This window comes from Pseudovibrio sp. JE062 (assembly GCF_000156235.1).
In the GTDB taxonomy this organism is placed as follows: Bacteria; Pseudomonadota; Alphaproteobacteria; order Rhizobiales; family Stappiaceae; genus Pseudovibrio.
On the sequence record NZ_DS996815.1, the window covers coordinates 71,631 to 161,743 of the forward strand.

84 protein-coding genes, 2 tRNA genes and 1 riboswitch are annotated in these 90,113 nt (G+C 52.2%); of the genes, 43 read left to right on the forward strand and 43 right to left on the reverse strand.

Annotated elements, in window-relative coordinates; all coding sequences use genetic code 11:
• Positions 1-437 precede the first annotated feature (437 nt).
• From yihA to rpmH, 4 genes are all read right to left on the reverse strand, one after another.
• Positions 438-1,088: a ribosome biogenesis GTP-binding protein YihA/YsxC gene (yihA, locus tag PJE062_RS22875; protein WP_008552284.1), complete on the reverse strand. Its 651-nt coding sequence runs from the start codon at positions 1,086-1,088 to the stop codon at positions 438-440.
• A 161-nt stretch (positions 1,089-1,249) separates the two neighbouring features.
• Positions 1,250-3,061, reverse strand: a complete 1,812-nt coding sequence (gene yidC, locus PJE062_RS22880) for a membrane protein insertase YidC (protein ID WP_008552446.1) — start codon at positions 3,059-3,061, stop codon at positions 1,250-1,252.
• Positions 3,062-3,110: 49 nt separating this feature from the next.
• Positions 3,111-3,515: a ribonuclease P protein component gene (gene rnpA / locus PJE062_RS22885; protein WP_208609119.1), complete on the reverse strand. Its 405-nt coding sequence runs from the start codon at positions 3,513-3,515 to the stop codon at positions 3,111-3,113.
• Between the two features lie 62 nt (positions 3,516-3,577).
• Entirely contained in the window at positions 3,578-3,712 is a 135-nt protein-coding gene (gene rpmH, locus PJE062_RS26200) for a 50S ribosomal protein L34 (protein WP_014283918.1), read from the reverse strand.
• A 443-nt stretch (positions 3,713-4,155) separates the two neighbouring features.
• Here rpmH and PJE062_RS22890 point away from each other — a divergent pair, with 443 nt between their 5' ends.
• From PJE062_RS22890 to PJE062_RS22910, 5 genes are all read left to right on the forward strand, one after another.
• Positions 4,156-4,932: a TVP38/TMEM64 family protein gene (locus PJE062_RS22890; protein WP_008552392.1), complete on the forward strand. Its 777-nt coding sequence runs from the start codon at positions 4,156-4,158 to the stop codon at positions 4,930-4,932.
• A 40-nt stretch (positions 4,933-4,972) separates the two neighbouring features.
• Entirely contained in the window at positions 4,973-6,418 is a 1,446-nt protein-coding gene (locus PJE062_RS22895) for an NAD(P)/FAD-dependent oxidoreductase (RefSeq protein WP_008552438.1), read from the forward strand.
• 151 nt (positions 6,419-6,569) lie between these two features.
• Entirely contained in the window at positions 6,570-8,096 is a 1,527-nt protein-coding gene (locus PJE062_RS22900; protein ID WP_008552367.1) for a HAMP domain-containing sensor histidine kinase, read from the forward strand.
• A gap of 191 nt (positions 8,097-8,287) precedes the next feature.
• Positions 8,288-8,364, forward strand: a tRNA-Arg gene (locus tag PJE062_RS22905).
• A 74-nt stretch (positions 8,365-8,438) separates the two neighbouring features.
• Positions 8,439-8,515 (forward strand) — tRNA-Arg (locus PJE062_RS22910).
• 72 nt (positions 8,516-8,587) lie between these two features.
• Here the strand turns inward: PJE062_RS22910 and PJE062_RS22915 are convergent.
• Positions 8,588-9,808 carry a dipeptidase gene (locus PJE062_RS22915; protein ID WP_008552490.1) on the reverse strand — a complete coding sequence of 407 codons (1,221 nt, stop codon included), beginning with the start codon at positions 9,806-9,808 and terminating at the stop codon, positions 8,588-8,590.
• Positions 9,809-10,019: 211 nt separating this feature from the next.
• Here PJE062_RS22915 and PJE062_RS22920 point away from each other — a divergent pair, with 211 nt between their 5' ends.
• Complete coding sequence (locus tag PJE062_RS22920; protein WP_008552290.1) at positions 10,020-10,604, forward strand: nitroreductase; 585 nt, start codon at positions 10,020-10,022, stop codon at positions 10,602-10,604.
• Positions 10,605-10,609: 5 nt separating this feature from the next.
• Here the strand turns inward: PJE062_RS22920 and mog are convergent, their stop codons facing one another.
• Positions 10,610-11,134: a molybdopterin adenylyltransferase gene (gene mog, locus PJE062_RS22925; RefSeq protein WP_008552317.1), complete on the reverse strand. Its 525-nt coding sequence runs from the start codon at positions 11,132-11,134 to the stop codon at positions 10,610-10,612.
• Positions 11,135-11,659: 525 nt separating this feature from the next.
• Between mog and PJE062_RS22930 the strand changes: the two genes are divergently transcribed.
• The 6 genes from PJE062_RS22930 to PJE062_RS22950 all read left to right on the forward strand — a co-directional run bounded on the left by PJE062_RS22930 (position 11,660) and on the right by PJE062_RS22950 (position 16,469).
• The gene (locus PJE062_RS22930; RefSeq protein ID WP_008552424.1) at positions 11,660-13,276 is read left to right on the forward strand and encodes a glutamate synthase-related protein; all 1,617 of its coding nucleotides are present in this window, start codon (positions 11,660-11,662) and stop codon (positions 13,274-13,276) included.
• 41 nt (positions 13,277-13,317) lie between these two features.
• Positions 13,318-13,587 (forward strand): hypothetical protein, encoded by a 270-nt coding sequence (locus PJE062_RS22935; RefSeq protein WP_008552383.1) that lies wholly within the window; start codon positions 13,318-13,320, stop codon positions 13,585-13,587.
• Positions 13,587-13,754, forward strand: coding sequence for a hypothetical protein (locus PJE062_RS26430; RefSeq protein ID WP_157039310.1), 168 nt, complete (start codon positions 13,587-13,589; stop codon positions 13,752-13,754). The genes PJE062_RS22935 and PJE062_RS26430 overlap by 1 nt, the downstream gene beginning before the upstream one ends.
• Complete coding sequence (locus tag PJE062_RS22940; RefSeq protein ID WP_008552475.1) at positions 13,751-14,818, forward strand: Rieske 2Fe-2S domain-containing protein; 1,068 nt, start codon at positions 13,751-13,753, stop codon at positions 14,816-14,818. Before PJE062_RS26430 ends, PJE062_RS22940 begins: the two co-directional genes overlap by 4 nt.
• On the forward strand, positions 14,818-15,588 hold the full coding sequence (locus tag PJE062_RS22945) for a hypothetical protein (RefSeq protein WP_037038080.1): 771 nt from the start codon (positions 14,818-14,820) through the stop codon (positions 15,586-15,588). Before PJE062_RS22940 ends, PJE062_RS22945 begins: the two co-directional genes overlap by 1 nt.
• A gap of 221 nt (positions 15,589-15,809) precedes the next feature.
• Positions 15,810-16,469, forward strand: coding sequence for a glutathione S-transferase family protein (locus PJE062_RS22950; RefSeq protein WP_008552400.1), 660 nt, complete (start codon positions 15,810-15,812; stop codon positions 16,467-16,469).
• A 67-nt stretch (positions 16,470-16,536) separates the two neighbouring features.
• On the opposite strand, the gene PJE062_RS22955 is transcribed toward PJE062_RS22950, so the two are convergent.
• Entirely contained in the window at positions 16,537-17,370 is an 834-nt protein-coding gene (locus tag PJE062_RS22955; RefSeq protein WP_208982448.1) for a transporter substrate-binding domain-containing protein, read from the reverse strand.
• A 193-nt stretch (positions 17,371-17,563) separates the two neighbouring features.
• Here PJE062_RS22955 and PJE062_RS22960 point away from each other — a divergent pair, with 193 nt between their 5' ends.
• Positions 17,564-18,319: an amino acid ABC transporter permease gene (locus PJE062_RS22960; protein WP_198136900.1), complete on the forward strand. Its 756-nt coding sequence runs from the start codon at positions 17,564-17,566 to the stop codon at positions 18,317-18,319.
• A gap of 15 nt (positions 18,320-18,334) precedes the next feature.
• On the opposite strand, the gene PJE062_RS22965 is transcribed toward PJE062_RS22960, so the two are convergent.
• On the reverse strand, positions 18,335-18,793 hold the full coding sequence (locus PJE062_RS22965; protein ID WP_008552431.1) for an NUDIX hydrolase: 459 nt from the start codon (positions 18,791-18,793) through the stop codon (positions 18,335-18,337).
• A 376-nt stretch (positions 18,794-19,169) separates the two neighbouring features.
• Here PJE062_RS22965 and kynU point away from each other — a divergent pair, with 376 nt between their 5' ends.
• The 7 genes from kynU (at position 19,170) to PJE062_RS23000 (ending at position 26,273) form a co-directional block, all read left to right on the forward strand.
• A complete protein-coding gene (kynU, locus tag PJE062_RS22970; protein ID WP_008552442.1) occupies positions 19,170-20,402 on the forward strand; it encodes a kynureninase in 1,233 nt (410 codons plus the stop codon).
• A gap of 2 nt (positions 20,403-20,404) precedes the next feature.
• Positions 20,405-21,247 (forward strand): tryptophan 2,3-dioxygenase, encoded by an 843-nt coding sequence (kynA, locus tag PJE062_RS22975; RefSeq protein ID WP_008552450.1) that lies wholly within the window; start codon positions 20,405-20,407, stop codon positions 21,245-21,247.
• A gap of 318 nt (positions 21,248-21,565) precedes the next feature.
• Positions 21,566-22,339, forward strand: coding sequence for an ABC transporter ATP-binding protein (locus PJE062_RS22980; RefSeq protein ID WP_008552365.1), 774 nt, complete (start codon positions 21,566-21,568; stop codon positions 22,337-22,339).
• Positions 22,339-23,109 carry an ABC transporter ATP-binding protein gene (locus tag PJE062_RS22985; RefSeq protein ID WP_008552293.1) on the forward strand — a complete coding sequence of 257 codons (771 nt, stop codon included), beginning with the start codon at positions 22,339-22,341 and terminating at the stop codon, positions 23,107-23,109. The genes PJE062_RS22980 and PJE062_RS22985 overlap by 1 nt, the downstream gene beginning before the upstream one ends.
• Before the next feature lie 14 nt (positions 23,110-23,123).
• Positions 23,124-23,996 (forward strand): branched-chain amino acid ABC transporter permease, encoded by an 873-nt coding sequence (locus tag PJE062_RS22990; RefSeq protein WP_008552312.1) that lies wholly within the window; start codon positions 23,124-23,126, stop codon positions 23,994-23,996.
• Between the two features lie 14 nt (positions 23,997-24,010).
• Positions 24,011-24,991 (forward strand): branched-chain amino acid ABC transporter permease, encoded by a 981-nt coding sequence (locus PJE062_RS22995; RefSeq protein ID WP_008552374.1) that lies wholly within the window; start codon positions 24,011-24,013, stop codon positions 24,989-24,991.
• 82 nt (positions 24,992-25,073) lie between these two features.
• A complete protein-coding gene (locus PJE062_RS23000) occupies positions 25,074-26,273 on the forward strand; it encodes an ABC transporter substrate-binding protein (RefSeq protein ID WP_008552403.1) in 1,200 nt (399 codons plus the stop codon).
• Positions 26,274-26,339: 66 nt separating this feature from the next.
• Here the strand turns inward: PJE062_RS23000 and hemP are convergent, their stop codons facing one another.
• Positions 26,340-26,507 carry a hemin uptake protein HemP gene (gene hemP / locus PJE062_RS26990; protein ID WP_014283935.1) on the reverse strand — a complete coding sequence of 56 codons (168 nt, stop codon included), beginning with the start codon at positions 26,505-26,507 and terminating at the stop codon, positions 26,340-26,342.
• A 299-nt stretch (positions 26,508-26,806) separates the two neighbouring features.
• Between hemP and PJE062_RS23005 the strand changes: the two genes are divergently transcribed.
• From PJE062_RS23005 to PJE062_RS25875, 5 genes are read left to right on the forward strand one after another with little or no spacing between them, the layout of a single operon-like run.
• Positions 26,807-27,250: a hypothetical protein gene (locus tag PJE062_RS23005; RefSeq protein WP_008552288.1), complete on the forward strand. Its 444-nt coding sequence runs from the start codon at positions 26,807-26,809 to the stop codon at positions 27,248-27,250.
• Between the two features lie 51 nt (positions 27,251-27,301).
• Positions 27,302-28,027 (forward strand): MotA/TolQ/ExbB proton channel family protein, encoded by a 726-nt coding sequence (locus tag PJE062_RS23010; protein ID WP_208982449.1) that lies wholly within the window; start codon positions 27,302-27,304, stop codon positions 28,025-28,027.
• A complete protein-coding gene (locus PJE062_RS23015; protein ID WP_008552420.1) occupies positions 28,017-28,400 on the forward strand; it encodes a biopolymer transporter ExbD in 384 nt (127 codons plus the stop codon). The genes PJE062_RS23010 and PJE062_RS23015 overlap by 11 nt, the downstream gene beginning before the upstream one ends.
• A gap of 33 nt (positions 28,401-28,433) precedes the next feature.
• Positions 28,434-28,820 carry a biopolymer transporter ExbD gene (locus tag PJE062_RS23020; protein WP_008552463.1) on the forward strand — a complete coding sequence of 129 codons (387 nt, stop codon included), beginning with the start codon at positions 28,434-28,436 and terminating at the stop codon, positions 28,818-28,820.
• The gene (locus PJE062_RS25875) at positions 28,817-30,103 is read left to right on the forward strand and encodes a TonB family protein (protein ID WP_008552417.1); all 1,287 of its coding nucleotides are present in this window, start codon (positions 28,817-28,819) and stop codon (positions 30,101-30,103) included. Before PJE062_RS23020 ends, PJE062_RS25875 begins: the two co-directional genes overlap by 4 nt.
• A 53-nt stretch (positions 30,104-30,156) precedes the next feature.
• Here the strand turns inward: PJE062_RS25875 and rirA are convergent, their stop codons facing one another.
• Positions 30,157-30,627, reverse strand: a complete 471-nt coding sequence (gene rirA / locus PJE062_RS23030; protein WP_037038081.1) for an iron-responsive transcriptional regulator RirA — start codon at positions 30,625-30,627, stop codon at positions 30,157-30,159.
• Positions 30,628-30,913: 286 nt separating this feature from the next.
• Between rirA and PJE062_RS23035 the strand changes: the two genes are divergently transcribed.
• Positions 30,914-31,588 (forward strand): GntR family transcriptional regulator, encoded by a 675-nt coding sequence (locus PJE062_RS23035; protein WP_008552300.1) that lies wholly within the window; start codon positions 30,914-30,916, stop codon positions 31,586-31,588.
• Positions 31,589-31,667: 79 nt separating this feature from the next.
• Here PJE062_RS23035 and PJE062_RS23040 read toward each other — a convergent pair whose 3' ends face one another.
• The 7 genes from PJE062_RS23040 to PJE062_RS23070 form a co-directional block, all read right to left on the reverse strand.
• A complete protein-coding gene (locus tag PJE062_RS23040) occupies positions 31,668-33,248 on the reverse strand; it encodes a BCCT family transporter (RefSeq protein WP_008552453.1) in 1,581 nt (526 codons plus the stop codon).
• A gap of 17 nt (positions 33,249-33,265) precedes the next feature.
• Positions 33,266-34,408: a mandelate racemase/muconate lactonizing enzyme family protein gene (locus tag PJE062_RS23045; protein ID WP_037038110.1), complete on the reverse strand. Its 1,143-nt coding sequence runs from the start codon at positions 34,406-34,408 to the stop codon at positions 33,266-33,268.
• A gap of 54 nt (positions 34,409-34,462) precedes the next feature.
• The gene (locus PJE062_RS23050) at positions 34,463-35,638 is read right to left on the reverse strand and encodes a UxaA family hydrolase (RefSeq protein WP_008552422.1); all 1,176 of its coding nucleotides are present in this window, start codon (positions 35,636-35,638) and stop codon (positions 34,463-34,465) included.
• Positions 35,638-35,973 (reverse strand): SAF domain-containing protein, encoded by a 336-nt coding sequence (locus PJE062_RS23055; protein WP_008552299.1) that lies wholly within the window; start codon positions 35,971-35,973, stop codon positions 35,638-35,640. The genes PJE062_RS23050 and PJE062_RS23055 overlap by 1 nt, the downstream gene beginning before the upstream one ends.
• 305 nt (positions 35,974-36,278) lie before the next feature.
• Positions 36,279-36,656 carry a nuclear transport factor 2 family protein gene (locus PJE062_RS23060; RefSeq protein ID WP_008552339.1) on the reverse strand — a complete coding sequence of 126 codons (378 nt, stop codon included), beginning with the start codon at positions 36,654-36,656 and terminating at the stop codon, positions 36,279-36,281.
• A 39-nt stretch (positions 36,657-36,695) separates the two neighbouring features.
• Positions 36,696-37,637 (reverse strand): DMT family transporter, encoded by a 942-nt coding sequence (locus PJE062_RS23065; RefSeq protein WP_008552328.1) that lies wholly within the window; start codon positions 37,635-37,637, stop codon positions 36,696-36,698.
• The gene (locus PJE062_RS23070) at positions 37,637-38,614 is read right to left on the reverse strand and encodes a glutathione S-transferase family protein (RefSeq protein ID WP_208982450.1); all 978 of its coding nucleotides are present in this window, start codon (positions 38,612-38,614) and stop codon (positions 37,637-37,639) included. The genes PJE062_RS23065 and PJE062_RS23070 overlap by 1 nt, the downstream gene beginning before the upstream one ends.
• Positions 38,615-38,723: 109 nt before the next feature.
• On the opposite strand from PJE062_RS23070, the gene PJE062_RS23075 reads away from it, so the two are divergent.
• Positions 38,724-39,644 carry a LysR family transcriptional regulator gene (locus PJE062_RS23075; RefSeq protein WP_008552476.1) on the forward strand — a complete coding sequence of 307 codons (921 nt, stop codon included), beginning with the start codon at positions 38,724-38,726 and terminating at the stop codon, positions 39,642-39,644.
• Positions 39,645-39,763: 119 nt separating this feature from the next.
• Here PJE062_RS23075 and PJE062_RS23080 read toward each other — a convergent pair whose 3' ends face one another.
• From PJE062_RS23080 to PJE062_RS23090, 3 genes are all read right to left on the reverse strand, one after another.
• Entirely contained in the window at positions 39,764-40,075 is a 312-nt protein-coding gene (locus PJE062_RS23080; protein ID WP_008552349.1) for a hypothetical protein, read from the reverse strand.
• A gap of 248 nt (positions 40,076-40,323) precedes the next feature.
• Positions 40,324-41,538, reverse strand: a complete 1,215-nt coding sequence (locus tag PJE062_RS23085; protein ID WP_008552385.1) for an HlyD family secretion protein — start codon at positions 41,536-41,538, stop codon at positions 40,324-40,326.
• Positions 41,535-41,915, reverse strand: a complete 381-nt coding sequence (locus PJE062_RS23090) for a hypothetical protein (protein ID WP_157039311.1) — start codon at positions 41,913-41,915, stop codon at positions 41,535-41,537. Before PJE062_RS23090 ends, PJE062_RS23085 begins: the two co-directional genes overlap by 4 nt.
• A gap of 192 nt (positions 41,916-42,107) precedes the next feature.
• Here PJE062_RS23090 and PJE062_RS23095 point away from each other — a divergent pair, with 192 nt between their 5' ends.
• A complete protein-coding gene (locus tag PJE062_RS23095; RefSeq protein ID WP_208982451.1) occupies positions 42,108-43,115 on the forward strand; it encodes an AraC family transcriptional regulator in 1,008 nt (335 codons plus the stop codon).
• A gap of 14 nt (positions 43,116-43,129) precedes the next feature.
• Here the strand turns inward: PJE062_RS23095 and PJE062_RS23100 are convergent, their stop codons facing one another.
• The 4 genes from PJE062_RS23100 to thiB all read right to left on the reverse strand — a co-directional run bounded on the left by PJE062_RS23100 (position 43,130) and on the right by thiB (position 47,464).
• Positions 43,130-44,110, reverse strand: a complete 981-nt coding sequence (locus PJE062_RS23100; RefSeq protein ID WP_008552303.1) for a glutathione S-transferase family protein — start codon at positions 44,108-44,110, stop codon at positions 43,130-43,132.
• Positions 44,111-44,269: 159 nt separating this feature from the next.
• Positions 44,270-44,962 carry an ATP-binding cassette domain-containing protein gene (locus tag PJE062_RS23105; protein WP_008552494.1) on the reverse strand — a complete coding sequence of 231 codons (693 nt, stop codon included), beginning with the start codon at positions 44,960-44,962 and terminating at the stop codon, positions 44,270-44,272.
• On the reverse strand, positions 44,949-46,496 hold the full coding sequence (locus PJE062_RS23110; protein ID WP_198136901.1) for a thiamine/thiamine pyrophosphate ABC transporter permease ThiP: 1,548 nt from the start codon (positions 46,494-46,496) through the stop codon (positions 44,949-44,951). Before PJE062_RS23110 ends, PJE062_RS23105 begins: the two co-directional genes overlap by 14 nt.
• Positions 46,472-47,464, reverse strand: coding sequence for a thiamine ABC transporter substrate binding subunit (gene thiB, locus PJE062_RS23115; RefSeq protein ID WP_208982452.1), 993 nt, complete (start codon positions 47,462-47,464; stop codon positions 46,472-46,474). The genes PJE062_RS23110 and thiB overlap by 25 nt, the downstream gene beginning before the upstream one ends.
• 21 nt (positions 47,465-47,485) lie before the next feature.
• Positions 47,486-47,592: riboswitch (TPP riboswitch) on the reverse strand.
• A gap of 252 nt (positions 47,593-47,844) precedes the next feature.
• On the opposite strand from thiB, the gene PJE062_RS23125 reads away from it, so the two are divergent.
• The 4 genes from PJE062_RS23125 (at position 47,845) to cueR (ending at position 55,560) form a co-directional block, all read left to right on the forward strand.
• Positions 47,845-49,353 (forward strand): efflux RND transporter periplasmic adaptor subunit, encoded by a 1,509-nt coding sequence (locus PJE062_RS23125; RefSeq protein ID WP_008552387.1) that lies wholly within the window; start codon positions 47,845-47,847, stop codon positions 49,351-49,353.
• A complete protein-coding gene (locus tag PJE062_RS23130) occupies positions 49,350-52,532 on the forward strand; it encodes an efflux RND transporter permease subunit (protein ID WP_008552331.1) in 3,183 nt (1,060 codons plus the stop codon). The genes PJE062_RS23125 and PJE062_RS23130 overlap by 4 nt, the downstream gene beginning before the upstream one ends.
• A gap of 155 nt (positions 52,533-52,687) precedes the next feature.
• Positions 52,688-55,147 carry a heavy metal translocating P-type ATPase gene (locus tag PJE062_RS23135; RefSeq protein ID WP_198136902.1) on the forward strand — a complete coding sequence of 820 codons (2,460 nt, stop codon included), beginning with the start codon at positions 52,688-52,690 and terminating at the stop codon, positions 55,145-55,147.
• Positions 55,148-55,164: 17 nt separating this feature from the next.
• Complete coding sequence (gene cueR, locus PJE062_RS23140) at positions 55,165-55,560, forward strand: Cu(I)-responsive transcriptional regulator (protein ID WP_008552458.1); 396 nt, start codon at positions 55,165-55,167, stop codon at positions 55,558-55,560.
• A 173-nt stretch (positions 55,561-55,733) separates the two neighbouring features.
• Here the strand turns inward: cueR and PJE062_RS23145 are convergent, their stop codons facing one another.
• The 14 genes from PJE062_RS23145 to PJE062_RS23210 all read right to left on the reverse strand — a co-directional run bounded on the left by PJE062_RS23145 (position 55,734) and on the right by PJE062_RS23210 (position 72,352).
• Positions 55,734-57,179, reverse strand: coding sequence for a carbon starvation protein A (locus PJE062_RS23145; RefSeq protein ID WP_008552384.1), 1,446 nt, complete (start codon positions 57,177-57,179; stop codon positions 55,734-55,736).
• A 181-nt stretch (positions 57,180-57,360) separates the two neighbouring features.
• On the reverse strand, positions 57,361-58,071 hold the full coding sequence (btsR, locus tag PJE062_RS23150; protein WP_008552302.1) for a two-component system response regulator BtsR: 711 nt from the start codon (positions 58,069-58,071) through the stop codon (positions 57,361-57,363).
• Positions 58,068-59,750 carry a sensor histidine kinase gene (locus PJE062_RS23155; protein ID WP_008552482.1) on the reverse strand — a complete coding sequence of 561 codons (1,683 nt, stop codon included), beginning with the start codon at positions 59,748-59,750 and terminating at the stop codon, positions 58,068-58,070. The genes btsR and PJE062_RS23155 overlap by 4 nt, the downstream gene beginning before the upstream one ends.
• 234 nt (positions 59,751-59,984) lie before the next feature.
• Positions 59,985-61,163 carry an NAD(P)/FAD-dependent oxidoreductase gene (locus tag PJE062_RS23160; protein WP_008552498.1) on the reverse strand — a complete coding sequence of 393 codons (1,179 nt, stop codon included), beginning with the start codon at positions 61,161-61,163 and terminating at the stop codon, positions 59,985-59,987.
• Between the two features lie 101 nt (positions 61,164-61,264).
• Positions 61,265-63,310, reverse strand: coding sequence for a methyl-accepting chemotaxis protein (locus tag PJE062_RS23165; protein ID WP_008552398.1), 2,046 nt, complete (start codon positions 63,308-63,310; stop codon positions 61,265-61,267).
• A 362-nt stretch (positions 63,311-63,672) separates the two neighbouring features.
• Entirely contained in the window at positions 63,673-64,761 is a 1,089-nt protein-coding gene (locus tag PJE062_RS23170; RefSeq protein WP_008552315.1) for a TRAP transporter substrate-binding protein, read from the reverse strand.
• A gap of 191 nt (positions 64,762-64,952) precedes the next feature.
• Complete coding sequence (locus tag PJE062_RS23175; protein WP_008552283.1) at positions 64,953-65,504, reverse strand: TetR/AcrR family transcriptional regulator; 552 nt, start codon at positions 65,502-65,504, stop codon at positions 64,953-64,955.
• A gap of 401 nt (positions 65,505-65,905) precedes the next feature.
• Entirely contained in the window at positions 65,906-66,118 is a 213-nt protein-coding gene (locus PJE062_RS23180; protein ID WP_008552358.1) for a cold-shock protein, read from the reverse strand.
• A gap of 335 nt (positions 66,119-66,453) precedes the next feature.
• Positions 66,454-67,509, reverse strand: a complete 1,056-nt coding sequence (locus PJE062_RS23185) for a branched-chain amino acid ABC transporter permease (protein WP_008552333.1) — start codon at positions 67,507-67,509, stop codon at positions 66,454-66,456.
• Between the two features lie 12 nt (positions 67,510-67,521).
• The gene (locus PJE062_RS23190; protein WP_008552308.1) at positions 67,522-68,550 is read right to left on the reverse strand and encodes a branched-chain amino acid ABC transporter permease; all 1,029 of its coding nucleotides are present in this window, start codon (positions 68,548-68,550) and stop codon (positions 67,522-67,524) included.
• The gene (locus PJE062_RS23195; protein ID WP_008552405.1) at positions 68,547-69,272 is read right to left on the reverse strand and encodes an ABC transporter ATP-binding protein; all 726 of its coding nucleotides are present in this window, start codon (positions 69,270-69,272) and stop codon (positions 68,547-68,549) included. The genes PJE062_RS23190 and PJE062_RS23195 overlap by 4 nt, the downstream gene beginning before the upstream one ends.
• Entirely contained in the window at positions 69,265-70,056 is a 792-nt protein-coding gene (locus PJE062_RS23200) for an ABC transporter ATP-binding protein (protein ID WP_008552406.1), read from the reverse strand. The genes PJE062_RS23195 and PJE062_RS23200 overlap by 8 nt, the downstream gene beginning before the upstream one ends.
• A gap of 2 nt (positions 70,057-70,058) precedes the next feature.
• A complete protein-coding gene (locus PJE062_RS23205; protein ID WP_008552370.1) occupies positions 70,059-70,973 on the reverse strand; it encodes a bile acid:sodium symporter family protein in 915 nt (304 codons plus the stop codon).
• 176 nt (positions 70,974-71,149) lie between these two features.
• A complete protein-coding gene (locus PJE062_RS23210) occupies positions 71,150-72,352 on the reverse strand; it encodes a substrate-binding domain-containing protein (RefSeq protein ID WP_008552495.1) in 1,203 nt (400 codons plus the stop codon).
• Positions 72,353-73,237: 885 nt separating this feature from the next.
• Here PJE062_RS23210 and PJE062_RS23215 point away from each other — a divergent pair.
• Positions 73,238-73,627, forward strand: a complete 390-nt coding sequence (locus PJE062_RS23215) for a hypothetical protein (protein ID WP_157039312.1) — start codon at positions 73,238-73,240, stop codon at positions 73,625-73,627.
• A 52-nt stretch (positions 73,628-73,679) separates the two neighbouring features.
• Here the strand turns inward: PJE062_RS23215 and PJE062_RS23220 are convergent, their stop codons facing one another.
• Positions 73,680-74,093, reverse strand: coding sequence for a rhodanese-like domain-containing protein (locus PJE062_RS23220; protein ID WP_008552421.1), 414 nt, complete (start codon positions 74,091-74,093; stop codon positions 73,680-73,682).
• A gap of 223 nt (positions 74,094-74,316) precedes the next feature.
• Here PJE062_RS23220 and ftrA point away from each other — a divergent pair, with 223 nt between their 5' ends.
• Positions 74,317-75,306: a transcriptional regulator FtrA gene (gene ftrA, locus PJE062_RS23225; protein ID WP_008552404.1), complete on the forward strand. Its 990-nt coding sequence runs from the start codon at positions 74,317-74,319 to the stop codon at positions 75,304-75,306.
• On the opposite strand, the gene PJE062_RS23230 is transcribed toward ftrA, so the two are convergent.
• On the reverse strand, positions 75,297-76,514 hold the full coding sequence (locus tag PJE062_RS23230; protein ID WP_008552357.1) for a TIGR03862 family flavoprotein: 1,218 nt from the start codon (positions 76,512-76,514) through the stop codon (positions 75,297-75,299). The genes ftrA and PJE062_RS23230 overlap by 10 nt on opposite strands.
• 233 nt (positions 76,515-76,747) lie before the next feature.
• Here PJE062_RS23230 and PJE062_RS23235 point away from each other — a divergent pair, with 233 nt between their 5' ends.
• Positions 76,748-77,875: a glycosyltransferase family 4 protein gene (locus PJE062_RS23235; protein ID WP_208982454.1), complete on the forward strand. Its 1,128-nt coding sequence runs from the start codon at positions 76,748-76,750 to the stop codon at positions 77,873-77,875.
• A 35-nt stretch (positions 77,876-77,910) separates the two neighbouring features.
• The gene (locus PJE062_RS23240) at positions 77,911-78,348 is read left to right on the forward strand and encodes a VOC family protein (RefSeq protein ID WP_037038084.1); all 438 of its coding nucleotides are present in this window, start codon (positions 77,911-77,913) and stop codon (positions 78,346-78,348) included.
• Between the two features lie 127 nt (positions 78,349-78,475).
• Here the strand turns inward: PJE062_RS23240 and PJE062_RS23245 are convergent, their stop codons facing one another.
• Together PJE062_RS23245 and PJE062_RS23250 are read right to left on the reverse strand one after the other, a co-directional pair.
• On the reverse strand, positions 78,476-79,438 hold the full coding sequence (locus PJE062_RS23245; protein WP_008552413.1) for a glycosyltransferase: 963 nt from the start codon (positions 79,436-79,438) through the stop codon (positions 78,476-78,478).
• 19 nt (positions 79,439-79,457) lie between these two features.
• Complete coding sequence (locus PJE062_RS23250; RefSeq protein ID WP_008552391.1) at positions 79,458-80,375, reverse strand: glycosyltransferase family 2 protein; 918 nt, start codon at positions 80,373-80,375, stop codon at positions 79,458-79,460.
• Positions 80,376-80,749: 374 nt separating this feature from the next.
• Here PJE062_RS23250 and PJE062_RS23255 point away from each other — a divergent pair, with 374 nt between their 5' ends.
• The 3 genes from PJE062_RS23255 to PJE062_RS23265 all read left to right on the forward strand — a co-directional run bounded on the left by PJE062_RS23255 (position 80,750) and on the right by PJE062_RS23265 (position 84,917).
• Positions 80,750-81,913 (forward strand): acetyl-CoA acetyltransferase, encoded by a 1,164-nt coding sequence (locus tag PJE062_RS23255; RefSeq protein WP_008552337.1) that lies wholly within the window; start codon positions 80,750-80,752, stop codon positions 81,911-81,913.
• A gap of 172 nt (positions 81,914-82,085) precedes the next feature.
• A complete protein-coding gene (locus PJE062_RS23260; protein WP_008552319.1) occupies positions 82,086-84,338 on the forward strand; it encodes a hypothetical protein in 2,253 nt (750 codons plus the stop codon).
• A 180-nt stretch (positions 84,339-84,518) separates the two neighbouring features.
• Positions 84,519-84,917, forward strand: a complete 399-nt coding sequence (locus PJE062_RS23265; RefSeq protein ID WP_008552330.1) for a RidA family protein — start codon at positions 84,519-84,521, stop codon at positions 84,915-84,917.
• A gap of 38 nt (positions 84,918-84,955) precedes the next feature.
• Here the strand turns inward: PJE062_RS23265 and PJE062_RS23270 are convergent, their stop codons facing one another.
• A complete protein-coding gene (locus tag PJE062_RS23270; RefSeq protein WP_008552386.1) occupies positions 84,956-85,882 on the reverse strand; it encodes a hypothetical protein in 927 nt (308 codons plus the stop codon).
• Between the two features lie 368 nt (positions 85,883-86,250).
• On the opposite strand from PJE062_RS23270, the gene cysG reads away from it, so the two are divergent.
• The 4 genes from cysG to PJE062_RS23290 all read left to right on the forward strand — a co-directional run.
• Entirely contained in the window at positions 86,251-87,720 is a 1,470-nt protein-coding gene (gene cysG / locus PJE062_RS23275) for a siroheme synthase CysG (RefSeq protein WP_208982455.1), read from the forward strand.
• Positions 87,721-87,731: 11 nt separating this feature from the next.
• Positions 87,732-88,037 carry a DUF2849 domain-containing protein gene (locus PJE062_RS23280; RefSeq protein ID WP_008552324.1) on the forward strand — a complete coding sequence of 102 codons (306 nt, stop codon included), beginning with the start codon at positions 87,732-87,734 and terminating at the stop codon, positions 88,035-88,037.
• Positions 88,038-88,063: 26 nt separating this feature from the next.
• A complete protein-coding gene (locus PJE062_RS23285; protein WP_008552287.1) occupies positions 88,064-89,719 on the forward strand; it encodes a nitrite/sulfite reductase in 1,656 nt (551 codons plus the stop codon).
• Positions 89,709-90,113: phosphoadenosine phosphosulfate reductase family protein (locus tag PJE062_RS23290; protein WP_037038086.1), on the forward strand; the 405-nt coding region annotated here is incomplete at its 3' end. The genes PJE062_RS23285 and PJE062_RS23290, both read left to right, overlap by 11 nt.

Here is a 90,113-nt window from a genome sequence, read left to right on the forward strand (position 1 = left end):
CTGCCGGGCCTTGTACCATTTCTTGAAGTTCAGACCTGCCAGCAACAATGTCGGCAGAGTATGAATGAAACGCCACGTATAAGTCAGTGCATTGGTAATCGCGTGCTCAGGTACGAGCGCCCAATGATGACGGAGGGATGGAGTTGCGCACATACCTCATCCCCTTTTCTTCGCAGCAGCACTGTGATTGTGATCTTGTTTGTCTTTTCCAGACATTCGACGACCTCCCCTTCGACGACGGTCTGTCTATATTCGGGGGGTAAATTGACCCAAGGTCAAGAAGAGGTTAAGGGCGCTTGGGGAAAAGGCAGCAAAACGTGAGAACAAGGGATTTTCAACAAATTGCAGGATGGACAAGGGCAGTCGGATATGTTTGCAGGACCACCGTCCAAAATAGAAAAGGCGCAGAGAATTATGAGCCCTGCACCTTGAAATCGTTAGCCGTAGCTGACCAGCTGAGCGATCTCAGCGCGTAGATCATCCATGCCAAGGCCTTTTTCCGAAGAGGTGGCAATGACTTCCGGATGTGCAGCAGGACGTTTCGCGAGCACTTTCAGCGTCTCTTCTTTCATGCGCTGAAGCTGTCCCGGTTTCAGTTTATCGGCTTTGGTAAGCACGACCTGATAAGGAACCGCAGCTTTGTCCAGAATCGCCATAGCATCAAGATCGTTCTTCTTGATGCCGTGGCGTGAGTCGATCAGTGAAAAAACACGACGCAAGGTGCTTCGGCCACGCAGGTAATCAAAAATGAGTGAGGTCCACGCATCCACCATACCCTTTGGCGCTTCCGCGTAACCGTAGCCAGGCATGTCGACAATCTTGAGCATGGAGTGCTCAGCACCAAAGAAGTTCAGCATCTGCGTACGGCCCGGCGTGTTGGACGTACGAGCCAACGCCTTCTTGCCGGTGAGCTTGTTGATCAGGCTGGACTTACCAACGTTGGAACGACCAGCAAAAGCGATCTCAATGCCATCAAGCACAGGAAGCTGATGCATCTCTTTCACACTGGTAATGAATTCCCAAGGACGCGCAAACAGAAGGCGTCCCGCCTCCAGTTGTTCTGCTGAATATTCTTTTTCTGAGCTCATGCCCTGCCTTTTAACCTGCAATCTCGATTTGGTCGAGTGGTGTTTTGCAATGCTCTGCCTTTATGTCCGGCACACCAGAACTCTGCCAATAACAACGGTTCATTCAACGAAAAAAACGCGGCCCTAAGACCGCGTTTTCAATCTCTGTCATCTGAGAAAGCTTACTTGCTCTCTTCCTTAGGCTTGCGCTTGAAAGTCGCTTTCAAGTTGTCAAACAACTCAAGCTTTACGCCCTGACGACGCATGATAACACCTTGCTGCAAAACAGAGAGGGTGTTGTTCCATGCCCAGTAGATCACAAGACCAGCTGGGAAGGTCGCCAACATGAAGGTAAAGATCACTGGCATCCAGTTGAAGATCATCTGCTGTGCAGGCTCAGCTGGTGCCGGGTTCATCTTCATCTGCAGGAACATGGTGATACCCATGATCAGAGGCCAAACACCAATCATCAGGAATGTTGGAGGATCCCAAGGGATCAGACCAAACAGGTTGAAGATGGTGGTTGGGTCTGGAGCAGAAAGATCCTGAATCCATCCGAAGAACGGTGCATGGCGCATCTCGATGGTGACGAACAGAACCTTATAGAGCGAGAAGAAGACCGGGATCTGGATCAGCATTGGCAAACAACCTGCCAACGGATTGATCTTCTCAGTCTTATACAGCTCCATCATGGCCTGCTGCTGCTTCTGCTTGTCGTCCTTATACTTCTCGCGGATTTCAGTCATCTTCGGCTGAACAAGCTTCATACGGCTCATGGAGACGTAGGATTTGTTAGCCAGCGGGAAGAAGATTGCTTTCACAATCACGGTTACGAGCAGGATCGCAATACCGAAGTTACCAACCAGAGAGTAGAGCCAGTCAATGGTCCAGAACATCGGCTTGGTCAGGAAGTAGAACCAACCCCAGTCGATCATCAGGTCGAAGTTCAGAATATCGTAGGAATTCTGATAGCCATCGATCAGACTGGTAATCTTCGCACCAGCATAGAGCAGGGAAGAGTTGGTGATCTTCGCGCCGTCAACTACTTGTGTTGCGCTGCCGAGATAGTCACTCTGGAAGTTCTGAGTACGTGCATTGTAAGAGAAGTTCGGCTGGAATTCTGTACCCGGAGTTGGGATCAGAGTTGCCGCCCAGTACTTATCGGTAAAGCCGAGCCAGCCCATGTTGGCACGACCTGGGCGAATGCTGCCGTCATCAATCAGATCAGAGTAGTTGATTTCCTGCAGGCCTTCGTCGCCAATCACGCCAATAAGACCTTCGTGCAGAACGAAGAAACCAGCGGTCTCAGGCTCACCGTTACGTGCGATCAGGCCATATGGGTACAGCTGAACGTTCTGACCAGAGTTGTTCTGAACTTCCTGATCGACAGTGAACATGTAGTTCTCGTCAACAGAGAAGGTACGCTTGAACACCAGACCTTCACCATTGTCCCAGTTCAGGACGATTGGAGAAGATGGGGTCAGATTGCCGGAAGTCTCTGCAGTCCAGACGGTTTCAGCGTTTGGAAGCTTGATCTGTACACCCGGGTCTGCAACCCAGCCATGTTCTGCATAGTAAGGAGCAGGGCTGCCTTTTGGTGAGAACAGAACAACGGTTTCGCTGTCCTTGGCGATGGTCTGACGGTAGCCCTTCAGGCGAAGGTCATCCAGCTTCGCACCCTTCAGGTTTACGGAGCCGGAGAGGCTAGGGGTATCAATGGTCAGACGAGGAGATGCAGCCAGTGCCTGTTCGCGACTGACGAATGATTGCGCAGCGGTTCCGCTTTCGGTTCCTGGGGCAGTCACCTGGCCGGATGCACCTTCAGGCAGTGCAACGGGGGAGCTGGAACCGGCTTGTTGTGCATCGTTTGCCAGCTGCGCCTGTTGCGCTTCCTGCTGAGCTTCTAACTGTGGTCCGGCAATAAAATATTGCCAGCCCAATAGCACAACCAGCGACAGGACGATCGCTACGATCATATTGCGATTATCGTTCATCGACTGGATCACTCATTTTCAAAAGGGTGGAATAAACATTCATCACTGGTCAGTCCGCCTGCACTTTATCATGTGGAGGTTTAGAATTTGCCAGCGAATTCGGTTTTGATCGGATAGGGCGAGATTTGCGAGGCTTGAACGCATTCTTCACACTGCCTTTGAGATCTTTTAGAAGATCCTCGAAGGGCTGGGAAAGTGCTGCTCTCCGGCCAACCAGAACATAGTCGGCGCCAGTCTGGGCAATATCCAAATCGAGAGATGCGACAGCGGCTCGTAGTCGGCGCTTAATACGACTGCGCTCAACTGAGTTCCCGGTTTTCTTGGTGACCGTGTAACCCATCCGAGGGGCGCCATCACTGCGGGTTTTAGCCGCTTGAAGCACAAAAGCACGCCGAGCTGTCCTTCCGCCTTTTGCAACGGTAAGAAACTCGGAGCGCTTTTTGAGTGTTTTCATGTTTTTGCGGCGGAACTTGTGTTCAATGTTTATGAAGTGAATGCCGCCGCGCAACGTCGCGATTAAGCGCTAAGACGCTTACGACCCTTAGCACGACGACGTGCCAGAACCTGGCGGCCATTTTTGGTTGCCATACGTGCCCGGAAGCCGTGGCGACGCTTGCGAACAAGGTTGCTCGGTTGGAAAGTACGCTTCATTTTATTACCCTAGCAGAGCCATTGGCTCCAACTTAAACGTTAATTTGGATTGTGCGTCTTGTCCCCGAAGTCACCGCGACTTTATTCAAGTTACAGGACCTTGCGCATGGGACACGCACTCCTATTCGTCGGCGCTTATATTAGTGTGAGCCCTTCAAGTCAATAATTGCTGTGCTGGAATCTGCGATATCCTGACTCTTTATTCCCTCACGCGAGCGTGTACAGGTGTTACCCCCCATTCAAAACCCAGTGAAACTACGGGCAATGCACGAACCTGTGATAACACCGGAGGTCTTTCTGATTGTATGAAAATTCTAACGCATCAATTCGTTAGGCAGTTGGCCTGCAAAAAACATAGTAACCTATTCGGTTTAGATTGGCTAAGAACACAGAGGTTTCGGTTCTTATCGGTCTGAACTCTGAAACCACCTAAGGAAAAGCCCATGGGAATCACGGAACACAACGATAACAAGTCATCAGCTGACGGAGCCCTTGGCTTCATCAAACGCTGGGGACTGCTATTTGTTATCCTTGCCGTGTCCGCCTATGGCATCTCTCAGGGTTGGCATCAGCAGATTACGATCAGCAACCTGATCAAAAATCAGCAGTTGCTGGCAAATTATCTGGCTGAGTATCCGGTCCTGACCCCACTCATCTATTTCGTAGTCTACACGCTCGCAGTTGCGCTGTCCTTCCCAGGCGCATCTCTGCTGACGATTGCCGGTGGTTTCCTGTTTGGTTGGTTCTTTGGTGGATTGCTCACTGTTGTCGCAGCAACCATTGGTGCCGCACTGCTCTTCATCGCAGCAAAAACCTCTGTTGGTGCGACACTTAAAGAAAGAGCAGGGCCATTCCTTGATAAAATGTCTGAAGGGTTCCGCAAGAACGCGTTCAGCTACCTTCTCTTCCTGCGTCTGACACCAGTCTTCCCATTTTGGCTGGTCAACATCGCTCCAGCGCTGTTCCACGTTCCGCTGACTACATACCTCATCGCAACATTTGTGGGCATTATCCCAGGCACCTTCGCATATGCCTTCGTTGGTGCAGGTCTGGACAGTGTGATCCTCGCGCAGGAACAGGCAAATCCGGGTTGTTCTGCAGCGGGTACATGCGAAGTGGAGATCTCCGCACTGATCACACCTGAATTGATCTGGGCATTTGCAGCTCTTGGCTTGGTTGCGCTCATCCCACCAATCATTCAGCGCTTCCGCGGCAAATAATTCTCAGACAAGATCAATTTCGAAATTACGGACTTTCTCGATGACCAATAACAATAATGCAAAAACTTTGACCCCAGACATCTGCGTGATTGGCGCTGGTTCAGGCGGCCTTTCCGTCGCTGCTGCCGCAGCAGCCTTCGGCGTGGATGTTGTTCTGATCGAAAAAGGTAAAATGGGTGGTGACTGCCTCAACTACGGCTGCGTTCCATCCAAAGCAATCATCGCAGCAGGCAAAGCGGCGGCGACTTTCCGTTCCTCCGAAAAGTTCGGCGTAGGCGCACACGAGCCTGAGATCGATTTCTCTAAAGTGAATGACCATGTCCACGATGTCATCGCGACCATTGCCCCTCATGACTCTGTAGAGCGCTTTGAAGGGCTGGGTGTGAACGTTATTCAAGGAGCGGGCGAGTTTATCTCTGCCGATACCGTAAAAGTCGGTGAACAACTCATAAAAGCGCGTCGCTATGTGGTTGCCACTGGGTCCAGCGCAGCAGTTCCACCAATCCCTGGCATCGAAAACACGCCATACCTGACCAACGAAAACCTTTTTGAACTGACAGAACGCCCTGAGCACCTCATTATTATTGGTGCAGGTCCAATCGGCATGGAAATGGCTCAGGCACATCGCCGCCTCGGAAGTCGCGTAACTGTTATCGAAGCTCTGCGCCCGTTGGCGGTGACAGATCCGGATCACGCTGCTCAAGTCATTCGCAAGATGGAAGCTGAGGGCGTTGAGATCCTTGCTAACACCAAGGTCAATGCTGTTGAACGAACTGATAGTGGCGTCAAAGTCTCCATCAAAGTGGATGATGAGGCCGAAGGCACTGTTGAAGGCACGCATCTTCTGATCGCAGCTGGTCGTGCTCCAAATGTCTCTTCCTTAGGCCTGGAAGCTGCTGGCATTGAGTACACCCGCAAGGGTATCAAGACAGACGATGGCCTACGCACAACCAACCGCAAGGTTTATGCGATTGGTGATGTCGCGGGTGGTGCGCAGTTCACCCACGCCGCAGGAGCGCACGCATCTCTGGTCATCCGTTCCATCCTGTTCCGTATGCCAATCAACCACAACAGCATCACCATGCCTGCTGTGACTTATACTGAACCCGAGATTGGTCAGGTTGGTCTCTCTGAGCAGCAAGCGCGTGAGCAGTATGGTGACAAATTGAAAGTCCTCACAGCCGAATTCTCCGGAAACGACAGAGCGCTGGCAGAAGGTAAGGGCGAAGGTCAGGTCAAGCTACTGACAAACGGCAAAGGCCAGCTCGTGGGTGCATCCATTGTTGGTCCAGGTGCTGGTGAGCAGATCGGTCTACTGGCTCTTATGATCTCGCAGAAGCTGAAAGTCGGCGCGCTCCTCGGTGTTGTCTTCCCGTACCCAACACTAAATGAAGCAATTCGCAGGGCTGCACTTACGTATTATGCGGATGCCCCTAAAAATCCTTGGGTTCGCAGAATTCTGGCGCTTCTGAGAAAATTTGGATGACGCACTTGTGATCGGCTGTGAGAGAAGTGTGTTGCTTGGCACACGTCATCTGCTAAAAATGAGTAAGGCATAGCGCGTAACAACAATCTGCGCTGCACGATCATTGTGTACCAACTCATCAGGTAGGTGGATGGCTCAAAGTAATGGGAGAGTGACCTCTGAAACAGAGGTCACGCCGAAAAAGCTGAACTCGGATGAATCTCCGAAAGGCAAACGCCGCAAGTTATTCCGCGGTGGCATGGGCCTCTCTGGCAAACTTCTTGTGCTGACGATCCTGTTCGTCATGCTCAGCGAAGTTCTTATTTTTGTCCCTTCAATTGCAAATTATCGAAACACCTGGCTTCGTGACCGTCTGGCGGTTGGTGGTGTAGCGGCAACCTTGCTGTCCGAAAGTGAGACTCTGTCTCCTCAGGTTCAGCATGAGCTGCTAGAAGCAACCGGCGCGCAGGCCATTTCTCTGGCAGTTGGTGAACGCCGCAATTTGATCGCGATGGACAGTTCTCAAATGAACATCACCAAGACGATCGATATGACACGGGACTCGCCTTGGGACGCTATTGGATGTAGCCTTCAGTTCCTGACTGGAACCCGCACAGGCCAGATCCGTGTGATTGGCGACATTGATATGCGCTCCGGTGGACGCGTGGATATGGTCTTCCCGGCGTCCTTGCTGCGTGACGACTTGCAGAAATACGCTCTGAACATTCTGCAGCTGTCTCTCATCATCTCCTGTTTGACGGCTGCGCTTGTTTACCTGTCCATCCGCTCCTTGCTGTTGCGCCCTTTGCAGCGCCTGACCGGTTCCATGATGCGCTTTGCTGAATCTCCGGAAAACGCACGTGAGATCATCAAGCCAAGCGGACGTTCTGATGAGTTGGGTGAAGCTGAGATCCAGCTGCAGTCCATGCAGAAGTCTTTGAACCAGACACTGAACCAGCAGCGCCGTATGGCTGCATTGGGTCTGGCAGTCTCCAAGATCAACCACGACATGCGCAATTTGCTGGCATCTGCACAGTTGTTCCTGGAGCGTCTGGAAATGCTCCCTGACCCAACTGTGCAACGTGTAGCTCCGAAAATTCTAGCTACCCTTGATCGGGCGGCCAGCTACACCAGCGCAGTGTTGTCCTACGGCAAGGTTCAGGAGGCTGCGCCAGAGCTACGTGTTATCCGTCTTGCATCTGTCCTGCGCGATGTGGAGGAGGTTCTTGGCCTCTCCAGTTATTCCAAAGGCATTGAGATGCATGTGAATGTGCCGGAGACGCAGGAGCTGGAAGCTGACCCGGAACAGATCTTCCGCGTCCTCCTCAACCTCTGCCGAAACTCGGTGCAAGCGATGGAAGCATCCAAAGGTGCATCTGAGGTCGTGTGTCGGATCGAGATCCACTCTGAAGTAGAAGAGGATATGCTCTCAATATATGTGTCAGATACAGGACCGGGCATACCTGCCAAGGCACAGGAGGGCCTGTTTAAAGCCTTCCAGACTTCGGGCAAGGTTGGCGGCACTGGATTGGGTCTGGCGATCGCAGCAGAGATCGTTGTGGCCCATGGCGGAAAGATCACATTGGAAAAAGATGTGACCACTGGGGCCTGCTTTAAAATACAGCTTCCATACAAACATGGTGTACAAGCTGCTGAAAAAGTTACGAGACTATTCCCGGCTGACAGCAGTAAGGGCTAATTTCTGGAAAAGCTGCACCCTGCAAGTGCAGCTTTTCTCACGTTTAGGGTGCAATGCCCTACGTCTTTGTTCTGATAGTCAGAAATTGTTATCCCCAAAACGCAAATTCCCTTCAAAAAACTTCGCTAAAGCGCTTGCCAAGGTCGGGGAAGGCGGCTACATAGACCCCCGTTCCGCAGGGAACACGGCCTGCACCGGTAGCTCAGCTGGATAGAGCACCAGACTACGAATCTGGGGGTCGGGGGTTCGAATCCTCCCCGGTGCGCCATTTACTCTCTTCTAAAGAGTAGATGGTTTAGATAGCACTAGGCCAACATATAATTCTTGTTCGCAAGAAACCGCGCACCGGTAGCTCAGCTGGATAGAGCACCAGACTACGAATCTGGGGGTCGGGGGTTCGAATCCTCCCCGGTGCGCCATTTTTCTTTCTCCCGAAAAATTAGATCGCTTTATCTAACAGGTGAACTGTGCGCACTAAAATGCTTTTGCGTTCAATCGCTTGAGGCAAGTGTTTCTTCACCGCGTTCTCCTTGTGGAAGATTTTCCAAAAAGAATCTGATGGCATTCTCACCCATCACGGCTGCAATCTGGTCTTCAGAGAAGCCGAGGTTCAAAAGTTCCTGCGTTACCACTGCAAATTCTGAAGCATCAAAAGCCGTCGTAACAGAGCCATCGAAGTCAGAACCTAGGGCGACGTGATCGATACCAGCGATAGAAACAGCGTATGCGATAGACTTAGCGACGCCCTTGGGGCTGATGTCGCAGGCTGCTGCTGCCCAAAAACCGATGCCGATCAATCCATTCTTAGCCGCGACAGCTCTCACCTGATCATCAGTAAGGTTCCTCGGAGTGTTACAAGCACCTTTCACACCGGTATGTGAGACAATGACAGGACGTGTACTCATCGCCAACACATCCGCAATCACTGCCGGAGAAGAATGGGCGAGATCAACGATCATCTTCTTTTCTTCCATAAGGCGCACCACGTCTTGACCGAAGTCCGTCAGTCCTCCCTTGGAGAGACCATGCAGTGAGCCTCCTAGCTTGTTATCAAAGAAGTGATGTAGGCCCATGAGGCGCAGCCCACCACCATAGAGCAGGTTTACATTGTTGATGTCGCCATCCAGCGCGTGACCACCTTCAGTGCCTAAGATGCCCGCCATCACTTTGGAGCCATTGTCACGGGCTTCCAGAACCGCTTCCAGTTCTTCTCTGTTGTGAATGACTTTGACTTTATCTGGATGGCTTTTCTCTAAAGCGTAAAGGCGTGCGGCTTGGAGGAGGGCCCGTCGGGAGAGGTCATTCAAAGCATCTGTTGGCCAGCCTTGTACAAGGCCTAGAAGCGTAATGTTGTCAAAGGCGTCAGAGCTGTTGTTCTTATAGTTTTGTCCCCGAGGTGACTTGGTCACGCTCGTGAACACCTGCACACCAACATTACCTCTGTCGAACCGGGGGAGATCAGAATGCCCGGTTTCAGAGGCTTTGGTGATGTCTCTGCCCCACAAAAGAACATCATTGTGCAGATCAGCAACCCGAAGTTTGGAATGCAAAACCTGAGCGTCTTCATCTATGGAATAAGGCTGGTGAGCAGTGACGATGTTTCGTGAGTTGTCGACGTACTCAGCAACATAGCCAGATCGAATGATGCCGTAGCCCGCAGCGGCAATAAAAACAATAGCTCCTAAACCAACCTTTAAATAAGAGACACCCATAATACGCACCCAATATGTTTGCAGTCACTGACTGGGAAATGTCAGTTTACCTTAAGGTAAATTGCGTATTTGTCCAGCCAGGCTAACTCAGATCTGCGGTGCTGAAAGTGCAGGCGGTATGCTTATCTTCTTGTAGGCTGACAGTTCATCTGCGTAGTATGAATGCAAATTTCATCGATTCTATAAATAGTTAAAGGCGAGAGGCGTCATCATGAACGCTCAACAACTAGTCGAGATTATCCGCTCACGCACATCGGCCTCACTGAAGCAGATGAAAGCTCCAGGGCCGAGCAGAGAAGAGATGAAGCTGATAGTTGAAGCCGCCGCAGCAGCGCCGGACCACGGCCATCTGCATCCCTTCCGAATTTTGGAAATCCCGACAGACGCTCGCAATGATCTGGGTGAGCTTTTTGTAAAAGCCGTCGAAGAAACGCAGGCAACACCAACCGAAGAAGCGCTAACCCGCGCAAGGGAAAAAGCGCATAAAGGACCAGTGCTTCTCGTTTTGGTAGGGTGTTTTCACGGTTCCGATGAGACCCGCATTCCCAAATATGAGCAAATGCTCTCAGCTGGTACAGCTTTGCAGAATATGGTGCTGGTCGCGCATGCTATGGGTTATGCATCGCGGATCACCAGTGGTGACAGCGCGCGTTCTCCTGCATTCCATAAAGGATTGGGCCTCTCGGAAAATGAAGAGTTCCTCTGCTTTATCTCGCTCGGCAAGGTCGATGAGACACGACCAGCCAAGGGAAGACAAGAACCTCAGGAACTCCATTCAACCTGGATGCCGATGTAAGGCTCTTACTTCGCCTTCGGGCGGAAGGCTACGATCACGTCTGGATCTGTTTCAATGCGGCCTGCGCCAATCAGGTCCAGACAATAAGGAACAGCCTGAAAAACCGCATCAAGACAGGTTTTGATGCTGGCTGGCTTGCCTGGCAAGTTGATGATCAGGCTCTTACCGCGAATACCAGCAGTCTGGCGGGAAAGAATTGCAGTTGGAACCTCTTTCAGAGACAACTGACGCATCAGTTCACCAAAGCCACGCAGCTCTTTCTCCATAACCAGTTCCATGGCCTCAGGCGTGAGGTCGCGGGGAGAGGGGCCAGTGCCGCCGGTGGTGAGGATCAGGTCAACACCATCTTCGTCAGCCAGCTGCTTCAAAGTCGTACTGACGCTTTCGATTCCATCTGGAATGATCTTATGGATCGGCTCCCATGGGCTGGTAACAGCATTCTCAAGGTAAGCCAGAATAGCTGGGCCACTTTTATCTTCATAGGTGCCGTCACTGGCGCGATCAGAGATGGTAACAGCTGCAATCTTCATGGATATCTCTCATAAACACAGGTGATTTCCTGAGAGAGTAAGGGGGGAAATGCTTGCATTCAAACATTTATTAGCCTCCGATTTCCTTGTCCTCTTATTCTTTGTCTCGCGTAGAAAACACAGCTGTTATCTGAAAGGTTCTACGAGTGCTCCCGTGTTTCTCACTGTGTATTTTGATAGACTGACGCTTCTTTGTTTAAACGTTACTATCCCGTCATTACTGAAGTTTTTAGGATGTAATCTACGTAATCCGGGGGGAGAAGCTGCAACAGATTGAGATGCATTTTACCCGTAACAGTAATGGTCTCTTGCAGGTCAGGCACTAACTTTGGGTAAAGTCAGGTGCAGTTATTCTTGAACACTCTCAGCTTACAACATCAATGCACCGGGATGTTTCAGACATGTATTTTGCAACTGTGCTAAATAGAACAGTTAAGGATAAGTACGTAGAATAGCTTGGTGATCTGACTTTTTGAAATGCACTCAAACAGCTGCAAGGCTGTAAAAGCGTAAGGATGCCGCTGAATGCGTAAGGTGCAAGTTGCTGCATTAAATGAACTGGAAGATCGTAAGCCTACTCATGCACTTGTTGGTGAGGTTGACCTCGTCATTGTTAGGTTTGATGAGGATATCTCCGTCCTGTATGGCCGCTGTTTGCACCGTGGCGCTTTGCTCTCAGATGGGTATGTCAGAGGACGAAATCTGATCTGTGGTCTTCATAACTGGGATTACCGATTGAACTCCGGTGTCAGTGCCTACGACAACAAAGAGTGCCTGCAAAAGTTCACCCATTTCGTGGAAGAGGGTGCTGTCTACGTCGATGAAGACGAAGTCAAAGCCTGGGCAAAAGACAACCCTCAGCCGTACTTCCGTAAATCGTATCTTGGTGAGTATGCCGACTTTCATGGCACCGAAGAAGAACCTCACAACAAGCTGATCCAGAACTACGCACGCGCCGGATTGAAACAGACGGGCCACCATGGTGCAATCGAAGCCATGGGAGTGCCAACCACTGAGCTGCCTCAATGGGAAGACATCCAGATCCTGACAGCTCAGCTGCACAGACCTCCGCGTCTGGATGAGGAACCTGTTGGCACAGATGTGGTTATCGGCCCCAAAGCGCAAAAGCCGCTGCGCCTGCAAATTCCACTCTTCGTTTCGGATATGAGCTTTGGTGCGCTTTCTGAACCAGCAAAAATTGCCCTCGCGCGCGGTGCTGAGAGTGTCGGCACTGGCATATGCTCCGGTGAAGGCGGAATGTTGCCGGAAGAACAGGCTGAAAACTCTCGTTATTTCTATGAGCTAGCTTCGGCGCGCTTCGGCTTCTCATGGGAGCAGCTCGAAAGAGTACAGGCTTTCCACTTCAAAGGCGGACAGGCTGCCAAAACCGGAACAGGCGGACACCTGCCAGCTGCAAAGGTAACCGAAAAAATCGCTGCGGTGAGGGGACTGAACCCTGGAGAAGGTGCGATCTCTCCAGCTCGCTTTCCTGAATGGATGAAGCCCTCGGACTTCCGCAATTTTGCCGATGAGGTTCGCGACAGAACGGGCGGTATCCCAATCGGGTTCAAGCTCTCTGCGCAGCATATCGAAAAAGACATCGATGCCGCGCTAGAGGTGGGCGTGGACTACATCATCCTCGATGGCCGAGGTGGCGGTACGGGCGCGTCTCCATTGGTGTTCCGTGATAACATCTCGGTTCCAACTATCCCGGCTCTCGCGAGAGCACGTCGACATTTGGACCGAAGTGGTCAGCGGGATGTAACACTCGTCATCACAGGCGGCCTGCGTAAGCCCGAAGATTTTGTAAAAGCAATGGCTTTGGGAGCAGACGCAGTGGCTTTGGCAAATGCCCCAATGCAAGCCATTGGCTGTATTGCCATGCGCGCATGCCATACCAACAACTGCCCGGTTGGCATCGCGACCCAGAAAGACCATCTCGTCGCCCGTCTGGAAGTCGAAAAATCCGCTAAGCGCCTGGAGAAGTTCTTCTCAGCCTCAGTGGAGCTGATGAAAGTCCTTGCCCGTGCATGCGGACACGCACACATCTCGGATTTCTCAGTCAACGACATCACCAGCTGGAAGAAAGAAATGTCAGAACTCGCTGGCATCAGTTGGGCAGGGCATGGTCCGAATGAGTGAGAGAGACGTTAATCACAGAACAAGATCAGTAGGTTGCAGATATGGTTGTTGCTGAAAGTATTATTCTGATTGCACAAATTTACTGCGTGATTGGTCTGATCGTGGCCCTCGCTTTCATAACCATCGGGCTAGGGCGTATTGAGCTGGCGGCTCGTGGAGCTTTTCTGTTCCGTCTGCAAATTATCCCAGGTCTTATTCTGCTCTGGCCAATCGTTATTGCTCGCTGGGTAGCACTGGAGCGCTCAGGTGAGAAGATCCTGCTGGATAAAGAAGAAGCCGAACTGCACAAAGAGCAGGAGGGCAAAAAGTAATGCAACGCGCCTACCGCAAAGCCCACCGCACCATATGGTTCGTTCTGGCCTTTCTCATTCCAATCATTCTTGGGCTCGCACTTTTGATGCGCCCCACCGGAACGCACGAAGAACCACCCGTTCCCCTTGATGATGCTGCTAAATCGGTTCTGGAGGCAAACCAGTGAGTGTTAAATATGTGCCAGTGATCTGGAACCGAACGAAGTTTGTCTACGATGCTGTCGTACTGGCAACCGTTGGGGCTTATCTGGGAATCTACATTTACGTGGCGCCCATGTTCCAAACGGTGACGAGACCGATTGATTGGGACATCTACAAAGCGCAGGCCTTCGGAACCTGTGTCTTTTTCCTACTTACGTTCATCCTATGCATCGGCCCAATGGCTCGCCTGGATAAGCGATTCCTGCCGTTGCTCTATAACCGCAGACATCTGGGTGTGATCACCTGTGTTCTGGCCTACTTCCATGTCGACAATATCCTTGGTTGGTACAATGCATTCTCACCAATCAACCGCTATGTTTCAGTCTTCATGGTCAACACAAGCTTTGACCGTTTCCTCGGATTTCCTTTTGAAATACTCGGCGTATTTGCTCTTCTGATCCTGACAATCCTCGCCGTTACCAGTCATGATTTCTGGCTCCACTTTCTAAAGCCAACCCTATGGAAGTTCCTCCATATGGGCATCTATCTGGCATATGCGTTGATCGTGGCTCACGTTGCTCTTGGTGCACTTCAAAGCGCTGCTGGTCCATTCATGACCACTGCAGTCGGTGCATCTGTTGCCTTGGTCGTCACGCTTCATCTGCTCGCGGCTCGCAAAGAGCATCTTATAGACACGCAGCAAAATGACGTCGATGACACGGGTAAATGGATGGATGCCGGTGATCCAAAGGATGTGCCGGACAAACGGGCACGGATTATCTCAATCACAGATGATGAGCGTGTGGCCATTTTCAGAAACGGTAAGAAGCTCTCAGCAATCTCCAATGTCTGTGCCCACCAGAATGGACCTCTTGGAGAAGGTAAGATCGTGTATGGCTGTGTGACATGCCCATGGCATGGCTATCAGTATCGTCTGGAAGATGGAAAATCACCTCCGCCATTCACGGAGAAGATCTCCACCTATCGGCTCAAGCTGGAAAATGGACGCCTCTGGCTGAACATTGAGGCACTGCCTCCGGGCACGTATGTCGAACCTGTCGTATCCCCGATGGTTGCGGAGGGAAGCTAATGGCCAAGAAGAAACCTGATCCCTTCTTTATCGGTTGGGCGAAAAAGCCACCCAAGAGCCTTCAGGGTTTCCTGTTTCTGATTTCAGCCGTATTGGTCGGCGCTGCTGCAGGTGTCGCGCTGGGTATTGGCTCGTCTGTGCCTGATCCCGGCGATGCCCGTTTTGCTTGGGGTGCGGGCTATCAAACCTTCACGGGGTATGTAGATGCCAAACCCTATCCGCTTCTGCGCCTTCCAGCAGGCGAGGATGGCCGCGATAAACCGCATGCCATGCTGATTTCAGGCATTGGCAAGCGGGGAATGCAGCAGCTTGCGGGGCCGCTGAATGGTCAGCCTGTCGATGCTGGCGGCATTCTGCTCAAACGTGGTGATCTGGATATGCTGCAGGTTGGTGGCAAGGTCTCCTTGCGTGCTGCTGAAAATCCGGTGCCGAACTTCACTCCGGCACCTGCTGAGCATCTTGGTAAATGGCGCCTCACCGGTGAGATCTGTGATGGCAAGTGCTACAACGGTGCAATGCGCCCGGGTGTGGGCTTAGCTCATAAAGCTTGTGCTAATCTCTGCATTATTGGTGGCATTCCTCCCGTCTTCGTCACCACCACACCTCTACTGGGCAGTGAATTTTTCCTTCTGGCAGATGAAAACGGTGAGCCTCTGAGTTCTGAGGTTGAAGACTGGGTTGCTCTGCTGATCTCTCTGGAAGGTGAGGTCGAGCGCCGCGATGATCTCATGATCTTCAAGGTGAACTTAGATAGCGCCAAGCAGCTCTGACCCATGCGATAAAGGCTGATGGCGGCAATGCATAATGCCGCCCAAAATACAGCGTACCCAAAGGTTGAAGTGGCGCAACAATTCATAGACTGCTAGAAACACCAAGTTTGCAGTGCAACACAAGTTGTATTGCGTCCTCCTCCCGAGGTGCTCTTGTCTACCGCGTGTTCCCAAGCATGTGCGTGAAGCAGCACCGTTGCTAAGCACAATCTGGTGATCCAATGATACAGTTTTTTGCCTATCCAGAATCCGTCTTCTGCGCGAAAGTTCGCATTGCGCTGGACATGAAGGAACTGGATTACGCCGAAGTGCCGCCGCCTGATGGGTATGGATCAACAGCATATAAAAAGATTGTTCCGGCAGGCTCTATTCCAGGCCTGAAGGATGAAAGCGCAGCGCTGTCAGATTCAAATGCGATCCTTGAATACTTAGAAGAAACCGCACCTTCTCCAGCCTTGCTACCAGAACACCCTGTTGAACGCGCGCAGGTGCGTGCTCTCATGGGGTTACACGACACTCGTATTGAGCCTTCCGTCCGAGCCTTCTACGCACCGATCAAGGCTGGAAAGTCGCCGGGCGATGAGATCTACAAGCAACTGATTGAAGACATGAGCGCCGCGTTCGAGCGTCTGGAAGATATGATCGAGGCAGCGCCATACGCAGTTGGCCATCATGTCACTTTGGCTGAATGCGCTTTTGCAACCACCTTCTCTCAGGCACAGCAGCTCGCGTCTCTGTTTGGTGGTGAGCTGAAATTGAAGCCCAAGTGCCAGCGTTGGTGGCAGGCGATGCAGTCACTGTCTCATGCGGCGACCTCCATTGATATCAATCGCAAAGCCATGCAAGACTGGGTGGCGAAGTTCATTCAGGTAGATGCATAGGGAATGCTGAAACCAAAAGAAAAGGCGCCGCAAATGCAGCGCCTTTTTTGCTTTTATGAGCAGCTTCTTACTGCGCCAGTCCCCATTTCTGGGCTGTCGTATCTAGGAAGCCATTCATCTTCTTAATCTTGATCCAGTTGTTGATGTAGTTGATCCAGACTTGATCATCCTGCGGCATCAACATCGCGATTGGTGTTGGGTTTCTGCTCTCAGCAACCGGCACGTTGGTGATCTGTTTGAACTTGGCTTTCAACGTTGCGCCTTCAATGTTGGAAGTGATGAACACATCAGCGCGGCCAGAGAGCACTTCCTGATATCCACGAGCAGGGGCCTCAACAACCTTGATAGTCGCATTCGGGAACCATTCTTTGCTCAGCTTCTCAAAGGTGGTGCCAAGAGTAGTCGCGACAGTCACGTCTTTCTGGTTGATGCTGTCCCAGCTGTTGAACTGTTCAACTTTGTTGCTGGTCGTAAACGGCAGAATCTCAACGGAGATGTAGCTCTCGGAGTAACCAGCCACCTTCATGCGGCTCGGAGAGATGGAGGCGGAACCGGTCAAGTTGTACTTGCCAGCTACGATGCCGTTCACCAGTGTTTTCCAATCAGTAGGAACAAAGGTGAGCTTCACGCCAAGATCAGTGGCCAACTCATTCATGATATCAATGTCATAACCCTTATACCCATTGCTGGCAGGATCACGGACAGACATTGGGTTCCAGTCGCCGGTTGTTCCAACCTTCAGCTCACCAGAGTCGAGAATTTCATTGAGCGCGGATTGCGCAAATGCGGAGCCGGAGAACAACGTGCCCACGGCAAAAAGTAAAGTAAGAAATGAGCGTAGCATCTTCATGAGAGTTCCTTGAAACGCAGTTGGAATCTGGCCCACTGCAAAACTAGTCATTTTAGCGCCAACTACAATGCCGTTTTGGTAAGAAAAATGACTTCAACTAATTGTGTGCGGTAAGTCCCTATAAGATTTGTATAAGAGCGCACGACACTCTAGGTTTTGTGTCCGGCAATTTATCTGTGTTGAGGCAGATACATGAGCTGCTTGCATCTTTGGCTTCTGGCGGCAGCTCTTTATACATTGGAAGGTGGATACCTTGAAATTCCGAAATGCAGCAGTGCTCGCCGCATTGGCAGTTGTTTTGGCGGGCTGTTCTGGAGATCAATGGGGCTGGTATGTGGTCTCACCGGAAACGGAGACGGGCAGAGTTAATCTCGGTTTCATGATTGCAGGGCTGCAAGAAACAATCAGTGTTTCACTTACCGCAATCGCCATTTCTATGCTCGTTGGTCTCTTTGTCGCGCTGCCGGGTCTCTCAGATAACAAGTTTGGCCTTGCCTTCAACAGAACCTACGTTGAAGTGGTACGCTCAGTGCCAAGCCTTGTGCTGATCTTCTGGGTCTATTATGGCCTGCCAGTTGTGGCGAATATCTCGATCAATGTCTTCTGGGCAGGCGTGCTAGCGCTCGCTTTGTCGGACAGTGCATTTCAGGCGGAGATTTTCAGAGCGGGCATTCAGTCCGTAGATAAAGGGCAGATCGAAGCCGGTCACTCGCTCGGCCTCAGTTACTTCCAGCGCCTACGCTTCATCATCCTTCCCCAAGCCATCCGTCGCATGCTGCCTCCACTGGGCAATCAGCTGGTGTATATGCTGAAGATGTCCAGCCTCGTGTCCGTTATTGGCCTTCAAGATCTGACAAGACGCGCAAACGAGCTCGTGGTCACAGAGTACAGACCACTAGAGATCTACACAGTCCTGGTGCTGGAGTATCTGGTGCTGATCCTGATTGTCTCTCAGGGAGTACGTTGGCTGGAGCGACGCTTTAAAGCTGAGCGGGCCTGACAAACAAACCGAAAATCAGTCTTCCTCTGGAGACCAGTTTGCCAGCAATGCCTTCAGTTCTGGCTCATCAACAGCATGAACAGCATCGCGCACGGAGAACCATTTCCGTGTGCGTTCATCCTTCTCAGGCCAATCGTCAAGCATCTCTGTGACTTCCAATGGAAACACCTTTACGCGGCATGGAATTGGTTCTTTGGTCACGCGCAGCTTAGGATAATGATAGATACCTGCAGCTTGTTCGGTAAGCTCACCCCGAATACCTGCTTCTTCAAAGGCTTCCTGCTCAGCAGCTTCCCCACCATTTAAGTCCTTCATAGGCCAGCCTTTAGGGAGAACCCAGCGCTTGGTCTCGCGGGAAGTAATCAGAAGAATTTGCAGTTTACCTTTTTTATTCTTTTTGAAAGGCAGCGCAGCAAACTGGCGTTTTGGTTCTGGCCAGGTTTGCGCCTCTGTCTTTCTTAGGGCGCTCTTCATGGGTATCTTCCTTACAGTGATCCGGCCTTTTCCATTCTTGTTTGACACAGGTCTTTGGCCGTGAGCGGATCTTTCCTTTGTTACGCTAAGAAGTTGGATCTGCCCCTGATGATCAATTGTACTGCTTATTAAAATTCAGCGCTATTGCAAGATATAGCTGTCAAATCGGCTCAGCCGAGCCAGATTTATTTCCTTTTTTGCATATTTAGAATATTTGTTCCGATTTTTCCAGATAATACTTTTTACCTAGACTTCGTGGTGAAACTGTTGCTAAAAATACTTTAAACTTGAAATATTAAAAAAATGGAATCGCTGCTCGGTTTCTATTTGATGCCAATCCGAGCACGATCACAAAAAGATAATAGGGGGCCTGACAGTGGAACTGGATGCAGTAAGCATTGAGCAAAGAGACACAGCTGATCCACTTGCTCATTTGCAGCAGCTATTCTCAATTCCGGATGGGATTATCTATCTGGATGGCAATTCTCTGGGCGCTCTACCCAAAAATGTGTCTTCAGTTCTCACCAACGCGGTTGAAGAGCAATGGGGCAAGAGCCTCATCAAGGGCTGGAACTGTCATAACTGGATTGATCTGCCAAGCAGAGTAGGCAACCGGATTGCAAAACTGGTTGGCGCTGAAGAAGGCACTCTGATTTGTGCTGACAGCACATCTTTGAATGTCTTCAAAGTCCTCGCAACAGCAATGAAGCTGCGTCCGGGAAGAAAAGTCATTCTCTCAGACACAGGCAACTTCCCGACAGACCTTTATATGGCGCAGGGTCTCAAAGAGCTGACTGGCGGCGATATCGAGCTTCGTCTGGTCGCACCGGAAGAAGTTGAAGCTGCATTGGATGAAACCGTTGCCGTTATGATGCTGACGGAAGTTGACTACAGAACTGGCCGCAAGCACGACATGTCAGCGCTCACCGAAAAGGCGCATTCAGTTGGTGCGCTGGCGATGTGGGACCTGTGCCACTCTGCAGGTGCATTTCCCGTTCATCTCAAGGAAGCCAATGTCGATTTCGCTGTTGGGTGTTCCTACAAGTATTTGAATGGCGGTCCTGGCGCTCCAGCATTTGTGTATGTCGCGCCAAAACATCAGGCTACTTCGGGTAATCCGCTAACAGGCTGGATGGGCCATGACGCCCCCTTCGCGTTTGATCTGGGCTACACGCCCTCTGCAAAAACAGATCAGATGCGGGTTGGTACACCGCAAGTGCTTGCCATGACTGCATTAAATGCCTCTCTGGATGTATTTGATCATACCAATTTGGAAGCATTGCAGGCCAAGTCCATTGAGCTGAGTGAGCTGTTTATCTCAGAGGTCAAACGTCGTTGTCCTAACCTGGAGCTGGCTTCACCGACTGATCCAATGAAGCGCGGTTCACAGGTCTCTTTCCGACACGAGCAAGGTTATGCAGTAATGCAAGCGCTTATTGATCGTGGCGTGATCGGAGACTTCCGTGCACCAAACATCATTCGCTTTGGGTTCGCACCGCTGTACCTCTCATTCGCAGACGTCTTTAAAGCAGCTGAAATTCTGGAAGAAATTATTGCAGGTGATCTCTGGGACAAGCCGGAGTACCACCAGAAAAGCAAGGTTACATAAGCATGGTTGAGAGCATTAATCGCGAAATGGAGCATCACGGGGCTGAGCTCTCTTTCAAAGAAAACATGTCCTACGGTGACTACCTACGCCTGTCAGATGTTTTGGGAGCGCAAGCACCTTTGACAGATGCACACGATGAGCTGCTGTTCATTATTCAGCACCAGACAGCCGAACTCTGGATGAAACTGGCAATTCGGGAAATGTCAGAGGCGTGCAATTGTCTGGCTCAGGATGAGTTTGCTCAGGTCTCTAAGCTTATGGCTCGCGTAAACAAAATCTTCTCTCAACTGAATGGTGCCTGGGATATCCTGCGTACCATGACGCCGAGCGACTACACCACTTTCCGCGACAGTCTTGGCAAATCATCTGGCTTCCAGAGCTATCAGTATCGGGCGATCGAGTTTGTGGTTGGAAACAAGAACCCGGCGCTGATGAAACCGCATGAGCATATGCCTGAAGTTTCAAAGTGGCTTCATCAGATTTATGAGGCTCCCGGCATCTATGATCAGATGGTGCGCGCTCTGGCACGTGCTGGCTTCGAAATCTCGAATGAAGTGCTCAAAAGAGACGTTACGAAACCTTATACAACCGATGCGTCTGTTCAGAAGGCTTGGGAAATAATATATCGCAATCCGCGCGATAATTGGCATTTCTACGATCTAGCAGAGAAGCTAATCGACTTTGAAGACTTTTTTCGGCGGTGGCGATTCAATCACCTCACAACCGTAGAGCGCATTATTGGAAGCAAAATGGGCACCGGAGGCACCTCTGGAGCGCCATACCTGAAAAAAATGTTGGATACTGTGTTGTTTCCAGAACTTTGGCAGGTGCGCAGCGATCTGTAAGATTGCTGCGAAAATTACCTAATTTGTGAAATTATTTTGTTCTAAAAACCATTGAAACTGCGCATATAAGTGGAATTATCTATATGTTTCAGGCAATATATGCGCAGTCGAAGCTGTTTTCTTGCAACTTATGGGAAGGTTGTAAGGGAATGGAATCTGGAAAGTTTCACTCAACTTGTCCAGACAGAACCACAATAATCGAGTGTTATGGCTGCAAAAGGCGCGGACTTCTGCCTTGAAATAATATGCTACTGAGGGCATTAGGTAGGAGCTTGACAACAATAAAACGCCAGTCCTTTGCAGTCTGGGGGGATAATAATGCTGGAAATCGAACAGCTGTCGAAGCAATTCGGCGGTTTTAGAGCCGTAAATAATTGCTCGTTTTCGGTTCAAAAAGGCACAATCACAGGTTTAGTTGGCCCGAATGGCGCTGGCAAAACCACAATGTTCAATCTCATTGCCGGTGCCTTTCAGCCAACTGCTGGAAAAATTCGTTTTTTGGGAGAAGATGTAACCAGCCTCAGCTCTGATCAGCTGTTTCACAAAGGCTTGGTACGCACCTTCCAGATTCCGCACGAGTTTCATCGTCTGTCTGCATTGGAAAATCTCATGCTGGTTCCACCTTCACAGAAGGGGGAAAGCCTGTTCCAGAACTGGCTCAGCTATGGCAGCGTAAAAAAGCAAGAAGAAGAAGTACGCCAGAAAGCTCTGGAGACCCTTGAGTTTCTGGAGTTGTCCCACGTTGCAAATGAGCGTGCTGGCAATCTGTCGGGGGGACAGAAGAAGCTTCTTGAACTTGGCCGCACCATGATGACTGACGCAAAGCTTGTTCTGCTGGATGAGCCAGCTGCAGGCGTCAACCGTACTTTGCTGCGCCGTTTGGAAGACAAAATCCTAATCCTGAACAAAGAACGCGGTTACACCTTCATTCTGATTGAGCACGACATGGAGATGATCGAGAAGCTTTGCGATCCGGTCATCTGTATGGCCGAAGGTTCTGTTCTCATCGAAGGTGATTTCCAGACCGTTCGTTCAGATGCGCGTGTGCTGGAAGCCTACCTGGGAGAAACGGTTGGGGAGGCTGCACTCTAATGACTTCTCAAGCAATTGCAGAGCAACCAATGTCCAAAAACTCCGCGCAACAAAAATACTCCGGCAAACCAATCCTCACCATGACAGGCGTTCGTGGTGGTTACGGTGATGCAGACATCCTGCAGGGTGTCGATATGCAGGTGACCGAGCAGGAAATCGTTGTGATTGTTGGCCCGAACGGTGCTGGCAAGTCGACTGCGATGAAAGCGATCTTCGGTCTGCTGAAAGTTCGTGGTGGTTCTATCGTTGTCAACGGAACCGACATTGCAGGCTGGAAGCCAAACCGCATCGTTCAACACGGTGTCTGCTACGTTCCTCAGGTCAACAACATCTTTCGTGAGATGACCATTCACGAAAACCTCGAAATGGGTGCCTTCCTTCGGAAAGGCGACATTTCTGAAAGCTTGGAAAGGGTCTACACCCTGTTCCCTGATCTCAAAGAGCGTCGCAACGCATTGGCTGGCAACTTGTCTGGCGGTCAGCGCCAGATGGTTGCGATGGGCCGCGCGCTGATGCTCGACCCGTCTTTGCTTCTTTTGGATGAGCCAACTGCTGGCCTTTCTCCAAAGTACATGGAGCAGATTTTTGAGATCACCCGCAACCTGCGTGATGCAGGTCTTTCGATCTTGCTTGTAGAGCAGCATGCCAAGCAGGCGCTTGCATTTGCTGACAAAGGCTATGTTCTCGCCGCTGGTAGCAACCGGCACGAGGGCACCGGTCAGGAGCTGCTCGCAGATCGTGAAGTCGCTGAAATGTTCCTCGGTGGGTAATAAGGGAAAATCCAATGCCATTCATGGAATTCGTCAATTTTTACCTCATGCCGGGGATCGTGCTGGGTTCTATCTACGCTCTGGGCGCGGTCGGCATCACGCTTGTGTTCGGCATCTTGAGATTTGCGCACCTCGCGCACGGTGACCTTGCAACTCTTGGCGCTTTCGCAGCTTTGGGTGTGGTGACCATCTTTGGTGTGAGCCCTTGGGTTGCTCTACCAGTTGCGATGATCGTTTGTGCCATCATGGCCATCGGTATCGATAAAGTGTTTTATGATTACCTCTCCGAGCGCCCGAAGATCATCGTCGTGATGTCGTCACTCGGCATCGCATTGATGCTGCGTGCTGTTGTTCAGGTGATCTGGGGTGTTGATACTGAAACCTACACCCGCGGTATCGTTCGTCCGGAAGATTACTGGGGCATTCGCATCCGTGATCGTGAGATCTACACCATCATCGCGATGTTTGTGATTGTTGGCGTGCTCTGGGCATTCCTGCAGAAGACTAAGTGGGGCAAGGCCATGCGCGCCATGTCCGACAATCCGGATCTCGCTTTGCTTTCCGGTGTCGATAACCGCAAGATCACGATGCTGACTTGGGGCATTGTCGGCATCCTTTGTGCAGCCTCCGGGTTCTTTCTCGGCATCAATACAGAGCTGAAACCTCTCATGGGCTGGACAATGCTCCTGCCAATGTTCGCCGCTGCAATTCTTGGCGGTGTCGGACGCGTAGAAGGCGCTGTTATTGGCGGCCTCATCGTGGGTATCGCCGAAGAAACATCCGTTCTGTTTATCCCGGGAGAGTACAAGGCCGCCATGGCATTTGCGATCCTCCTGCTCATCCTTCTTGTGCGGCCAACCGGTCTGCTCAAGGGTAAAGTTCTGTAGGAGGGAGACGAACCATGGAACTCATCGGTCTGCTTAACTACGCGGTGTTCATGGCGATCTTTATCGGCATTTACTCCCTTCTCGCTCTTGGTCTTAACATTCAGTGGGGCTTTTCAGGTCTCTTCAACGCCGGTATCGCTGGTTTCTTTGCGGTTGGTGCTTACACATCAGCACTGCTGACAGCACCAGAATCCTCCGTACACCTAGGTGGCTTCCAGTTACCTGTTGTAATCGGTTGGATCGGGGCGATGATCGCTGCTGGTGCGATCGCTTGGCCAATTGGCAAGGTGTGTTTGCGCTTCCGCTCCGACTATCTGGCAATCGCGACCATTGGTGTGGCTGAGATCATCCGTCTCGTCGTCAAGTCCGAAGGTTGGATGACCGGCGGTGCGCGTGGCGTCAACAAGATCCCACGTCCATTCGGTGATCTGTCTTATCTGTACTCGCAGCTGGCCTATCTCGCGCTGGTTCTGGCAATTGTTGCAGTTGTGTACTGGGCGATTGAACGCCAGATCTCTGCCCCTTGGGGCCGTATGATGCGCGGTATTCGCGACAATGAAGATGCCGCAACGGCGATGGGTAAGGATATCAAAGCCCGCCGTCTGGAAGCATTCATCTTCGGGGCTGCTGTGATGGGCCTTGGTGGTGCGCTCTTTGCTCACTTTAACCGTTCCATAACCCCAGAAGCCATCGATCCGATGATCGCCACATTCCTGATCTGGATTATGTTGATCCTCGGTGGCTCAGGAAACAACCGCGGTGCACTTCTCGGTGTTGCCGTTGTCTGGATCATCTGGTCTGCCTCTGAGTTTGTAACGGACCAGCTGCCAACCGAATACGCCATCAAGGCAAAGTATATGCGCGTATTCATCATTGGCTTGCTTCTGCAGTTGGTCCTTCGGTTCAGACCGGAAGGTATCTTGCCGGAACCTCAGGGAACTGCAGACAGACCAGAAGTCAAAACCTTTCAAAAACAAGAAAGTGCAGCGAAGTAACGCCAGCACTCATAGAAAATCAATTTTAACGCCCTGATCAATCCGGAAACCGTTTAAAACAGGGCTCTTTGGAGGTGAACTGATGCTTAAGAAAATCGCATTGGCAGCAGGCTTGTTCAGCGCTACTGCACTTGCATCCAACGCTGTTCAGGCTGATGTGAAAGTCGGTCTTCTGGGAGGTATTTCTGGCCCGATCGCAGCAATGGCTCCACCAATGCTGGACTCTGCGAAACTGGCTATTCAGCAGGTAAACGAGCAGGGCGGCATTCTGGGTGGCCAGAAGCTGGAAGCTGTTGTTGGTGATAGTGCATGTAACCCACAGAACGGTGTTGATGCAGCAACCAAACTCGTAAACATCGAGCAGGTAGCTGGCCTGATCGGCCCACACTGCTCCGGTTCTGTTCTGGCAGTTGCAAACTCCGTAACCGTTCCAGCTGGCATCACTCTGATCACACCATCCGGTACTTCCCCTGAAATCACAGGTCTGGAAGACAAAGGTCAGGTATTCCGTACTGTGCCGTCTGATGACTTCCAGGGGCGTTCTCTTGCACGTACTCTGCTGAACCTCGGCACCAAGAAAGTTGCTGTTGCATACCTGAACAACGACTACGGCAGCGGTCTGGCAAACGCATTCAAGGTTGAGTTTGAAGCAAACGGCGGCGAAATCGCTGGCTACGCAGCCCACGAAGAAGGTAAGGCGTCTTACCGTTCCAACCTTGCTGAGCTTTCCCGCGGTGGTGCTGATACACTCGTTATCTTCGACTACGGTGATGGCACTGGCCTGACCATTCTGCGTCAGGCGCTGGAAAACGGCTTCTTCACCAACTTCGTTGGCGGCGACGGCATGAAGTCCGACGCAATCATTCGCGAGCTAGGCGCTGAAAACCTGACAACCTTCATCGCGTCTTCTCCAGTCGGCGAGAAGTCCCACAGCCTTGAAATCTTCAACGAAGCTTACAAGTCCGTTGGTGGCAACCCAGATGCAATCTTCGTATCCAACTCATACGATGCTGCATTCCTGATGGCGTTGGCTCTGGAGAAAGCTGGTGGTGACGCTGCTAAGGTTTCCGAAGCGATGTCTGCAGTATCTAATGGTCAGGGCGAAGCAGTTCTTCCAGGCGAATGGAAGAAAGCAGTTGAGCTGATCGCTGCTGGTAAAGACATCGACTACAAAGGCGCATCTGGCGACCTGAACTTCGATAATGCTGGCGACGTTCCTGGCTCCTACGGCCTGTTCAAGGTCGAAGGCGACGCGTTCGCTCTGCAGCAGGCTCTGAACTAAGCCTCAGCACAGTCTAAAGGAAAGAGCCGGCCTCATCTCAGGCCGGCTTTTTTCATGGCCAATTGCTCACTTAGTGAGAATCAATTTGCCAAGTTTTGTGATCGACAATCGGTAGAGATCCTCGCGGTGGGAGATTGTGATCTCACGCTCATCTCCAAAGAGTGCCTTGCTATCTACAGTGCGCTCATGTGGCTGATTTTGAGAGCTTTCCTGAGTTTTTTCCATGTCAGTCATTCGCCTCAGCCTTTCCCCAATTTTGGCTAGAGTGGACAGTCGCGATACCCTCAAGAGCTAGGGGGGCTCTATCGCGTTTAATTCTTGACTTTCTTATTCATGTTTTATTACAAGTGCAATGCCTGCTCGTTAAATCCTGGAGATCGCGTCCTTCAGTATTCCGTCCTGGGGCAGGTTTAGTATCGATGCGCAAGCCAGCTGTTTCTCTCTCCCTCAACAGCCAGCCAGCCCACGATATCCTTGATATCTGCGACTGATTTGCATTTGCAACTAGGTTTGAATTTTTGGGTTGGGGTCCTATGAATAAGTTGGTTAAGCTGTTTTCTCTCGCTCTTGCTCCCTTGTGGATAACGCAGATAACTGCGGTTGAGGCAGCAAACACGACAAGCAATCCGGTGATCGCTCTCCAGTTGAACAAAGCTGAGACTACACAAAGCGGATGCCGTGTAAGCCTTCTTGTACGCAATCACCTGCAAGATGAGATCAAGCAACTGGCTCTGGATCTGGTAGTGTTTGATAGTACTGGCGGAATCTCCGATTTCCTCAGCATGAAAACAGGTCGCCTACCTTCCGGAAAAACACGCGTTCAGCAGTATGATCTTCCATCCAGCAGTTGTGCAGACATCTCTTCGCTGCTTATCAATGACGTCAGCCAGTGTGAGGGAGCTGAAAATGTCTCTCCAGCTAGATGCTTAGACTCATTGAATGTATCTTCTCGCGCTGCGATAGAACTAACACTCTGAACCGCTGCAGAACCGAACTAGAAAAACTACGAGAATTCCAGAATGAATGCCATGATTGAAAACCTAGGCCTGACCGCAGCAGTAAGTCCGTTTATGGATCTGCTCGCAAAAGGTGGCGTCGTCGTTGGATTGCTGCTGGTTATCAGTGTGCTTGCTCTGACAATTGTTTTCGCAAAGCTCTGGCAGTTCTGGGTGGCTGGTGTTGGTCGCCACCGCAAGGCAGAACAGGCCGTTGCTTTCTGGCGCGTTGGCAAGCGGGATCAAGCCTATAAGATCGTGGTGACAGATCGCTCTCCAGTATCAGATGTCCTGGCCCACGCTATGCGCGGTCTTATGAAGCCTCAGGTGCCTGAAGAGAAAGTGCGCGAAGACGTAGAGCGCGTCTGCTTTACGCATTTGGGAGATCTTCGCAGCTATTTACGCGCTTTGGACATGATCGCCCAAATCGCACCGCTACTCGGCTTGTTCGGTACTGTGCTGGGTATGATTGGTGCGTTCCAAGCTATGGCAGATGCTGGTTCTCAGGTTGATCCATCCACTTTGGCTGGTGGTATTTGGGTAGCGCTTCTGACGACTGCTGTCGGCCTTGCCGTTGCGATCCCGGCCTCTGTGATGTTGTCTCTCTTTGAAGGCCGCATTGAACGAGAGCAGGGTGCTATGGAGAAAATCGTCACTGAGCTCTTCACTGGGGCTGTGACATCAATTGCGACACAGACAGAAGAAGTAGAGCGTGTCGGCAAAGAGCCACGTTTTGAGGTGGTTCACGATGCGCCTTAGTGAGGCCCCGAAACGTAGCCGTGCTCCAGGTCTCACATCTCTTATTGATGTGATCTTCCTGCTCCTGATGTTCTTTATGCTCGCATCCACATTCTCGATTTATCAGAAGCTGGATGTGACATCTGGTGCCGAAGGCGTAGGCCAGATGGAACAGTCTCCTATCCTTCTGCAGGTTTTCGCAGAAGGACAGCTGTCGGTGAATGGTGATCGAGTAAAGGTTGAAGTGTTGATTGCAACACTTGAAGAAGCCGGCATTGAAAAGAACCGCCCTGTTGCGATTATTCCAGCCAAAGAATCCACTGTGCAGGATGTTGTGAGTGCGCTCGAGATGCTCAAAACAGCAGGCTGGTCTGCCACGATTGTCGGCAATTGAATTCAGAATATTGCGAAACAAGAAGTTTAAAGAATGCGTCTGAAGACAAAACCACAAAAGAGGACATTGGAGAACACGATCCCTTTGATCAATATCGTGTTTCTGATGCTCATTTTCTTCCTCTTTGCAGGTTCTATCGATAGGGACGATGCAAAAAACGTAAGCCCTGCAGAAACGCAGGAGCAATCCAGTCGTGAACTCATCGCCGGAGCGCTGATCATCGCGCCCGATGGAACGATGACCCAAAATGAGCAGCCAATTCAGGTTGAGGATCTGACCCCGCTTGAAGGCAGTGAAGAACCTCTGATGGTTGTCGCCGATAAAGCACTCTCCGGCCAAACGCTGGCAAGAACTCTCGCAGCACTTAAGAAGCAAGGCTTTTCTGATGTCACACTTGTCACTGTGAGGGCATCACAATGAAGCGTGGGATTAGGAGAAAAATTGGTGGTTCTGCTTTAACCACGGCCTTGCTGGTTTCAGTGAGCGTTCACGCAGCTGGCTTTGCATGGTTTTATGCGCGAGCTCCTGAAGTTCAGGTTGCTTCTACGCGATCAACGTCGCTTTCGGTTGTTGGTTCAATTGAGGATCTGATTGCTGGCACTAAAGAGGTCGTTGAACCGATCGAGCCAGATCAACCAGATGAGATCGAACCACGTGAGATCGAAACTGAAACACCCGTTGAGCAAGTCAACGAAGTTGAGCCTGTAGAGCCAATTGAGGTTGCTAAGGCAGAAATCACACCAGTCCAACCCGTGGAGCCGATTGTTCCTCAAGCTGTAAAGCCTGTGGTCGCGCCAGTTACAGAAGGCGTTACGATTAAGGCTGATGTTGAGCCACTCAAACCCAAGGAAGAGCTGGAACCTCTTGAGCGTCAGATTCAACCAGAGCAAATCCAGCCAGCTGAAGTTCAGGAAGTAAAGCCTCTCGAAGTCGCCAAGATCCAACCTCTTGAACAGCCAAAGCCAGTAGAGCAGGTAAAGGAAGTTGAGCCTGTAAAGCTGGAAGAGCTTGAAAAAGTTGTTCAGCCGGATGAGGTAAAACCATCCGAGCCAGAGAAGTTGGAAGAAGCTAAGCAGGAAGAGCTTGAAGAGCTAAAGCCAGTTGAAAAGAAACCTGCAGAACCAGTTGAAGACAAGAAAGAGCTTGAGGCAAAGCCTGTCGAAACCGAGGTTGCAGCAGTAACAGTTCCGGTTCCACGCGCGGCACCGCCACGCCCAAAGCAGCTGCAGAAAGCCAAACCCAAGAAAACTGCGAAAAAGGCTCCAACAAAAGCTAAGAAAGAGCCTGCCAAGAAAGCTGGTAATGCGGATGTCAACTCAGTTCGGGGTTCCAAAGTTGCCCGCAAAGGTTCCAACTCTGCAAAGAAGGGTAACAACATTGCCGGCTCCGGTGATAGTGCTGGTAATGCGGCGACAAGCAACTACTGGGGCAAGGTTCAGAAGAAGATCCAACGTGCAGCTGACCGAAGGTATCCACGTCGTGAGAAAAACCGGAAAAAGTCAGGTGTCGTGCGTGTGAGTTTTGTTGTTCATCGTGATGGTGCTGTGACAGGGATCAAGTTAACTCGTTCGAGCGGAAATAAGCGTTTTGATCAGGCTGCATTGAAAGCTGTGAAAGCAGCAGCTCCCTTCCCATCATTTCCATCTTCGATGAGAAACGGGACGGTATCCAGAACAGCTCCAATTGTGTTCAGAGCGCAATAACAAAAAAGGCAGCGAATTATCGCTGCCTGATCATCTCGTCTATGGGGTCGCGCTTACTCAGCTGCGGCCATATTTTTTGGCAGAAGTGGATCTTCAATCTGCAGCAGATGGCGAATGCTCGCGCGGTTATCTGCAAGGTCCGCAATCGTGCACTTGTCGAGCACACCAAGGAATGCTTCCAGCGCTTCATGCAGAACAGAGTTGAAGCCACAGTGGTTGACGAGCGGGCAGTCCTGACGGCCACTGTCAAAGCACTCAGCAAGAAGGAATGACTCTTCAGTTGCACGCACCACCTGTCCAACGCTGATCTGTTCAGCAGGACGTGGCAACACGATACCACCGTTGCGTCCCCGGATGGTTTTCATCAGGTCAGCATCAACGAGCACCTTCATGATTTTGAAAAGGTGGGTTTCCGACATAGAAAACGAAGCCGCGATCTCAGCAACTTTGCTTGGCTTGTCAGGATTTGCCGCACAATACATCAGGGCACGTACAGCATAGTTGGTTTGTTGAGTGAGTCTCATAGTATTAGCTATGCGTCTTCCGGCGTCTGTCGTCAATCAAAATATGCATCTCTAACTCAAGAATAAACCATTCCTAGTTTAGAGTCATTAAAAACTTTGCCGGAGCAGAAAAGAAACCCGACGCTGCCTTTTCGCAAATGCACGAGCAAAATATACCTAAATCGCGCAGCTCCTTCAATAATCACAAAGCAAATATCTGGAGTGCCAAACTCGTCATTTATTCAGCAAGCTAATGGTGATACAGCTCAATGCAGAGAGTGAACACGACGGACGTGATTGAGTTCCAATGAAGATTTCAAAACAAAGCCTTGAGGAGCAGGCCGCAGATTTTCTGAGGCAGCAGATTTTGGCAGGTCATTATGTCTCAGGCGATAAGCTTACGGAAAGTACGCTTGCCAAGGATTTGGAGCTTTCACGCACGACTGTTCGCATGGCGTTGAACACTCTCGCAAGTGAAGGCCTTGTCTCACAGAAGCCATACGCAGGTTGGAGCGTTACCACGCTCACCGATCATGATATCTGGGAAATCTACCATCTGCGTGTCGCTCTGGAGAGCCAGGCAGCGCAAATGGCAGCAGAAACGATCACGCCTGAAAAAGCTATCCGACTTCGTAAAGAACTGGATGTCTTTAAGGAGATCTGCCAGCAGGATGGCGTGTCCATCACCGAAGTCACATTCTACGATTTCGAGCTTCACAAGCTGATCATCGAACTCAGTGAAAGTGCGCGGCTCGCGCATATGTATAAGAGCGTGATCAACCAGCTCTCAATTTACATCCGCATCACGCACTTCGATTTCGATATCGAAGACAGCGCGAACACTCACATCGGTTTGGTAGAAGCGATCTGTGCGGGTGAACCGGATAAAGCCCGCAAGCTTGCGATTGAGAACATCAGCACCTTCACAGAAATGGGTCACAAGCTGAAACATGAACATACCAAGCAAATGGACGAAGACTGAACTCGTCTATTGGAATGTTTAGAGCAATAAAAAAAGGGCGGCCCGGAGGTCGCCCTTTTGCTTTGCCTGAGGAGGAAGCTTATTCCGCTGGAACAGCATCTGCTGTTTGGCGGGACTGCCGGAGAATATCTTCGCCACTTGTTAAAGCGAAGTCCTCGCGCATCCACTTGATAAATCCGTAAACCATATAGCCGATGATAAACATCAGTGGGATAGAGGTTACGATGGCACATGTTTTGATGGTGTTCAGTGGGGCATCAATGAACATCATCGCAAGTGGAACAGCAGCCAGCATCACACACCAGAACAGGCGCAGCATTGGAGATGGCTCTTCGTTTTCTTTCAGACCCTTTGTGGAAGTTGCAGCCATGGTGAATGCAGCAGAGTCCAGAGTGGTTGCCAGGAAGAGAACGGAAACCAATGCGAACAGAACGATGAAAATCGCGCTGAATGGCAGGGAGTTCATTACCTGAACGATCGCCTGGTTGCCTTCGCCGGAAGCCACGAGACCAGCAACATCAACAAGACCGTTCACGTTTGCAGACTGAGACAGACCGCCAAGGATACCAAAGAAGAAGAAGCAACCAGCACTACCGCTCAGCAGCATGTTCGTGATGACACCACGGATGCTACGTCCCTTGGAGATCTTGGTCACGAAGATAGATACGAATGGAGTGTAGGTAATCCAGTAGAGCCAGTAGAAGATGGTCCAACCTTCTGGGAAACCACCATTTTCAACCGGGTCGGTGTAAAGGCTCATACGCACGAAGTCCTGCAGCATGATGCCAAGCCCGTTCACGGTAGACTTCGCGATGAACATGGTTGGGCCGATCAGGAACACAGCAATACAGAAGCCAATTGCCAGGTACGTGTTCATGGAGCTGATACGCGCCATGCCCTTCTGAATACCCACGTAAGAGCTCAGAGAGAAGAACGCAGAGATTATCAGGATCAGAACCAGGTTCACGTTGAAGGTTGGCTCAATGCCGATCAGAGAAGACAGGATCTCGGAAACCATCGGCACGGACACACCAAGGGTGATGGAAAGTGCACCGAAGATGGTGAAGATGAAGATCACGTCAATCACGCGGCTGATTGCACGCCACAGTGGAGTGATCGGCTTGTTGCCACGGATAGCAGTACAAACAGCGGAAAGGCTGAGGCCGGGGTTCTTACGAACGTGGAAGTGGTAAGCCACTGGCAGGGATACGATGCAATACGCTGCCCAGGCACTGAAGCCCCAGTGGAACAGGTTGTATGCAGTACCCAGCTCATAAGCTGCTGTTGTACCTGTCTGAACACCCAGAGGAGGGGCGTTGAAGTAGTATGCCCATTCTGTGAATGCCCAGTAGACGGTCGCGGAACCCAAACCCGCACAGATCATCATGGAGACCCAGGCGAACGTGCTGTATTCTGGTTTGCCTTCGCCTAGACGGATGTTGCCGTACTTGCTCAGGCCAAGCGCAGCAAGAAAGATGACAGATCCAAACACAAGCACCAGCACTGGTGTGCCAAAGATCGTGTTGAATGTGCTGAATAGATAGTTGGCGATTTCGTTGCCCTTGTCAGGGAAGACGGTTAGGCCTGCAACAATTGCAACGACAAAGCTCAGACTTATCGAAAGTAGAAAGGTGTCTAATCTTTTCCCAGTGTTAGACATTTGTTTTTCCTCCATCTTCAAGCGTAGGCCGGTTGGGCGTTCACTTGATATTTTTTGATTAGGTCTTCGTTCAGCTCGATCCCAAGGCCTGGGCGATCAGGAACAACAAGCTGCCCCTCAGCGAAGACCACTGGCTCTTTGGCCAGCCCGTTACCCGCCACCAGCGGGCTATTGCTCTGGGAGTATTCCATCAGGTTTCCATGCTCACAGGAGGCAAGGAAATGCACAGAAGCGGCGAGCAAAATGTCTGTGCTGAACCCATGAGGAATGAGTTGGACACCGCGCATCTGCGCCATGTCATAAATCTTGCGCATCTCGGTGATGCCACCGCAGCGCGTGATGTCTGGTTGGATGATGTCTGGTTCACAGCGCTCTAGCATGTCGTGGAACTCACGGCATGTGGTCAGTGCTTCACCGCCTGCGATCTTTTGAGAAGCTTGACGTCCGAGCTTTACGTAACCACGCTCGTCATCCGCCATGACTGGTTCTTCAATCCAATGCAGGTTGAATGGTTCCAGGCGTTTGCACATCTGCAAAGCGTGAGAAGCTGTGCGCCATTTGGTAGCAAGGTCGATCTGCAACTCAATGTCCGGGCCAATAGCTTCGCGGACAACACGAACGATTTCGTAATCGACATCTGGATCATCGCCCAGAACACCGCCGCCAAACTTCAGGCTCTTGAAGCCCTTGGCCACCAGATCCTGCGCGATCTTGCGGTTGTCTTCTGGGTTATCTGCCGGGATGAAAGTGCCGTAAGCCGGAATACGGTCACGATACTTCGCTCCCAGCAGAATATGCAGTGGCACACCATAATGCTTGGCGGCGATGTCCCACAGTGCAATATCGATAGCGCTCATGGCATGAATGCCAGCACCGCGACGGCCAACATAGTTGCTGGACCAGTACATCTTGTTCCACAAACGGCTGATTTCTAGCGGATTTTCGCCAATCAGCAGGGATTTGAGACCTGTGCAGTACAAGTTGGACTGTGGTGCTTCAATGAGTGCTGCAATCACGGATGGCGAGCTGTCTGACTCCCCAAGCCCCACAAGACCCGTGTCTGTGTGGATGCGTACGATCAGTGCATCTTCGCCCCACTCGCAGTTTTGTGCGAGCAAAGGAATACGAAGATGGATGACCTCAACATCAGTGATCTTCATTTTGTTCTCCCTGATGCGCTGGCTCATTTTGCAAAGGCCTGCGCGTTGTTTTGATTATTCTGCGGGGATTGAAAGCAGCCGCTCGACGCGCTGATCTTTCTGAATGAGCGAGCAGTAGGCGTAGCCAAAGTCTTCAATGGCTGTCTTTTCGCCGTTGATCACGCCAGCAAGTATTTTCAGGATTTCTTCTGAGACATTCTCGAGGCTGTCTTCACCGCGCATGATGCCGGTTGCATCAATGTCGATGTCTTCATTGATCAGCTGACTATTACCACTCACGCGGATGACAGGAACGATTGGATTGTTAAAGCCAGCCCCACCTGTGGTCCAAAGGATCACCTGACAGCCAAGTGCTGCAAAGTGCATTGCTGAACCACCACAAAGCATTGTAGTTTCAGACAGGTACATGCCTGGCACCTCAGGCTTTTCCAGCTTCTTGGCATTGATGCGCAAGATGTCCTGAATTGGCTTGGAACCAGTTTTAGCAAGAGCGCCGAGGGATTTCTCTTCGATGGTTGTCAAACCGCCGATGCTGTTGCCAACACTCATGGTTTCAACCTGAGTGCCTTCCACATGCCAGCGCTTCTCTTCATCACTGATCAGCTGCTCAATCTTCTCAAAAACTTCTGGTGTCACTGCACGCTCTTTGAGAATGTGCTCACAACCCAGCAGTTCCAGAAGTTCACCGGCAACAGCAGAAGCACCCATGTCAATCAACTTGTCTGCAGCAAGACCAACGCTTGGGTTAGAAGCAATGCCAGAGCTCGTGTCTGAGCCACCGCACTTGATGCCGACGAACAACTTGCTGATCGGGGCATCCACCATCTCGGTTGCATTTGCGTGATCAACAATCGCAGCAATGCGCTTCACCCCTTCGCGAATGGTTGAAACGGTGCCGCTCTCTTTAATGCAAGTCAGGGTCTCCACTGGACGCCCGGTAGCGCGGATTGGCCCAGCCACCAGATCAGGAGCGATGCTGCCGCAACCCATGTTAATCACCAGCGCCCCGGCGATGTTTGGGTTGGTTGCTGCGTTGATCATGGTGCCAATCATCTCTTCGTTGCCACCATACATGCAGGTATTATAGTTGGTAACGACGACACTACCGGGCGTCTTCTCGGAGATTGCGCGGGCGATGCCCTCAGCGCATTCATCTGCTGCGATAATCATGATGAGGTTGCGGATGCCGACAGACCCATCTGCTCGCTGATAGCCTCTGAACGTCTGCATCAGTCCACCTCAATTCCCATTTGAGTGATGATTTCGTTGATCATCACCTCTGGAATATCCAGATTTAAGCTTCGAATATTTTGAACGTGAGCAAGTTGTCCTTGTGGGACAGGCTTGATTGCCTTGCCGACCGCGACGCCACCTTTAATCAGGTGATCCTCTGGTTTCATGGGGCGCAGCGCGACTTTATTGCCAAAGGGAATAGCTTGTAGAAGTTCCAGCTCTCCCAGGCTTTCGTTCTGTTCGGAGATCACCAGAACTGTCTCGCCCTTGCCGGCATCTTCCAGCAGGGTTGCAACATTGTCTGCAGCATTAAGGCGTAGTGCCTTTATCATAATGTACTCCGTCGATTGTCCTACAATCGACTATTGCATAAAATGCACTTTAAGTCTTGAGAAAAATCAATATTGTCTGACAATCTTGTCGCAGGTAGAGTGATTCCTATTAGATTCAATAGGTTAAAGCCCACAAGATTTCTCTGTTATCTTCGATTTTGAAGTCGTTTTGGTTTTGCTAGGTAAAAGAAAACACCCGCAGTTACGCAAAACCACGAGTGCCTCAAAGCAAAAAGCACGATGCAATAAGGCAAACCTTGCATCGTGCTTGCTACTGAAACTCAAAGGGGAGTGTGTAGATTCTCCTATAAAGGAGAGACATCCACATAGACTTGATAGTCAAAGATCAGAGCATCTTTCAGCTTCAAAACTGCTGAGAAGGGGATTTGAAGCGTGCTTTTGTCGTGCCGGATGTAATGCACCTCACCGGTGCATATGACTGTATCTTCAAAAGCCCAGCTGTCTTTAAGTGTATGAGACATCGCCGAGATCGACTTGAAGAACGCTGCATTCGCATCAACGACGGCTGCATACCCAACAATCTCATCGAAGTTGCCAAGCTGGAAGCGCACATCTGGTGATAGAAACGTTCCAACAGCGTCTGCATTCAATGAGTCGACAGCTTTATAGAGTTGCTCTGCAAAGTCTCGAGCGTTCAGGGGAGTTTCGCTAACAATAGTCATGGGGCGTCCTTTCCTTATATCTCAGGGAAGCGGGAGTTATCAGTTGTTTTGGGAGTTTGATCTGCGGAGCGATGGCAGTTGAAGATGCCCATTTGTTAAGGCAAGTCCGACAAACAGAACCGCAATGGCGACGAAGATGACTGGGCTGATTGGCTCTGCGAACACCAGAGCAGCAACAAGAACGCCGGATATGGTTGCGAAGTAACCGACCTGGCTGAAGCCGACACTGTCTGTCCTATCTTGAATGAAGAAAGTCAGCGCATAGCTGCCAGCAGTGAGTAAACCGATGCCAAACACAATCCACCAAACAGCGGCCATAGGTCCGGCAGCCGCGGCAGGATCATCAATCAAAAGCAAAGGTGGCAACAGCAACAGCACTTGGGAGAACATGGTGCCACTGGCAACACCAATAGATGTGGTATCTCGCGGATAGGCCCTGTTGCGATAGATGTTTGCAATCGCCAGGGACAAAGGCATTGCAGCGCCAAACAGGATCCATATCGGATCGAACTGTCCTTCCTGTATGCTGCTAAAAGTCACGAGGCTAATACCAGCAAGCCCAATAGTGATGCCTAACAGACGTTGGGGGGCGATCAGTTTTCGCTCTACCAGAGATGTCAGACCGGCAGTGATCAAAGGTGACAAAGTAACCAGAACAGTCAGCAACCAGGCAGGAATGTACTTCAACACCCAATAAGCTATCAGCGTTGGCACTGTGATCCCGAGGAAGCCATTTAGGATGTAGTACTTAATGTGATCGCCCCTAAACGACAGCTGCTCTCGCTTCAGTCTGAGAAGAAGATATAGAAACAAGCCTGCCAACAGAAGTTGCGCCAATGTTGCGCTCAAGGCAGTTACGCCCGCCTGGGTGACAAGCTTCGCACTGGCATAGTTCACGCCTACCAACGCACCGATCAGGATGATGTAACCAGTTGGATTTTTATGTTTATCAGACCGTGAGGTAATCGCTCTACTGCTCATCAAGCCGCTCCTTTCTGATAGACACCGACATGTTCACGACCATGAGGTTTACTTAGGTCGACTTGTGGGCCTATCGAAATGATGCCGTTGGGATTCAAATGAAGGTGGCTGCGGAAGTAGTGCTCTCGCATGCGTTGGAAGTTCACCGTCCCTGCAATGCCTGGGATCTGGTAAAGCTCTCGCAGATAGGGACTGAGATTGGCGAAATCTGAAAGGCGCTTCAGGTCAGTTTTGAAATGAGTGACATACACTGCATCAAAGCGAATGAGCGTGACAAACAGCTTCCAGTCGACCTCGGTCAAACTGCCGCCGAGCAAGTATCTCTGTCGTTCCAAGCGCTGATCAAGAACATCAAGCGCATCAAACAGATCACGAACGGCTTCGTCATAAACTGCTTGAGTAGAGGCAAAGCCCGCCTTGTAAACTCCTGAATTCACATGCTCTTGGATGTAATCGGCAAGCTGATCAATTTGGCCTGCCAGCTCAGAAGGATAAAAGTCAACAGATGAGCCTGCGAAAGCACCAAAGGATCTGTTCAACATCCGCATGATGTCAGCAGAGTTATTGCTGACAATCTGGCCCGTTTTTTTGTCAATCAGAAGCGGAACGCTGATGGGACCAGTGTAGTTTGGGTTAGCCCGTAAATAGGCTTCATAAAGAAATGTCTCCTTTGGAACTCCGGTGGTTTCATCAAACAAAGCCGGTTCAATCCGCCAGCCTTCATCACCCCGGAACGGATGCATCTCGCTGACAGATATAACATTTTCCAGTCCCATCAGAGCACGTATCACCATCACACGATGACACCAAGGGCACGCGTGAGAGGTGTAAAGATGATAGCGGTTTGCCTCTGCGGGAAATGGCGCTGTGCTTTCAGCTTCAATCCAATTGCGGATATCGCTGCTGAGCTGATGGTGTTGTCCATCACTGCTCTTGGGTTTCTCCTGCAACTGCCCATCAATGAGCATCATAGTCATAACTGTGTCCTCTGCTTCTTTAGAGAACCTAGTCCGTTTCCTGATTTGTGATAATCTGCTATTCGAGAAACTATTTGGTGAGAAAAAGAGAACGCTGAGGCTCAAGCGAATGGATCAGATAAGCGCTTTACCTGTCTTCGTGATGGTCGTGGAACATCAAGGCTTTGCAGCCGCCGCACGCGAGCTGGGTGTCTCAAAATCTGCTGTCAGTAAGAGAATTACTCTTTTAGAAGAGCATCTTGGCGCACGTCTTTTAAACCGTTCAACCCGCAACATCAGCCTGACGGAAGCGGGAGAACTCTACTACGCCCGTGCTGTCGATGCTCTGGAAGCCGCGAAAGAGGCTGAGAGTGCTGTCGCTCAAATGCAGGGCAAGCCAAAGGGGCGGCTTAAAATCAATGTCCCCATGACCTTTGGCCGACTCCACATCGCGCCATTGATACCTAAGTTTCTGAAATTAAATCCAGAAATCAGTATAGATATGATTATGGATGACCGGACAATTGATCTGGTCGACGGTGGCTTCGATCTCGCAATCAGGGGAGGGCGCTTAAAGGATTCATCCCTCATCGCTAGAAAAATAACTCCATGCTTCAATGTGTTAGCCGCATCTCCTCAGTACCTTGAGGAACATGGCACACCAGCAACGCCGCAAGACCTACAGAACCATAACTGCCTTCACTACGCCTACTTCAGTGACCAACATGAATGGACACTGGAGGACCCCCAAGGCCAAGTAAGAGTAGAAACTTCAGGTAATTACCAGGTCAACAACGGAGACGCTCTCACAACAGCAGTCCTCGGTGGCTGCGGTATCGGTCGCCTGACAACCTTCGCAGCAGGAGAGTATCTAAGATCCGGAGCCCTGACCCAAGTCCTGCCCAACTACACTCTCCCAACCCAAACCATGTACGCCGTCTACCCCAACCGCAAATACCTCCCCACCAAAACCCGGGTCTTCATAAACTTCATCTCCGAACAAATCGGCAGCGACCGGCCTTACTGGGATGAGGGGCTGTTTGAAAAATAGCTAATGTACAAAAGCAAATCTCAAACACGAAAAAAGGCCTCTCGTGGTGAGAGGCCTTTTGTGGTTGGGCTTCCATGATGTCAGGACGGTGGGACATCTGGGAGGGACGGTAATCTCCCTTATGGATTTACAACCACATAAACTGTTTTGCCGTCTTCGGTGATGGCCTGATAATACGTGCCGGCGCAGTTGTAGTAGCCGTTGTATGGGATACAACCTGCGATGTTGTGGCGGCGGTTAACCCTGCGGGATGTGCGGCGTGCAGTCCGGCGAGCGGCGTTTTGTGAGGCCGTCTGGGCATTGGCTTCGCTCACCTTAAAGGAGATTGGTGAGATGGACTTGGTGCCCGGTTGAGACGGTCTTGGGTTATAGTCAACTGTGTAACCAACGGAGAGAGCGACTGCTGCGATTGTCAGGGCTTTAACGTTCATTTTTCTTCTTCTTTTTTGCTTGGGTGGTCCCGAGAGGCTCTCTGCGCTTTGGGGTTCTCTGCAAAGAACCTCTCGTATGGGACCGTGGGTTTTGATGAAGAGAACGGGTTACTCAGATTGCCAGTTAGGGCTGCTCTCTTCTGTGATACTCCCGAGCGGAACCAGTCCGGATCCATGTCTGCTTGATCGGTTTGCTTTCCGTCTTCGGGAGAAACTTGATTGTTTTGAGTTTGTTAGCTTGTTTGCTCTTAGTGAGCAGATCCTGCCAGACCAATTCCCATCGCCAGGCCGAGCCATGCTTTGACACGCAGACCGACTGCTTTGATAACGCCGAGGGCTGAGATCACGTGGGATGTAAAACCGCCTGCCATGTCACCTTTCAGGTCTGTTGTGTAGGCTTGCACAATGCATCCGCTGCCAGGAACCAGATACTTCTGGTGTTCGGGGTAAACCAGATCGAGGTGAGCGACGACCTGACCACGTTTTGCGCGTTCTCCCGGTTCCATCAGTCTTCCGGAAGGAGCCATCTGACCGGCGGAGATTGACTTCTGGATCCGTGTGATCCGGGCTGGCAGAACAGTGTGGTACATTGCGATGTTGAAGTTGCTCTCACAAGCGATCTCAGCTGCCATGCCTTCGTAAAGTTCGGTGCGAGACACCTGGGAGAAACCTGCAACCACTCGGGAGCCTTCCTTCTGGGTCCGGTCCGGGATGATCACCATCGCCGGGGCCATTGCGGCCTGAGCTGCTCGTGCTCCGACATGCAGGGTAACTTGCTCAACCACACCATCTACCAGACTGTAAACTCGTGTCTTTTTCAGTTCGATCTCGGCCTGCTCAAGAGTAGCCTTTGCGCTGGCCAGTTGAGATGGCAGTGTGGAGTACGCCTGCACTTTTGCCGCTTCCAGTTTTGCCTTTGCTGCTTTCACATCAGCAACGCTGGTGTCTCGCTGAGAGATGGCACGTTCCAATCGGGCACGCTGGAAGGCTGCGGAGTTTTTCATCTTAAGCTCTTCATGGTCAGCCAGTGTCATTTCAGCCTGATTGAGGCCAGTTTTGGCGGCGTCCAAGGCTGCATCTGCTGTTTCCACTTCCAGATGCGCTGCTTTGATAGCGCTTTTGATTTCGTCAATCTTGCGGTTTGCATGATCAACCTTGGCCTGTTCCATCGCACTTTCCGTGCTGAACAGAGGGTCGCCAACTTTGACGCGGTCACCACCTGTCACGAAGACTTCAGTGACTGTTCCGCCGTTTTCAGCAACAACCGGAACCGTTTTGAAGGGCACGATGCCTGTGAACGACTTTGGGTAGTAGTAGAACACCGCAAAGAAGACGGCGAGAGCCATGAACACCCACAAAACCAAAGCATAGTGCACGTTGTACAAGGTGACCGGGATCCCCTTCCAGCGCAGGTACCAGACCCGCAGGACGAAGGGAAAAGAAGTAACAAGAAGCTCAATCATTTTTCCGCCTCCTGCATCTTCGGGTTCCACCACAGCATGAAATCACGTGCGATTGCTGTGAGGATCAGCGCAGTTGGAAGCAGAATGCTGAAGTGAGACAAGGCTGGCATCACTTCATAAGCAAGGGCCACGGTCAGCATCACCGGCACTGTGGTGCGAAGCGGTGTTCCCTTTGCTTTGTGTTCCGCATAGCGGTCAAAGCGGGAGTAAAGATGCACGACCAAAAGAAAGGCCAGAAAGAAAACGACAATGCTGACAATGGAGTAACTGTCAGATTCTCCTGGTGGAACCCACCAGCGTGGTTCACCGCCTGCCGCTGAGGCTTGCGTAGTGAATGCGCCCATTACCATGACGCTTGAAAGGATGATCGACTTCACGGTGAATGTCCTTTGCTTCGTTTAGAAAGCTACCGTCCTAGGCAGCACCGTTTGTTGATGTTCGTAAATTAACGTATGAGCAAAGGACGTTCTTTAGAGTTCTGGTCATCGGTTTTTGATTTCTGGACATTTGAGAGGCTAATCGACGCAAAGAACGTTGAAACGCCCCTCTCAAACAGAGTGGAAGTCGCCATGACACGCATCAGCGCCTATCGATTGCGCCATGCAGCTCAGGTTTATGGGCAAGAACCCGCCGCCGCTTTGGGCTTTGATAAAATCCTTGAAGCTGTCGGCGTCGCACCCGACGTTTTGGCGGACGCCAATGGACGGGTCGATCTGCAGCGCGAAGCTGCGGCATTGGAAACAGCCTGCGATGCCTTGCAAGATCCAACCTTCGCCGCACGCGCCGGTTTAGCCTCTCCGGGGGCAAAGACATTGCTGGCATACTTGGCGCAGGCCAGTGACAATGTGGGGCAAGTGTTTCGGTTCGCGCAGCGCTTTTATGCGCTGGAAGATCCTGACCTGAGTTTTGAGCTGGATGGCGATGAACATCACCCAACCATATGCCTGAAGAGCGATATCATCGGCGCTCACCAGTTTCCAAGGCACCGGGAGTTTCTGGTGTTTGGCCTGCTCAAACGTACGGAACAGATTGCTGGTCCCGGTTTCGGGCAGATGTCTGTGCTTCTGGAGTGTGATGACACCGATCACTGCGCAACACTGGCAGAACTGGCCGGATGTGAAGTCTCTTCAGCACAAAAGGCCAGCGGTATACAGCTGCCAGAGGGTGGTTTCGATTTTCCGATAGCCACTTCAGATGCCGCTTTGCGCGATCACCTTCTCAAACATGGCGAGGAACGGCTCAGCCAGATGCCGAAGAGCCGAACCGGTATGTCTGCCAAAGTGATCGAGCTCGTCCGCTCCCGTTTGCCTGGCAACTTACCAAGTGGGGATGAAGTGGCCGAAGAACTGTGCGTGACCCGCAGAACACTAACACGCAAGCTTTCTGAGGAAGGCACCAACTTCAAGTCACTGGTTGAAACAGCGCGCTGTGATCTGGCCAAGCGCCTGTTACTTGGAACCGACAGCATCGCTCAAGTCGCCTTCCTCCTCGACTTCGCCGATCAGGCCGCCTTCTCCGTCGCCTTCAAACGCTGGACCGGCGCAACCCCCGCGGTGTTCAGGAAGTCAAAGTTGTAGCTTTCGCTTGCTCCCTACTCCAGTTTTGCCCTGTCATGAGGACGACTGTAATCAACCTCTGGTCCAACTGGTACTATGCCTGTTGGGTTTATTGTTGCGTGACTGGTGTAGTAGTGGGCTTTGATGTGGTGGAGGTTGACGGTTTCGGCGATACCCGGTTGTTGGTAGAGATCCCGCAGGTAACCGGATAAGTTGGGGTAGTCTTGTATCCGCCGCAGATTGCATTTGAAGTGTCCCACATAGACAGGATCAAAACGTACCAGCGTTGTAAACAGTCGCCAGTCAACCTCGGTTATAGTTACACCAGTCAGATACCGATGTTTCGTAAGCTTGCTTTCGAGCCAGTCCAGCGTCTCGAACAAAGGATACAAAGCTTCTTCATAGGCGGCTTGTGTTGTTGCAAACCCGGCTTTGTAAACGCCATTGTTGATTGTGGTGTAGATGCGGTCATTCAATGCATCGATTTCGGCTCTCAAAGCTTTAGGGTAGTAATCGCCTGATTTCGCTCCGACACCATCAAAAGCTGAGTTGAACATCCGAATAATCTCGGAGGATTCGTTGGAGACAATCGTATTGTTCTCTTTGTCCCAAAGGACAGGGACTGTCACACGGCCTGAGTAGTCCGATTGAGCAGCGGTATAGACCTGATGCATGAACTCAGCATGGTTGATGATATCCGGCTGAACGCCTTCCCCCTCTTCGAAGGTCCATCCATTTTCAGCCATATGCCAATGGACGACGGACAATGAAATCATATCCTCAAGGCCTTTGAGGCTTCGAAAGATTAGAGTTCTGTGAGCCCATGGGCATGCGAGTGAAACGTAAAGGTGATAACGACCCGCTTCGGCTCGAAAGCCACCGGTCCCACTGGGGCCAGGTTGACCATCTGAGGTGACCCAGTTTCGAAACTGAGACTCTTTGCGCTCAAATCGTCCGCCCGCTTTAGAGGTGTCATACCAACGATCAACCCAGCGTCCATCCTGAAGCAAACCCATGATTTAAACCTCTTTCCAGTTGAAAAACCAAAGCGTAGCGCACGCAAAACCGGAACTCAGTCCGGACCGTACACGTACTGCTTGAGAGATAAAATCAGAAATACCAAAAGGACGCCAATCACGCTTTCGCGTGTGGCTGATGAGTTCTAGAACGAAGAGCTATCCCAAATACTCCTTCAAGGCCGGTGGCGGATTGTCCAGGAGTTGTGTGGTTTTGGCAGGGGGATGGACGGTGCCGCCTGCAACCAACATGGCTTGGTTAGTTATGCGGCGGGCGTCTTGTGGATCGTGGCTGACCATCAAGAGCGTAGTGCCTGTCTCTGCTGCTAGCTCTGCGACCAGATCCAGCATTTCGGCTTTCAAGGCCGGGCCGAGCGCTGCGAAGGGCTCATCAAGCAGAAGCAGATCACGGTGTTGTACAAGCACACGGGCGAGCGCAACGCGACTTTGTTGACCACCAGACAATTCAGCTGGCTTGCGCGTTCCCATTCCAGCAAGACCAACCCGCTCCAGTGCGGCTTCGACTTGAGCCTGCTCTGCTTTTGAGAGTTTACCACTTGGACGCAAACCAAGTGCTGCGTTCTGCTCAGCTGTGAGGTGCGGAAAGAGGTTACCATCCTGAAACAACATCGCGATTGGGCGCTTGCCCGGTGCCAGTTCTGTCAGGTTCTGCCCCTTCCATGAGACGTGCCCCTTTGAGAGCTGGCGGAAACCGGCAATCGCTTCCAGCAGGGTTGATTTGCCTGCACCGGAGGGGCCAATCACGGCAACACTGCTGCCAGCTTCTATGCTGACATCTGCGTGCAGCTGAAAAGCACCATTGGCGATAATGCAAGACTCAAGCTTCAGCATGCCAGCGTCCTCCTCGGTCTAAGAGCCAGAATAAAGACATGGAAAGCACCAGCAACAACAGTGCGCCACCTGCCGCCGCTCCCATCTTGTAAGCACCCATGAGGCGATAGATCTGCAAAGGCAGTGTTGCAATCTCAGGATCAGCAAAAAGAGCAATCACACCCAGATCGCCCATGGAAAGCGCAGCAGCGAGGCCTGCAGCAAAGCCAATCTGAGGCCTCATGCGCGGAATGAAGACATGCGTGAAGAACACCCAGCCTTCCATGTTCAAAGACAGTGCCAGACGTCCATGACGGGAAACAGTATCCTTTGCAGCTGGAACCAGAATGCGCAGGGCGAACGGCAGGGCCATGGCTGCGTTAACCAGCGCAGTGACAGGTAACGCGAGATCTGTTGGGTTTGCCCAGGGGCGGATGATGATGAACAGCCCTGTGCCGATCACCAATGGAGAAGCAGCAAGGCCAAGGATGCCCGCAAGTTCTACAGGGCTGTGCCTTCTAACAGCAATGGCTGCAGCCATCGGCAACGCAAGCAACAACAGAATGATTGTGCTGGCTGAAGCAACGCCTACCGAGATCAATGCGGATTTGATCACTATGAACGGCAGAGAAAAAAGACCTGCGACACCAGAAAGCGCAACAGCGCTGAGTGGCAGAAGCAGGAAGACAGCGGCGAGTATGATCCAGAAACTATCGATGATAGGCGCACCACCATCCCAGCGCTGGATGGCTCTGTCTAATCCCGCACCAAAGCCTTCACCTTGGGAAAGCTTCAGAGCTGCAAAGGCTGCTGCGGCTGTCAGCGCCAATTGCAGGGCAGAGAGAAGTGCTGCACGTCCAAGGTCAAAATCATAGGTAAAGGCCTGATAAATCGCCAATTCAATCGTCGTAGCGCGGGGACCTCCACCAAGGGTGAGTGCAACGGCAAAACTAGTGAGACAAATAGCAAAAATCACGGCAAGTGCGCCGGGAAGAATGCGCTTGAGCATGGGAAGCTCGATCAGGCAGAACAAAGACCAGCCGTCACACCCCAACTGAGCCGCAAGGCGAAAACGCTCCGATGGCACCTCTTGCCATCCCTGCAATATGAGGCGCGTTGCCAATGGCAGGTTGAAGAACACATGAGCCAGCACAACACCGTGCAGGCCATAGATACGGATGGGAGATGCACCGAAATAAACCAGTACTTCTGATATCCAACCGGAACGTCCAAACACCTGTAACAGGCCAAGAATGGCGACAATAACCGGAAGGATAAACGGGGCGCCAAGCAAGGCGATCAACAGGCTGCGGCCCTTAAACCGGCGGCGTGCCAGCGCGCGTGCAACAGGCACCGCCAACCCTACGCTGATCACGGCTGAAAGCACGGCTTGTGTGAGCGTAAACTTAAGTGCCGCCCAGTCTGACAAAGAAAAACCATGCCCGGCTTCGGCACGCAGCGCAACAGCAGCCAGCGTGCCAAGAATGAGTGCCGCGACGAGCAATGCCGCGGCAACTCCGGGAAGCGAGCTTACTGGCTGAGCGCTTCGAGCCATTCCGGCAGAGCCTCACGTCGTGCAGCAACTGCATCTTTAGGTGCAAGCAGCAAAGCCTTTTCAGGTGTTTGCAAGGTTTCGAAACCTGCTGGAAGACCGCTTGCAGGTGTAACTGCCGGGTACATCCAGTTGGTTGTTGGAATGATGCTCTGGAAAGCGTCAGAAACCATGAAGTTCAGGAACTTGTCTGCCAGCTCCGGCTGATCGGTACCTGCAAGTTTCGCTGCCACTTCCACCTGCATGTAATGGCCTTCATCAAATGCAGCGGTGGTTTTGCTGTCATCTTCTTCGGCAATCAGATGATAAGCCGGAGACGTGGTGTAGCTGAGCACCATGTCCGCTTCCCCATCAAGGAAGAGACCATAGGCTTCAGACCAGCCTTTGGTAACAGTCACGATATTGTCGGAAAGCCCTGCCCAGATATCTGCAGCTTCGTCACCATAAGCAGATTTCACCCAAAGCAGCAAGCCAAGGCCCGGAGTGGAGGAGCGTGGATCCTGAATGAGGATTTTGGTGTCGCTCTCAGCCAACTCACGGAAATTGGAAGGAACCGTTGCGCCCTTCTTATGCACAAAAGCGAAATAGCCCCAGTCGTAAGGCACAAAGGTCTCATCTGCCCAGTCCACCGGCAGAGTGTACTTCGCTTCAACGGCATGCGGTGCAAACAGACCGGTCTTTTTGGCTGTCTCAATCAGATTGGTATCCAGCCCCAGAACAACATCTGCATCGGTGTTGTTGCCTTCAAGACGAAGGCGGGAAAGCAGCGCTGCGCCATCTTCAACACCAACTAGGTTCAGATCACATTCGCAGATCGCTTCAAATGCTTCTTCCACTTTAGGGCCTGGGCCCCAGTCGGAAACGAAGCTGTCATAGGTGTAAACGGTGAGTTCTGGTTTTTCGGCAGCCATTGCCGATGTTGCAGTGAGTAATCCCGCAGCAATTAACAGATGTTTCAAGTCATCCTCCATTGCGGCGAGAGGGCAAGGATGGATGAAACCGGTACCCTTCCCTCCGCCGGTTCTAGCCGGTTCAGGTTCAACGGGTTCGCCAATCTGGCATCTCAGCACGACAAAAGCGCGCACCCCGAGGTCAAGCGGTTCTTAACTGGAAAAGAAGAGCAGCGCAACTGTAAGCAGCAAGTTGAAGAGCTAACAAAATTGAGATTAACAAGAACACTTGACCTTCCAGTAACTGGAACGATTATCATGTTCGGCTCTAAGCTGTTTTGTGCTGCGTTATGTCAGCAAAAAGCGGCGTAATGGTGAGGGCTTGGAGTGGTGTTGGTGTTTTCGGATGCTGGCGGGTTGCTTCAGGTTGGACCCGTGATTGGTAGAGCAGGACAGGACCGATGCGTAGTAAGTACGCTGTTGTGGTTGGGTTTGCGGTTGTTGCGAGTGTCTCGGCTGGGCTTGGAATTTTTCTTGGCAGTTCAGTAGATTGGACTTCGGGAAGTTCTGGTGGCACTGACAAAGAGATACTGTATTGGGTTGCGCCTATGGATCCGAACTTCCGGCGCGATGAACCCGGTAAGTCTCCCATGGGTATGGATCTCATCCCTGTTTATGCTGGCGAGGAAACGCAGCCAAATGGGACTGGTGTGACGCTTTCACCGAGTGTCATCAATACGATTGGTGTCCGTACAGCGATTGCCAGTGTGGAGCCGATTTCTCAGAAAATCGAAAGCGTTGGCTTTGTTGGCTATGATGAGCACCGTTCCAGTCAGGTTCATCTGCGGACCGAAGGATGGATCCAGAAACTCAACATTCGCGCGGTCGGTGATCCCGTTGAAAAGGGAGACCTGCTTTTTACTGTCTACGCACCGGAAGTGACGGTTGCCAGTGCTGATCTGATCAGAGCGGTGCGAGGAGGTGATAGAGCCGCTGAGCAAAACATCCGTATCCAGCTTCAGAACTACGGTATCGATACCGCTCAGATTGATCAGATGGCCCGGGCTAGCAAGCCTGCGGATGTCTTCAAGGTTTTTGCGCCGCAATCGGGTGTGGTGACCACACTGGAAGCAGCGGATGGCATGTACCTACAGCCAGATTCCATTGCCTTGACGCTTGCAGACCTGTCTTCTGTCTGGCTGATGGTGGATGTGTTTGAGCAGGATATTGCCCGGTTAAGCCCGAACAGCGAAGTGCTGGCCAGCTTTGAGCATTTGCCCGGAAAAGTGCTGGATGGACGGATTGACTACATCTATCCGGAGCTGGACTCTGTCACCCGTACACTGCCTGTTCGGCTGCATTTCGATAACTCCAAGGGCTTCTTACGTCCCAACATGTTTGGCCGCGTCACGATCATTCCTTCTGAAACGCGAAATGCAATCACCATTCCCACCAGCGCATTGATCCGCACAGGTATGTCTGAACGGGTAATCCTGCAAACGGAGGAAGGCACCTTTCAGCCCCGTATCGTGACCCCCGGTTTGACCGGTAGTTTTGGTGAAGGCAGCCGGACAGAGATCCTGCAAGGTCTGCAGGCTGGCGATGAAGTTGTTACTTCAGCGCAGTTCCTGATCGACAGTGAAAGCTCACTTTCTGCGGGAATGGAACGGATGTCACCGGCGCAAGGTGCTCCCATCTGGTCTGAAGGGACAGTGACCCGCGTTGATCCGGAGGCCAACGCTATCACCATCCGTCACGCGGTGATCAAAGAGCTGGACTGGCCAGAGATGGAAACCACTTTTGCGGTTCGTGGCAATCTGGACGAGTTTGATGTGTCTGCGAGTAAACAAGTTGAGTTTGCTATCACGCGAGACTCAGACAAACGCTTCAGCCTTGTCGAGATGCACGAGAGTGGAGAAAAGCTCTCCAAATCAGCACCAGCTGAACCGGTGGGGGCCGATGACAAATGATTGGCTCCATAATCCGCGCTTCCATCAAGAACCGTGTGATCGTTCTGATGGCAGCAGTGATGCTGACACTTGGTGGCATCTGGGCACTGAAGGAAACACCCGTTGATGCGATTCCGGACCTTTCCGATGTTCAGGTGATCATCAAGACCCCTTATGACGGTCAGGCTCCTCAGGTTATTGAAGATCAAGTAACCTATCCAATCGCTACAGCCATGTTGTCTGTGCCGGATGTGATCGATGTGCGCGGGTTTTCGTTTTATGGCGATTCCTACGTTTACGTAGTGTTCAAAGACAGCACTGATCTTTACTGGGCGCGCAGCCGGGTGCTGGAGTATCTGGCTCAGGTGGGCGCCAAACTGCCGGATGGAGTAACGCCTGAACTTGGACCGGATGCGACGGGTGTGGGCTGGATCTATCAGTATGCGTTGATCGACCGAACCGGTAATCATGATCTAGCGCAGCTCCGCTCCTTGCAGGATTGGTGGCTGAAGTTTGAGCTTCAAACCGTGAGCGGTGTCTCTGAAGTGGCAACCATTGGCGGCATGGTCAAGCAGTATCAGGTTGTTGTTGATCCCAATAAACTGCGTGCCTATGGCGTGACACTGCCGGAGCTGATGAGCACGATTGAGAACGCAAACCGTGAGACCAGCGGTAGCGTTATCGAGATGGCAGAGGCGGAGTATATGGTCCGCGCCACTGGTTACATCCAGTCCATTGAAGACCTGAAGGAAATTCCGATCAAAGTGAATGAACGGGGCGCGGCTCTTACGCTTGAGGATGTGGCCGAAATTCGCCTTGGTCCGCAAATGCGTCGAGGCGTGGCAGACCTGAATGGTGAGGGTGACTCCGTTGGTGCCGTCGTGATTATGCGCTGGGGCGAGAATCCGCTGCGCACCATTGAGGGTGTGACGGCAAAGCTGAATGAGCTGAAGCCCAACTTGCCGGAAGGTGTTGAGATCGTCACCACTTATGATCGCTCCGGTGTGATTGAACGGGCCATTGATAACCTGACCCAAAAGCTTACCGAAGAGTTCCTGGTGGTGGTTCTGGTCTGTGCGATCTTCCTGCTGCATCTCAGATCGTCATTGGTGATCCTGATCTCATTACCACTGGGCATCCTGACAGCATTGCTCGTGATGCGATTGCAGGGTGTGAATGCAAACATCATGTCTCTAGGCGGGATCGCCATTGCGATTGGGGCCATGGTGGATGCGGCGATTGTGATGATCGAAGCGATGCACCGGCGACTTGAGAAGGAACCAGACCCCGACAAGAACCGCTGGAAAGTGGTTGCGGAGTGCTGCTCGGAGGTTGGGCCAGCCTTGTTCTACTCGCTTGCGATTATCACCATCAGCTTCCTGCCGGTATTTGTGCTGGAAGCGCAGGAGGGACGTTTATTCAAACCGCTGGCCTTCACCAAGACCTATGCCATGGCAGCGGCAACGATTTTGAGTATCACTCTGGTGCCGGTGCTGATGGGTTACTTTGTACGAGGACGCATTCACCCAGAGGCCAAAAACCCGGTGAACCGTTTCTGCATCGCACTGTATCGGCCAGCCCTTTCGCTGGTCATCACGTGGCCAAAGACAACAATCGTGTTTGCGCTGGTTCTGGTGGCATCCATTCTTGTGCCGCTAAACAGGATTGGAACGGAGTTCATGCCGGAGCTGAAGGAAGGAGACTTCCTTTACATGCCCTCGCTTTACACTGGTGTTTCCATCGGCAAGGCGCGGGAAGTACTTCAGCAAACTGACCGCATGATCATGCAGGTGCCTGAAGTGCAAACGGTCCATGGCAAGCTGGGGCGAGCTGAAACCGCAACGGACCCAGCGCCTTTGACCATGTTTGAAACCACTATCCAGCTGAAACCGCAGGACCAGTGGCGAGAAGGTATGACACTTGAAAAGATACGGCAAGAACTGGACAAGTCCGTGCAGGTGCCTGGCCTGACCAACGTTTGGATTCAGCCCATCAAGAACCGTATCGACATGCTGGCGACGGGCATGAAAACACCGGTAGGCGTGAAGGTGTCTGGGCCTGACTTGCAGGTCATTCAGGACATCTCAGTAGAGATTGAAGGTCTTGTCAAAGGTGTAGAGGGAACGCTGTCGGCTTATGCGGAACGCCCCAAAGGCGCGCGGTTTATCGAGATTGATATCAACCGAAATGCAGCAGCCCGTTACATGCTGAATATCAAGGACGTTCAGGATGTGGTGCAAACCGCAATTGGCGGTATGGATATTTCTGAGAGTGTTGAAGGGCTGGAGCGTTACCCCATCAACTTGCGCTATCCGCAGGATTGGCGGAGCACGCCAGAACAACTGGAGAAGCTGCCGGTTGTGACGCCGTCTGGCGCACACATTCCACTTGGTGCTGTATCTGACGTGAAGATCGTCGACGGCCCGGGTATGATCCGCTCGGAAAATGCACGGCCAACGGGGTTTGTGTTCATTGATATCGAAGGCCGTGATCTGGGTGGCTACGTAAGTGAAGCCCAGCAACTGGTCGCCTCGAATGTGCAGATCCCGGCTGGCTATTCAATCACTTGGTCAGGGCAGTATGAGTATATCGAGCGGGTGCAGGAACGTTTGCAGCTGGTTGCACCAGTTACACTTCTGATTATTACTTTGATGTTGTTCCTTGCCTTCAACCGAGTGGGAGAAGTTGCAATCATTCTCACTTCGCTGCCAGTCGCGCTTACCGGAGGCATCTGGTTTGTCTACGCTTTGGGCTTTGATCTGTCAATTGCGGTGTTGGTGGGCTTTATTGCGCTTGCAGGTGTGGCCGTGGAAACAGCCATTGTGATGCTGCTTTATCTCAACCTCTCCTGGGACAAGCGCATCGAGACGGCTCAGGCAACACATCAACAGCTGACCACTAAAGACATATTGGAGTCTGTTGTCGAAGGAGCTTTGTTGCGGTTACGCCCCAAAGTGATGACGGTCGCAGCCATCTTCGCAGGCCTGGTTCCCATCATGCTTGGCAGTGCTACGGGTTCAGAGATCATGAAGCGGATCGCAGCTCCAATGGTGGGCGGGATGATCACCGCAACGCTGCTTACGCTTTTTGTTATCCCGGCAATCTATGTGCTTTGGAAGAAGGCACGATTGGCTACCTTGAATAAGAGAATAGAAGCAGCGCCCATCTCTGATGAGCCAATAAAAACAAAGGGTAAGTGAGAGAGTTCCACCTCCCTCACTGAATACTGCTGCCAGGAAAAGGTCGACCTTCAAAGGTGATCAAACTCTTTCCATCTAATTGTAGTTTTCTTGCTTGACCTTCCAGTGACTGGAAGCCTTAGAGTGCGCTCAAGAGACAATGAAATGGTGAAGTTATGTCCCACAGTTCAACACTGAAAATGCAAATTGAAGGCATGAATTGCGCCTCTTGCGTCGGTCGTGTCGAGAAAGCACTCAAGAGCATCTCGGGTGTCATCAACGCTTCCGTCAATCTGGCGACGGAGAGCGTGCAGGTAAACTATGATGACAGCCTCACACCCAAGGATGTGGCGAATGCGCTGCAAGAGGCTGGCTACCCAGCCGTTTCAGAAAGCATCACATTTGGTGTCTCCAATCTGAACTGTGCCTCCTGTGTTGGCCGTGCAGAAAAAGCACTGAGAGCCGGTGATGGCGTTCTGGAAGCGAATGTCAATTTAGCCACCGAAAGTGCAACCGTTCGTTATGCCGTGGGTGCGACAACACCAGCCACTATTGCTGAGCTCGTCACAGCCGCAGGCTATCCAGCCACACTGGAAAAGACTGAGCCGACTGAGACTGCTCACCGTAAAACCGATGAAATCCGTCAGCTCAAAAACAAGACGCTTCTGGCCGCTGTTCTGGCTCTTCCGGTCTTCCTCATTGAGATGGGTAGCCACTTCATTCCAGGCGTTCATATGCTTGTTGCGGATACGCTTGGCATGCAGAACAGCTACTATCTGCAGTTTATCCTGACCACGATTGTGTTGTTCGGTCCGGGCCGTCAGTTTTACACCAAGGGCTTTCCATATCTCTTCAAAGGTGCACCAGATATGAACTCTCTGGTGGCTCTGGGAACAGCTGCGGCCTATGTATTCTCTCTGGTTTCAACCTTCACGCCTCAGGTGCTTCCGGCTGGAACGGTCAACGTTTACTATGAAGCCGCGGCTGTGATCGTCGTCCTCATTCTTCTGGGCCGTTTTCTGGAAGCCCGTGCCAAAGGGCGAACAGGGGAAGCCATTCAAAAACTCATCGGCATGCAGGCTAAAACTGCACGCGTTGAACGCAATGGCGTGGTAAGCGAAGTTCCTATTGAAGAGATCATTGTTGGTGACGTCATTCAGGTGCGTCCCGGCGAGAAAATTGCTGTCGATGGTACTGTTGTCTCCGGTTCCTCGTTCGTCGATGAGAGCATGATCACCGGTGAACCGATCCCGGTAGAGAAGGCATCTGGTGATGAAGTAGTCGGTGCGACGATCAACGGCACAGGTGCGCTCAGCGTGCAGGCCAGTAAAGTGGGTAATGACACGGTTCTTTCCCAGATCATTCAGATGGTGGAACAGGCGCAGGGCGCAAAGCTGCCAATTCAGGGATTGGTTGACAAAATCACGTCTTGGTTCGTTCCTGCAGTTATCACCATCGCAATTCTAACTGTTGGTGTCTGGTTCCTGTTTGGTCCTGACCCAGCCCTCAGTCTGGCACTGGTGGCTGGTGTTGCCGTGCTGATCATCGCATGTCCTTGTGCCATGGGCCTTGCAACGCCAACCTCCATTATGGTCGGCACCGGCAGAGCTGCAGAACTCGGAGTTCTGTTCCGCAAAGGCGACGCCTTGCAAATGCTTCAGGAAACCGGCGTGGTTGCATTGGACAAGACCGGTACCCTGACCGCTGGTCATCCGGAACTGACTGACATCATCCTGCGTGATGGCCTTGAAGAGAACGATGTCTTGCGACTGGTTGCTGCCGTGGAGCAGAACTCAGAACATCCAATCGCAAAAGCAATTGTTCAGGCCGCTGAGGAGCGTGATATCTCCCTGCCAAAACCAGAGAGCTTCAACTCCCTAACAGGCTTCGGTGTAAGTGCAGTGGTTCAGGGCCGTGATGTTCTTGTTGGTGCAGATCGCCTGATGGAACGTGAAAACATCTCGCTGGAACAGCTCTCTGTTGAAGGCACCGTTTTGGCAACTCGCGGAAAAACCCCGCTTTACGTTGCACTCGATGGCGAGATTGCTGCAGTGATTGCTGTGGCAGACCCCATCAAACAAACAACGCCAGATGCAATCAAAGCCCTGCATGCTTTAGGCCTCAAGGTGGTGATGATCACGGGTGATAACCAGAAAACCGCCAATGCCATTGCTAATGAACTGGGTATCGACAGCGTGGTTGCTGAGGTTCTGCCTGATGGCAAAGTGCGCGCGCTGGAAGATCTGCGCAAGAACGCCGCTGGCAAGCTGGCCTTTGTCGGAGATGGCATCAATGATGCCCCAGCCCTGGCTGCTGCCGATGTAGGCATCGCAATTGGCACAGGCACCGACGTCGCGATTGAGGCAGCTGATGTTGTGCTCATGGCTGGTGATCTGAACGGTGTAGTCAATGCCTTCCACATCAGCCAGCAGACCATGCGTAACATCCGGCAGAACCTATTCTGGGCCTTCAGCTATAACACCCTGCTGATCCCGGTGGCTGCAGGTGTGCTATACCCATTTGGTGGACCACTGCTGTCTCCGGTTCTGGCCGCCGGTGCCATGGCTCTGTCCAGCGTGTTTGTCTTGACCAACGCTTTGCGGTTACGCTGGATCAAAGCGGCTACGACGCACTAACAAGGGATGATACTAGCATGAACATTGGCGAAGTAGCAGAACGCTCCGGCATCCCAACCAAGACTATTCGTTATTATGAAGACATTGGCTTCCTTCATCCCAAACGGAATGAAAACGGGTACCGCATCTTTGAAGATACTGAGCTTCACAAGCTGACATTCATTGGCCGCGCCCGCTCCCTGGGCTTCAACATCGAAGAGTGCCGGGCCTTACTGGCACTCTATGAAGACAAAGACCGCGGCAGTGCAGATGTGAAAAAAATCGCGCAGCAACACGTACAGGAAATCGAAGACAAAATCGCCGACCTCATCGCCATGCGCGACACCCTAACCCACCTCATCAACGCCTGCGCCGGCGACCACCGGCCCGACTGCCCGATCCTGGATAACCTGAGTGATGGGAAGGGGGAGTAGCGGAGGTAAAATAGAGCTGAACATTTTCAGTAATTTACCTTTTTCGAAGTACTAAATTATGCTTGTCTAACTTAGTTATAAGCTCGCCGAAATTAAGTTGATGAAACACAACAAAAACAGCGCAAAGACTGGGATCTTTGCGCTGTTTTGTGGCTTGGGCGAGAGGAGGGGAGTTACTCGCCAGGCTCAAGCATGTCTTCGTGATCGACGACTTTACCTTTCACCTTCATCCAGACTGCAGAGGCAACCAGCAGGGCGGTGATGATGCCGCCGATGGTGGAGACAGTCATTGGTAGACCGAAACCAAGCTTACTGGAGTTCAGAATGAACGTCACAACTACGGTGGTCATGAAGGTTGCCGGAATGGTGCAGATCCAGTGCAGCTTGTTATGGCGCAGCAGGTAAGCAGCTGCGGTCCACAGCATCAGAGCAGCGGTCGCCTGGTTGGCAACGCCGAAGTAACGCCAGATCACACCGAAATCGACCTGAGTGAGAATAGCGCCGCCAACGAACAATGGCAGAGCCAGCATCAGGCGCTTAGGCAGCTTTGTCTGAGGCATGTTGAACAGCTCTGCAAGGATCAGACGGGCTGAGCGGAAGGCGGTATCACCGGAAGTGATCGGCAGGACAATCACACCAAGTACGGCAAGGAAACCACCAAACGCACCCAGAAGTCCGTTAGAAGCCTCATACACGAGGTTTGCAGGGTTACCACCCATGCCTTCGGCAAGGCCTTCAACACCGCCGAAGAAGGACAGTGCAATTGCACACCAGATGATTGCAATAACACCTTCACCAATCATCGCACCGTAGAATACGAAACGACCGTTTTGCTCGTTCTCCATGCAACGCGCCATCAATGGAGACTGAGTGGCGTGGAAGCCGGAGATTGCACCACAGGCAATGGTGATGAACAGAGCTGGCCACAAAGGCATGTCATTCGGGTTCAGGTTCTGGAAGAAGTCACCAGCTTCTACACCCGGTAGCATGGAATGCTCGCTGGAAACCATCAGAGCAACAGTCAGACCGATGGACATAAACAGCAGCAGCGCGCCGAAGAATGGGTAGAAGCGACCGATGATCTTGTCGACCGGAACAATGGTTGCCACCAGATAGTAAGCGAAGATGCAAACCAGGAAGATGGTGACGTCAAGACCAGTCAGACGGCCCAGCAGGCCAGCAGGAGCGGAGACGAACACAACGCCAACAAGCAGCAGCAGAACAATCGCGAAGATGTTCATGAAGTGCTTTGCACCGTTGCCGAGATACTTGCCGGTAAGGTTAGGAACGGACTGTCCTTTGTTGCGCACAGACAGCATGCCGGAGAAGTAGTCGTGTACGGCGCCTGCAAAGATACAGCCGCAAACGATCCAGAGCATTGCAGCCGGACCATAAAGTGCACCAAGGATCGGGCCAAAGATCGGGCCAACACCAGCAATGTTCAGCAGTTGAACCAGATAGACTTTCTTGGTGGACATAGGCACATAATCGACACCGTCAGTATGTGCGTGGGCAGGTGTCTGGCGAGACGGCTTAATCCCGAAAACCTTCTCGACAAACATGCCATAGATAAAATAGCCGCCAAACAGCAGGCCAATACTCAAGAGAAACCAGGACATCTTTCTTCCTCCACAAATCTCTGGGGGCGATTAGACTGGTTTCAAGGGGCAGGTGCTGAGGTTTCAGCTAAGCGGCAGCAGGGGCCGGGTGAGCGGTATTTAAGACAAATAAGCGGTTAACCGGAATGCAAAAGCTTCACGCAAAATTGAACTGAAGCTTAAGCTAAGTGTATATACGCACTCATGAATATCCGAAATGTTGTTTCAGGCTCTTAAGATAGCGGCGTGAAACGGGGATCTTGGTTCCGCTGTGCGTCACCACTTCTGCTCCGGTCTCTTGCAGTACGATTTCTGAGATTGCATCTGGTGAGACAAGGTACTGGCGGTGACAACGAGCCAGAGAAGTTCGCTGCTCCAACACTTTCAAAGTCAGATGGGTATGCACATAACACTCAGCGGTCGCCACATGGATGCCCGACAAGTCACTGAAGACATACTCAACGGCATGAACCGGAACAACTTTGAGCTTGTTACCCAGATAGCACGGCAGGTGCTGCAGCTCTTGTGGAATGATCTCTTCCATCAACTGCGGACGAAGATCAGAACGCACACGGCTTAGTGTTTTGGCCAGCCGTTCTTCTTCGATGGGCTTCAGCAGATAATCAAAAGCATGATGTTCAAAGGCTTTGATCGCATACTCGTCATAAGCCGTGGAGAAAACAATACGCGGCATGGTTTCCGGATCCAGCATACCAATCATTTCCATGCCGGAGATCCGTGGCATCTGAATGTCCAGAAACACCAGTTGCGGCTTGTGCTTGTTGATGAAACCGAGCGCATCAATAGCATTGCTGCATTCGCCCGTGACCTCAATGTCATCGGCTTTGGAAAGCAAGTCTTTCAGCTCTTCCCGGGCATATGGTTCATCATCAACAATCAGACAACTAATCATTGGGCTGCCTCCAGAACTGGTGCGGGAAGGCTGATGGAAACCCGGGTAAATGCCTCCTCTTCCCATTCAATATGCAGGCCAAACTCCTCACCCCACTGCTTTTTCAGGCGTTTATCAACCAAGGTCACGCCCAGCCCTTCGCGATTTTTGGGTGGAATGTAAAGCCCGGCGTCATCTTCCACCTGCAGCTCCACCTGTCCATCAAGCAAAGCACCACTTATGCGAACACGGCCACCTTCAACACTCTGAGAAATGCCATGCTTAATGGCGTTTTCAATAAGAGGCTGAAGGGTGAATGCAGGGATTTTGAGGGATAGCAGCTCTGTTGGAACATCCACCTCAACCGCCAGCTTGTCAGGAAAACGCGCTTTCTCAATCGCCAGATATGCATCCACATGATCAAGCTCTTCGCCCAAAGTGACAAGGCCTGAGGTCCGCTTTAGGTTGATGCGCAAAAACTTAGAGAGCTGCAACAGCAGCCCACGCGCCTTCTCTGCATCTCGTTTAGTGATGATCGCAATCGTGTTGAGGGTGTTGAACAGGAAGTGCGGGTTCACCTGTGCCTGTAAAAGCTTCAGCTCAGCATGGGTCAAAAGGCTCTGCTTCTCTTCCAGCTCACCATAAAGGATCTGATTGGACAGCAACTTGGCGATCCCTTCGCCCAGTGTGCGGTTGATGTTCAGGAATAGTTTGTTCTTCTGCTCATAGAGCTTGATCGTTCCAATCACTTCCGTGTCGCTGTGTAGCGGAATAACAAGGCATGACCCCAACTTGCAGGTAGGCGAGAGGGAGCAGCCATAAGGCTCTTCAACCCCATCCGCGTACATCACTTTGTTCTGCTCGATAGCATCCAGCGTCAGGCGGGAGGATATCTCCGTTCCGGGCTTGTGATGGTCAGACCCGATTCCAATAAAGGCGAGCAGCTTGGTCCGGTCTGTAATGGCGACCGCACCCACATTGGTCTCGTCCTTTACGATCTGCGCAACTTTGCTGCCGGAAACTTCATTGAGGCCCTTCGCCAACACACCAACACACCGCTCGGCAATCTTCAGTGCCTGGCTCGAAAACGCTGAAGACAGCTTGTCGAACATGGTCTTCTGATCGCGCACAATGCTCATGAAGAAGGCTGCGCCAAGAGAATTCACGAGCAGCATAGGCGGAGCAATCTGCTCCACAAGCGCCAAAGCCTGATCAAACGGGCGTGCCACAATCAGGATGATAAGCATCTGCACGACCTCAGCCACAAAAGTAAGGCCGAACACAAACATCGGGCGGAATAACAAAGCGCGCTTGTTGTGCGTCCGCAGGTAAAAGGCCGTCATGCCAGCCAGCAAACCTTCGGAGGTCGTGGAGATGGCGCAGGCAAGATCTGTAAATCCGCCAAACCCATAACGATGCAAGCCACCTGTGAGACCAATCAGAAAGCCCGTAACTGGCCCTCCCAACAGGCCTCCCAAAACCGCCCCCATGGCACGCGTGTTAGCAATGGCGCCATCAACCTGCTCACCAAACGTTGTTGCAATCACGCAAAAACCGGAGAACACAAGGTAGATGAGAACCTTGTGGGGCAGGCGAGGAGCGTCTTCAGTGAAGATCTTAAACAGCGGCGTTTTGCTGACCATGTAAACGATCACCAAATACACACACATTTGCTGCAGCAGATGAAGAATAAGTGCCATTTGCGGGCTTTATTATTGTTTGTTGGATGCGCCCCGAAGTGTACCGCGAAGCCCTAAGATTTCAATCCACCTACCAAACCCAGCCCCCAAACGCACGAGTTTTCTAAAATTTTGATATGTTTGAGGTATTATACATAAATCCCACCAACCCCACCCAAACGCGCGCAAATGTCGCGAGGGGGAGATGGTAGTGCTTACGATGTTTTTGGTTGGGAGAGCAGTAATCGTTGTTCGCTAAACAAACTGCCCCGCTGCATGTCCTGATGCCCAGGCCCATTGGAAGTTGAAGCCGCCGAGGTGGCCGGTGACGTCGACGACTTCGCCGATGAAGAAGAGGCTGGGGACGTTTGAGGCTTCCATGGTTTTGGAGGAGAGCGCCTTAGTGCTGACACCGCCAAGAGTGACTTCAGCAGTGCGATAGCCTTCTGTGCCCACAGGCTTGATGGTCCACTCGTTGATCGCCAGAGCAGCTTTACGCAGCACCTTGTCGGAGGTGTCCGCCAGACGTCCGCCCAGCTTGTGTTCTTCTGCAATATGGGTCGCCAGTTTCTTGGGCAGCAAGCCGGAAAGGGCTGTTTTGATGTCTTGTTTTGGCTGGTTCTGCTTCGCTGCTTTCAGAGCTTCAAACACATCTGTGTCGGGCAGCAGATTGACGCGAATGTCTTTGCCTTCTTCCCAGTAAGAGGAAATTTGCAGGATGGATGGACCGGATAGACCGCGGTGTGTGAAGAGCAGGCCTTCGCGGAAGCTTGTCTTTTTGAAAGACACAACGGCATCAACGGAAACACCGGCCAGATGCTTGGAGCGCTCGCGCATGGCATCATCAAACACGAATGGCACAAGTGCTGCACGAGGCGTCACTATAGGCAGGTCAAACCGCTTGGCGATCTCGTAACCAAAGCCGGTTGCACCCATTTTGGGAATGGAAGGCCCACCACACGCCACCACAACAGAGTGCGCACGCACTGTGTCTCTGGAAGTTCCAATGGTGAAGCGGCCATCTGGCTTGGTCAAGGAGGTGATGCTGGTTTCCAGCTGAATGCGCACGCCAGCCTGCTGACAAAGGCCAAGCAGCATGTCGATGATCTGCTGGGCACTGTCATCACAGAACAGCTGCCCTAATGTCTTCTCATGCCAGCTAATGCCATGCTTATCGACAAGCGCAATAAAGTCGTGCTGGGTATAGCGCTTCAGCGCTGATACCGCAAAACGAGGATTCTCGGAAAGATAGTTGGCAGGGGAGGCGTGCAGATTAGTGAAGTTGCAGCGACCACCACCAGAAATACGGATTTTATCCGCTGGGCGCTTGGCATGATCAACAACCAGCACGGAACGACCGCGCTTGCCAGCCTCGATGGCACACATCAGGCCAGCGGCGCCTGCGCCTATAATAAGAACATCAACGTTTTGCATGGCGCCCTTATATGGGCTTTCCAGCCAAGGTCAACTCGGGATCAAACAAATAGGGAGGACCGAAGCCCTCCCTACATCAACTCTAAGCTCTGAGCAGCCTATTAGGCGGCTACAACATCCTTCAGGAAGGTGGAGATGGTCTGGCGCAGCTCCGTTGCCTGTTTGGAAACTGAGGTGGACGCCTCCAGCACTTCATTCGCAGAACTGTTGGTTTCCTGAACAGAGCTGGTCACAACATTCATGCTGTCCGCCACATCCTGCGTGCCTTGTGCGGCCTGCTGGATGTTCTGGCTGATGGAAGAAGTGGCAGCGTTTTGCTGAGCAATCGCAGTGGCGATGGAGCTGGTGTACTCGTTCACCTGCTGCATGGTGCCTGCAATCTGCTCAATGGCGGTTACAGCTTCCTTGGTGGAACCCTGAATGCCAGAAATCTGAGAGGAAATCTCTTCAGTTGCCTTGGAGGTCTGGGTCGCCAGTTCCTTCACTTCAGAGGCCACAACTGCGAAGCCCTTGCCCATCTCGCCAGCACGTGCCGCTTCAATGGTCGCGTTCAATGCCAGCAGGTTGGTCTGTTCAGCGATATCGCGAATAAGGTTGACCACTTCGCCAATTTTCTGCGCGGCCTGATCCAGATCTGTGACGTGATCGTTGGTGGCAGTTGCAACAGTGGTTGCATCATCAACAGTCTGCTTGGTCTGGGAGATCTGACGGCCAATCTCTTCGATGGAAGCAGAAAGCTCTTCAGCAGCGGAAGCCACGGTCTGCACGTTGTATGAGGCCTGCTCGGAAGAACCTGCAGCGCTTGTTGCACGGTCAGATGTGGTGGTTGCAATGTGAGTGAGGGAGTCAGCTGTCTGCTGCATCTTGCCGGTGTTGTCATCAACACGGTCGAGCACACTGGAAACCTGATCGTTGAACGCACTGATCAGCTGATCAACATGCATCTGACGATTGCGCTCTTGCTCATGTTCCTTCTCAGAAAGGCTCTGCAGGCGCTTCTGTTCAGCAACAGTGTCACGGAAGGACATCACAGCGTTTGCCACCTGACCGACTTCATCAACGCCGACAGCGCCGGAGAAGGTTACGGAGGTATCGCCATCAGCCAGATTGCGTGCATCTGTCAGCAGTGCTGAAACAGGAACAGAAACACTGCGGATGATGGTGTAAGCAGCACCAATACCCAACACGGTCACCAAACCAGCGATAGTCAGGGCAAACATGAACTGCCATTGCGCGTCTGCAGACAACTTCTGTGCGTGCATCACCAGTTCATCAGCAGCGTAATCTTCAAAGTCCTTCAGTGCATCAATGCGTTTGGTTGCCAAATCAAACCATTCGGTACCGGAAACGGAGGAGATATCACCGCCAAATGCGGAGGCATAGCCCAGTTTACGCGCGGCTTGAACCTGACTCATGATTGGACGGCTGAAGATCTTATCAAGAAACTTCTCCTGAGGACCAGTCATCAGTGCGCGAGCGGTTTTGAAGTGGGTATCCTGACTTGCGCCAAGGCGAACGAAACGGTGGTAGATCGTTGCGTTAAACTCTTGTGCACTGAAGCCGTTCGCTCCGATTGCGCGCTCAATGCCTGCGTTCTCTTTACCAAGCAGAATTTCTTCATACATGCTCAGCTCGCGAACCAGACTTGCGTCCCGGCTCACAGCAATGGTGCTTGGCAGGAAAGTGAAGGCTTCATTGATTGTGCCGCTGTAATAAGCAACGGTCTCGCCAACGGTCGTATTCAGGCTTTTGACGTTGTTGCGGATGCGATCAATGTGTGCCAACCGGCTGTTCACCATTTCCACCTGCGCAGCAAGGCCCTTATCAATGGAGGCGAGGTGAATGTTTTCCAGCGCAGTTTTATAAATACGGATTTTGCTGTCGGTCAGCTTGTGCTGGTCTGCTAGGCCTTCGGCAAATGCCTTGCCCTTCGCGCCGAGATACCCGGCGGAGCGACCGCGCTCTTTCTGCAACTCATGGACAACCGCACTCAACACAGGCACAAACTCTGCCACCTGTCCGATGTTAGATGCTTCCACCTTGTTGTTGTAGGCGGTGATGATTTGTGCACCTGCAAAATAAAGCATTGGCACAAATGCCAGCATGAATATCGCGATGATGCGATATTTTAAAAGAATACGACGCATGAGAGCACCTGTTAGGGAAACCCAAGTTTCAATTTAAAAGGGGGTAATCTGACACCCAGTTTCACTGATTTGTGAATACACGCCCAAATTGAGTCAGTAATTCTTTATAGAGTCTTTATTCTACTGCTTAGATTTGTACTAACTACCTACTTATTCTCACCTAAGTAGTGTTAGTAGATAAACTACTTACGCTATAAGTATATATGCAAGTTGCAATTAGTTACTATTTCCCAAATATACTTGAGTTTTCAGAGGCTACAAGAGGAAAGCTGCATGCGGGTGTGCATTTGGTGAGTCGTTTAAGCAACCTAGGGTAACGGGGAGATAACTCTCCCCGTCTGTTTGTTTTACTTGAGCCAGCTTTAAGTAGACCAGACCTGAGCCCGGTCCTGATAGAGCTGCCCTTCCATCCGTGCACCATACAAAGAGCAAGCTTTCACGTATTCCATGTAGGAACCATGGATCTTTTCGCTCATCGCATCGCCTGATGGGTATGCCGCAATAACTTCACGGGCCGCTGCTCCAATGGCTTCAATCACATCCGGCGGGAAGGCGGAAAGAATAGCGCCGCGTTCCACCAGTGTGGAAAGAGCGATTGTGTTGTTGTAGCGGAATTCCGCAGTGCTTTCTTCTGCCTGCGCGGTTGCAGCCTGTGCCAGAACTTCCTTCAGCCATGGGCTCAGGTTCTCATAGGTGTTCTGGTTCACGATCATTTCCAGACCCGGACCAGGCTCATGGAAGGCTGGCAGGTGATAGTAAGGCGCGATCTTGTAAAGACCGAGCGCAAGGTCATTCCAAGGGCCAACAAACTCAGCAGCATCAACAACGCCGGACTGCAGTGCCGGATAGATCTCTGGCGGAGGTGTTACAACAGTGGTTGCACCCACTTTGCGCAGAATGTCTCCACCAAGGCCCGCGATCCGCATCTTCAGACCAACAAGGTCATCCAGAGACTTGATTGGCTTCTTGAACCAGCCGCCTGCCTGGGCGCCAGAGCTGCCTGCGTAAAACGGCTTTACGTTGTGCGGTGCATAAGCTTCGTCCCACAATGCCTGTCCGCCACCATGGCGCAGCCAACCGGAAAGCTCAGTTGCATCCAGACCAAACGGCAGAGTGGTGAAGTACATGGTCGAGCGGATTTTGCCCACCTGATAGTAAGGCGCGTTGTGGCCGATGTCAGCCGTGCCGGAGGAAACCGCAGAGAAAGTCTCGAACGGAGGAACCAACTCACCACCACCATAATACTTGATGGAGATTTTGCCGTCAGACAGCGCTTCAATGCGCTTGCCCAACTGTTCAGCAGAGGTGCCTACACCTGGGAAGCCCTTTGGGAATGCACCCACAAGCTTCAGGTTCAGCGTCGCGTTCGCAATCGCTGGTGCAGCAAGAACTGAGGCCCCACCGGCCGCGCCCGTTGCCACAGCTGTTTTAAGAAAGTCACGACGTTTCATCTGTACCCCTCCATTGAGCGTATCTCCGAAAATGACAGCGGTTTCGGATCAGGATACGCCTTGAGCAACCACGAAGAACGCAACCGGTTCTCCGTACAAAATACTTAAGTATCAATGCTAGCAGAGGGGAGGGGACTCTGGCGATATATTTGGGTTTTCAGGCCTGAGAAGAGTTCAAGTCTGGCAGAGCTTTACTTGAGTATCTCAAACATCCGTTCAAGCTGCTCTTCAACGTTCAGCTGGGTCTCATCCAGAACCTGAAAGATGCCATTGCTGTGAACGCCTTCGACGGCCAGATAGACGAGTGTCGCCAGCTCTGGGTCTTCAGACTCATCCTGAATACGAGCATACATCTCTTTATGAAAGACGCGGACAGGATCGAGCAGGCTTGGGTCATCTGCAATTGCAGCCAGCATGCCGGAGGCAGCCTTGTTGTCTTCCTTGAACTTGCTGCAAAGCCCTTTCAGGAAAGCACGCATCAGCTTGTGGCGATACGGATCATCAGCCAGCTTATGCTCTTCCGAAGCGATTGTCTCGCGCGTGCTATCTACGTGATACTGAACCATGGCGCGGATAAGCGCCTGTTTGCTGGGGAAGTTGTAAAGAAGACCGCCTTTGGAAACACCCGCATGCTTGGCAATAGCATCCAACGAAAACTGCCCACCGCCCTGCGCTTGCACATAGTCGATGGCCGCATCAAGAATGCGATTTTGTGTTCTGCTGGCTTTCGTCGTGCCCTTCACAATGAGTCCCTTGCCCAATTCTGCGAGAAATCGCAGAGAATAATGTTTTGTACGTCAGCGCAGATCTGCGACTTTTGTCAGTATAGGCCATCAGCAGCAACTTTGCGAGACCAAGTCACCCGGACAACCACGAAATTTAGGGTGTGAAAACAAAGATGTGAGCGGCTTTGCACAAAATACCCACTATCGAAGGCAGTGTGCTGCAGCCTGTTTCCGTAAATAGGAAGACAGGAGCTTTAGGCAAGTGCCTGCGTGGAAAAATCGCTGAAATCTGCGCGTAAAAAAGAAAAGGCCTGACGGCGTCCGGCACAAGCCGCGCTCATCAGGCCAATCCTGAGGTGGTTACAATGTGCGTTCAGCTTGCGCTGAAGCAAACCCTGCAATCCCACAAATCGTAAAGATTAAGCAAGCTCAATCTGGGAAGCCTGCAAACCGCGGCCACGACGATCTTCTTCAGCAACGAAAGTGATCGCTGCACCTTCAGCTGGAACTGCGATGCCGGAGCGTTCGAAAGCTGTGATGTGAACAAAGATGTCCTTGGATCCGTCACCTGGGGTGATGAAGCCGTAGCCTTTGTCGTGGTTGAAGAATTTGAGGGTACCGTCTTGTCTCATCGAAACGTCCTTTAAGCCAAAAAATCCAACTCACCTGATGAGGGCGAGTTATTTGTGACGAGCAATGTATTCAAAGGCAGAAAAGGACATTGTCGCGATCGGTCAATCGTAACACTGCCAAGTGTGTCTCCAAAAACAGCCCGTAGTAACCAAGCCTGAGCTCTGTTCTCGTTCAAAAAAGCCAGTCTTAATTCTCATATAGGGGGACGGGTCATATGTCGCCCCTCTAATACTACGGGATAAGCAAATCTCTTAGCTCGCTCGTCCATGCCAACCTAGGTACTCCCGATGAAATCCACAAGGTGTAAACGCCAAAAAAGCGAAATCTCGGAGAATTATGTACCTCGCAATCGCCCCACCACGCCCTTGGGGAACCAATAGATGCTGCAGATGAACAAGATTCCCAGCCACAGCAGCCACCGTTCTGGTGAGACCACCTCAGACACAACGGGCAAACTACCCAATGATTCCTGAAGGATACCAAGGAGATTCTGCAAGTAAGACTGTGTGAGCAGGAACAGAACAGCCCCGATCACAGCGCCATACATGCTGCCCATTCCGCCAATCACAACCATCAACAGAATGTCCACCATTATATCCATAGAGAGGGTGGTTGCCGGTCCGGTATAGCGCAACCAGATTGCCATCAGAGAGCCAGCAAGCGCCGCCACCACCGCAGACAGGATCGTCGCCACGCTGCGATATCGCACCACTTTGTATCCGATTGCCTCTGCCCGGAATGCATTCTCACGGATTGCCTGCAGAACCCGACCAAACGGCGAGTTCACCATACGCAGCAATACAAGGAACAGGCACAGGCTGCTGAAGAACACCACATAGTACGTGATCAGCTTGCCATTAAGCCGAACACCCAGAACCTTCTCTTTCACCAGCTTGAACGCAGGTGTCATCTCCCGTGGGATACGATAGCTCAGCCCGTCCTCACCACCGGTAATGCCTGACAGCTGTGAAATCAGCACCAGAAATGCACTCGCCACCGCCAGCGTCATCATCGCAAAGAAGATCGCCTTCACACGCAGAGAAAACAGCGCAATCACAAAAGCAAATGCTCCGGCGACCACCGCACCGCATACCGTGCCCAGCACAATCGCACTGTAGGATGCTCCCATGTTCACCAGTGCCAGCGCGGTGCCATAAGCACCAATGCCAAAGAACATGGTATGCGCAAAGGACACCACCCCCGTGTACCCCAGCAGCAAGTCATAGCTGGCCACCAGCACAATGAAGATGCAGATCCGCGCCGCTGTATCCAGTGACCGCGTGCCGGGAAACAGGAAGGGCGCAAACATCAGCCCGAACAGGATGAGCAACAACACGGCACTGAGCATTTTGCTGCGTGGGCTGTCACCGGAAAGGAGTTTCATCACCATCGCATGAACTCCTCAATGCGCTTTGACGACAGGGTAGAGCCCCTGAGGTCGCCACATCAAAACAGCCCCCATCAGCAGAATAGTCGAAACCAACGCCAGCTTGGGGATCAGGAAACCCGTGTAGTTGGTCAGCAACCCCACCAGCATGGCTCCGATAAAGCAGCCTTCTATGGAGCCAAGCCCGCCAATGATCACCACGATGAACACGGAGATCATCACTTCAGCGCCCATGTGAGCCGTAATGGTTTCCTGATACATGCCCCACATCACCCCGCCGAGCCCGGCCAGCGCACAGCCCACCATGAAGACGGCGAGGAACAACTTCTGGATGGGATACCCAAGCGCCTCCACCATCTCGCCATTCTGCACACCAGCCCGCACCAGCAATCCGATACGCGTCCGGCTCAAAACCAACCGCATGGCAACAAACAGCGCCAGCCCGATTGCAATAGCCAGCACGCGATACTTCTCAATAGCAGCTCCTAAAACAACGAAGGAGCCTTGAAACGCAGTTGGCCGCGCCAGCACGATCTCATCCGGCCCCCAGATCACGTAGATCAACTGCTGGGTGACAACCAACCCGCCCATGGTCACGAGGATCTGCTTCAGGTGCTGCCCATAAACTGGCTTCACAATCAGCCGCTCAAAGCCATAACCCGCGAGGCCTGTCACCAACATGGCAAAAGCCACCGCCAGCAAAACAGCTCCCAGATTGAGCGCAATGCTAGGGCTCTCGATCCAGCCAGCGAGCAATCCCAAAATGGTGAAACCGGCAAAAGCGCCCAGCGAGATGAATGCTCCGTGCCCAAAGTTGATCACGTCCATCAGGCCAAAAATCACTGTGAGGCCAGAGGCCATGATGAAGATCATCATCCCCATCGCCAGCCCTGCTGCGGTCAGCGTCAGCCACGTGGAACCTGACCCAATCGCCAGCAACCCAATCAGCATAAGAACCGGCACCAGAAATAACGGTGCTTTGGCTTCAATCACTTCAGAAAGGGGAGGGCGTTCAATGCGTGGTTTAATCAGGCTGTCGCTCATTGGTGCGCCTCCAGTGAAAGTCCCATCAACCTCTCCTGCAACTCAGCATCGTCTGCCAACTCCGCCATCTCGCCGGAGTACACAATCCGCCCGTCATCCATCACAGCCACAGTGTCTCCCACCGCCCGTGCCATGGAAAAGTTCTGCTCCACCAGCAGGATTGTCGTCTGCATTTCCTTCAGCTCTTTCAACGCGGCAATCATGGCGTTGATGATTGCAGGTGCCAGCCCCTTGGTTGGCTCATCAATCAGCAGCAGCTTACGTGGCTCGATGATGGCTCTTGCAACAGCCAGCATCTGCTTTTGTCCGCCGGAAAGATTGCCCGCCGCACTCTGCCAGAAGGTCTTGAGGGGAGGGAACAGACCAAAAATCCAACTCAGCCGTTCCTCATCAATGGTGCCACCACGAGCAGCCAGAAGCATGTTTTCATGCACCGTCAGATCGGTGAAGATGCCCATATCCTCGGGTACAAAAGCAATCTCCCGCTGGGCGATGGCAGGCGTGGTTTCCTTCTGGATTTCAGCATTGTCGAACAGGATAGCCCCTTGCGAAGCCTGCCACAGTCCCATGATGGTGCGCAGTGTGGTTGTCTTACCCGCACCATTGCGGCCCAGCAGAACCGTCACGCCGCCGCGCGGAACCTCCAGATCAACGCCCTGCAAGATGTGGTAAGGCCCGATATGGGTGTGAACGCCTTTCAGCGTGAGAAGAGCATCAGACATGCGCACCCTCTTCTTTCTCTTCGGGTGCAACCCCCAGATAGGCCTGCTGCACGACAGGGGAGGCGATCACCTCTGCTGGGTCTCCATCTGCCACCAACTCTCCGTTGTGAAGCACGATAATCCGGTCTGCCAGAGAGCGGATCACATCCATCTTATGCTCCACCAGCAAGATCGTTCGGTCCTTGTCCTGTTTAAGCTCACGGATCAGATCGAGCACAATAGGCACTTCATCAACGCTCATGCCTGCTGTTGGTTCATCAAACATCAGCACCTGCGGACCAATGGCAATCATCAGCGCCACTTCCAGCTTGCGTTGATCTCCATGAGAGAGTTCTGAGGTGATCTGTTCGGCCTTATCCAGCAGATGCACCTCCGCCAGAATGTGTTCCGCCCGTTCAATCAGTTCCACGTGGCTATCGGCCATGGAAAATAGGTCCATCCCCATACGCTGATGAGCCTGAACCGCCAGCCGTGCATTCTCACGAACGCTCAGGCCAGGGAACAGGTTGGTCAGCTGAAAAGCGCGCCCGATCCCCCGCAAGGTGCGATCTGCCACAGACATGCGGGTGATGTCCTCACCATTGAACCAGACATGACCGGAACTGGCCGCCAGTTGGCCGGAGATCAGGTTGAAGTAGGTGGTCTTCCCCGCACCATTCGGCCCAACAATCGCTGTCAGAGTCCCTCGATGAAAATCACAGGACACCGCATCAACTGCCACATGACCACCAAAGCGAATGGTTAGATCACGCGTACTCAGAACCGGCTTCTCATCTGCTTGCATAATCAAAGAGTTGCCTTCTTTGAGAGTTCACTTTGAGTACGAAGGCTTGGGTCTAGCCTCGCCTTGCGCCGTGCCCATAAAATGAAGAGGAAGGCACAGCCATACATCGTGATGCCGTAAATGCCGGAAGCCAGACTATAGGGCGGCAAGGCTTCCCCGCTCATGGCAATCAGCGCCCCAACAGTGATCCCCAACGTGGCATTTTGAACGCCCACTTCCATGGCAATTGCGACACTATCCGGGTGTGAAAGCTTCATTATCTTCGCCCCGCCATAACCAATCAGCAGCATAACCACATTCAGGAAGATGAGCACTGGTCCCAGCTCCAGAATGTTGGCGGTCAACACCGACCAGTTGGTGGCAATGGCACCCAGCACGATCACCACGAACAAGACGGAAGCCACCAGGGAAACCACCTTGGAGATGGCAGAGGTAAACGAGGGTGCCAGATGATTGACTGCCACACCTAAAGCAACGGGAACAGCGGTGATCAATGCCATGGATATACCAATAGCAGTCACATCAATCTTGGGCATGGCGGCACCCAGAAAGTAATCCGCAGCTGCCGCTGAAAAAATCGGAACCGTCAACACGCATAGAACACTGGTGACAGCCGTCAGCGACACCGCCAGCGCAACCGACCCGCCGCTGAACCGCGTCAGCATGTTGGAGGTCACGCCACCCGGAGCAAAGGAAAGCAGCATCACGCCAAACGCCATAGCTGGCTCCAGCTCAACAACTTGCAAAATGAGGAACGCGATAGCGGGCAACAACAGCAACTGCCCCAACATACCAACGCTAAACGCACGCGGCATCTGCACCACGCGTTTGAAGTCCTGCAAGGTCAGAGTGATCCCGAGGGAAAACATGATAAACGCCAGCGAAAGCGGCAAAAACAGCTTTAAGAGAATATCCATGGGCCTATACGTCGCTCTTCGGTGCTCTGTATGTCCCGCAATCCCAATAATCTGCAGCTGAGGATGAGGTCAGCATTAAAGCAGACAAGAGTAGCAGGTTCAGAGCATTGTATTTTGGAGGTTAGGCAGAGGAAGCGAGTGGCCCGCTCCCTCCTGAAAGCGTGAGGGTGCCAGACCTATTGGTTCTGAATAGGGATATCCATGTCCTCAATGGTCAGTTCACGCACCAGTTCAGGAATGCCCCATTCAACCTCAGGGTCCACACGGATTTTGAAGTGATACATGGACTGCAGCGCCTGATGGTCCTCCGCGCGGAACTTCATCAGTCCCTTCGGCCCTTCAAACTCCATGCCTTCCATCGCGGTGATCAGCTCTTCCGTATCTGTAGAACCTGCTTTACGGATCGCCTCCACAGCCGCGATACCCGCAGCCATACCGCCAGCGGTAAAGAAGTCCGGCGGTGAGTTGTAACGCGCCTCATGCTCCTTCACCAACCAGTCGTTCACTGGGTTCTTGGGGATCTCGTAGTAATAGTAGGTCGCCCCTTCCATGCCCGGCATAGCCTTATAGGCTTTAAGCGCAGCCAGAATGTTACCGCCTGTCGCGATCTCGATCCCGTAGCGTTCCGGGTTCATCGCGTTGATCTTCGCCAGTGGATTGCCACCACCAGCCCAGATCACAAATAGGAACTTGCGTCCCTCTTCGTCCTTCAGTGCATCAAAAATGCGCTGGGCACTCGCGGTAAAGTCCTTGGTGTCCGTCGGCGCGTATTCCTCAAACACCAGCTTGGCATTGGTTTTTGCAATCGCATTGCGGAAAGCAGCTACACCATCCCGGCCAAATGCATAATCCTGCGCAAGCGTGGCGATAGACGCGCCATCCTGCCCAAGGGCAACAGCATTGGCAATCGCATCCTGAGAGGAGTTGCGGGATGTGCGGAAAATGTAGCGGTTGAAGTTGGCCCCGGTGATGCTGTCCGCCACCGCAGGTTCTACGATCAGCAGCTTCTCGTACTCTTCTGCAACTGGCAGCATAGCCAGCGCAACGCCAGAAGAGACCGGTCCGATCGCCAGATCAACCTCATCATCACCATAAGCCTCGGCCAGCATGGCCCGTCCGATATCCGGCTTGAGCTGGCTGTCCTTCTCAATCACCTCAATCTTACGGCCATCAATCTCCATGGTGCCGCCAGTGGCGTACTCCAGCCCCATCATCAGGCCCACATGGGATTGCTTGGCATAAGCCTCAAACGGGCCGGTTTTACCATAAACGTGGGCAATCTTGATTGGTTCTTCCGCAGAGGAAATGCTTGATGAAACAGAAAGTGCAAATGCGCTGGCCGCCAGGCTAACCGCCGCGGCCCGAAGTAATTTATGCATAATGAAACCCCTCCCGCGCTGTTCCAGAGCTTCCCTGAAATGCAGTCGTTCTCTCGAAAGACTTCAGAAGCCAAACCTTAAACAACGTAAAGATAGTTGACGCATGTATTCAGGAAGGAGTCAATGATTCCAGATTGAGCCAAATTGTTAAGGTATTCGAGGATGACTTGTATTTAGCGGCTTCACTAAGAAAATTCAGTCACTCATATTTTTGATGGAGGAAAAACGATTTTCTCAAACGTGCAAGCCAATCAATATTTGCCAATACTTATACGGCGGCTCGGTAAAACTGTGCGGCACGGACTGTCGCTGTAAGTCTTTGAGCCTACACGCGCTTCCTCTGCGACAAGCTGACGGCCATGCGCCATGGAAAAGCCATATTTCGCCCTGTTTCCACCTCAATTAGCCGTTAGGTCGCCTCTCTCCGGAGGCAAGTCAGCTAAGTGTTTATTCACCATCTCTGACAACCTGATGATAACAAGATCCTGCTACCTTCAATAACAATAAGAATGTTGGTTTAACAGGACGTCGTTAAGTACTGAGTGCTATGCACCCAGTATTATCAAAATAACAATAAATCCTGATACAGGATCATCTGCATATGTTTATGCGGACAACTTAAGGGCGGCCTATTTCCATTGCTTGGTGGGCCATCCTTGTCTCAAGGCAGGTTGTCTTGCCCCGACGATTTTAAGGCCGTACCTCCCCCTCCCAATCGGCCTTTTATGCCTGCTTTGTTCGGCACCGAGGTAACCTCCCACCTCGGTGCCTTTTTTATTGTGGGGATGCAACTTTTGTATTGGGTTGTAATTAAACTTCATCTTAAGATTGCAAAACGTGCTTTATGCATCTAATTAGCTCTAACTTGCTATAGGAGCTAATACTTTGAAAAATTATCTAAAATTATTTGTAGTGCTTGCAGCAGCGCTTGTGCTGAGTGGGTGTGTGACCACACGGTCTTCCTTGCCAGATCTGTTTGTTGATCAGGCGGATAAAGTGGCACGAGCAAATTACATTGATAAACACTGCCCTTCTATGACGATGAAGAACCAGGACTTGCTGGCGCAGTCTGCCATGCTTGTGTGCCTCACCAGCAAAAGCGCCAATAGGAAATGCGCCGTCAAACAGTACGTGAACGTCTATCTGGAAAGGTACACGCACTACTCAAAAGCCTACAAAGACAAGACATCAGCTCAACTTTGCAAAATGGCGCGTGAAGATGAGAAAATGAAACCGATGTTCGAAAAAGCAGGCAAGAAGAAAAAGAAAAGCTAAGCGCAAAACCATTATTGAAAAGCACCGAGGTCAGCCCCGGTGCTTTTTGCCTTTATGCGACTTCTTCCGCCGGTGACTTAACCAGCTCAAAGCCTTCATCGATCCAGCCAGTCATACCGCCCAGCATAATCTTCACCGGGCGACCCAGAACGGAGAGGTTGTAAGCCGCTTTGTCCGCTCCGTTGCAGTGCGGGCCAGCACAATAGACCACGAACACAGTGTCCATCGGCCACTTGGCAAGGTTTTCTGCCGTCAGATCACGGTGATGCAGGCAGAGTGCCCCATCCACGTGTCCCTGCGCAAACCGAACTGGACCGCGAACATCAAGCAGCACAAACTCAGCTGTACCCTCTGCCAGATCAGCCTGAACATCTGAGCAGTCAGTTTCAAACTGCAGGATGGAACGGAAATGCCCGAGCGCCAACTTCGGGTCTGCCGGGGAATATTCGAGTGCACGTGAAGCCATGTCTCTCTCCAAATCTATGATAGTGCGCCTGTTTTAGGGGGCAGGAGCACCAAAAACGCTTGTTTTAAAGCAGCTTGTGCGATGGGTGCTTCGCTGAGCTGCTTTCGGTGATGGCAGGAATTTCGCCTGCTCCGGTAATCTGAAGAATTTCCCCGTTGCACAAAACTGGCTTGAATGACTATATTCGTAAAAAATACGCCAATTTCAAAACGCATGATTGCCGATGGTTTCAAGGACACACACCAAGCCCGAAGGCCCACTTGTCGCAACGCTCATCTATGATGGCCTTTGCACCTTCGAGTTCGGACAGGCCTACGAGCTCTTCGGCCTGCCACGACCGGAGTTCGGCGCAAACTGGTACAGATATGAAACCGTGGCCATTGAAGACGGCCCAATCCGCGCCGCTGGCGGTTTGGAAATTAAAGCTGAAAAGCAGCTCGAAGCGCTAGACCAGGCAGACATCATCATCATCCCCGGATGGCGCGGTATCGAAACTCCGGTGCCGAAAGACCTGATCGAAGCGCTCTGCAAAGCCTACACGCGCGGTGCCCGTGTCGCCTCCATCTGCTCCGGTGCCTTTGTGCTCGCACAAGCGGGCCTGCTCAACGGTAGAACCGCCACCACCCACTGGCGCTACGCCGAAGCCCTGCAAAGCGAGTTTCCCGCCATCAACGTGGAAGAAGGCCGCCTGTACTCAGAAACCGACAGGGTGTTCACCTCCGCAGGCAGTGCAGCAGGTATTGATCTGGCCCTCCACATCATCCGGCAGGACTACGGTTCTCAGATCGCCAACAGCGTCGCCAAACGTCTGGTCGCGCCACCTTTCCGGGAAGGCACACAAACCCAGTTCGCAGAACAGCCTGTGCCAGAGGAACGGGAAAGCAAACGCTTTGCGTCTCTCTTTGAGGAGCTGGAAAAGAAACGGGCCTACACCATGTCAGTGCCAGAGATGGCAACCCTCATGGGTATGAGCCAACGCACCTTCATCCGCAAGTTCTCGAAGGTCACCGGTCAGGCCCCGGCAGAATGGCGCCGTGCCAAACAGCTGGAAACAGCCAAACACTTGCTGGAAGCGGAAGAGACCATGGACATGGAGAACCTCTCCCACCTCTGCGGCTTCGGTTCAGCAGCAACTCTGCGTCATCACTTCAGAAGCAAATACGGCACCACCCCAACAGCCTACCGCCGCCAGTTCCAAACCCGTCAGGCTTGAAGGTACGCCTTGATGCCATGCGCTGCTGTGCGGCCTGTTGCGAACACGGCTTGCAGCAGGTAGCCGCCGGTCGGAGCCTCCCAGTCCAGCATCTCACCGGCCACGAACACGCCGGGCAGTTTGGTGAGCATGTAGTGCTCGTTGATCTCATCAAATGAAACACCACCCGCGCTGGAGATCGCGCGGTCAATAGGCCGGGGCGCGGTGAGCTGTAAAGGCAAAGCCTTGATATGTGCTGCCAGCTCATCGGCCTCAACCGGCAACGGCCCAGCCTCTCGCATCAAAGCAATCGCCGCTGCGGGTAGGCCAGTGGCCTTGCGCAGGAAGTTGCTCATGGACTGCTTACCACGCGGCTTCTTCAGCTTGGCAGCCAGCTTTTCAGCGGACACATCCGGCTTCAGATCAACCTTTATCTGCGTGGAACCGTTCTTAAGGATCGTATCCCGTAAGTCCGCAGAAAGCGCATAAACCACACCGCCTTCAATTCCGGAGGCATCCAGCATGGCGTCGCCAACAACACGCTTGCCACCATGCGAGATGGTAATCTTCTTGAGAGGCGTTCCTTTGTAGCGCTCTTTGAAATGATCAGAAAACGCAATCTCGAACCCGCAGTTGGCAGGGAGCAGCTCTTTCACCTCAATCTGCTTGTCACGCAAAATGGAAACCCAGGAACCATCAGAACCGAGTTTGGCCCAGGATCCACCGCCCAGAGCCAGCAAAACTGCATCAAAGCTCTGCGCTTCGACAGCTTCATCGCCTTTCTGAAGCAATAGAGCTCCTACTTCATCAAAACCACACCATCGGGTGTTGGAATGCAGCGTCACCCCATGCTGAGCCAGCAGCTTCAACCAATTGCGCAGAAGAGGGGAGGCCTTGAAGCTCTCGGGGAACACCTTACCGCTGGAACCAGCAAATGTTGGCTCACCCAGTTCAGCACTCCACTCCCGCAGCGCTGCCGGAGGAAACGCCCGCACGGACTGCAGCAGTTGCTCATGCGCAGGGCGATAGCGGCTGAGAAATGTCTCCAGATCCTCGCTATGGGTCAGATTGAGGCCACCAAGACCAGCCATCAGAAACTTGCGGGCAGGGGAAGGGCGTTGATCAAACACGCTCACCGACACACCAGCTTTCGCCAGTTGCTCAGCTGCAAACAGCCCGGCAGGGCCTGCTCCGATGATTGCAACGCGCTTTGTCAAAGATCCATCCATTCCGCTTTTGGTCACGACTGTGCGTACCAGTAAAAGGTGCAGCTCTAATGCCTTTGTTTCCCGCCAATTACAAGCGTTATGCGTTCCACCTCCCACTGATGCACAGCCACCTCCATGCGGGAAAATCACCTCCGTAAAGAAGCACCCCTGATTTTGGAAGGAAGACTTCTAAGGAATGTACAGTCCCCCCACTTCCCGCTTTCCTGAATGCAAACAGTAGAGTGGGGGCCGCGTTGAGAACTGCAATCGTAATGCCGCGTAACATGCATTTCTGTCAGTCTCGAGCCACATCAATAGACCTGTGCGCTCATGATCTGGCGCTTCACAGCCAGAACAAAAGCAATCTGCGCATCTTCGCCGGTGGGGAAGAGGATCTGTTTGATGATGTTGATGTTTTTGCAGTGACAGAACCGGGTAAGAAACCAACCCCTGCAAAGTTTTATGATCCCTTGTCAGAGTTCGGCCCGCAGCTGATCGTCGTGCACCAGCATCTGGAAACGGCGTTCCAGATCATCACGGATTTTCCCGGCACACCCGTGATACTGCACCGTCACGGCAGGTTTGAGCGCAACAGCGCCTTCAAACGCTGGAAATACACCCGCAAAATGAACCGTCTGGCCGGGATCATCTGGGTTGGTGAAGATGCACGCAATAACTTCTGCGAAAACTTCACCGGCGTGAAAGCCCGCAGTGTTGTCGTACCCAACGGGATAGACTGTGAGCTCTGGTCTCCGGCACCCAAAGAAAACTCCGTGATCTATGTGGGCAGAGCCCGGGAAGACAAAGGCGTCTTCGATCTGGCTCAGGCATGGCTCGCTTGCGCTGAGCGGCTGGAGAAATCCGGCTGGAAGCTGAATCTCGTATTGGCAGTCACGGATGAAGGGGAGCAATCAACCGCCAACTCCCTCCGCCAGATGCTTGCCAGTCATTCTTCCAGTGTCTCCATAGAAACCAACTTAGACGCGCCCAGCGTTCAGCAGCGTCTCGCAACATCTTCCATCGCGGTTGTACCCTCCATCGTGGCAGAAGGTTTTGGCCGTACCGCCATAGAAGCCATGAGCTGCGGAGCCGCCGTAATCACCACGCATTCCGGTGGCTTGTGGGAGGCCGTGGGTGAAACCGGCAAGGTGATCAACCCACGATCTCCCAAAGAGATCGCAACCGCACTGCTTGATCTGGCGGATAACCAACCCCTTCGCGAAGAGATGGCAAAAGCCGGACGGGAACGCGTGCTCCGCCTCTTCAACATTCACCAGATCGCAGAGACTTATGACGACATGCTCATGAGCCTATGGGATGATCACGTAAGCGGCACAAACAAAACGCAAGGGCTCATTGACCACATGCTCGTATCCGAGTGAGGCCAGCCTGTCTTCAGTTTCAGGAGATCAACCAGATGCACCCTGATCACGTCACCGTAGCCGTCCGCGACCTTGAGGAAGCGCGCAAGTTCTTCAAACTGCTGGATTTTGAGGAGCAAAAAGCGCTGGTCATCTCAGGTCCGATGTTTTCCGAGTACATGGGCATTCCGGATCTGGAAGCAGACCACGTCACATTGGTGCTGAAAGGCTATAGCCCAAGGTTCGAAATCCAACTCCTCCACTACCGCAATCCAGAAGCCCGGGCAGAACCATACCCAGAAGACCTCTGCCGAACCGGCTATAATCACCTATGCTTTGCCGTGGATGATCTGGAAGACAGACTGGCCCACCTTCAGGCCGCCGGTTTCAGCGCCCGTTCTGAAGTCATGGAGTTCAATGACAGAAAACTAGTCTTCCTCTTCGGCCCGGAAAGGATCACCATAGAACTCGCTCAATGGATGAAGCCGACCTAAGAGCTGCAGAGGCAAGACTGCTAAAGAAAGCAAGTGGTGAACGGGAGAAGGCGTAAGAGCCTAAGCTCCCTCGTCACTCAACAGCTCATCCAGCAACGCGCCTGTCAAAAGCTATCCATCCAGCTCTTCAGGCCATCAGTGCTTTTGCTGCTTCCTTGTAGTTCCCGGCAAGCGCATTCTTCTGAAACAGTAGGCCCTTCAGCCGTTTTGCCTTGGCGTTTGCTCGCTTGATCCGCACAGCCATATGCCGGGCGACCTTAGGCGTGATCTCCAGAAAACCACGTTCCCTCAACTCAGCACGTAAAGCACTGCTCAGGTCTGCTGCCAAAGTGTCCTTTGTGAACTCTGGCTCTTCTTCCTCATGCAGGCGTGAAATTGCGGCAAGCAGCACCATGTCAGCCATCATCCGATAAGGCCGTCCACGCTGGGCGGTCACCTGACCAGGATGAATGCGATATCGCACCAACCGCTCATTCAGGGCACCAATCTTGCCATACTCCAGCAAACGCAAATAGAGATCATAGTCCTCAGCGCCATCATACTGAGAACGATAACCTCCAACCTCCATCACAGCGTTTCGCCGAAACATGATGGTCGGATGATAAAGGCAACACTTCTCATAAAGCCGCTTACGGATTTCAACCGTCGTCTTTGGGCACTCCATTTGATCAATGATCTGCCCACTTTCATCAATCACCGAAACCTCTGTCCCGCACAGCAGCCAGTCCGGATTGCGCTCCATAATTCGCACCTGCCGCTCTAACCGCCGGGGCTCAGAAAGGTCGTCCGCATCCAACCGCGCCACAAGCGGGCTCTTGATTACGGCAAGCCCGGCATTTAGCGCAGAGGAAATGCCCTTAGCTGGCCCTTCAACGATCTGAAACTGCCCTTTTGGAAAATGCGCCGCAAAGTGCTTGGCGATCTCCCGTGTTTCATCGGTGGAACCATCATCCACCAGCACAACGGCAAAATCGGTGAAGCTCTGTGCCAGCAGGCTGCTGAGGGTTTCACCGAGTGTTTCTGCTGCATCGCGGGCGGGGATCAAAACGCTGACAAGAGGGGGATTGCTTGGCGTTTGTTGTTCAGCCATGGATTAAGTCACCTGTGTGCTAGGCTTTTTTGTGTTGTGCGGAAGGGGAAGGGTGTTTTGCAGGCCGGCCTGACTGTTCCATCAGCTCGGCCTCAACAAACTTGGCGAGCCGCAAGTACCGGCTCACCGCGTAGTTAGTGGAAGCGATCAGGCCCCACCAGCCATAACGGCAATACCCGCGCACCAGATAGCCCTTCAGAAAGGCAAGCGGAAACTCGAAGAGTAAGCGATAGCGCGGCAGCCGGCGCCCACGCCCTCGCATCTCCTGAACCTGCATGGTCGAGTAGCGGTTCATCTTGTCGTAGTGGAACGTGATGCTGGGAATGCTGCGGTGGTCCATATGCCCTTTCAGCATGCCAATCTTAGCTGTACTGGGCGGACGAACAGTGTCGTGCACTGAACTGGCAGAAAACCGTCCGATGCTCTTGCGGTAAAGCCGGATTTGCTTATGCGAAAAGGCGTGCCTGGCGGCGGTCTCCTCGTGAGGCCACACATCGCGGATGTCGACTTCCCAGAAGTCATAGTTCGCCAGCACAGAAGTCTGAAACAACCCCAGAATCTCATCCCGCAGTGCAGGCGTCACCACTTCGTCCGCATCAATGTTCAGTATCCAGTCATGCCGGCACTGGTCTTCACCAAACCGCTTCTGCAGGCCATAGCCATTCCAGTCATTGTGCAGCACCCGTGCGCCCATGCGCTGGGCAACGGTCACGGTCTGGTCCGTGGAGCCGCTGTCGATCACAATGACCTCATCAGCCCACTGAATGCAGCTGGCGATGGTTCGGCCAATCCGCTCTTCCTCGTTCTTGGCGATAATGAATACGGAAAGTGGAATGCGCTTTTCATCAGCACGACCATCTGTGGTCGCTGCCCCCTGTTGGGCCCGCTTTTCTGCGATGCTGATGATTTTGCTCTGGCTGGAGATATCGGGCCTCAAACTCTTGGATTTTCCGCAATAATCCTGAGTTTACTCCCCCCTACACATTCCGAAATTCGCTCAATATGAAGGACTGTTTTCACCCAATTGAAACCCATTGGTATCAATTAAGGGGCCTAACAAATGCCGTACCGTCCTCGCCACAAAATGCGGATGTAACCCCATCGTGAAAACCGGCGGCAAAGCGTGGTGAACTGGTGCAAGCAACTGCCAGAACACCAAAACCTAGCATAAAGTCCCTCGGATAGCCCCGCTCACTACAACTTCCGTATGATTGCATCTCACGCCGAGGGGTGAAACGATTTGCGCGCATTTAAGAGCCGGGTTTGAGGCGAGACTTTCGGCACCCACTTTAATTCCTTTGGGAGAAGAAAATGGCCGCAATTATTGGTTGGGCACACACACCGTTTGGCAAACTGGCAGATGAGACAGTCGAAACTCTCGTAACAAAGGTTGCTAAGCAAGCGATTGCCGATGCCGGTCTCGCCGCAGAAGACATTGATGAGATCGTTCTGGGTCACTTCAACGCTGGGTTCTCCAAGCAGGATTTCACCGCAAGCCTCGTGCTTCAGGCGGATGACAACCTACGCTTCAAGCCAACCACCCGCGTTGAAAACGCATGTGCGACGGGCTCGGCAGCAGTGCATCAGGGCGTGAAATCCATCAAGGCAGGTGATGCCAAGTTCGTGCTCGTGGTTGGCGTAGAGCAGATGACAACCACACCTAGCCCTGAAATCGGCGCAAACCTGCTTAAAGCCTCCTACCTGCCAGAAGATGGCGACACCCCGGCTGGTTTCGCTGGCGTCTTCGGTAAAATCGCAGGCATGTACTTCCAGAAGCATGGTGACCAGAGCGAAGCGCTGGCCCACATTGCTGCGAAGAACCACAAGAACGGCGTCGAAAACCCATACGCTCAGATGCGCAAGGATCTCGGCGTGGAGTTCTGCCTCAATGAGAGCGAGAAGAACCCATTCGTGGCTGGTCCACTGAAGCGGACCGACTGTTCGCTGGTGTCTGACGGTGCAGCAGCCATCGTCCTCACCGACACAACCACCGCGCTTTCCGCAAAGAAGGCAGTCGCCTTCCGCGGCTTGGGTCATGCGCAGGACTTCCTGCCAATGTCCAAGCGCGACATCCTCAAGTTCGAAGGTTGTTCTGAAGCATGGAAGCGCGCGCTCTCCATGGCCAACATCACCATCGAAGATCTGTCCTTCGTCGAAACTCACGACTGCTTCACCATCGCTGAGTTGATCGAATACGAAGCCATGGGTCTGGTGCCAGAAGGGCAGGGCGCAAAGGCTATTCTGGAAGGCTGGACTCAGAAGGACGGCAAACTGCCGGTCAACCCATCTGGCGGTCTGAAAGCAAAGGGCCACCCAATCGGCGCAACCGGCGTGTCCATGCACGCCCTCACAGCCATGCAGCTGGTGGGTGAAGCTGGCGGCATTCAGGTCGAAGGCGCAGAACTCGGCGGCATCTTCAACATGGGCGGCGCCGCCGTCGCCAACTACGTCTCCGTCATGCAACGCCTCAAGTAAGCACAGCAAAATCAGAGAATTGAATATGAAAGCTCCGGTCCGCCGGGGCTTTTCTTTTGCATTGTTCTTGGGCTGCTCACCAATCGCTAACTAAGCCCGCAGTCCAGCGATATCACGCGAATGTGAACGTGGTAAATATGCGGCCTGACGCAAGGTGAGATGAGGTGTGTCTATGCCCGCACAAGCGCCCGCCCCGAAATATGATGATTGGCTGAAGAAAGTTTATGTTGAGATGAACTGGAAGTTCCACGACCTGGTGGGTGGTGGACGCAAGAAACGCTCTCCAAGCGTGACCAGTAAAGTCTCTGAGGCCAGCGCGGCAATTGGCTCGCAAGTTGATGAAGACACGCCGGATTGGACCGTTGATCCAGACATCCCGGATTATGTAGTGGCAGGCACACCCGCTGAAGAGCGCAAAAAGCGCCCGCTGACAGCTGCGCTGAGTGATGCGGGCATCAGGCCAACAGAAGGGTTCACAGAGCGTCTCAACTCCTACCAATCTCAAAAATCCCATTATGAGGAAGATCCGGTGGGTGCAGCCTATGCGGACCCGGAGGCTGTCAAATGGGATCGTCTGGTCAAAGGCACCCTGGGCGAGAGCGATCAAAAAGCCCGCCAGATGGTGTTGATGCAGCACGAAATTGAGCTTAAAAAACAATCCCGCCAACTCACTCGCGAAGTGTTTCAGGATCAGTCGACCGCACCGGAGTTCAGAGCCTACCTACGTCAGGCCAGCGACACCCCCTCTAACAAAATGGATACGGCACAGCGTGAAACCATCATGTTCTTCAGTCAGAATATGAAGGTGTTGGGCAATGAGCTGGTCGCCACAGCAAAAGAGCTGATGCACGAGAAAGCCTTTGGCGACTCTATGATGAAAACCTTGCATGACGCGAGAAAACACGCAGTTTCAGAGCGGGAAAAGAAACGTCTGGCGGAGCTGGAAGAAGAAGCCATCGCTTATGGCACGGCCATGTCCAAGCAAATGGCCTTCGCGCTCAATTGCACCAACTGTGTGGAAACCGCTATCAGCCGGGGTGCTGAAGTGGAAGCAGCTGTTTTGCAGCTCAATGATGAACGCCCCAAAGCCGTATTCGCGACGTCTGGATTGCAGCGCACGGCAGAAGAGATGGTGCTCTCGCAACTGGATAAAAGCAACAACGTGAAGAAGACCCTGGCATGGGCGGAAACCCAGCCATGGTCGCAGATGGTTAAGGTCAACATCAAAAAAGAGGGACGCGACTACTCCATCACTTCAGAACTGCGCACTGCTCCTGAAACCCCTGCAAATACTGGGGACCCGATGGTCGACAATCATGTCGACATGCCCCACAAATCAGTCACCAAAACCGAGCTTGCCAACACACCTGAGCTTGGTTTCAACGGCCTGCGTTCCGGCCAGCTGATGGCATCCATGTCTCATCAGGAGACAGGTGAAAAAGGGCCGGACGGCAAGCCTTTTGTCGGCATCCCAAGTGAAGCCTCCGTGGCATGGGCCAAAACCTTGCTGACAGCGCAAAAGGAAGGGCAGGACATATCGGACCAACTGCCGGATTATATGGAAGTCAAGGAAGTCTGGTACCGCGAAAACCGCTCTGGCCTCAGAGGCAAACTCAAACGCGGAAAACCGGAAAAGAAGGTCCATGTTGTCACTTACAAAGAGACCTCGGAGTCCGTTCAGGCTGCCCAAAAACTGCGCAGTGCCCCCAAGGGGATGGCTGGAGATCTGGCAGACCTTGCAGATAACATCGCTGACCTCAAGGCAGATCAGGCACGTAAAGCTGAAAAGCTGAAAGCTCATAAAGAGGAACTAGAAAATTTCCTGAGTTCTAAGGGCGAAGGCATGCTGGAAAGCTTCGGCGAAGCCCATGAGGCGTTCGAAGCACTGCAGGAAAACATTCTTCAGCAGGTCATTGCTAAGATGAGCAAGGGCAACAGTCTCAAGAGCATTAAGAAATGGGCAAGCAAGCAGCCGTGGGCAATGTTGTTTGAGATTGATTTCAAGCCAGATGAGAGCGGCAAGAAGAATTTTTACAACGTGGTTGTCAAAGGAAAGGAAGAAACAGTCGAAGAGACTGATGGCGCAGCAGAAGATGGTCGCACACAAACAGATGGCAAATCAAAGGACAATGAAGCGTCACTGACAAGCGCACTCGCAGCTCTCTCAAAGCCAGCCGTTCAAAAGGAACTGGTCCTCAAATACACCGGCGATAAGCACGATGGCCTGCCTGTCGTTGAAAAGCCAAGCCCTCTGGCAAAGAAATGGGCAGAGATGATTATGACAACCTATGGCTCCAACGCCAAACTACCGGCCTACCTGGTTCTTCGGGATGTCTGCTATAAATCAGCCTCACGAAACTTGATCCGGCGCGGCAAATACATTTCCTGCAAGGCCGTTGAGTTTATTCCCTCCGCCTTCAAGTAACTGACCAGCTCTACCAGCCAACATCATGCCGCTTCTCGCCACCCTCTGGGACAGCATGCAGATAGCCGTTCATGTGTTTCAGCTTAAATGTGAACTGCTTTAGGCTCAGTGTGGCGTTATAGTTTACGCGTCTCAAAAACGGGGCAGCAATCTGCTGAGAGGCGTCAGGAAAGGTATTTCATGGTCAAGCGTGTGGTCATCCCTCAGGAATTTCAGGAAGTTGCAGAAAAGCTCAACATGTCACCGGCGATCTTTTCAGGAAATCATATCTTCCTGAGTGGCATGACTGGAGCGGATATGAACGGTAATATGCCGGAAGATCCTGAAGCCCAGTTCCGCAACACATTCAAGAAGATCGCCTGTATCCTGAACGAAGCCAATCTGGATCTGGATGCCATCGTGGAAATGACCAGCTACCACATCGGCCTGCGCGAACATTTCGAACTGTTCGACTCCATCCGCCTCGAACTCTTCTCCAAACCCTATCCAGCCTGGACCGCCATCGAAGCCGCCGCCCTCCGCCGCGAAGGCGCCCTGGTAGAAGTCCGCGTCATCGTCAGCGCACATTATGGTGGGTGAGGTGTAGTCAGATGAAAATGCTCTAAATTGCGCTCTGGTTAAGTACTTTCATTGTCACGGCTAGCGTAGAACGCATCTATTTTTATTTGGATGTCGCTAATCATTTTTTCTAATAGTTCCGTTAAGCGTAGAACGTACCCTTGTTCGATCACATGAGCTTGGTCGCTGTCTCTGTTTATTCCGTTGCGATGAACGCAGTCGTGACGTTTCTTAATTGCATCTTCTAGAACTTTTTTGTCGGCATCGTCTGTTGGTAGAATAGCGATGCCCATTCCAATGCTGAAGATCGTGTTTACCCTCTTTAGATTATGGAACGAAACTGCATGTAAATGCGCAATTAGCTGTTCTCTTGCAAAGTCTTGAACTCCGACTGCTTCTTTAAGTGTAAACTTGGTATCCCCAAGGCCAAAGCTTTTAGATTGCAGTAGTTTAAACTGTACTTCTTTCTCTCTTGTTGCTGCCGTGAGTACCGTATCTGCGAGGTAAGTCTCTAACGCAGTAATGCCTTGCGCTAACAGCATGCGAGCAAGCATTTGTGATTTTGGGTCAAGAGCTATCGATGAAGTCCAGGCTCGAATGTCATTTATGGTTTTATGGAAAGAATCGTACGCAGGCCGGGCATCATTTTCTTGCTGCTCCAACCAGTCATAATAATCATTTTCGTAGTCGTCATAGACTGTTGAAGAACCTTGTACAGCATCGGTTTCAATAGTGACGTCTGGATGTTCATCAAGCTCTATCTTGGCAGTACTCCAGTCAGTTATGACCTCTCCACGATGCAGCTCGCCGCAATTATAACATCGTATTTCTATTGGGAGCTGTGTATGGTCCTCTTCGTCATACATAACTGGTAGCTCTAAGCTGCCAGAGGTCTCTTTGTTACAACTTGGGCAATTAAATTCGACTTCTGACTCTTCCCAGTCTCTTTCTTCCATCTCAATCATGAGCTGTTTAACAAAACCCATTACGTCCTCCAAGCACTGTAGTATGGATGTAGAGTATTATAGGTTCAGTCCTTCAAGTAGTGAGCAAGTTTTTCTCTTCAAGAAAATTAAACAGCAAATCTAGGGATTTTTTGGCATTCTATATAGCGAAAATATAGAATGATGTTTCTTCAGTCTCGCACATTCGATCTGAATGTGATTTTCCGGTTTGCCTACCTGAAAAAAATCTTTTCTACGCACTCATCCAGCTTTGGAATGCCATACCGGGCTTAGAGGAACTCTACTCTGTAAACTCGCTCCCAATGAAGTGCATTCCCGAAAAGTGGGAACCGGTTTTCCTACAAGAATTCATTCCAGCATAAATGATCCCAAAACGCTTGGAGAGCGCAATGGCTTTGGTAGAGAGCTACAACACACAGCAGGACGAGAGCAATAAACTCGCTGTCTTTCCGACCTTTCATAAGGTTGAAGGCAAAATGGTTGTTGTTGTTGGCTGTGGTGATGAAGCTGCTGCGAAAGTGAGGCTTCTGGCGCAAACCAAAGCACACATCCGTGTTGTCAGCCATGAGCGCCCAAGTGCAGCTCTGGCCGAAGCGGTTGCCGATGCCGATGGCGTTTTCATGCTCAGCGTATTCAACCCGGTTTATCTGGATGGCGCAGCTCTCGTGTTTGCTGCCACCGATGAAGAAGAGCTGGACCGCGAAATCGTGGAAGCTGCTCGCGAGAAGGGCATTCCGGTCAACGCAGTGGACCGTCCTGAGCTATGTGACTTTTACACCGGTGCGATGGTCAATCGCGCACCTGTTGCCGTGGCAATTACCTCAACAGGCGTTGGCCCTGTTTATGCCCGCCACATCCGCGCACAGGTAGAAGCTCTGTTGCCTCGGGAGGCCGGTCAACTCGCAAGGTTGGCAGATAGTTTCCGTGCTACAGTTGGTAAGCTGATGCCTTCGGGAAGCGCACGTCGCCGCTTTTGGGCTGAATTTTTTTCAGGGACCATTGCTGCGAACACTTTTGCTGGTGAGACACAAAAGGCCCTGACCGAAGCGCATCGCTTGCTGAACTCTGAGCAGGACCAGAAGGGATACGTCTGGCTCGTGGGTGCAGGCCCGGGAGCAGAAGACTTGCTGACCCTGCGCGCTCAGCGCGTCCTGCAGGAAGCAGATGTGATTTTCTATGATGCGTTGGTCCCGGATGCTGTGGTTTCCATGGGCCGCCGCGATGCAACACGCATCAGCGTGGGAAAACGCAAAGGAACGCACAGTTCAACGCAAACCCAGATCAACCAGTTATTGGTCTCTGCCGCCAAGTCCGGCAAGCGGGTTGTCCGCCTTAAAGCCGGGGATCCGATGGTGTTTGGTCGGGCTGGAGAAGAGATTGCCGCGCTGCGAGAGCATGACGTGGACTTTGAGATTGTGCCCGGTGTCACCGCAGCTTTCGCCGCTGCAGCCAGCGCTCAAATACCTTTGACATTACGCGGTGTTGCCTCCTCGCTGGTGTTCGCCACCGGGCACAACCAGAATGGAGATGTCCTCCCGGACTGGGCGGATCTCGCACTCAACGGCTCCACAACTGCCGTCTACATGGGCCGCACAGTGGCGGGGAAAGTGGCCAACCTGCTCGCTAAAGCAGGTTTGGACTTATCCACCCCGGTCATGGCTATTGAGAACGCAGCCCAGACAAAAGAACGCAATTTTGCAGGCACCCTGCAAGACCTCTGTAATTTCGAGCATCACGACAGCGTCACCGGACCCACACTTATCGTCATCGGTAAGGCAGTGGCCCACGCAGACCAGTCGCGATCGCTCCCGCTAAGCCCATACAAATACGAGAAGTTACCGGCTGTGGTCGCAGCCTAGGGAGACCCCTGATGAAAACTATTACCGCCAATAGACTGGTCGATGGTGATGTCGTCTGGCTCGGCCACAACGGAGAGTGGGTCGAGTTTGTTGAAGCCGCCTGGGTTCTGGGCTCTGATGAAGATATGACCAAAGCTCTGGACTTCGCGAAAGCCGGTGAAGAAAAGCAATATGTTCTCGGCACTTACGCGATCGATCTGGAACTCAAAGACGGCCACCTGCAGCCAAAGAGCCTGAAAGAGCGCATCCGCGCCCAAGGGCCAACCACACGCCTTGATCTCGGCAAGCAGGCCGAACGCCATCTGCGTTCTGCCTAAGTCCTTTTAAATTCTGGAGTATTTCAATGTATCGCTACGACGAATTTGATCGCGACTTTGTCAATCAACGCGTAACCCAGTTCGAAGATCAGGTCCGCCGCCGCATGTCCGGTGAGCTGACGGAAGACGAATTTAAGCCCCTGCGCTTGATGAACGGCCTGTACCTGCAGCTGCACGCTTACATGCTGCGCGTTGCTATTCCATACGGCACGCTCAATGCCACTCAGATGCGTAAACTTGCCCATATTGCAAGGACTTACGACAGAGGTTACGGCCACTTCACAACGCGTCAGAACGTCCAGTTCAACTGGCCAAAGCTCTCCGACACCCCGCAAATCCTGCGCGAACTTGCCGACGTTGAGATGCACGCCATCCAGACTTCCGGCAACTGTATCCGCAACGTGACCTCCGACCAATTCGCCGGCGCCGCCGCCGACGAGTTCGCAGACCCACGCGTTTACGCCGAAATCCTGCGCCAATGGTCCTCACTGCATCCGGAATTCCTGTTCCTGCCACGCAAGTTCAAGATTGCGATTACTGGTGCTGAACAAGACCGTGCTGCTGTGCAGGTGCACGACATTGGCCTACAGCTGACCCGCAATGAAGACGGGGAAATCGGCTTTGTGGTCTTTGTAGGTGGTGGTCTGGGCCGTACGCCGATGGTTGGCCGTAAAGTACGAGATTTCTTACCAGAAAATGACTTGCTGGCTTACAGTGAGGCGATCCTGCGCGTCTACAACCGCTATGGCCGCCGCGACAACAAGTACAAGGCGCGCATCAAGATTCTGGTTCACGAAACCGGTCTGGAAGAGCTGAAGCAGGACATCGAAACAGAGTTCAAGGCAACCAAAAACGGCATCCTCAACCTGCCAAATGAAGAAGTGGTTCGCATCAACGAATACTTCGCACCGCCATCTTTCGATGCTCTGCCAAAGATCAGCACTGAGCTGGAAGCAGCGAAGCGCGAAGACCGTGATCTGGCCCTGTTCTCCAGTCGCAACCTGCACGCTCACAAGGCAGAAGGTTACACATCTATCACCATCTCGCTGAAGCCAATCGGCGGGGCGCCGGGTGACGCGACTGCAGACCAGATGGACGTGATTGCTGATTTGGCAGAACGGTTTGGACACAACGAACTGCGCGTTACACACGAACAGAACCTCGTACTGCCACACGTGAAGCTGCAGGATGTTCCCACTATCTTCAAGATCCTGAAAGCCAATGATCTGGCAGATTCCAACGCTGGCCTGATCACCGACATGATTGCTTGCCCAGGTCTGGACTACTGCGCACTGGCAAACGCCCGCTCCATTCCAATTGCTCAGGAAATATCCAAGCGATTTGAAGCGGTTAAGCGTCAGAACGAGATTGGTGATCTGAAGCTGAAGATCTCCGGCTGCATCAACGCCTGTGGTCACCACCACGTCGGCCACATCGGCATTCTGGGTGTAGACCGCAAAGGCGAAGAGCTCTATCAGATCACACTGGGTGGTTCTGCGGATCAGAACACATCCATCGGCAAAATCATTGGTCGCGGCTTCCCGGAAGCTGAGATCACCGACGCCGTTGAAACCGTTGTCGACACCTATCTGGCAAACCGGCTGGACGAAGAAGAAAGCTTTATCGACGCCTACCGCCGCTTGGGTGATCAGCCATTCAAGGACGCTCTTTATGGAGCATAGTCAATCACATAAGGCCTCTTTGGAGGCTCAGGTGAAGCTGCTGGACCGGATGTATTCTGAGCGCGACGCTCAGGACATTCTGGAGCACGCGCTTAGGGATCAGTTCGCCGGAGAGATTGCTCTGGTGTCCTCCTTCGGTGCTGACAGCTCCGTGCTGCTTCACATGGTGTCTCAGATCGACGTCCGTACCCCGGTACTGTTCGTCGACACTGGCAAGCTGTTTGGCGAAACCAAGCGCTATCGTGACGAACTGGTTGAACAACTTGGCCTTTTGGACGTGCGCGTCATCACGCCTGATCCAGAAGACCTTGCTGAGAAAGACCCGAAAGGTGCTCTCTGGGCATCTGACACAGATGCGTGCTGCCACATCCGCAAGGTGGTTCCACTTGCAAAA

Bases quoted from the DNA above. Each gene is read 5' to 3' on its own strand.
- yihA (WP_008552284.1), bottom strand. From the start codon at position 1,088: ATGAGCTCAGAAAAAGAATATTCAGCAGAACAACTGGAGGCGGGACGC.
- yidC (WP_008552446.1), bottom strand. From the start codon at position 3,061: ATGAACGATAATCGCAATATGATCGTAGCGATCGTCCTGTCGCTGGTT.
- rnpA (WP_208609119.1), bottom strand. From the start codon at position 3,515: ATGAAAACACTCAAAAAGCGCTCCGAGTTTCTTACCGTTGCAAAAGGC.
- rpmH (WP_014283918.1), bottom strand. From the start codon at position 3,712: ATGAAGCGTACTTTCCAACCGAGCAACCTTGTTCGCAAGCGTCGCCAC.
- PJE062_RS22890 (WP_008552392.1), top strand. From the start codon at position 4,156: ATGGGAATCACGGAACACAACGATAACAAGTCATCAGCTGACGGAGCC.
- PJE062_RS22895 (WP_008552438.1), top strand. From the start codon at position 4,973: ATGACCAATAACAATAATGCAAAAACTTTGACCCCAGACATCTGCGTG.
- PJE062_RS22915 (WP_008552490.1), bottom strand. From the start codon at position 9,808: ATGGGTGTCTCTTATTTAAAGGTTGGTTTAGGAGCTATTGTTTTTATT.
- PJE062_RS22920 (WP_008552290.1), top strand. From the start codon at position 10,020: ATGAACGCTCAACAACTAGTCGAGATTATCCGCTCACGCACATCGGCC.
- mog (WP_008552317.1), bottom strand. From the start codon at position 11,134: ATGAAGATTGCAGCTGTTACCATCTCTGATCGCGCCAGTGACGGCACC.
- PJE062_RS22930 (WP_008552424.1), top strand. From the start codon at position 11,660: ATGCGTAAGGTGCAAGTTGCTGCATTAAATGAACTGGAAGATCGTAAG.
- PJE062_RS22935 (WP_008552383.1), top strand. From the start codon at position 13,318: ATGGTTGTTGCTGAAAGTATTATTCTGATTGCACAAATTTACTGCGTG.
- PJE062_RS26430 (WP_157039310.1), top strand. From the start codon at position 13,587: ATGCAACGCGCCTACCGCAAAGCCCACCGCACCATATGGTTCGTTCTG.
- PJE062_RS22945 (WP_037038080.1), top strand. From the start codon at position 14,818: ATGGCCAAGAAGAAACCTGATCCCTTCTTTATCGGTTGGGCGAAAAAG.
- PJE062_RS22950 (WP_008552400.1), top strand. From the start codon at position 15,810: ATGATACAGTTTTTTGCCTATCCAGAATCCGTCTTCTGCGCGAAAGTT.
- PJE062_RS22955 (WP_208982448.1), bottom strand. From the start codon at position 17,370: ATGACTAGTTTTGCAGTGGGCCAGATTCCAACTGCGTTTCAAGGAACT.
- PJE062_RS22965 (WP_008552431.1), bottom strand. From the start codon at position 18,793: ATGAAGAGCGCCCTAAGAAAGACAGAGGCGCAAACCTGGCCAGAACCA.
- kynA (WP_008552450.1), top strand. From the start codon at position 20,405: ATGGTTGAGAGCATTAATCGCGAAATGGAGCATCACGGGGCTGAGCTC.
- PJE062_RS22980 (WP_008552365.1), top strand. From the start codon at position 21,566: ATGCTGGAAATCGAACAGCTGTCGAAGCAATTCGGCGGTTTTAGAGCC.
- PJE062_RS22985 (WP_008552293.1), top strand. From the start codon at position 22,339: ATGACTTCTCAAGCAATTGCAGAGCAACCAATGTCCAAAAACTCCGCG.
- PJE062_RS22990 (WP_008552312.1), top strand. From the start codon at position 23,124: ATGCCATTCATGGAATTCGTCAATTTTTACCTCATGCCGGGGATCGTG.
- PJE062_RS22995 (WP_008552374.1), top strand. From the start codon at position 24,011: ATGGAACTCATCGGTCTGCTTAACTACGCGGTGTTCATGGCGATCTTT.
- PJE062_RS23000 (WP_008552403.1), top strand. From the start codon at position 25,074: ATGCTTAAGAAAATCGCATTGGCAGCAGGCTTGTTCAGCGCTACTGCA.
- hemP (WP_014283935.1), bottom strand. From the start codon at position 26,507: ATGACTGACATGGAAAAAACTCAGGAAAGCTCTCAAAATCAGCCACAT.
- PJE062_RS23005 (WP_008552288.1), top strand. From the start codon at position 26,807: ATGAATAAGTTGGTTAAGCTGTTTTCTCTCGCTCTTGCTCCCTTGTGG.
- PJE062_RS23010 (WP_208982449.1), top strand. From the start codon at position 27,302: ATGATTGAAAACCTAGGCCTGACCGCAGCAGTAAGTCCGTTTATGGAT.
- PJE062_RS23015 (WP_008552420.1), top strand. From the start codon at position 28,017: ATGCGCCTTAGTGAGGCCCCGAAACGTAGCCGTGCTCCAGGTCTCACA.
- PJE062_RS23020 (WP_008552463.1), top strand. From the start codon at position 28,434: ATGCGTCTGAAGACAAAACCACAAAAGAGGACATTGGAGAACACGATC.
- PJE062_RS25875 (WP_008552417.1), top strand. From the start codon at position 28,817: ATGAAGCGTGGGATTAGGAGAAAAATTGGTGGTTCTGCTTTAACCACG.
- rirA (WP_037038081.1), bottom strand. From the start codon at position 30,627: ATGAGACTCACTCAACAAACCAACTATGCTGTACGTGCCCTGATGTAT.
- PJE062_RS23035 (WP_008552300.1), top strand. From the start codon at position 30,914: ATGAAGATTTCAAAACAAAGCCTTGAGGAGCAGGCCGCAGATTTTCTG.
- PJE062_RS23040 (WP_008552453.1), bottom strand. From the start codon at position 33,248: ATGTCTAACACTGGGAAAAGATTAGACACCTTTCTACTTTCGATAAGT.
- PJE062_RS23045 (WP_037038110.1), bottom strand. From the start codon at position 34,408: ATGAAGATCACTGATGTTGAGGTCATCCATCTTCGTATTCCTTTGCTC.
- PJE062_RS23050 (WP_008552422.1), bottom strand. From the start codon at position 35,638: ATGCAGACGTTCAGAGGCTATCAGCGAGCAGATGGGTCTGTCGGCATC.
- PJE062_RS23055 (WP_008552299.1), bottom strand. From the start codon at position 35,973: ATGATAAAGGCACTACGCCTTAATGCTGCAGACAATGTTGCAACCCTG.
- PJE062_RS23060 (WP_008552339.1), bottom strand. From the start codon at position 36,656: ATGACTATTGTTAGCGAAACTCCCCTGAACGCTCGAGACTTTGCAGAG.
- PJE062_RS23065 (WP_008552328.1), bottom strand. From the start codon at position 37,637: ATGAGCAGTAGAGCGATTACCTCACGGTCTGATAAACATAAAAATCCA.
- PJE062_RS23070 (WP_208982450.1), bottom strand. From the start codon at position 38,614: ATGACTATGATGCTCATTGATGGGCAGTTGCAGGAGAAACCCAAGAGC.
- PJE062_RS23075 (WP_008552476.1), top strand. From the start codon at position 38,724: ATGGATCAGATAAGCGCTTTACCTGTCTTCGTGATGGTCGTGGAACAT.
- PJE062_RS23080 (WP_008552349.1), bottom strand. From the start codon at position 40,075: ATGAACGTTAAAGCCCTGACAATCGCAGCAGTCGCTCTCTCCGTTGGT.
- PJE062_RS23085 (WP_008552385.1), bottom strand. From the start codon at position 41,538: ATGATTGAGCTTCTTGTTACTTCTTTTCCCTTCGTCCTGCGGGTCTGG.
- PJE062_RS23095 (WP_208982451.1), top strand. From the start codon at position 42,108: ATGACACGCATCAGCGCCTATCGATTGCGCCATGCAGCTCAGGTTTAT.
- PJE062_RS23100 (WP_008552303.1), bottom strand. From the start codon at position 44,110: ATGGGTTTGCTTCAGGATGGACGCTGGGTTGATCGTTGGTATGACACC.
- PJE062_RS23105 (WP_008552494.1), bottom strand. From the start codon at position 44,962: ATGCTGAAGCTTGAGTCTTGCATTATCGCCAATGGTGCTTTTCAGCTG.
- PJE062_RS23110 (WP_198136901.1), bottom strand. From the start codon at position 46,496: ATGGCTCGAAGCGCTCAGCCAGTAAGCTCGCTTCCCGGAGTTGCCGCG.
- thiB (WP_208982452.1), bottom strand. From the start codon at position 47,464: ATGGAGGATGACTTGAAACATCTGTTAATTGCTGCGGGATTACTCACT.
- PJE062_RS23125 (WP_008552387.1), top strand. From the start codon at position 47,845: ATGCGTAGTAAGTACGCTGTTGTGGTTGGGTTTGCGGTTGTTGCGAGT.
- PJE062_RS23130 (WP_008552331.1), top strand. From the start codon at position 49,350: ATGATTGGCTCCATAATCCGCGCTTCCATCAAGAACCGTGTGATCGTT.
- PJE062_RS23135 (WP_198136902.1), top strand. From the start codon at position 52,688: ATGTCCCACAGTTCAACACTGAAAATGCAAATTGAAGGCATGAATTGC.
- cueR (WP_008552458.1), top strand. From the start codon at position 55,165: ATGAACATTGGCGAAGTAGCAGAACGCTCCGGCATCCCAACCAAGACT.
- PJE062_RS23145 (WP_008552384.1), bottom strand. From the start codon at position 57,179: ATGTCCTGGTTTCTCTTGAGTATTGGCCTGCTGTTTGGCGGCTATTTT.
- btsR (WP_008552302.1), bottom strand. From the start codon at position 58,071: ATGATTAGTTGTCTGATTGTTGATGATGAACCATATGCCCGGGAAGAG.
- PJE062_RS23155 (WP_008552482.1), bottom strand. From the start codon at position 59,750: ATGGCACTTATTCTTCATCTGCTGCAGCAAATGTGTGTGTATTTGGTG.
- PJE062_RS23160 (WP_008552498.1), bottom strand. From the start codon at position 61,163: ATGCAAAACGTTGATGTTCTTATTATAGGCGCAGGCGCCGCTGGCCTG.
- PJE062_RS23165 (WP_008552398.1), bottom strand. From the start codon at position 63,310: ATGCGTCGTATTCTTTTAAAATATCGCATCATCGCGATATTCATGCTG.
- PJE062_RS23170 (WP_008552315.1), bottom strand. From the start codon at position 64,761: ATGAAACGTCGTGACTTTCTTAAAACAGCTGTGGCAACGGGCGCGGCC.
- PJE062_RS23180 (WP_008552358.1), bottom strand. From the start codon at position 66,118: ATGAGACAAGACGGTACCCTCAAATTCTTCAACCACGACAAAGGCTAC.
- PJE062_RS23185 (WP_008552333.1), bottom strand. From the start codon at position 67,509: ATGGTGATGAAACTCCTTTCCGGTGACAGCCCACGCAGCAAAATGCTC.
- PJE062_RS23190 (WP_008552308.1), bottom strand. From the start codon at position 68,550: ATGAGCGACAGCCTGATTAAACCACGCATTGAACGCCCTCCCCTTTCT.
- PJE062_RS23195 (WP_008552405.1), bottom strand. From the start codon at position 69,272: ATGTCTGATGCTCTTCTCACGCTGAAAGGCGTTCACACCCATATCGGG.
- PJE062_RS23200 (WP_008552406.1), bottom strand. From the start codon at position 70,056: ATGCAAGCAGATGAGAAGCCGGTTCTGAGTACGCGTGATCTAACCATT.
- PJE062_RS23205 (WP_008552370.1), bottom strand. From the start codon at position 70,973: ATGGATATTCTCTTAAAGCTGTTTTTGCCGCTTTCGCTGGCGTTTATC.
- PJE062_RS23210 (WP_008552495.1), bottom strand. From the start codon at position 72,352: ATGCATAAATTACTTCGGGCCGCGGCGGTTAGCCTGGCGGCCAGCGCA.
- PJE062_RS23220 (WP_008552421.1), bottom strand. From the start codon at position 74,093: ATGGCTTCACGTGCACTCGAATATTCCCCGGCAGACCCGAAGTTGGCG.
- ftrA (WP_008552404.1), top strand. From the start codon at position 74,317: ATGGTTTCAAGGACACACACCAAGCCCGAAGGCCCACTTGTCGCAACG.
- PJE062_RS23230 (WP_008552357.1), bottom strand. From the start codon at position 76,514: ATGGATGGATCTTTGACAAAGCGCGTTGCAATCATCGGAGCAGGCCCT.
- PJE062_RS23240 (WP_037038084.1), top strand. From the start codon at position 77,911: ATGCACCCTGATCACGTCACCGTAGCCGTCCGCGACCTTGAGGAAGCG.
- PJE062_RS23245 (WP_008552413.1), bottom strand. From the start codon at position 79,438: ATGGCTGAACAACAAACGCCAAGCAATCCCCCTCTTGTCAGCGTTTTG.
- PJE062_RS23255 (WP_008552337.1), top strand. From the start codon at position 80,750: ATGGCCGCAATTATTGGTTGGGCACACACACCGTTTGGCAAACTGGCA.
- PJE062_RS23260 (WP_008552319.1), top strand. From the start codon at position 82,086: ATGCCCGCACAAGCGCCCGCCCCGAAATATGATGATTGGCTGAAGAAA.
- PJE062_RS23265 (WP_008552330.1), top strand. From the start codon at position 84,519: ATGGTCAAGCGTGTGGTCATCCCTCAGGAATTTCAGGAAGTTGCAGAA.
- PJE062_RS23270 (WP_008552386.1), bottom strand. From the start codon at position 85,882: ATGGGTTTTGTTAAACAGCTCATGATTGAGATGGAAGAAAGAGACTGG.
- cysG (WP_208982455.1), top strand. From the start codon at position 86,251: ATGGCTTTGGTAGAGAGCTACAACACACAGCAGGACGAGAGCAATAAA.
- PJE062_RS23280 (WP_008552324.1), top strand. From the start codon at position 87,732: ATGAAAACTATTACCGCCAATAGACTGGTCGATGGTGATGTCGTCTGG.
- PJE062_RS23285 (WP_008552287.1), top strand. From the start codon at position 88,064: ATGTATCGCTACGACGAATTTGATCGCGACTTTGTCAATCAACGCGTA.